This is a genomic window from Nocardia sp. NPDC050713 (assembly GCF_040654315.1).
In the GTDB taxonomy this organism is placed as follows: domain Bacteria; phylum Actinomycetota; class Actinomycetes; order Mycobacteriales; family Mycobacteriaceae; genus Nocardia.
Window position 1 is genome coordinate 346,030 of sequence record NZ_JBFAHS010000001.1, and the last position, 115,343, is coordinate 461,372.

Below are 115,343 nucleotides of genomic sequence, written 5' to 3' on the forward strand. Positions count from 1 at the left end.
GCGGCACCATCTCCGACGGCGGGTGCTGCGGGTTCACCACGCCCTGCCGGTCTCGCAGGGTCTGGATGACGCCCGGGTCCGCTTCCGGCGCCTTGGCGATCGCGGCGGTGGGCACCTCCGGCGCGGGCAGGCGGGTGGCCGGTTCCACGCGCCAACCGCCGGAACCGTCCGGCGTCAGCTGGACCGGGATACGTTCGCCGCCGACCTCCAGGTCGATTCGCACGGGGCCACCCGGTGTCGGGCCCGCTTGCAGCACCTGGGTGACATCCGCCAGATCCGCGACCGCCTGGGCGCGGGCCAGTGTCTCCGCCCGCAGCCGCTCCAGGGTGTCGGTCAGGTTCGCCGACGCCAGGCCGTCGGCCGGGATCTGGAGCAGCTTCGCCCACACTTCGATGATCTTGTCGATCTCGGTCCGCTGCTGGGGGTCCAGCGCGAGGTCACGGCGCCCCATGGCGGTGGCCAGCGCTTCGATCGCGCCAGCGCGCAACAGGATTCGATAACGCTGCTGCGCGACGGTGGTCGCGAGATTCGCCGGATCCCGCTGCTCGGTCGTGAGCTCGAGCTGGTCGGCGAGCGACTGCTGCGCCTGCGCCATGGTGAGCGGGCGCGGCGGGTCGGCCGGGTCCGGCGGCGACACCAACGGCCCCGCGACGGCAGCCGGGTGTGCGAGCGGAATCGGCGGCGCCGGTTGGGTTTCCGGCGGGTTGCCGATCGCCCGCTGGAACTCCTCGGCCGCGTCGCGCTGGGCTAGGAAATCGGCGTCGGACGGATCCGACGGGTAGCGCCAGTAGTGCTCCCCGGGGAACTGCTCGTCCGCTGTGAGCGTGTCGAAGTTCGCCGGGAACAGCATGTGCTGGTTCGCCAGGCCGTCCGGCGAGGCATCCAGGAAGTGCCGGGTCAATGCCATCTGCGACATGTCCTGGAGTGCGGACTGCGGATCCGGCAGTGCCCCGAGGGTTTCCGCGAGACCGAGGCGCTCGGCCAGGGTCTGCGCGTAGGCCAGGTGCACGGCGGAAGGCTCGGCCCCGGATTCCGGTTCCGTATGCAAACTCGGTGTTTCGCCGAAGAACCGCGCCGCCTGATGCACCGGGTCCTCGGGCCTACGCGGAGTGGGCAGATCCTGGCCGAAACGCACACCGGCGTCCGGCATCGGCCCCTCGTCGCCGAGACCCGGGACATGAGCGTCGTTCTGGAAGATGCTCGCCCAGGTGGCCGCGGTCTCCGCCGGTGTGCCACCGGTCAATTCGGCCAGCGACAGCGGATCGGTGCCGCCACTGGGGCCGAGGTCGAACAACTGCTCTTGGCCGTTGTCATCGATATCGGTGAGCAGAACCCGCTGGCCGTCCACATCGAAGACATCCTGGCCAAGGTAGGTCACGGTGTAGATGTGGCCGCCGACACCGTAGTCGTCGACAGTGGTCCGCTGGTCGATCACCAGGGCCGAGGCGCCCGGGCCCTGCGCACGCAGGGTGGTCAGCAGGCGGGCATGTGCGCTGCCCTCCTCCCCCGGCAGGAACGGCTCGGGCTGCGCGGTCCCCAAGCGGTCCGACAGATCAACCCACGGCACACCGCCGATCCGGTCGGGATCGACGGCGAACTCGCCGAGCACGTTCGGGTGCCGCACTGCCAGCTGGTCGAAAGCCCTTGGCACACAGTGGTTGATGGGCGTGCCGCCGGTCGGCACGCGGTAGTAGGTCTCCGACAACGCCGCCAGAGCGGCCAGATCGGCGGCATCCGCGCGGACATCGGCCCGCAGTTCCGCCAGCGCCTCGGCGATCTGCTCCGGCGTGCGCAGCGCGGCCGCGTCGAGCCGGCCCGCCCGGAAATTCTTGTAGATCGACTCCAGCTCGGCCGGGGTGGCGGTGTCCATGTCGACGCCAAGCAGGTGCAGCCAGTCGGCGTCCGGATCCGGGATGCCGGGGACCTTGCCGGGCAGCGTCTGGCCGTGCCGGGCGAGCGCCAGGAAGTCCGCCATATCGTCGACGAGCAACCCCACCTGGTCGTGGGTGTCGCTGTGATGCATCGGCAGCCCACCCGGCCGCAGCCGATCCTGCGCGTCGTAGAGATTCGGATCGAAATCGACCAGATCGGGGTCCCGGTTCAGCAGCTTGGCCAGGGCGTCCAGCTTCTTGGCCCGTTCGGGATGCCGCTGCTTCAGCTCCTCGATCGCGTCGAGCGGGCGCCCGCGCAGCTCGGACCGGTTCACCTCGGCCTCGTGCAGCGCCCGTTCGAAGGCGTTGAAGCGGGCCACATTCGCGTGCAGGCGGGCCAGATCGGCCATGGCCTCGATCCGCACCGCGCGCAACCGATTCGCGGCCCGTGCCGTGTCGAGGGTGTCCTCGACACGGTCCGGGGCCAGATCGGCCAGCTGGACACCCTGCCGAGCCGCCGCGTCCTCGACGCGGGCCACCAGCTCCGCGGTCGACAGCGCGGTGGGGTCGGGCACCGGAATCCGGTTGTCCGGCGGCGTGAGCGCGCTTTCGCTGGGGATGACTCGCCAGGGGCTGTCGTCGTTGTCGCGGACCATGGTGAGCTCGAGCCCGCGACCATCCACGGCGCCGGAGAAATGCCGGACCTGCGGCGCGTCCACCTCGGCCACATGGATGACGCCGGAGCGGTCGGCCCAGGCGACCCGGTACTCCAGCTCCAGCTCGCCCTGGGTCAGCATTTGCGCGATATCGGTATTACGCGGGTCGGCGAGCGCGTTGGCCAGCTGCTGGTCGTGATCGCCGCCGTCGTTGATCACCACCAGGCGCTGCGGATCGCCGTCCAGCAGGCCGATACCCGGCGCATTGTCCGGATCCAGCAGGTCGCCGCCCTGGTCGAGCAACCACCGGTGCCCCGCCGTGGCCGCCATCTCCTCGGCGATCCTGGCGAATGCGGTGTCGGCGTCGGTGTAGGCGGCCGCCAGTCGCTCGAATACGGCTGCCTCTCGCGCCAATTCAGCAGCGCGGTCGTGCAGGGCGGTCAGCGCGCGGGCGACATCGGCCGAGCTGTGCGCGGCCGGATCGACATCGAGCAGGTTGGCCCAGGTGCCCAGTTCGGCGCGTACCTGTTCGCGCTGCACCGCCTCCAGGAACGCCTGGCGGGCCTCCGGGCTCGGGTTGCCCTCCGGATCCCACCAGAGCTTCAGCCGCGTCGGATTGTTGTTGACGCCATTGGCTTCGGAGTCCGCACCGGGCAGACCAGCCTTGATGGCCTGCTCGCGCATATAGCGCTCGAGCGGATCCGGCCGCGCGTCGTTGGTCGGCAGATAGCGCAGGCGCTCGTTCTCGTTGTGGAACCGCGTGGCCGCCTGCGCGTACGCCGCGGCCGCCGCGGCCTGCCGCATCGCCCGGTAGTTCGCCTCACCGACCGCGGTCCGTACCGCGTCGGGGCTGAGGTCGTCCAGCGATAGCGACAGCGCGGCCGCGCCCCGGTAGAGCGCGATTCGGGCGGCATTGCGGTCGGCGATGGCGTTGCCGAGTTCCGTGCCGCGGCGGGCCAGATCCGGATCGGGGCCTTGCGGTTCCGCGTCCGGAACCGGCGCCACCACGTCCTCGTCGATGCCAGCGCGCTCGTCGGGCGCGATCGAATCCGGCGCCAGCGGTTGACCGATCTGGGGACTGGCCGAGTAGTTGCCGGTGACCAGGGTCCAGAACGCCTCGCGGCCCTTCCACAGCTTCGACGCCTGCAACGCGAAGAACGCCGGATCGTAGTTGAACCCACTTACATCGGCCGCCGCGTCACCGGACAGCAACTCGATCTCCGCGCCGAACGCGTTGTAGAGATCGCTGTTGTTCTCCGAACCGAGCGCGTACTGGATCGGCCGACCGGTGCCGTGGCTGCCGAGGTGGGTGCGCAGGAACTTCAACGCCCGCTTCCACCGGCTCTGCGGTTGCGCGTCGGGGTCGCTCGGCGGCTCCGGCACCGGCGGCGGCGCCAGCGGCTCGGCGGGCCGCACCCGCCATCCTCCGGAACCGTCGGCGGTCAGCAGCACCGGCACCCGCTGACCGTCCACCACCACCGTGTACCGGCGGGTCTCGCCCTCGGCCACTCGGTCGGCCCGGCCCTCGGCCTCGTGCACCGCTTGGGCGACATCGGCCAGATTGTTCAGGGCCACGGCGCGAGCAAGCACGTTGTCGCGCAGCCGCTCCAGTGTCGTGTCGACCTGCCCCTCAGCCAGGTCGCTTTCCGAGAGCTGGAGCAGATCCGCCCATTGGTTGACGATCTTGGTGAGATCCGCCCGCTGATTGGGGTCGACGGCGGCAGCCAGCCGGGCCATGGCGGCCGCGAGCGACTCGACCGCCCCCGCCCGCAGCATGGTGCGATACCGCTGCTCCGCGATGGTTTCCGCGAGCTTCGCCTTGGTCACCTGGTCGGCGTTCAGGCGCAGCTGTCGCAGCAGCTGCGCCTGCTCCGACTCCGGCGCGAGCGTATGCGGGGCCCGGGAATCGGGCCGGGCCGGCGCCGGTCCCAGCGCGGGTGCGATCGCGTCCGGCACGGCGATCGGCATGGCGGGCGCCGGGGTGTCGGGATCGACAACCGGCAGGGCGTGGGCTTCGTCGCGCTGCCGGGCGAAATTCGGGTCGCTCGGATCCGGCGAGTAATTCCAGTACCGCTCGCCCAGATGCTGCTCGTCGATGCTCAATGGAGCGAAAGCGGCCGGGCCCATGTGCTCGTTCATGTGCCCGGTGACCGGGGTCGGGTCGAGGAATCCGCGCGCCCAAGCCATTTGGGCCAGATCCGCGAGGATCCGGCGCGAGTCCGTGAAGCTCGACAGCGAGTCGCCGAGGCCGAGTGCCTGCGAAAGGCGGGTCAGGCGGTCGCGGTCGGCGTCGGTCAGCGGGGACAGGTCGCCCGTCGGCGTCGTCTGGCGAGCCGGGATCGGCTGCGGACCGGACGCCGATTCGGCTTCGGGGTCCGGAGTCTGCTGTGCCTCGGGATCGGGCTGCGCTCCCGGATCGGGAGTCTGCTGTGCTCCCGGATCAGGCTGCGCACCAGGATCGGGAGTCCGCTGAGTCTCCGGATCGGGCTGCGCACCCGGGTCCAGGTTCTGCTGCGAATCCGGGTCCGGCGCGGGCTGGTTGGCGCCGCGCTCTTCGTCGCGCCTGCGCTGCTCCTCCTGCTGACGCTGTTCGTCCAAGAAGCGCCGGAGGTCGCGCATCGGATCGCGGCGGCCCTGATCGTCGCCGACCCGCGGCCGGTTGTCATCGTCGTCGTGGCCCTGGGTGGCGGCACCTGTCGCGAGCGGACGCACCGCGAGCGGGCGCACGGAGTTGCCGTTCGCGTCGTAGACCATGACCCAGGTCTTCTTCGCGTCCGGCAGATTGCTCGGGTCGAACTCGACCGGGCCGTCCGGATGCTTGTACGGGTCGTCGAGCATGATCTTGCCGGTCGCCTCGTCGTAGTACATGACGTACGCGTGCGCACCGACACCGTGCTCATCGACCGTTCGATTCTGGTCGACGACGATGACCGTCGCCTTACCCTTCATGAACTTCAGCGCCTCGGCGATCGCCTTGTGCGGCGACTTGCGCTTGCCGACCTTGACCTCGGTCGCCTGGGAATCGGCGTGCGCTTCGAGCCGACGCATGGACACGCCGTCCAGGCCCACTTCGGTCGGTACGGTGATGTCCGGGTTACCGGTACGCTGGCGCGCCCGGTACAGCGCCTGCTCGGAACACCCGTTCTCCCGCAATGGGGGCCGATCGGTGTCCAGGTACGACTCGTTGTCGGGCGCTTGGAATTCGGTTGTGCCTGCGGCGATGTTCTCCAGCCGGTACATGCGGTCGACCGGCACGCCGTTCTTCGGCGGCTTCGCGCCGGTGGTATTCGGGGCGTTGAACTGGCGGAACAGACCGTTGGCGCGATCCTGGACGTGCACACGGACGTCGTCGCCGAAGTGCTTCTTCCGGATCATCGGAGCGTCTTCTTGGCCGGAGAAGCCGACCAGCACGACGTCGTCGACCAAACGCTCCAAACGACCCTTGCGGCCGGACGATTCGACGACGTCGACGCCGTAGCCGCGCGCGATGATCTTGTTCGAAACCGCGATCTCCGGTTGCCCCTGCGCCAGCCGACCCTCGTTGAGCGCTGTTCGAGTCGCGCTGAAGGCGGCCAGATCCCGGGCGAGCAGCTTGCCACCTCGACGGGCATGCCAGGTGGTCATGGCCTGGGCCTTGTTCGGCGTGCCGTAACCGACCCATGCGATCGACGCCGCCGATTCGTCCGCGCGTAGTCGTCCGGCGGTCGCCTGGTACTGGCCGGCCATCTGGCTCACGGTGCTGCCGATAGTGGCCAGCGACGCGTCCCGGCCCGGGACGTGCCAGGACAACTGGGTCGCGGTGTCGACGTCGCCCATGGCGATGGCCGCACGGCCGCTGCCGTTGAACGCGGTGGAGTCGAAGGCCAGGACGTACACCGGCGTGTTCGGCGCGACGGCTCGGGCCACCCCCTGCGCTGTGGCGATCGCCTGTCGGGTACGCAGCAGGTTCACCAGCTGCTTGTGCGAGACGGAGTCCAGCTTGCTCTGCCTGACCAGACTCTCCAGCTCGTTCGCGACGCGCTCGACCGTCTTCGCGGCCTCGGCGCGAGCCTCGTTGATCCGCTGTTTGGCTTCGGCTCGTTCCTGGGCCGCCTGACGGCGTGCCGCCGCCTTCTCCGCCCGGCTGCTGTCCGGATCCACCTGGGTCCGTGCCCGCGGCTGCTCGGCTTTCGCCTGCGCCAAGGCGGCCGCGGCCCGCTGTTGCTCGGCAAGCAGACTTGCCAACCGCGCCTGTTGGGCTACGGTCAACCCGCTGCGGGCGATCAGATCCCGCGACTCTCGGTCGATCCGTATCCAGTTGGCGGTGTGGACATCTGGCGCGGGGATGCCCGGCGCATTGTTGCCGAAGCTGGCCGGATGCACCCGGAGCAGGACCAGCCGCTGCTCCGGCGCGATCGAGTTCCACCGCTCGGAGTTCTTGCGCGCCAAGGCATCCGCCTCGGCCTGAGTGGCGTTGGGGCCGAGTTGGAAATCGGCGGGCTTCGGCTTGCCCGCCATGCTGTCGAGGATATCGGCGGCCTGCTGCTTTTCCGCGTCGGTCGCTGGACTGGTGTCAGGCGCCCGGCGCGGGCGAGCGTTCTCGTCGGTGTCGGGATTCTGGCCTGCCGAATCGTCCGGCTGGTTCCGGGTTTCCGGATCGGTATCGGTATCGGGATCCGTGCTGGTGTCCGGATCGGCGCTGGGGCGTGCCGGAGCCGGGGCCGCGGGGGTCGGTGGCGGAGGCGGCAGGAACAGCGCGGAATCCTCGCCGACATCCGGACGCGCCGCCGGGTCCTCGTCGCTGTCCGGACGCGCGGGCGCATCCTCGTCACTGTCGGGCCGTGCCGGGGCATCCTCGTCGCTGTCGGGCCGCACTGCCGGGTCCCGGTCGCTGCGTGGCCGCGCGAGCGCATCGTCGTCGGTGTCGTTCTGTGTCGCCGGATCCAGGGTGCTATCAGTCCGCGCCTGGGCGACCTGTGGGTCGCTTTCCGGTGTGACCTGCACCTGGCCGTCGGCGTCGCTCTCCGAGTCGACCGTGGTATCGCGTTGCGGCGCCTCAGTATCCGAGAACTGGGCCTGCACCTGACCGACCGGGGCCGCGCCGGGGGTTGCGGCCTGAACGGAGGAGCCCGCGCGCGACGCGGATGTCGACGCGGCGTCGGTGCTCGGAGTGACGTTGGCCGTGCCGTCGTTGAAACCGGCAACGGAGGTGTCCCCGGCGCGGGACCCACCGGGCATATTGGGCGTCGAAGGCCGCCCCGCGCCCGGCTGGCCGGTGGCGGAGCTCGACTGGCCAGTTGTCGGAGACGCGGAGGTGGACCCCGGCGCGGACGACGAGCTGCCCGGCGCGACACTGGACGCACCCGTGCTCGTGGACGCGCCTTGCGCCGACGTGCTCACACCGGGCGCAGTCGACCCCGGCGCCGCCATTCCGGCTCCGTTGAACGCGGTGTTCGAGCCGATGTTCAGGCTCGAGTTGGGGTCGACCGAACTGCCTGCGCCAGAACCGATTTGGGAGCCGCCCAGCGGTGTACCGGCTAGGTTGTCGACCGCGCCCGGATCGGTGACCGGGCTGACCCGCGCCGCCCCCGCTCCTGGATCCGTAACACCCTCTCCCGCAACAGAATCCGACGCACGCAAGCTGGGATTGTCGGCTGCCGAACTCGAATCACCCGCCTGGGGAGCCGAATTGCTCTGGTTTCCAGCAGAATTCGACGAATTGCTGTCACTCGCACCGGCTTCCGAGCTCTGCTGACTCGACTGCGGACCCGCCTGCGGACCGGCGCCGGCCTGCTGCTGGTTTCCCGCGCCCGAGTCGGCGGCACCGGCCTGCGGCGCGTTCGTATCCTGCCCGGCTGGCAGTGCGGACGTGTTGCCGGCACTGGCGGTGTTCGTGCCCGGGCTGTTGTCCCCGGCCCCGTTCTGGTTCCCGGCACCGTTCTGATTTCCGGCGCCGTTCTGGCTTCCCGCGCCCGAGTCGGCGGCACCGGCCTGCGGCGCGTTCGTATCCTGCCCGGCTGGCGGTGCGGACGTGTTGCCGGCACTGGCAGTGTTCGTGCCCGGGCTGTTGTCCCCGGCCCCGTTCTGATTTCCGGCGCCATTCTGATTGCCGCCGCCATTCTGGTTTCCAGCGCTGTTCTGGTTTCCGGTGCCCGAGTTGTCTCCGGTGGGATTGGCGGGATCGGTCCCATTGGTCGGCTGACCTGGCGGCGCGGTGCCGTCCGGCGGGGTCACGTTGAAGTTCCCGCCGCCGATGTTGGGCCCACCCAAGAACTGACGGTTGCCACGGAAACTCGACGCCGCGGACGGGATCGCACCGGAAAGGCTGCCACCCACGAACGCATGCGGAGTCCACTGGCCGGTCAGCAGGCCTGCCATCGTCGCACCGGCCGCGCCCGCACCTATGCCGACCAGCCCACCACCGAGGGTGCGGGCCCACCGGTTGTCGCTGGACATCATCCGGTTGAGCGCCGGAATATGTCCCAGGCCATAACCGGCGCCACCGCCCGCGGCACCCGCCGCGAACGAGACACCCACGTTCTTCAGGTAGCCGCCCCAGTCGAAGGGCTGCGACTTCAGGCCCTCCGCCTTGAGGATGTTGTGGATAGCGGCTTCCTCGATGGTGGTCTGGACGACCTCGACCAAACCCTCCTGAATCATCTCGTAGACGACCTTGGCGATGACGGTGCGCGCCGCCTCGGACAGGAAGCGCTGACCGATGATTCGGGCGATGGCGCTCTCCAGAATCCCACCGATCACCCGGAAAGCGGCGCGGGTGGCAGCGATCGCACCGGCCTGGACGGCGGGCGCGGCCGGGCCCGCGGCCGCCGCCCAGGTCAGCTCGATGACCAGCCAGCCGAGCGCGAAGATCGCGCTCAAATGATTGGCGTGTACCTCGCCGGTGAAGTCGTCGACCGCGGTGGCCAGCTGGTCGAAGGACTTGCCCATCAGCTCGATGGAGCCGTGCTTCGGGTCTTGGCCGTGGATTACGCTCTGGAGCGAATCGAAGATCTTCTCGCCGCCGCTGCCCAGCGGGTAGGACACGCGGACCGATTGGCTGGCGGTATCGGCTTCTGCGATGGCGTGCTCGAGGATCTCCCGACCGACCTCTCGCAGCACATCCGAGATCCCGTCCAGATCATTGGGATCGATGTGGGTGATCTCCGCACCCGCCACCCACCCGACCCAGGCGAACTCGTCGGGAATATGCCAGTAACCCATCTAAACCGCGCGCACGTCACCAAACCGAGTCGGTGACGCCCTTTCCGGTTTCGGGCTTGTCCTCGATGGTCTCCACATCGGTGAAGACCATCTCCGTTTCCTCGCGCTCGGCGTCGCCTGGCGGCGCGACGGAAACCGGGGGTTCCGTGGGGATCTCGCTCTGGAAGTCGGGCATTCCCGGGATCACGTCGGAGAGCTTGGGCAGCCGCGCTCGCTCCTCCGCCAAGGGGGCCATCACTCGCTTGCTCTGATCGAACACATCCTGGGCGGCCTGCTGAGCCAGCCGAGTGATGGCTTTGGCGATGTCCTCGTAGCTGTATTCGTCGATGCCGCTGCCGAATTTGGTTTGGATGACCACCCCGTTCGCGTTCACCGTCACCGAGATCTGCCGGTCCCTGGTGCTCGCCGTGGCGGTGAGCTTGACGCGCTGCTGCTGCATCTCGGCGATCTCGCGGATGCGGCTGCGGAATTCGTCCATCACATCGGCGATCTCGGCATCGCGTCTGGCCATCTAGTTCTCACCCACTCCACAAACTCTCATGGCGGCCCGAGTGGACCGCCCGCCAACTACCAGCAACCGGTCGGATCAGATGTTCTCGAACTGCTCTCGACGCTTCTGCTCCTCGCGTTCGGCGTTCGTCGCGTTCTGGAACTGGCCGTCGGACAGCTTGCCCCAGGACTTCGCCATGGTCCGTGTGCCCTCGACAGCGCCCTCGAGCTGGTATTTCAGACCCTTCGGATCATCCATGAACTTCTTGCCGAAGACCGGGTCGGAACTGACGATCGAGATCAGCGAATCCAGCTGCGCCTGCACTCGATCCGCGAGGCCGTCCATGCGGTCGCGGACCTTGCCGGTGTCGGTGCCCGCGATGCGCTGCTTTTCCACAAAACTCTCGACGTCCACGTGGCACCTCTCTTCTCACAACGCCCGTACCAGCCACAAAGCGGCTGATACGCAGATCTTTCCGACCATTCTGGCACCTCGGCCGACGCTGCGGGACGATTCACCGGCGGGAGAAGCTAAAGAACCCGTTAGGAATTCGCCATCGATCCGTTCCCTGTTGTTAACCCGCAATGGGCGGGCAATCAGGTCAGGCGTCGACCATCCCGTTGCGCTCCTGGAAGCGCTGCTCGAACTCCGCGATGTAGCGCGAGGGTGCGATCGAGGACGAGGATTGTTCCAGCACACCGTCATCGGCGATGTAGAACAGTGCACGTCCGATGGCGATCTCGCCCGGCGCGGTCGGCACGTAGACCATCCAGCCGCAGCTGATGCGGTCGGCGCGCAGCTGATCCAGCGGATAGCCGGTGGTGTCGAGATCGCGGTCGAGGATGTAGCGGCGCACCTGGTCGATGGCCTCGTCCTCGGGCATCGGATCCGGCAGCGTGGTGGCCACGCCGGCCATGGTGAGCTGGTAGAAGGCGCTGTCGATGTCGTAGCCGCCCTCGTCACCGAAGACGCTGATCAGCGTATCTCTGGTCACCACACCGGCTTCCGCGGCCGAGACCAGCGTGGCCACGGCGGCGACCTGGCCGTCGGTGGGCTCGGCGGCGACCAGGCCGGCGATCACGTTGGTCACCGTCTGCGCGGTCCAGATACCGGGCACGGCCTCGGCGAGCTGATCGGCCGTCGGCGAGTCGGCGCGGTACCAGCGACCGCCCTCCCACCAGTAGCAGAACGACAGCAAACCACTGGCGGCCCGCGGATTCAGCACCGGGTTCGCCACCCAGGCCGGAGCACCGGCGTAGTACGCGGGCAGCTGCGCGCCCTGGTTGTATGCCGCGTCCAAGGCGGGCGCGTTCCAGACACCACCGGAGAGCACGGCCCGGCCACCGGGCAGCATGTACAGCGTCGAGCCGCCCCGCTTGGCGCCTTCGAACCAGCCGAGCGCGGGCAGAATACGCGGCCCCCACTCGGAACCGACGGCGACGAACGCGGCCGCCAGCAGCGCCCAGCGGGCCCACAGCGTGGGCAGCGCCGGGAAATCGCGCTCCGAGATCGTCCCGCGCACACCGGCTTCCCGATCCGCGCGCGCCAAGACGGCGGCCTCGGCCGGGGTGCGGGACTGGCGGTTGCCGTGATTCACGTACGCGGCCAGCCACACCGGCAGCCTGTCCCGCGGATTGGCTTCCAGGTCGGCCCGGTACACCTCGGCCGGGAACAGGTGATCGTCCGGGAACGGCTCGTCACCGTAGTCGTAGTCGATATCCAGCCGACCGGCCGGAGTCAGCTGCAACAGCAGCCGCCACCACGGGCCGTCGCCCATGGCGGCGGACACCTCGCGGTGCCTGCGCACCAGCTCCAACACCGCCTCCGACGGCTGGACGCGGACCGAACGCTCCTGATCGTCGCTGAACACGATCTGCGCGACCTCGGCGACCGCGGTGAAAGCGAACACCGCGTCCAGCTTGGACCAGCCCTGCGGGCCGCCGGTGGCCAGTTCGCGGGCCAGATTGTGGCCGATCTCGCGGGCCTGCTCGGCCGGGTCCACGGTCTCGGGCTCCGGCTCCGGGTCGGAATCACCCAGCGAGAACTCCACATCGGGTTCGTCGCTGCTCTCTTCGAACGCCTGCTGGAACTCCTGGCGGAACTCTTCGTCGGCGCGCTGCTCGGGTGTGAGATTCGGCTGCTGATCGCCGGGGACCTGGTCGTCGCGGGCCTCGTCGTTCGGGCCTTGTGGGCTGGTCACGGTGCAGCTATCTCCTCGTTCACGCACCGGTAACCGGAATCCCGAGGGGCGTCCGGTTACAGGCTAGAGCCGACTTGCTGTCCTTCATCCTGGCACAGGCCGTCGAAAAGCGACCCGAAGGAAGCAGCTGGGAAGGAATTCTGGCGCACCTCCTGAGTTTTCGTCTCGCTCATGGGCGACGACTTCCCTAAGAACGTGTCAAGGTCTCGAGCATGCCAGTCCCCCGCCACCCGATATCCCTGCGGGCGGAACCTGCGATTTGCGAGGATCTGTGCGTGAGACTTGCGATAGTCGAAGATGACCCCGGAGTCGGCGACGCCCTGGTCGCGGCGCTGCGCGCCAAGGACTATCAAGCCGACCATCTGCGGCGCGGCTCCGACCTGCTGCTCACCCACGACCGCTACGACGCCGTCATCCTGGACCTGGGCCTGCCCGATATGGACGGCCTGGACGTCTTGCGCAAACTCCGCGAAGTCAGCTCGGTGCCGGTGCTGATCCTCACCGCGCGCAGCGGTGAACGCGCCGTCATCCGCGGGCTGCGCGCCGGAGCCGACGACTATCTGACGAAGCCGCCGCGCGTCGGCGAACTGGTGGCGCGCCTGGAAACCGTCACCCGCCGCGCCGGTACCCCCACCGCCCCCGCTCAGGTGGTGGTGACCGGCGATGTTCGCGTCGACCTGCAAGCGCGCACCGTCGAGGTCGCGGGCGCCCCGATCACGCTCACCCAGAAGGAATTCGAATTGGTGCGCGTCCTCGTGGAACGCCCGGGCGCCGCCGTCAGCCGCCAGCAACTCATGGACCGCATCTGGGGCGACGCGTTCGCCGCCATCTCCCGCGCCCTCGATGTCCACATGGCCGCGCTGCGCGCCAAACTTGGGCGCCCCAACCTCATCACCACCATCCGCGGCTACGGGTACCGCTGGGAAACGGGCCCCCCGGGTCTCTGACCACTACCGCGATCCACTGTCTGGAACAGGCGTAGGGGGACCGCTTTCCGCTCTCGGCACAGCGTGCTGGTCAGGCGGCGAAGATCCGGGTTCGCCGGTCGGGATCGCTCAGGACATCCCGGATCAGCAGCCCGAAGTCGAGGTCCGGAAGGACCGCTTGGTAGTGCACGTCGCAGGCGACAGCACCGGAGGCGACGAGCACGAAGCGGTTCGTCTGGTCGTCGACGCGCTGCCAGTAGACGCCGATCGGCTGGGCGTCCAGATCGATCACGCGGCCACCAGCCCGCAGCAGTAGCCGACCGGCATCCCGGTAGAAGACCACCGACAGGTCACCGACAGTGCCGTACAGGCCAGACACCGAACCGGCTCCCGACGTCCCACCGCGCAGCGCGCCGGTCCCCGGATCGAAGTAGGCGAACTCACCGACACCCGCATGCGAGCGCACCACGAGACCAGTCGCCGCACGCTGGCCACTCTCGGCAAGGCCCGGACCGTTGCCGAACCCCGCTCGCGGGAACGCCCGCGAGGATCGCGACTGGCCCGCCGATACAGGCGGGGCCGGAGGCGGCATCGGCGGCGGCGAATACCCGTTCGTCCCACCCGACAGACCATTCCCGCCCGCTGGCGGGTCCCCGGCCGATGGTGGGTCGGGCAACGTCAGCGCACCGGGAGCGCCAGTTGGTGACGCCGAGCCCTGGGGCGGATCAGGCAACGTCGGCATGCCCGGCACCGGCGGATCACCGGGCCGCTGAGGCGCGCCAGGCTGCATCGGCCACTCGGAAGCCCGAGGCTGCGGCGGTACCGAACCATCCGGCGACTGCGGAAGATCCTGCACTCCTGACATATCGGGCGCCGGGGCTTGCGGCGGCGCCGGGGCTTGCGGCGGCACCGGGACTTCCGTCGGGCGCGGAACTCCCGGCTGCCACGGTGACACCGGAAGCTCCGGCCACTCCGATGCGATCGGAGGCACCGGCGGCCGCGAAGGCACCGACAACTCCGGCCGAGGCGGCACTTCCGGCGCGTGCGGCGGCACCGGAAGCTGGGGCATCTCCGCTGCGCCCGGAGGCACTGGAGGGCGCGGAAGCACCGACAACTCCGGCCGAGGCGGCACTTCCGGCGCGTGCGGCGGCACCGGAAGCTGGGGCATCTCCGCTGCGCCCGGAGGCACTGGGGGGCGCGGAAGCACCGGGGAATCCGGCGATTGCGGAGGCGTCGGCCATTCCGGCGGCGGGGGCGGCACGTGTGGTTGCGGCAACTCCGGTGCGATCGGCGGCACCGGCGGCCGCGAAGGCACCGACAACTCCGGCCGAGGCGGCACTTCCGGCGGCACCGGAAGCTGGGGCATCTCCGCTGTGCCCGGAGACACTGGGGGTCGCGGAGGCACCGGGAAGTCAGGCGATTGCGGAGGCGTCGGCCACTCCGGCGGCGGGGGCGGCACGTGTGGTTGCGGCAACGCCGGCGCGATCGGCGGCACCGGCGGCCGCGGAGGCACCGGGAAGTCAGGCCGAAGCGGCACTTCCGGCGCGTGCGGCGGCACCGGAAGCTGGGGCATCTCCGGTGCGACCGGAGGCACTAGGGGGCGCAGGGGCACCGGGGAGTCCGGCGATTGCCGAGGCGCTGGCCACTCCGGCGGCCGGGGCGGCACGTGTGGCTGCGGCTCCGGTGCGATCGGAGATACCGGCGGGTGCGCAGACACCGGAAGCTCCGGTGTCTGCGGCAACTCCGGCGCGTGCGGCGGCACCGGGAACTCCGGCGACTCTGGCGGGCGCGGAGACATCGGGAAGTCCGGCGGTTGCGGATGCGTCGGCCACTGCGGCGGCCCCGGCAGCACGGGTGGCTGCGACCATCCCGGCGGTGATGGGGGCACCGGCGGCTGCGGCCACTTCGGGGGCTGCGGAGGTACCGGCGGCTTGGGCGGCATCGGCCACTCCGGCGGCAACGGAGGCACCGGCGGCTTGGGCTGCTCCGGCGGGACCGGCGGCACTGGGCATTCCGGCGGTTGCGGCGGCTCAGGCTCTGGCGGCTTGGGCGGCTCAGGCTTCGGCGGCCTAGGAGGAACCGGCGGCTCAGGCTTCGGCGGCTTGGGCGGCGCTGGTGGCTCAGGGTGCTCCGGCGGAGCTGGCGGCTTGGGTGGCTGCGGCGGAGCTGGCGGCTTGGGTGGCTCCGGGGGCGACGGGGGCAGCGGCGAAACTGGCGGCTGCGGCGGGGTCGGCGGCTGCGGCGGTCGCGGCGGGTCCGTGGGTTGCGGCGGTACGGGTGGCCGCGGGGGAACCGGTGGTTGTGGGTTCGGGGTCGGGAGCAGCGGCGGAAGGATGTCGATGACCGGGAAGTCGACGTCGTAATCCTTGGGCGGATGCGGAATTCGCGAACGAAGAACCGAACCCGGCAGACGCGGGTACGCATCATCGCCCGCCGAGTTCAGCGAAGACCGCGGCGGCCGCCCACCTTCGCTACCGCCCGCACGACTGCCACCCTCGGGCTGCGCCCGCTGCCCGTCCGGTGCCAAAAGCGCGGCACCCGAATCCTCGTCGCTCCCTTCACCGTTCGGACGCGTTCGGCCCTCGGGCGGAACAGCACTTTCGCTCGGCGCCTGGTTTGCAGGTTGCTTCGCTTTCTCGGAATTGGCTTCACCTTCAGGCGGCCTGGCTTCCTCATGCGGCGCTTCGCTTTCCGGCTCCCCGGCTTCCTTGCGCTGTGCCTGCCGTCCATCCGCAGTCGAACGCGCCGCTCCCGAATCCGCGTCGCCATCCTCACCGACCGGCTGCTGCTTCCGTTCGGGCCGCACAGCACTGTCCTTCGGCTCCAGGCCTGCGGGCTGCTTCGCTTCCTCGGAACCTGCCTCGCTGTCAGGCCGCATGCGTTCGGGACCGGTCGCGTTTTCGGGCCGAACACCCGTCTCCTGCGACACGACATCATCCAACGGTGCCTCGCCCTCGGATCGAGGGCCGACCTCCGGCGGCACGCCACCTTCTGGCTGCGGCTCGCCCTCGGGTCGAAGGCCGACCTCCAGCGGCACACCACCTTCTGGCAGCGGCTCGCCCTCGGACCGAACACCGACCTCCAGCGGCACACCACCCGCTGGCAGCGGCTCGCCCTCGGGTCGAACACCGACCTCCACCGGCACACCACCCGCTGGCAGCGGCTCATCCACCGGCTGGGCGGCAGATGGCTCGACGCCGTCTTCGGGCCGTGCCTCACCTTCGGGTTGTCCGGCATCCTCGTGCGGCGCTGCGCCTTCAGGGCGTATGGCTGCGGTAGCCCTGAGGTCGGGCCGTCCGGCCTCCGGCGTGGAGGGAGCATTCCGGCCCGGTTCGGCGCTCAGCGGCGGGTCTGCACCGGGGACGATTGTCGCGCGAATCATCCAGTGCCCGTGGTTGCCTCGGTCCTCGACACTGTCGATGCGGAAGCTCAGACCCCGCGCGAGCAGCAGGCCGGGCACGATCGACGGCCTCGGCGACACACTGTTCAAGAACAGCGCGGGTGTGCCCGCCGGAACGGTCAGTTCGAGGTGGAAACGGATGCCGACCATCGCCGGCGTCTCGCCCATGACGGTCCGCGGGAACTCCGGAATCGGATGTACGGTGCCGGTGAGGTCGCCGGACATATCCAGCGGATTCTCGGTGTGCCCATAGGTGACGACCACCTCGTCCGGCAGCGGACGACGCGCCAACACCGCATCGATCACGTCGGCCGCCCTGGCCAACTCGGGAGTGAGCCCGGCGTCCCCGCGCAGCGCCGCCTCCAAAGCCGCGACGAACGCGAGATCCGTCGGATCAAGCGACGCGAAACGACCGAGCACCGCGCGCTCCCCGGCGCTCAACGCAGCGGCGACCTCGTCCCAGATCTCGTACCCGTACCGCAGCCGTTCCGCGAAGACGCCACCTTCCTCGTAGGTCCTGGCTCGAACCTGCTGCGGCGCTGCGCCTTCCGAACCGCGCTGGCCTTCCGAACCGCGCTGGTCTTCCGAACCGCGCTGGTCTTCCCCACGACGCTCGCCTTCCGAACCGACCTGCTCCTCCGGACGATGCTCGCCCCCGGAACCGCCCCGGTTACCCGGACGACGCTCACCTTCCGAATCAGCGTGTCGAGGTTCCCGTCGCTGATCAGCGGAGCCACGCCGCACACCGCCCGCCTCTTGCGCTGGCGAATCGCCTGGCCGAACATGTTGCGACTCCGATGTTTCCGCGTCAGGCGTACGCGGTCGCAATTCGACCGTCGGATCGTCGGAGCCTTCGGGACGCGTGAGCGGAACCGTGTCGATGTCGCCGGGCGACTCCACCCCCGACTCGGCACCGGGCGGCAACTGCGCGGGAGACGACGGACGGTTCGGAGGTCCGGCGTCGGATCCAGGAGCGGGCGGCAGGGCGTCCGGCCCATCGTCATCGTCGTCGTCCGGCCGCGGCGGCAACGGGTTCTCGGGCACGAGCGGTTCGGGCGCGTAGCGAATCCCCTTGCGCCAGCCTGTCAGCGGCGGGCGCTTGGCGTTCCAGTCGAACCCGAGCCGGATGGCGCGGTCGTTGGCGTAGGCCCACGACATGGCGGGGTTGTCGCGCAGGAAGTTCGATTCGGCGAGCGCGTCCTGCAGCATGAGGATGTCGGCATCCAGCGGTTTTCCGGCGATCAGGCGGTTCCACGCCTCGGCGACGTCGGCGACCGCGTCGAGCCGCATCCGCATCGGCGCACCGGTGCGCCAATCGGTCCGCAGGTACGCCTCGCGCATCAGGTGGTTCTTGATTTGCGCGATCTCCGCGCGGGTGAACGCGTGGAGCGAATTATTCAATCTGCCAGCGACTTCGGCGACGATATCGGCACGCTTGCCGTCGAGCCGCTCGAGCGCCTCGCGGCTGTCTTCCACCAATTGCTCTGCATCGCCCGGCTTTTCGTCACGCAGATGACCACGAGCGACGTCCACGGCGGAGCTGAGGTCGGCGCCGGGATCGTCCGGGCGGCGCGTACTGACATCGGCCAGACCCGCTACGTGATCCTCGAGCAGACCGTCGACCAGATCGACCAGTTCGGCGGCGCGCACCTTGCGCCCGGCGCCTTCCGCCGCCGGGTTCCTCGCGAGCTGATCGGCGATGCGGTCGACATCGCTGTCGTCGCCGCGGAAGCGCTCGTACTCGGCGTTCGCCCACCGCTGGACGCGGGCCCACTCCCGCTGGTCCGCACGCTGGCGCGCCTCGAACAGCTCGCCGCGTTCGCCACGGTCCGGCACGCGGTTGCGGACGTCCCATTCGCGCGCCATCGGCTGCACGTCGGGCGCCTTCTTCCGGAACCACGGGTGGCCCTTGAAACCGGGTGACACCCGGCCGGGATGCTCTTTGTCGCTGAACCAGGTGAACCCGAACAACTTCGCGGGCTCCAGCGTCAGACGCATCGTGTGGTAGAGCACGTCCGCGAACGGCAGCTCGTAGGTCGGCCCCGTCGGGACCGGTTCGCCGCCGGGGATCGTGGGCAGGAAGTCGATGTTGACGCCAGGATCGTTGCCGACGAACGGATCGACGACCGCCGCCTGGAGCGGATTCACACCCCAACCGCTGACGCCTTCGGGCAGGTCACGCGGCTCGAACTCCTTCGGAACGGTGGGGCCGCCGCGGTTGGTGGTCCAATCCGGTCGCGTCGGATTCACCTCGTGCCAGTCACCAGCGCCATCGCGCCACCGGACCATGTGCAGGCCGCCGTTGCCGTCGCCCCAGCCCACGGTCGTGTGTTCACGCCGCGGCGGGGCCATCGGCTCGGTCCGCACCGGCGCGCCACGGTCGGCCACGATCTCGCGGAACTCGATCCGCGTCTCGCGACGCATCATCGCCTGCGCGACACCGGAATCCTCGCGGATGGCACGAGCCAGCGCGGCGTCGTGATTCGCGCGGGGCGCGTCCGGCGCACCGCGCGGCGCGACGACGATGATCCTCGGCTCGTCGCCGTGCAGGTGACCGACCCGAGGCATCACCTGCCGCGCGCCTTCGGCGGCGATAACGTCGCGACCCGCGCCCGCCAACTCCGCGATGCGCGCCTGGAGCCGATCGATGACGTCCTCCGCGCGATGGACGTTCTCCGCGGCCTCTCGCAGCAACGCCAAGTTCCGCAGGTGCTCGCGGAAGTCGTCGACGCGCACGGTGCGGTTGGCCGCCTCGGCCAGCGTCTCCTCGAGCTGGGCGGGGTCGAGCGCGTCCTCGTTCACCCGCAGTCGGCGCGCGAGATCCGCGCGCATCCCGCGCCACGGTTGGACCCCGAGCACCTCGCGCGCCCGCTGCCGAGCGAGGGTGTCGATCTCGCGACGCGTCTCGGGTGGCAGCAGTCGGGACGCGTCGGTGGCCGCCCGTCCCAGCTCGCCGAGCCTGCGGTCCACTTCGGCCAACCTGGCTTCGGCCTCGTTGAAGCGCTCGGCGGCGCGCTGCAACTTGAAAACCTGCTCTTCGCGGCGTGCGAGTTCGGCCTCACCGACCAGTTCGCGCGAACTCGACGACAGTTCGTCGCCGACGGGCGCGATATGCCGGTCGCCCGCGAGCCTGCCGCGGAGATGATCGAGGGTGGTCGCCATGTTGGCCGGGTTCATGGCCTCGTCCGCGCTGCCGAACGGCATCGCGATATCGGAGAACCGGGAGAAGCGGTCGTCGCGCTTGGCCCGCCAGAACTCGCGCTCGGCCGCCAGTTCGGCCCGCTGCCTGATGAGGGCATCCGCGTCCGAGGCGGGTTCGGCGTCGGGACGCTGAGCGCTTCGCTCGCCGTCGTCCGGGTGTCCGTCGTCTTGCCGCTGACCGGAATCGGGTTGCTGGACAGGTTCTTCCGATCCCGTCTGCTCCGGGCGGGCCGCTCCGGAGTCGGAGTCCGGCTTGCTCGGCTCCGGGCGGGGAACGGCCCCGGCTTCGCCATCGTCCTCGCCGCCCGCGTCCCGGCGGGTTTCGGGACCACCCGGCCAGTGCTGTGTCCGGGGGTCGACAGGGCGAGTTCGCGGCGCGCCCTCCGCAGGCGGCACGCGCAGATCGAGCGTCGGGTCGTCGGCGTCGGTCGTCCGCGAAGGCGGCGAGGTGCCAGCACCATCCGGCGACTCGGCGCTCGACAGGTCGAGCGTCGGGTCGTCCGCGTCGGTGGTGCGCGGAATCGGCGTCGGACCAACACCCTCCGGGGATTCGGCGCTCGACGTGACGGTCTGCTCACCTTCGCTGCGTGGAACTGGCTGTGTGCCCTCGGTTTCAGGACCACCAGGCCAATGCAGCGTCCGGGGGTCGACAGGGTGAGTTCGCGGGTCTTCGCCTTGCGGAGTCGGCCGATGTAGTTCCACGGTCGGGTCGTCATCCGAGGCGTCGGGACGTGGAATCGGCTGGGTGACGACGTCGTCCGGCGACGACGATTCGGGTGTCCGGTTCGCGGGTCCAGAAGCGGGCGGCAGCTGCGGGGGCGGCGGGCCCGAGTCGGGTCCGGGCGGCAGCGCCTCGGGGTCGTCCGAGCGGGGCGGCAGCGGGTTGTCCCTCGGTACCGGGGCGGGCGCGTACTTGATGCCCGCGCGCCAGTCGGTCAAGGGTGGGCGGGCCGCGTTCCAGTCGAAGCCGATCCGGATCGCGTACTGGTTCGCGTCGCGCCAGGCCGCGTATCCGTTGGCGCGCAGGAAGTTCGACTCGGCGAGGGCGTCCTGCAACATCAGGATGTCCGCGGGCAGCGGTTCGCCCGCGATGAGGCGGTTCCACGCCTCTGCGACGTCGGCGACCGCGTCCAGCGGCATGCGTACCGGCGCACCGTCACGCAGACTCGCCCGCAAATAGGACTCGCGCATCAGGTGGTCCTTGATCTGCGCGATCTCCTCGCGGGTGAACGCGTGTGCGGAGTTGTCCAGCCGTTCGGCGACGTCGCGGGCGATCGCCTCCCGATCGGGGCGCAAACCGGTCAGCGCCTCGCGGACGTCGTCGACCAATCGTGCCGCGTCACCCGGCCTTTCGTTGCGCAGCGTTCCCGCCACCGAGTCCACGACCGCGGTGAGATCGGGCTCGGGATCGTCCGGTCGACGCGTCGTCACCTCGGACAGACCGGCGAAGTGGTCGTCCAAGAGGCCCGCGATGCGGTCGACGAGCTCGGCGGCCCGCACCGTCCGCGCCGCGCCCTCGGCCTCGGGACGCGTGGCGAGATCGTTCGTGATTCTGTCGATGTCGCTGTCGTCGTTGCGGAATCGCTCGTACTCGGCGTCGGCCCACTCCTGCACCCGCGCCCACGCGGCCTGTTCGTCCCGCTGACGCTGCTTGAAGGCTTCGGTCAGCTCGCCGCGATCCGGCGCCCGCTCCGGCACTCCGGGTTCGCGCGCCATCGGCTGCACGTCGGGACCCTTCTTGCGGAACCACGGGTGTCCCTTGAAGCCGGGCGAGACGCGGCCGGGATGGTCCTTGTCGTTGAACCAGGTGAACCCGAACAGCTTCGCGGGCTCCAGCGTCAGCCGGAACGCGTGGTACAGCGCGTCGGCGAACGGCAACTCGTAGGTCGTACCCGGATAGACCGGTGCGCCGCCCGGAATCGTCGGCAGGAAGTCCACGTTGATGCCGGGGCCGTTGTCGACGAACGGATCGACGACCGCTGCCTGGATCGGATTCATGCCCCATCCGCTGATGCCTTCTGGCAGGTCGCGCGGCTCGAACTTCTTCGGCACCGTGGCGCCGCTGCGGTTGGTCGTCCAGTTCGGCCGGTTCGGGTCGACGTCGTGCCAGTCGCCCGCACCGTCCTGCCAGCGGACCAGATGCAGGCCACCGCGACCCTCGCCGAAATTCGCCGTCGTGTATTCGCGCCGCGGCGGAGCCATTCGCTCGGTCCGCACGGGCGCCTCGCGGTCGGCGACGATCTCGCGGTATTCGATCGTCGTCTCCGGCCGCGTCATGGCGTGGGCGACGCCCGCGTCGGTACGGATCGCCTCCGCCAGTGCCTCGTCATGACCCGCTCGCGGATGCTCCAGCGTGCCGCGCGGTGCGACAACGACGATCCGCGGATGCTCGCCGGTGACGAGACCGACCCGCGGAGTGACCTGCCGCGCGCCCTCGGCGGCGAGAATGTCGCGCCCCGCGCCCGCCAGCTCCGCCATCTGCCCCTGGATACGGGCGATACGGTGTTCCGCCTGGTTCACCCGGTCCGCGGCCTCGCGCAGCAGCGCCATGTTCCTGGCGTGCTCTTCGGCGTGGTCGGCCCGGATCGTTCGGTTCCCGACCTCCTCCATGGTGCGGTCCAGGTCGGCGGGGCCGAGTTCGTCCTCGTTCACGCGGAGGCGGCGGGCGAGGTCTTCGCGCATCCGCCGCCACGGTTTGGTCTCCAGCACCTCGCGGGCACGGTCGCGCGCGAGCTGGTCGAGTTCGGCGCGCACCTGGTCCGAAAGCGGTTCGGACTCACCGACTCCGACGCGCCCTAGCGCGGCGATTCGCCGATCCACCTCGGCGAGCGCCGAATCCGCCCTGTTGAACCGTTGCGCCGCGTCTTGCAGGTTGAATATCTGTTCCCTGCGGCGCGCGATCTCGGCGGGACCTACGAGTTCCGCTGTGCGCGAGGCGGGTTCGTCTCCAGTACCCGCGATGTCCCTGGTCGCGACGATGCCGGTCTCGAGGTGTTCCAGCGTGGTCGCCAGATTGGCTTGGTTCAGCGCCTCGTTCGCATCGCGGAACGGCAGCGGGATGTCGCTGAAGCGGGAGAATCGGTCGTCCCGCTTGGCGCGCCAGAACTCTCGCTCGGCCGCGAGCGGGGCGCGATCCCGGATCAGTGCCCGGTAGACGCCCTCCGGGGTGCCCGCGAGCTCCAGCTCGGCGATCTCCGCGTCGAGTCGCGCGACCTCCTGCTCCGCGGCGTCGAAGCGTTCGGCGGCCCGCGCCAGGGCGTCCACGGCGGCGCGGCCGTCGGCGTCCAGGTCCTCGGGGAGCGCTTCGGCGCGCATGCGGCGAATGTCGCGCCATTCCGCACGGGTGGCGATGGCCTCGGCGCGTTCGGCCCGGAGTCGGGACAGTTCCGCGCGTGCTTCCGGAGTGAGGGCGTCCGTGCGGGACTCGGGTGAGGCGGGATCTGGGCCTGCCTCGGGCGACGACGGGTCGGAGCCCGCTTCGGGCGACAAGGAGTCTGGGTGGGACTCTGGCGTCGAGGCGTCGAGGCGCGGTTCGAGCGGCGACGAGTCCGGGTGCGTCGAGCGTCCCGAGTCGCCGCGCGTTGCCGGGTCCGCGTCCGGGCGAACCGCGCTGCCGCCGGGCTGTCGCGAAGCGCTCTGTGGCGCATCACGTTCCGACTCGGCGCCGAGTTCTCCGCCTTCGCGCGGCGGAGCGCCTGCACCGAGCGGGTCTGCCGGTGTCGAGCGTTCCGAAGGCAGAGGGCGGTTCGCGGCACCGGCGGGGCCGGATCCCGGCTGGTCGGGTCGCGACGGGCTCGCGGCGGCGCCGCCGTCGTCCGGCGGGCGGAGGGGGGTAGTGGTCACCGTGCCGGATTCGTCCACCGCGACGAGGACGTAGTCGACACGCACGCCCGCGTCGGCCAGCCGGCGTCGCATATCGGGCGGCAGCGCGTGGTCGGGGGCGGCGAGCGGCGATGCGACGAGCACGTGCCTGCCGGGCAGCACGCCAACGCCTTCGGCGGGGATCATCGCGTCGGCGGCGGCGAGCACGTCGCGGGCGGCGTATGCGCCCGCACGCTGACGAGCGGCGCGCTCCCCCGCGCTCACGGCGTCCAGTTGGTTCAGCGCGGACCTGATTTCGCGCGTGGCGGAGTGCGTTTCGGCCGCGTTCCGAGCGGCGTCGGTGAGTTCGTCCAGCTGCCGCAGCATCTGGGCGGGATCGTCGGGGCGGCGCAATGTGTCTTCGAGGGGAGCTTCGGCGGCACGGACCAATCCCTCGACTGCGTTGGCGATTTCGCGCGGTGTCCGTCCCTCCGGGTCGATGCCGAGCCCGCGGGCCAGATCGGCGATGCGCGCTTCGAGTTCTCGGCGCGCCGCCGCGGTCACCCTGATCCGTTCTGCCAATCGCGGTAGCTGCGCTCGGAATTCCGCTGTCGCGGGGTCGTGCACCCGCGGGATTCCGGCCCGCGGCCAGTCCGCGGAGCGCGGCTGCGCGGACTCCGCGGGTCCGGGACGCTCCGCCCGTGCTTCCAGCAGCCGCACCTCGGCATCGGCACGCAGGAAGTCCGGAACGAGGCCGCCGAGTTCGGCGAAGCGGGTGACGTCGTCGGCGAGCATCGCCATTCTGCCCAGCTCGCGGATCGTGTCGACGATCCGGTCCGGACTCAGCCGCTCGGGATCCACCCGCAGCCGCAGCCCGTCGGCCAGCTCCCGGATTCGGCCCGCCAACGCATCCCGCCGCGCGACCGCGTCGGCGTACTCCGGCGAAGAAGGCTCCGGCGGCCAGACGCGAACGTCGCCTTCCTCACCACCGTGCGGCCGTTGCGCGGCGCCGTCGCTACCCGAGTCCGCCTGTCGCGGAGAAGTTTCCGCCTCGCCGAGGGACTGATCCAGCTCAGCTGTCCGGCGCTCGTGCTCGGCCATCGCCTCGTCGAACCGCTGGAACCGGCCGTCGAGGTCGCTCGCATGCTCGGGTCTGGCCTGGGCTTCCAGTTCGTCGAGCGCTTGCAGCGCCTCGTCGGCCTGCCGTCGAACCTCGCGCAGGGCCTCCTGGTAGCGCTCCTCGGTCCGTCGCCGCATGGCGTCGAACTCCGCTTCGGGCCGGGTCGGTGGATGCTGCGCGTCCTCGGCGCGGCGCTCGTGTTCCGCGAGCGCGTCGTCGAATTGCCGCAGGCGCTCGTCGAAGCCGTCCGGATCTTTCGGCCTGCCCTGGGATTCCAACTCGTCGAGCGCTCGGCGCGCCTCGTCGACCTGCCGCCGAATCTCGCGCATCGCGTCCTGATAGCGCTGTTCGGTCCGCTGGCGCATCGCCTCGAATTCCGCTTCGTTCCGCGGATCGGCGGACTCCGGGCGAGACTCCGCACCGGCTCGCTGCCCGTCCGATTCCGACTGCGAGTCAGGAACTTCGGGTCGAGCACCGGCATCGCTCCGCGCGTCAGCGGAGACTGGGCGAGACGCGGCACCGGCTCGCTGCCCCTCTGCTTCCAACTGCGCAGCTTCGGGCCGGTCGGCGGGTTCCGAGTGCTCCCCCTCGCCGAGCCGCTGCGCACCCGAGTCCGAGCCGGGCGGCGTCGACGGCGGTTGCGCACCGTGTAGCGGCCCGTCCGGGCCGAAGTCTGTGCGCCGGTGCGTGATTCGACCGTCGTCCGTGTAGGCGATCTCGATGTGGCGGACCACCACGTCGGAGCGATCGAGCAGTGGGCGAAGGAACGGGTGGTCGGCGGCGAGTTCGGCGCGGACGTCTCCGGGCGAGTTCCAGCCGATCACGACGAGGCGCGGCGGGTCGCCGGGGACGACGCCGACGCTGTCGTCGACGCGACCCGCACCCTCCTCGGCCAGCGCCTCGCGCTGCATCGCCCGAGCCACGGCCTCATCGAGCACCGCGAGTTCGTCCTCGGCCTTGTTGAAGCGAACGGCTGCGTCGCGCAGCGCTTCGACGCGCGCCGCCTGGCCGGGCAGCTCGGCCGTCAGCCGCCGAATGGCGCCGGGCAGCGCGTCCTCGGTGAGCTCGGCCTCCCGGACCGGCAGTCCCTCCATCGCCGCCGCCCGCGCCGTGCGAGCCGCGTCCAATGCCCGTACCGCCGCCACGTTCTCCGAGGCGAGTATCTCCGTCACCCGCCGCGCCGACGCCACCTCGGGCCGCGGCGTCGGCTGTTCGGCAACGGACCTGGGCGCATGCGATTCGGGCGCAAGCCTCTTCCCATCCGCGCCAGGCCCCGGCGTGGGCTCGGCCGTGTCGGGCGCGGACGTCCGCTCGCCCACGGCAGGCCCGGTCGTCCGCTCACCTGGCTCGGAGGCAGGCGTCCGCTCCCCCGACCGGTGCCCGGTCGTCGACTCGCCCAGTTCGGGCGCGGGTGCAAGCTCGCCCGCTTCATGCCTCGGCGTCGACTCGCCTCCCTCAGGCCCAAGCCTCGGCTCGCCCGCCGGAGGCGCGGTCGCCTGTTCACCCGATTCGGGTGCAAGCGTCCGCTCACCGGGGCGAGCCCCTGTCGTCTCGCCCGGTCTTGGCGTCGGCGCCGGCTCGCCCGCTTTGGGCCCGGGCGTCGGCTCACCCGCTTCAGGTTTGGGCGTCGGCTCACCCGCTTGAGGCCCGGGCGTCGGCTCACCCGCTTCAGGTTTGGGCGTCGGCTCACCCGGATCCGGCGCGGGCGCCGGATCACCCGGATCCGGCGCGGGCGCCGGAGGCGGATTCTGCGGCGGCTTCTTCCCACCGCCACCACCATCCGCGACAGGCTCGGGCCTCCCCTCTCCGCCGGAGCTCGGCTCGTCGGGTTCGGGCCGGACAGCACCCAACGGCGGTGTGTCAGGCGGGTTCTCGGGCCGGGTCGCCGCCAACTCGGCATCCAACCGCGCCAACTCGATCTCGGCATCGCGGTTCCGGCGAGCCGCGGCGGCCAGCTCGTCCAATTCATCGGTGCGAGAACGGGATTCGGCATCCCGGTACCGTGCGGTCGCGGCATCCAGCTCGGCCCGCGCCGCATCCAGCTCCCGCACCGCGGCATCCCGTTCGGCGAGCAGCCGGGCGATCTCCGCGGGCCGCTGCGCCGCGCGGTCCAGTTCCGCGACTCGCCGGTTGAGCTCGACCATCTCGTCGATGTCGGCGGCGCGGTCGCGGACTTCCTGGCGCAGTTCGGCCTGTACCTGGGCCAGCTGCTGCGGTTTGAGCCGTTCCTTCTGGTCGATCTTGCCGTCGCGGTAGACCTCGTAGACCTTCGCCCACCTCTTGGCCTTCGCGGCCTTCTCCGCGTCGGTGTCGGTGGGGCGGACGGGCGCGGGCAGCTCGACACCGACGGTCCTGGTGAAGTCCGGCCCGGCCACCGGATCCGGGTCCGGTCGCGAGTTGTTCGCGCCGAGCATGCCGAAGCCGTCGAGGATGCGGGCGCCGTCGAGGGCCTCGGTCAGCGCGTCGAGATCGCCGACGACGTCCAGCAGATGCTCGATCGCCTTGTCGTGCACCGGGAATTCGACGTCCGCGACCCGCGGATCGGCGGCCTGATCGCCCAACCGCACCCGATCGAACTGATCGAGGCCGTTGATCATCCGGTAGTACTCGGCCAGCGCATCGATCAGGTTCTCCCGCTCGCTCGGCTTGCGGGCCAGCTTGGAGATCGCCTTGTGCAACCGCTTCGGATCCGTGCCGGACGTGTCCGGTCGGTACTTCATCTCGTCGTTCTTGTAGTTGCGCGGATACAGATCCTTGGGGAACCGTCTCCTGCGGCCTACACCGAGCCGCTCCGCCAGCCGATCCCGCGCGCCGTCGACGACGCCGGAGTCGATGGCGCGCATCAGCTTCGCGTAGTCGACCAGGTCTTCGACCGCCTGGTGACGGCGAGCCTTGCCGAGATCGCCCTCCACCAGCGCCCGCGCGACCGTCTCGGGAGTCAGCTGCGCCGGGTCCAGCCCGAGCCGGTGCGCCAGCTGTCCGCGCGCGTCCTCGATCGAGTGGAAATCGTCGATGTCCCACGCGGTTCGGGCGTAGTCGATGATGGCCTCGATCTGGCCCGCCCGGATCCGGTTCTCGGCGCGCAGCTGCTCGAGCCGTTCCGCCATGCGCTCGGGCTCGCCGAGATCGGACTCGGGAATGCCCAAGCGATGCGCCAGCTCCTGTCGCGCGGCCTCGACCTCGCTGCGGGACAAGCGCTCCGGCGTGCTCGACCTGCGCGGCGCGACCTCGTCGCCCGCCGGGGGCGCATCGGTGACGGGACGCCACGGCTGCTCACCGTCGCGCATCAGCGTCACATCCAGCACGCGCCCCTCGACCTCCTGACGGACGTGGCGCACCCGCACGGGCTCGCTGTCCATCAGTCGGATGGTCCCGTCCGGGTCGACGTCGGCGATCCGGAAGACCACCTCGACCAGCCTCGCGTTCACCGCCTCGCCGAGATCGGGGTGTTCGCGCAGCGCCTTCGCCAGCACCGCCTCGTGATCCAGGTGACCGTCGACCACCAGCAACCGCGGCGGCTTGCCCGCCTCGCCGGGCAGTATTCCGAGCCCGTCCACGTCGGGAAGCAGGAATCCGCCGTCGGACACGATCGAGGCGCGCAGCGCGAGATCGGCCAGGATTCCGGTGAGCTCGTCCACCTGGCCGTCGATCCGCAGGAATTCCCGGGTCCGCTGGGTGAAGTCCGCGAGATCGGCCGCGCGCGTGTGGATGTGGTCGACGACGGCGGCGAGCGCGCCGCGCGGATGCGCGCTGAGTTCGGCCAGGTCGACGCCGAGCAGCTGCGCCCAGACCGCGCGCTCGTCCTTGATCTGGTCACGGCGCAAAGCATTCTCGAAGTAGGTCGGGTTGCCCTCGTCCAGACCCGGCTGGTCGGTGTAGTTGAGATCGCCCCAGTCGCGGCCGGGTTCGCCGCCGTTGTTGACGCCTTCCCAGTCGAGCATGGTGGTGCGACGATCGTTGGCGCGCAACACTTCCCGCAGGAACCGGGTCATCGGGTCGGAGTCGAAGAAGCTGACCTGATCGCTGTAGGGGATGCGCCGGTTCTCGGCGTCGTAGCGCACGGCGGCCTCGGCCAGACCGGCGAGCGCGCCGATGCGGCGGGCCTGCTGGTATTGCAGGATCTCGAGCGCTCGGCGAACGGTATCCGCCGTGACCGGCTCGCCCGGCCGGAGTCCGAGCCGGCGCGGATCGACGCCGAGGTCGCGGGCGGTGGCGATCAGCGCGTCGCCGAGCTCCGCGCGGCGGCTCGCGGAATCGGCCAAATCGCCGAACAGTTCGGCGAAAACGCCTGTGCTCCGCGGACGCGGCTCACCCTGCGGCGCCCCGACCACCGGGGGCTGCTCGGCTTCCGCCGACTCGTCCGGTTTCGCGTTGCGCTGCTGCTCCTCGTCGGCTTGCCTGCGCAGGTCGTCGAGTTCCACCCCGAGTTCCCGGCGCACCAGCTCCGGGTCCGCCTCGTCGAGCCAGTAGCGGTACTCCTCGCCGTCGCGCCGAACGACCGGCGGGTAATCGCCGGACTGGTCCGGGATCCGGCTGGTCAGGCGGTTCAGGATGGGAACGAGTTCGCGGCTCTTCCACATCGTCGCGCCCTCTTTGAGGATGCGAGCGGGGTTGAACTTGATCTGGAGCACTTCCCCCTGACCGCTGTCTTTGGTCAGCGGGAGACCGGCCTCGTTGCCGAGCACCGATTGGCCCGCCCCGTCTTGACTCGACCCGGACGGGTACTTCGGGTTGTGCCCCTGGTACCCGGCGCGCAGCGCGTCACCGAGTTCGCGCAGCCGCCTCCGGTCGGCGACCGCGGGCGAGTTCGACGACTCGTCCGAGTCCGGTTCGTTCGGCGCGAGCTCGTTCTCCGCGCGTGGAACCGGAAGCCAACGATCCTCCCCGTCGGCCACCAGACGCAGCGGCAGCTCTTCGCCGTCCACCTCGACGACATGGTCGCGAGTCTCGCCCTCGGGCGGCGTCGCACGCCTGTTCGCGGATTCGCCGGGACGCGAACCGTCCCCGGATTCGTCGGGCGACGGCGTGGGCGTCGGCGGTTCGGACGGCGGCTTCTGCGCCCCGCCACCGGCATTCGGGTCCGCGGCGGGGAACTCGGGAACCTCGAACCTCCCGGGCCGGGACCCGCCCTCGATACCCCGATCGCCCTCCGCCCGCTGGATCGCCGAGTCGACGGGGCCTTCCGGAGTCCGGGCGAACGGCAGCTTGGCCTTGATGCGGCCGAGCAGCCCGCGCGGCGCGCTGTGATCGCGGAGGTCGGCGGAGCCGTCGGACAGGATCGCGCGCATCCGGTCGAGCAGGCGCTGCGGGTCCGTGTCCGACATGCCGTGGAACTGCCTGGCGAGGACGTCCGAGGTGCCGCCGCGCTGGGTCGGCGGGGGCACCCGCCAACCGCCCGCGCCGTCGCGTTCCAGGACCACGGCCAGCTCGGCGGGGCCGACTTCGACCGACTCCCACCGGAATTGCGGGCTGGGCAGCGGCGCCTGCGGTTCGGACTGCGGTGGCTGTGGAATCCGCCTGGTGTGCAGCCGGTGGGCGACCTCTGCGGCGTGCGGCGGCCGGACGCCCGGATTCTGCTGTGCGACACGGAATCCCGCGGCGACGAACTGGTCGGCGACCCGATAGGGTACCTCGACGATCTGGTTCGCCCTGCGCAGCGCGAGTCGCGGCTCCGCCCTGGTGAGGAACGCGTCGGTACCGAGGCCCAGCAGCCATGCGTCGAACCCTTGCTTCGTCTCGTTCGCGGCGCGGTAGCGCAGATATTCCGAGAGCATCGTCCCGAGCGCGCTGGTGAAGGTAGGCCGACGGTAGGGCCCCTCGGCGACGTCCCAGTTCTCGAAGCGCGTCACCGGCTCGCCATCGGGTCCTCGCGATACACGCAGGTAGCGGAGGTTGTGGCTGCTGTCCCACAGCACGTTGCCGAACTCCGGCCGATCGGCGGCCAGTGCCTGGAGCGCATCCATGTGTTCGCCCTCGGGAGCGAGTACGAGCAACTCCGGTCTGCTGGATTCGGGCTTGAATCGCAGCACGTGCGGGCTCAGCTGCTCACCGTCCGGCCGACCGCGCAGTTCCGCGTCGATCGCGCGCTGGAGAAGATCGGCGGCATCGGCATCCGGCGAGCGCGGCGGGGTCCCGTCGCCCTCCGATACCGGCCCGGACTCGACCATTTCGGACGGATTGCCCGGGCGGGGGTATCCCCACCTGGTCCCGCCGACCTCGTCGACGTCGGCGGCGCGCACGGCGTCGAAGACGATCTCGGCCTCGTCCAGTCCGACCTTGTCCAGGTAGCGGCGAATGGCATCACGGCCTGCCTGCTCGGCGACCTGGCGCGGATCGGGTGCGTCCGGCTTACGAGCCTGCGCTCGGGTCGCCCGTTCGTGCGCCTTGTCGTAGGCCTGGGTGTACGCGCGTTCGGCGGGACCCTGCGGGAGGTAGCGGCCCGCGGCGCGCAATTCGCGGAAGGCCTCGATCTCCCTGGCGTAGTCGCGGCTGCGCCGATCCCGCAGTGCCGGTGTCTCTTCCCGCGCCGCGGGCGCCGCGTCGGCACTGTCGCCGGGCCGGATGCCGTGCGCGCGGTCCCACTGCGCGCCGAGGCGCTGCGCCGGGCTCTGTCCGTCGACGAGGGGGCCGAGAGCGTCGAGCCGGTCGCGCACGGCGCGGACCGCGGCGCGGTACGCCGCTGCCTCGCGCATCGCGCGACTCACCTCGTCGTTCTTGCCGTAAGCCCGCTCCACGACGTTCCTGGCCTGATCGAACGCCTCGGAGTAGGCACGGGCCAACGGGCTCGACATTGACCCGATCATGGAGTCCGTCGCCCGCGTCCTGGTGTTGAGGGCGAAGGCCAGCGCGACCGCCTCGGCCTCGTGATTCAGCATCAGGTCGACGAATTCGGTACGCGAGAGCGCCAGCCGCGACGGCGGCTCGCCCTCGGCGGCCGCACGGATGTCGGCCAGCACCGCGGCTCGCACCAGCTCCAGCGCCTGGTACCGCGCATAGTCGAAGTTGTGGAGCACGACCGAGTTCGTCGTCGGGTCGTAGCCGAGCAGCGGACTCCTTTCTACCGAGTCGTAATAGCCGTCGCGGTGCACCGACGGTGAGGACTCGGCGGTGTATCGGATCCGCACACCATGTCGATTCAGCGTCTCGAGCGCCCAGCGCCCGATGTCGCTGGACTCGTCGGTGAGCATCGTGCGTGCGCGCTCGAAGAGCAGTTCGGCGCGGTCGACGAGATCCGCACGCGGAGAGGGGGTCTCCCGCTGGCCATCGGCCGCGGGCGATTCCGGGCGAGGCGCGGGCGCGGCGGCTTCGGCGCCATCGGGTCGCACGAACACGACGCCATCCGCGTCGACGTGCACACCCGCCCTCGGCGCCACCTCGCGTTCGTCCTTACCGGATGCGGTCGCGTCCAGGTCGGCACGCACGGCGTCGGTGAGCGCGTCGGTGAGCGCGCGATGCTCGGCCGTCAACCGGTGGTACCGATCGGTCAGCTCGGCTTGTAGGTCGACGTCGGTGGCTACGATGCCACGGTTGCGCACGGCATCGAGAGCGGATTGCAGGTCTGCGCCGAGTTCGCTGTCGGGGATGCGCCAGCCGCTCTGAGTCCGGCGCAGTGTCCGATCCGCGTCCTCCGCCAGCCGCGTCAGTTCGCGTTGGGTCGCCGCCAGTCGACGCACCAGACCTTCCACCCGGCGCGCCGCCTCGGGCGTCGTCGGCCGGTATTCGGCCATGCCGTCCGGGGGCACGACGCGCTGATGGGCATGCCACTCCGCACCCGCGACATCGCGATGGCTGCTGCCCACGGCCGGGAAGCCCGGCGAGTCGAACATATCGCCCGTCAGCAGCGCCTCGATACCCGCCGCGCGGCCGATCGCGCGCAGTTGTCCGTCGTCGAGGCTCGAATCTCGTTGCCGCGCTCGCGCTATCGCCGCGTCGTGGGCGTCGAGGTAGGTCGTGTGCAGGGCCCGGCGATAAGCCACCTCCACCGGGTCGTCCAGCGGATGCGACACGGAATCGTCGCCGACCGGGCCGAGTTCGCGATAGAACTCGGCTTGCCTGCCCAACGCGGCCGCCTCCGCACGCAGCCGCGCCGCGACGTAGTCGGCGCGGGCCTGCGCGCGAATCCGGGATGGCGTGACCTCGAGCTCGCCGCCCAGCACGGCTTCGGCCAGGGTCGCCGCCCGCACCAACGCCGCCGCCTGCGCGGACTGACTGCGGTCCTGCGCACCGATGGTGAGGTCCATGGTCCGGACGTCGAAGGCGTCCGCGGTCTGCGGCCGGTCGGTATCGAACCGGACCGTGACGCCCGCATCGCTCAGCACCCGCGCCGCCGCGCGGCCGACGTCGCTGAGCTCGAGCACCTGCCCGACCTCGGCCGCGTGCTGGTCCGGGACGCGGGTCACCCACAGATGCCGGTCGGTGAGCGCGGGAGGCTCGTCAGCGCTGTCGGCGGGGCGCAGCTCGGGCCTGCCGTTGTCGGTGACCTGCGCCGGCTCTTGGGCCGAAGTCGTTTCCTCGGAACGGTTTCCGCGCGCGGCGTCCCAGGCGTCGCGGTAGAACTCGGCATTCGTGCGATCGGATCCCGCGGGCCGGTGCGCCGCGACCTCGGGGCGCAAGGCGGCGAGACCGGCGTCGTTCGCGATCCGATCCAGCTCCTGGCGCGGTCCGCCGAACTCCTGCGCGGCGCGCTCGCGGGCCTCGCGGAAGGCGTCGACATAGGTCCGTTCCAGCGGCGAGACCGGCACGTCGAATCCCGCCTCGCGCAGCTGGATCGCCGCGACGATCTCCCAGGCGTGCGCCCGGGTCTCCTCGTCCAGCATCCGGTCGACGTAGTCCTGCCGATCGGACTGCATCCGCAGCCGCGCCTGTTCCGCGCCGCCACGCCCGTCGGCGAACTCGGCGTGCATCGCGCCGTGCACCAGCGCGAGCATGTGCGCGGTGTCGGAGGCGCCCACGTCGAGGACCAGCGTGTTGCGAGCGGGGTAGTACTGATCCGCGACCCCGGACTCGTGCTGGATCGTGACCTGGCGGCGCTCGAGCACGTCGACCGCCCAGCGACCGACGGGCGTCCGCGAAAGCTGCTCCCTGATCCGGGTCAAACGCTCCAGTGTCGCGGCATCGGCCCGGTCCTGCGGGGCGACGTGGTCGGTGGGCTCCGCGCCGCGGGCGGGAAGCGTCTCGGCCGGCCGCACCTCCACGTTGCCGTGCTCGTCGACATCGATGGTGAGGTGCTCGAATTCGACGCGGCCGCGTTCCCGGAGTTCGCGCACGCGTGGATCCGCCTGTGCCGCGTCATCGATCCGGCGCAGCTGTCCGGATTCCGCCGCGACGACGATCCGATCCGGGGTGCCGGGCACGCGCACCACGGCCGACGGACCCATGACGATCCGGTCGGGCGTCCCGGCGATGTGGACGTAGTGATCGCCGAGGACCCGCGCGTCCGGCGCCCGCCCGGCCAGCACCTCGCGCGCGGCCTCGGCCGCCAGCGCGTCGGCGCGGCCGTCGAACGCCGCCTGGGTGTCCTGGCGCAGCTCCGCCAGATCCACCAGGACACGCAGATCGTGCTGGACGCGACGCAGATCGGCCTGCCGCTCTGGCCCGGTCGACGGGTCGGCCAGCTCCGCCGCGATCCGGTCGAGCCTGCGTCCGGCCTCGGCGTCCAACGCGGGCAGATCCGCGGTCGGATCGATCCCGAGTTCTCTTGCGCGCCTGCTCACTTCGGTGGAGATGTCGCGCAGTCGGACAGCCGCGGCGGTGCGGTCGAGCGCGCCGGTGCGCAATGCCTCCGCCACCCGGGGCGTGCGCGGCGCGGGCGTCTCCGCGTCGGCGAGGAAAGCGTCCAGGCGGGGGCGGCCGCGATCCCAGACCGTGCCGTAGTGGTCGGCGTAGTTCTTGCCGTTGGCCCAGACCCTGGTGGCGACCTCGTGCCGCAGCGCCTCCGCCGCCCGGTCGCGTGCCGCCGCCGCGTCGCCGTTCGACAGGTCGGCCATGGCGCGGTCGTAGGCGGCGGTGTACGTGTCGTCCAGCGGATGCGCCGGGACGTCGTACCCGAGTTCCCTGAGTTCGCGGGCCAATTCGATCCGCCGAGCCATGGCGTCGGCTTCCTCGCGGACCATGGTTCGGACGAACTCGTCGCGCGCCATGCCCAATTGGCCGGAGCGGCCGTCGGCGAACCGCTCGGCGTGCACCGACTCGTGGGCAAGGGTCAACGCCTGCCGGACCTGGTCGGAGCCCTCGGTGTAGACGGTCGCGGTGAGGTCCTCGCTGGCGAACTGACCCGAGCGACCGTCGTCTGCCGCGGTTTCGTAGCGTTCACGCACCGGTCCGCTGTCGAATCCCGCCAGGATGCGGCGGCCGGTCTCGGTCTGCCGCAACAGTTCCCGTACCTGATCCGGGTGCGCGTCCAGCGACCGGCCGATGCGCACGTCGGAGTCGGCGATCGGCTGCAACCCGGAATCGCCGCGGAGCGAGTGGATGGGGTCGCCCGCCGCGTCGAACAGGATCGCGTGCGTGCTCCGCACGTCCCGCGACAGGTTCGGGGGGAAGCCCTTCTCTTCGCCGGTGCCTGGATCGCGAACCACGATCCCGCCGTTCTCGTGCACCAGCACGTACGCGTGCGCGCCGACGTTGTACTCGTCGGCCGGCCCCGTGTACTCGTCGACGACCAGTGCCGACGAACCCTCGGGCATGGTCAGCAGCTGCCGCGCGATCGCCTCGTGATCGGCGTAGCCGCGCAGCTGACCACCCGCCGCCTCCTGCACCTCGGTGCGCGACATACCGTCGAGCCCGACCGGATCGGCGGGTGGCCGGATCACCGAACTACCGGTGAGGCTCTTGATGAGCCGCAGCGCCAGCTCGGCACACCGCCCGCGGTTCTGTTCGTCGGTGTGCGGCGGCACCTCGCCCAGTTCCACGAACCCGGCGGTGTCGGCGTCTTGGTACACCGGCACCGGCCCGGGCTCACCCGGCTGCGCGGCATCGTCGACCGGCCTGCCGTTCGCGTGATCCCAAGCCCTGCCGTAGAAGTCGGCGTAGTCGCCCAGCGATTTCTTGCCGCGCGGCGAATCCAGGTGCGCGCGAATTCCGTCCGCACCCGCATCGATCGCGCTGTCCGCCATGGGATCGACGAGCCCGCGCGCACCGGGCCGCTCCTGTGCGGCGGCCCGCCCACGGTCGCCGGCGCGCTCGAGCTCGGTCACCGGAATGTCGTGGCCCCGAGAGCGCAATTGCTTGACGAAATCCGTCTCGGCCGCGTGCGCCCTGCTCTCCTGCCGGACCATCGCGTCGACGTACTCGGCCTGCGTGCTGCGCAGCGGATGCGGCGAGAGACCGGCGCCCGCGTCACGCAAGTGCGCCGCGGTATGCACTATCGCGATGGCCTGCTGCACATCCGACACGCCGTAATCGAGTACCAACGTGCGGCGCTCCGGGTGGTAGCGCGGCTCGGCACCCGGCTCGTGCACTACCCGAACATCGTTGTCGCGCAACACTTCGTCGGCCCACACGCCGATGTCGGTCTGGTCGAGCAACTCGCGCACCAGCTCGAGCCGCCGCGCCGACGCCAGCGGCGCCGACTCGCCCGGGACCCGCGCGGGCGGCGTTGCCTCGTCGGGCTCCGCCTGCAACGCCTCGTCGACGACATCGACGCCGCGCTCGTCGCGCGCGATCGGTTTCACGGTGACGGCGGCGTCCGTCTCCGGGACGCCGACTTCGATCAACCGCAGGTCCAGATCCGGATGACGCAGCGCCGCTTCGATTCTCGGGTCGCGAGCACGGGCTTCGCCGAGCGCGTCCGCGTGCTCGCGCTCCGGAGCGGCGACCACCAGCCGCGGCGGATCGCCCGCGATCAGCGCGACGTGCGGCGTGATCGACTCCACCCCGTCCACCCCGGCGAGCTCGCCCGTGAGGACGTCGCGCGCCGCCGCCGCGTTCGCGGCCGAGTCGGCACGGGCGGCCAGCTCACCCTGGAGGTGGTAGTGGTCGCCGAGGTCCGCGAGCAGCCGGATCCGCAACTCGCGGTGCAAGAGTTCGGCCCTGCGCTGCGCTTCGGGCGCGGGCAGCACATCGCGGGTGACATCGGCGGGATCTATCCCCAGTTCGCGGGCGAGGTCGGCCAGCGCCCGATCGTTCGCGTCGAGCATGGTCCGCAACACCGGTCCGCGCAGGTCCGGGTCGACCACGTCGATGATGTTGGCGCCCACCTCGTCGACCATCTCGAACAGCCGCACCGACAGATCGAAGCGGCGCCGCTGCGCCACCACGCGCTGCCGCGCCTGTTCGCGCACGTCGGATTCCGCTTCGGGCGTCACCCAGCGGTGATACTCGGCCGACCGGCCGTGCGCGGCATCCCAACCCGCGCCGTAGAACTCGAGGTAGCTGCTGCCGTCGCTCCACGGCCGGGCGGCGAGCACGTCCTGGATCGCGTCGATGCCCGCCTCCCGCGCCCTCGCGCGGACCTGCGCCTCGTCGAGATCTGGGCTCGACCGAAGCGTCGCGTCCATCGCGGCGTCGAAGGCGGCGAGATACGGGCCGCGCAACGCGTCGGTGTCGGGAACGGGATAGCCGAGATCCTGAAGTTCCCTGGCGAGCTCGAACTCGCGTCCGAACGCCGACGCCTCCTCGCGCACCATCGGGTGGATGTAGTCGTCGCGGTCCATGGTGCGGATGCCGTGCCCAGTGTTGGCGGTCTCTCCGGAGAGCGCCCACTCGGCGTGCACGCCTTCGTGGGCGAGCGTCAGCGCCTGCGCCAGGTGATCGCGCGAACCCGTGCGGACGTCGGCCACCAGGTCGGAATGCCGGAACTGGCCCTCCATCCCGGAGGCGATTTCGGCGAGGAAGTTGGCGTCCACCTCGCCGCGCTCCAGCACGGCGAGGATCTCCCTGCCCACCACGGTCTGCTCGAGCAGTGCCTTGACCTGGTCCGGCAGCTCGCCGAGCGACCGGCCGATCTGCACGTCGCCGAAGCGCACGGGAGTGTCGGCGTCGGCCGGATGCACCGCGTTGCCGCGGTGATCGAACAGGATCGCGTGCGTGGCCCGCACGTCCGAAGGCAGTCGCGGCGGGAAGCCCCGCACCTCGTTCCCGCCGGGATCGCGCACCACGATGCCGCCGTTCTCGTGGACGAGCACGTAGGCGTGGGCGCCGACGCCGTGGTCGTCCACCGGACGGGAGTAGGTGTCGACCACCAGCGCCGACGAGCCCTCCGGCATAGCCAGCAACTGTCGGGCGATCGCGTCGTGATCGGCGACCGCGCGCAGCTGCCCGCCCGCCGCCGTCTGCACCTCGGCCGCCGACATGCCGTCCAAGCCGACCGCGCCCGCCGGCGGCCGGATGGTCGTGCTTCCGGTCATGGCCTTGATCAGGCGCAGCGACAACTCGGCGCAGCGACCGCGGTTGCGGCCCGAGGTGTGCGGCGCGGCGTCCGTGGTCGCGGGTGGCGTTTCGCCGGAGGTGCGCGAGGTGGCCCGGGTATCCGGTCGTTCCGCGGGAGTACGCGCGGCGTCCGAGCGTTCGGCCGTTGGCCTCGACGCGTCTTGGCCGGTGTTCGGTCGGTCGGTCGAGGTGGTGCGGTCGGCGGGGCGCACGGGTGTCGCGTCCGGTGCGCCGACGACGGGCGGCAGCGCTACCGGCGCCAGGTCCGCGGCGTCGGGAGCGAGCGGGTCCTCGTTTGCGCGCGGAGCCGAATCTGCGGTAATGCCAGCGAGTTTGGTACGCGGGGCGGCTTCCTCCGCGGCGATCCGCGCCTGCGGGCCTTGCCCGGCGGCATGGCGGCTGGGATCGGCCGCACCCGCGCGGCTGTGTGGCCTGCTCCCGTCCTCGACCGATGCCGGGTCGGTCCGGCCGTCCCGTACGCCCTGTACCCGCCCGTCGGTCGGCGCCGTGCGGTGATCGTTGATCCCTGTGCGCGGATCGATGGCGCGGGTGTCGCCGCCGGTGAGTGGGCGGCCGTCGGCGCGAGATTCGCCGCCGATGAGCGGGCGACCGTCAGCGCGAGATTCGCCGCCGATGAGCGGGCGGGCGTCGGCGCGAGATTCGCCGCCGATGAGCGGGCGGGCGTCGGCGCGCGGCGCGTCCGCGAGCGACGAGAACGTGGCGCGCGGCGGTGTCGCGCCGGGCCGGGTCTCGCCGGGCCGGGTCTCGCCGGGCCGGGTCTCGCCGGGCCGGGTCTCGCCGCCCGCGCGCGCATCGGCCGCCGAATGCGCCGGTCCGGGCTGGGCGAGCGGGGGCGTCGCGGCAGGCGTGTGGTCCGTCGCGCGGACCTCGTCGGCTCGGTGCGGCGTCTGTGCGTCCCCGGCGAGGCCTTCGAGCTTCGCACCGGGACGAGCCGCCGCTTCGCTCGTCGGCGAACCAGCCTCGTGCGACATCTCCCGAGTGCTGTGCTCGCCGCGTTGAACCGGCTGCGAATCCGACTGCGACACCGACGTTTCCGTCTTCGACGGCGTCGCGCCGTCCGCCTCTTCCCGACCTGCGCGATCACCCGGAGGTTGCGCCTGCTGCGTCGAATCGGACTGTGGCGCCGCCTGTTCTGGCGCACGCGGTGTTTCCGCCGCAGGCTGGACGGCCTCCGCGCGTTCGGAGGCGTCGGCCGCCGGATGCATTGCCGGAGAATCCGCGGCAGGTCCGGCGGCATCGCCCGCCGGATTCGGAGCGCCGCCCGTGTCGGCCACCGGAGCCGCGGCGGGGCCATCGCTCACGGTCTCCGGTCGCTCGGCGTTCGAATCGATCTGCGGCGCGGTCTGTTCCGCCACCGGCGGTGTGGTGACCATCTGGTCGTCACCCGTGGCGGGCCGCGTGTCGTTGACCGCCTCCGGCGCGGTATCGGTGTGAACGCCCGCCTCCGGCCCCTGCGGAACCGTCCCGGCCGGGTCGACCGGCGCTGCCCCCGCCCCCCGGTCTCCGGTCGGCTCACCCGTGTTCACCGGATCCGGCGATGTGCCCGAATCCTGCTGCGGTGTCGTGCCTTCCGAAGTCGGCGGAGTCGCACCGGGCACACCGGCACGCGAACCCCCGGGCGCCGAACCGTCCGAGTGCCCGGCGGGCGGCCTGATACCCGAACCCTCACCGCGTCCGTTCGCGCCGTTCGAAGTCGAAGGATCCTGCGTGCCAGTCGTATTCGACGGTGCGCCGCTATCCGCCGCTCCATCGGGCCGATAGCCGATCCGCGGTGCGGCGGGCTCCGAAGTCCTCGCGGGATCCGCGTACCACTCGGGATGCCGGCTGTGCCACATCTGGTCCGCCCGCGCCCGGCTCGCACCGGACATCGCGCCGTTGCTGGCGCCGGCCGTGAGCATCCGCCAATCGAACTGGTCCTTGGCGTTCTTCTTGGTTTCCTCCCACGCCTTGCCCCAGTTCCACGACCCGTCGTCCTGGTGCGCGGCGGTGACCAGCTGATACCCGAGGCTGCCGCCGAAACCCGCGACCGCGCCGACGGTACCCGCGACGGTGCCGGTGATCGCACCGCTCACCGCGGGGCTGAGCCGCGGCGTGCCGTCCGGTCCCGGCCGGTTCAACCTGCGCCCGAGCATGTCGCCGACCGGGCTCGCTACCGCGGCACCCGCGGCCGAGCTGACGGCGGTCATTCGGACCTGGTTCCAGTCGATCGCCTTCCGGTGGCCCGCGTCCACCTGGTACGCCTGGATGCCCAGGTCCTGGCCGGTGCCGATGACCGTGTCGATGGCTACGTGGCGGATCAGGAAGTTGGCGAGCTTCTTCGTGATGACCTTGCCGACGATCTCGACGATCTTGTTCATCAGACGCTGCGCGAGCATCCGGATCCCGACCCTGGTGAATCCCATGGCGATCGCCGTCTCCGCGGGCGCGGTCGGCGGGAACAGCCAGAAGATCGCGATCTCGGCGGCCAGCAGCGCCAGCGACGAAATCACCATCAGCTTTGCGTATTCGAGCTCGGTGCCGACACTGTCGGCGCTCTCCGCGATGGCCTCCAAATCCTTGGCCAGCAACTCCAGCGACTGATCGCCGCTGCGATAGGTCTCGAGATCCTTGATCATGTTCTCGAGCGCTTCGCCCTGCGGGTACGCGGCGCGGGTGGCCGCGATGGCGTCATCGATGTCGGCGAGAACCTTGCGCAGATCCGCGGCGGCCGTGCGCCAGTCGTCGGCGAGGCCCCACATCCCGTCCTCGTCGCCCTCGGGATACTCGGAGCCTGCCACGGCTTCGAGCAGCCACATCAGGGCGCCAGGAACATCGACCATCGAGAATTACCCAGCTCACCAGCTGGTGTCGGTGACTCCGCGATCGCGGTTCGGCGTGTACGCCTCCACGTCGTGGAAGACCTGTACGGAACCGTCGGCGTCGTGGCCGGTGTCGGGGACCACCATCGTCGCGGGCGGCGCGACCGGCTTCGCGGCATTCAGATCCGCGAGTCCTTCGATCATGTCGGTCAGCTTGGGCAGTCGTGCCTGCCGCTCCAGCACCGGAGCCATCAACTCCTGAGCCTTGCGGCCGACCTCCTGCGCGGCCTGCTGGGCGGCGGCCGTCACCGCCTTGGCGATGTCCCCGTAGGTCAATTCCTCAATGCCGGAATGAAATTTGGTATCGATGATCGTGCCGTCGGCGTTCACCGTGACGGTCACCCGCTTGCGCACGGTGGCGCTGGCGGTCAGCTCGGCCCGCGCCTGCTGGATCGCGGCGATGGACCGGAACTGCTGCTGGACCTCCTCCAGCACGTTGGCCAATTCGGCCTTGGCGTATTCGTTTGTCATGACCTCGTACCGGCTCAGCTCAGGTCGTCGCGGTTCTGGATGTCCTGCTTCTTCATCGTGTCGGCGGTTCTGACCTGACCGGTCACGAAGTTGTCGTAGCTCTGCGACGCGTTGGACAGATTCGTCCGCGCGTTCGACTTCGACACGGCGTAGCCGTCCACGCCGTCATGGAAGCGGCTGCCGAACTTGTCGTTGCCCCAGGGTGTTCCACGCGCCGCCAACGCGGAGTCCAGATTCGTCAGCACGGATTCGATGGCGTCGCGCACCTGACCGGTCTCCACCTGCGCGGCCTTGCGCAGCATGTCGGGATCGTTCTCGACATTCGTCATCGCCATCGCTCCTCGTGCACCCGCGGACCACCGCGCCCCTTCACCTCGGACCTGCGTCCCGACCATGACATCCCCGAGCGACTCGCCAGTAGCCTTAACGTGAACCTAAGACACCCTGGGAGTTACGCGCAGATGTGTCGGCACGCCATCGTCCGATAGCCCGGTCCACTCCTGATGACTTGCCGCACAGTGGCATTGACATAGCGTCCGGACACCCCGCGATGTGCTTGTCCGTCCGGCGGACAACGGGTGCGATGATCACCGCATGCGAGTTCTTGTGCAACGAGTGACCGCGGCGCAGGTGACCGTCGACGGCGAACTCGTCGGGCGGATCGATCCCGACCCGCAGGGCTTGGTCGCGCTGGTCGGCGTCACCCACGACGACACCGAGGCGACCGCGAAAGCTCTGGCGGACAAGCTGTGGCGGCTACGCATCCTGGATGGTGAACGTTCGGCCGCGGATCTGAACGCGCCCGTGCTCGTCGTCAGCCAGTTCACCCTCTACGCCGACACCGCGAAGGGCCGCCGCCCCTCCTGGTCGGCGGCCGCGCCGGGCCCGGTCGCCGAACCGCTCGTCGACGCCTTCGCCGAGGCGCTGCGCAGGCTCGGCGCGACCGTCGCGACGGGCCGTTTCGGCGCGCACATGCACATCGATCTCACCAACGACGGCCCGGTCACGCTCCTGCTGGAGGCCTGAGCACGCGGTTCGCGCCGAGTTAGCTGACAGCTAGCAGCGAGCCCGATCGTTCCCGGGCGACGGCACCCGATTTGTGGCAGACTTTCCGCGAGAACAGATGCGGCCGAAGGAACGACCGTCTGTGGAAGGTGATGCGGGAGTTGGGTTCGCGATGGATCTGAGTGCTGTCGAACGACAGGTTGCGGTAGATCGCAGTGCGGCCCGAGACCGAACGGTCGATTCCGAACTCCGCCTGGCCACTTCGCTCGTCGAACTGGCCAAGGCGCTGGTCGCCACGAAGAACGATCCCGCCGCGCGCCGAGACCGAACCCTGGAGGCGCCCGCCCCTGCGCAGGAAGCGGTCGACATCCGGCTGCGGTGGCTGGCCGCGGGAATGGTCGAGGCGCGGTTCGCCGGTGAATTGCAAGAGTCGCTACGGGTCTTCGAACAGGTAACCAGGGCGGCCGGACGTCGTGACCTCGCCACGACGACCATCCGCGGCGCCTGCGCGGCGTATCGCCAAGTGGCGCAGACCCACCCGCACGTGGCGGGTATGTGCGCCGACGGGCTCGGCAAATGCGGCGTGTGGCTCGGCAGGCTGGACCAGGACGCGGCCGTCGCCGCCGTCGAGGACGCCGCCCGCATCCGCGCCGAGCTGGCCGCCGCCAATCCCGACCTGGCGGGCAAGTACCTGGCCAGCCTGAGCACGCTGCTGCGCACCCTCATGGTCGGCCGCTCGCGCAAGCAGGCACTGGCGATGTACCGCGAACGGTACGCCGCCTTCACTTCGACCACTATGTCGATCCGGCTGCGCGCGTGCGGGATTCGCGATCTGGATCTCACGCCGAAGTCCTACAACGCGCTCGTCGAACTGGAGTGCCGCACCCTGGAGCAGGCCGGGCGGCTGACCCAGCAGCAGATCGTGCGCAAGTCCTCCGGTGACCTATCCACGGTGGAGGAGATCAACTGGCGACTGGCGCTGGTCGGGCTGCGGCCGCTCGCGCCGGGCGAGGATCCGGAGCCGCCGTCGACGCCGGTCGAGATCGGCCCGACCTTCGGCGCACTCGGCGTGCGCTGTCCGGATCGCGACGCCATGACGCAACTGCGCGCCGCCATCATCGAGGCCTACGCCCAGGACGACATCCAGCCCGTCGACAGCGCCACCTATCACAGTTCCGACGACGAGGACTGGGTGATCGGCGAGGCCGAGCTCAACACGGCTAGCACGCTCGGCGACGACGTGGTGTTGATCGAGATGTCCTACGGCGGCTGGGTGACCGTGATGAGCCTGAACTGGGAGCTGGCTCCCGTCGGCAAACACCCGCTGGCCCTGCGGCTTTCCCAGCGCTGGCCGGTGGTCAGCGTGACAGCCACCGCGAACACGTCCTACGAGCTGTGCCGCTACGAGCACGGCAAGGCGACCCAGTACGCGGCGCTCGGCCGCCCGGCCGGACCCGCCACGCTCGACGAGCCGCTCGCGCCCTTGGACTTCGGCGTGCTCGCCGCCTACGGCGCCAGCCACGCCACCGAGAACAAACTGCGGTCGGCGTTCGGCAACACACAATCCTTCGCGAACCTGACCTACCTGCCGGGCGCGGGTCTGCGGCAGCTGCGCAAGTCGATGACGCTGATCGACCATGATCACGTGCTGTTCTTCCGCAAAACCGGCCAGAGCTGAAACACCCTCGGCGGCAGCCCATCCCGGGTAGCGCGCGGCACCTCGCGCGTGCCGCGGACACCAACTGCGGTCCGCTTCAGCGAGATTCGAGTAGTTCGCTACTCGGGAGCCGACCCCCGCACGGAACCTAATCTGACTGCATCGTCAGAGAGGGAGGTGCGAAACGCAGAACCACCGAACCCACAGCACCGCCGAAGGTTTCGGTCAGGCGCGCAGGGCGCGGGTGCAAGGAACGACGTCACCGATCCAGCGGCGAGCTGGGTACCGTCGGGCGACCAAGGCCGGTACACGAATGTGTCGAAGCCGGTCACCACGGCGAGATCGACCGAGACGGGCCCGGCCCGCGGCGTCGGTGCGAATCGAGTCCTCGCCGCGCGAGCGTACGGCCGAACCTGGAGTGTCGGTACATGTTCCGACCAGTTGTGCCATGCGGGTGATGTCCGCCGGGAACGTCCGGCGTCGACGGCAGCCGCGGAGAAGTGTCCCGCGCCGCTTGCCATTTCTCGTACGGCAGCATCCGGTCGAAGTGGCGACGCTGTGGCCTGATCCGGCCGCAGCGTTCTACAACGACAGATGCTACCGCGAGGCGCCGCCGCTACTCCGGGCGCAAGGTGAGGATGCGCGGTCCGTCCTCGGTGACCGCGACGGTGTGTTCCCAGTGGGCGGCGCGACTGCCGTCGAGGGTGACCACCGTCCAGTCGTCGTCGAGCACCTTGGTCTGGGTGGTGCCGAGGGTGAGCATGGGTTCGATGGCCAGTACCGAGCCGACCACGAGTTTCGGGCCCTTGCCCGGCGCGCCCTCGTTGGCGAGGAACGGGTCCATGTGCATCTCGCGGCCGATCGCGTGTCCGCCGTAACCGTCGACGATGCCGTAGGCGCGGCCGTGCAGTTCCTCGACGGCGCGGGTGCCCATCTCGATGGCGTGCGACACGTCGGTCAGCCGGTTGTCCGGCACCATGGCCGCGATGCCCGCCTCCATGGACAGGCGGGTCGCCTCGCTCAACAGTCGATCGGCCTCGATGATCTCGCCGACGCCGAAGGTCCACGCGGAGTCGCCGTGCCAGCCGTCCAGGATGGCGCCGCAGTCGATCGAGATCAGATCGCCCTCGACCAGGATCTCCTCCGCGGTGGGAATCCCGTGCACCACGCGGTCGTTCACCGACGCGCAGATCGAGGCGGGAAAGCCGTGGTAGCCCTTGAAGGACGGCACGGCGCCCGCGTCGCGGATGGTCTGCTCGGCGACCTCGTCCAGTTCCAGGGTGGAGACCCCGGGCTTGGCGGCCGCACGCACGGCGACGAGGGTGCGGCCGACCACCGCGCCCGCCGCCGCCATGGCGTCCAGCTCACCGGCGGTGCGGAACGGCACCACCTTCTTGCTCTTCTTGCGGCCGAAGACCATGACGGCTCAGCGCTCCCGAGACAGGGACATCAGTGTCCCAGTGCGCGCAGCGCGCGGGCGTTGACCTCGTCCACCTCGCCGACGCCGTCGACCGTGACGACCAGACCGTCGTAGTGCTGCAACAGCGGCTCGGTCTCCTCGCGGTACACCCGGAGCCGGTTGCGGATCACGTCCTCGTTGTCGTCGGCACGACCACGCGCGAGCATCCGCTCGACCACGGTGTCCTCGGCCACGACGAAGCACAGGACGGCGTCCAGCTTCTTGTCCATGTCGCCGAGGATCTTCTCCAGGGCCTCGGCCTGATCGATGGTCCGCGGGTAGCCGTCGAGCACGAAGCCGTTCGCGGCGTCGGGTTCGTTGACCCGCTGCTCGACCATGCGGTTGGTCACGTCGCTGGGCACCAGATCGCCCGCGTCCATGTACTTCTGTGCCTCGCGACCCAGCGGGGTCTGCTGGCCGATGTTCGCGCGGAAGAGATCCCCGGTGGAGATGTGCGGGACGCCCAGCTTCTCCGACAGCAGGACGGCCTGAGTGCCTTTGCCGGCACCCGGCGGACCGAGCAGTACAACTCTCACTTGAGGAACCCTTCGTAATTTCGATTCATCAGCTGGCTTTCGATCTGCTTCACGGTGTCCAGGCCGACGCTCACCATGATCAGCACCGCGGTACCGCCGAACGGGAGGTTCTGGACGCCACCGGTGTTGCCGATATCGAGGAAGAGGTTCGGCAGGACTGCCACCAGACCGAGGTAGATGGAGCCGGGCAGGGTGATGCGGCTCAGGACGAAGTTCAGATAGTCGGCCGTCGGCTTACCGGGACGATACCCCGGGATGAAGCCACCGAACTTCTTCATCTCGTCGGCGCGTTCCTCCGGGTTGAAGGTGATCGCGACATAGAAGTAGGTGAAGAACACGATCAGGCCGAAGTAGATGGCGATGTACACCGGATTGCTCGGGTTCACCAGGTACTTCTGAATGATCTCCTGCCACCAACTGGGGTCAGGGTTGTTCTGCGACGAGGTCAGCTGCGCGATCAGGTTGGGCAGATACAGCAGCGACGACGCGAAGATCACCGGGATGACACCGGCCTGGTTGACCTTCAGCGGCAGGTAGGTCGAGGAGCCGCCGTACATCTTGCGGCCGACCACGCGCTTGGCGTACTGCACCGGAATGCGGCGCTGGCCCTGCTCGACGAAGATCACCGCGACGATGATGGCGAAGGCGGCGGCGCACACCAGGCCGAAGACCAGACCGCCACGGCTGTCCAGGATGGCCTTGCCCTCGGTGGGGATGCGCGCGGCGATGCCCGCGAAGATCAGCAGGGACATACCGTTGCCGACGCCGCGCTCGGTGATCTGCTCACCGAACCACATGACGAGCGCCGCACCGGCGGTCATCACGAGCACGATGATGATCATGCCGAAGATGCTGGTGTCGGCGAGGATGTCCTGCTGGCAGCCCTGGAGCAGCTGACCACGCGCCGCGAGCGCGACCAGACCGGTCGCCTGCAGGATGGCCAACGCGATCGACAGGTACCGCGTGTACTGCGTCATCTTCGTCTGGCCGGCTTGGCCTTCCTTGCGCAGTTCTTCGAACCGCGGGATGACGACGGTGAGCAGCTGGATGATGATGCTGGCGGTGATGTACGGCATGATGCCGATCGCGAAGACCGACAACTGCAGCAGCGCACCACCGGAGAAGAGATTGATGAGCTGGTAGATGCCTGCGTTCTCACCGCCGGAGACCAGGTCGACACATTCCTGGACGGCCTTGTAGTCCACGCCGGGCGACGGCAACGCGGCACCGGCACGGTACAGCGCGACCAACCCCAGCGTGAAGAGAATCTTCCGCCGTAAGTCCGGAGTCCGGAAGGCCGATACGAAGGCGGAAAGCACAGATCCTCCTGGCGCGAACGACATGGTCATGACATGGCTGTTTCAGCTTTGCCCGATTCCCTGGCGGACAGGGGGACGCCGAAAACCATGACGTGGCTTGGCAGACAACAATTGAACTCTAACAGTGGCACCGGACGAGCTCGTCACTCGTCCGGTGCCACTGCTTGTCAGAGTACCGTCAGCCCAGCTCGGTGACAGTGCCACCGGCGGCGGTGATCTTCTCCTTGGCGGCGCCGGTCACCTTGTCGACGGTCACCTGGACCGCGACGCCGATCTCGCCATCGCCGAGAACCTTGACCAGCTGGTTCTTGCGGACAGCGCCCGCGGCGACCAGCTCGGCCTTGCCGATCTCCCCGCCCTGCGGGAACAGCTCGGCGATCTTGCCGACGTTCACGACCTGGTACTCGGTACGGAACCGGTTCGTGAAGCCCTTGAGCTTGGGCAGCCGCATGTGCAGCGGCATCTGCCCACCCTCGAAGGCGGCGGGGACGTTCTTGCGAGCCTTGGTGCCCTTGGTACCACGGCCCGCGGTCTTGCCCTTGGAGCCCTCACCGCGACCCACACGGGTCTTCTCGGTCTTGGCGCCGGGAGCCGGACGCAGGTGGTGCAACTTGATGGTCATGTCAGACCTCCTCAACTGTCACGAGGTGGCGCACGACGTTGATCAGCCCGCGGTTCTGGGCGTTGTCCTCACGCACGACGGACTTGCGAATGCCACGCAGACCGAGGGTCCGCAGGCTGTCGCGCTGATTCTGCTTGGCGCCGATCGAACTCTTGATCTGGGTCACCTTGAGATCTGCCATTGTCAGGCTCCCTGTCCCGCACGCGCACGCAGCATGCCCGCCGGAGCGACGTCCTCGAGGGGCAGGCCACGACGGGCCGCGACCTCTTCCGGACGCTGCAGCTGCTTGAGCGCGGCAACCGTCGCGTGCACGACGTTGATCGCGTTGTCGCTACCGAGCGACTTGGCCAGAATGTCGTGAATGCCAGCGCATTCCAGCACGGCACGAGCCGCGCCACCGGCGATCACACCGGTACCGGGGGAAGCCGGGCGCAGCATGACCACGCCGGCCGCCGCCTCACCCTGAACCGGGTGGGTGATGGTCGAGCCGATCATCGGGACGCGGAAGAAGCCCTTGCGAGCCTCCTCGACACCCTTCTGGATGGCCGCGGGAACTTCCTTGGCCTTGCCGTAGCCGACGCCGACCAGACCGTTGCCGTCACCCACGATCACGAGGGCGGTGAAGCTGAAGCGACGACCACCCTTCACGACCTTGGAGACGCGATTGATCGCGACGACGCGCTCGAGCTGGTTCTTCTCGGCCGCGTTGTCCCGACGGTCGCCGCCACCGCGACGATCGCCACCGCGACGATCGCCGCGGCCGCCCTCGGGGTTGCTGCCATTCTGTCCGGCGGGTCCGTTTCCGCCGTCACGCCGCTGACGTCCCGGCATCAGACGTTCCTTCCGTTCGCAATCTTCATCATCAGAACTTCAACCCGCCTTCGCGAGCGGCATCGGCCAGAGCGGCGATGCGGCCGTGGTAGTCGTGGCCGCCACGGTCGAACACGACGGCCTCGACACCGGCAGCCTTGGCACGGGCGGCGATCAGCTCGCCGACCTTCTTGCCCTTGGCGGTCTTGTCGCCTTCCACCGCGCGCACGTCGGCCTCGATCGAGGACGCGGCGGCGATGGTCTTGCCGAGCGAGTCGTCGATGAGCTGCGCGTGCAGGTGGCGCGAGGAGCGGTTGACCACCAGGCGCGGACGCTCGGTGGTACCGGCGACCTTCTTGCGCAGGCGGAAATGACGACGCGTCTTCGACAGACGACGCTGGGTCGAGGAGTCCTTGCCCAGCGGGATGCGCTTGGCCTTCTGGTTTTCGGTTTGCGCCATGATCACTTACCCGTCTTTCCGACCTTGCGGCGAACGACCTCGCCTGCGTAGCGGATGCCCTTGCCCTTGTACGGGTCGGGCTTGCGCAGGCCGTGGATGACCGCCGAAATCTGGCCGACCTTCTGCTTGTCGATTCCGGACACGGAGAACTTGGTGGGCGATTCCACCGCGAAGGTGATGCCCTCGGGAGCCTCGACGGGCACCGGGTGGCTGTAGCCGAGCGCGAACTCGAGGTTCGAGCCCTTGGCCTGCACGCGGTAACCGACGCCGAAGATTTCCATCTTCTTCTCGTAGCCCTTGGTCACGCCCTCGATCATGTTCGAGATCAGCGTACGGGTCAGGCCGTGCAGCGAGCGGTTGCGGCGCTCGTCGTTCGGGCGGACGACCTCGAGCTGGCCGTCTTCGCCGCGGGCGACGGTGATCGGCTCGGCGACCACGTGCGACAGGGTGCCCTTGGGACCCTTCACCGACACGTTCTGGCCGTCGATGTTCACCTCGACACCGGACGGGATTGCGATGGGCTTCTTACCAATGCGCGACATTGTCCTGACCTCCCTTACCAGACGTAAGCGAGGACTTCGCCGCCCACGCCGCTCTGTGCCGCCTGCTTGTCGGTCAGCAGACCCTGCGACGTGGAGATGATCGCCACGCCGAGGCCGCCCAGGACCTTGGGCAGGTTGGTGGATTTCGCGTACACACGCAGACCGGGCTTGGAGACGCGGCGCACGCCGGCGAGGCTGCGCTCACGGCTCGGGCCGTACTTGAGGTCGACGATGAGCGTCTTGCCCACCTGCGCGTCCTCGGTCCGGTAGTCGGCGATGTAACCCTCGCGCTTGAGGATCTCGGCGATGTTCGCCTTGAGCTTCGAGTGCGGAGCCTTCACCTGATCGTGGTACGCCGAGTTGGCGTTGCGCAGACGGGTCAGGAAGTCTGCGATCGGATCAGTCATGGTCATAGTTCGACCTCGACACCTTTCTCGCTGCGGTTCCCATACAGCACCCGCGCACTCGAGAGCGCGCCGATGGTGGGCCTACAACAATTCGGCTGGTCCGGTCGGCAACTGCCGACCGGCGGGGTACGTATCGCCCGGATCGGTACACATGCGGACATGGGGGTGCCCAGGCAACCGCTCTAGTGTAGGCAATGGGCTGACCAGGACAAAATCGGGGTCGGAGACCCGTCACGGCACCGGCCGTGCGGACCCCGTCGAACTCGACAGCCCCCGCGGCGGCGCCCGCGCGGGCCATCCCGGCTCACCGCAGTCCGGCAACCGCCGCACCACCGAGGCCGGCGACGTGCGGCGCACGGCCGACAGCCCGAACGGCGACCGATACGAGTTGCCCAATCCCGCGGATGCCGCAGCCTCTTCCACGATCCAGCAGCCGTCGACACGTACCTCGATCGCGAAGTCGGTACACTCACGACAGTCCCAGATGCATTGGCGCTCAACGGCACTCAGGGCGTCGCGTACCACAGGCCGAAGATCGTTCTCGACGAACCACTTCGCGCGCCCGTGGACCGCGACACTCCAGGTACCGAGGACTGATTGCACCGCCGCCAGCTTCGAGGCGCCGCATTTGACGATGAGGTCAGCGCTGCGAGCAGCGGTCGGCGTTCGAACGTGAGCCCCGCAGTCCGGCTCCATCGCATGACAATGGAGATCCGCGACAGCCTGCTGCACCTGCGCCGCTATGTCAGCCTCGATGCTGCCGACTACCAGGATCCGCAGGTCTATACCAGCCGCATCGCCGAGGCCATCGCCGCGAAGACGGCCGGACGACCACCCGTAGACAGCACCGCGAAACCCAAGAACCAAGCGCAACCCGGAGTCCGGGACCTCAATGCCGAGCTTCACGAACTGCTCGCGCTCGCCCACGCCTGGCCGCAGGTACGCGGCCTGATCACCACCCACGGCCAACGGCGCGACACGTCGCAGGCCCGATAGGAGCTTCCCAATGGCGATTCGCACGCCCTCGACCACCGAGTCCAGACTTCCGCTTCCGCATCCGCGGTGGCGGTTGCCGGTGATCGGCGACCTGCTCACCACCGACCCGATCAAGCCCACCCAGATGTCGATGCGTGACGCGCAGGCGCTCGGGCCCATCTTCGAGCGCCGGATCATGGACTGGCCCATGATCGTTGTGTCCGGGGCTGACCTGATCGCCGAGATCAACGACGAGAAGAACTGGACCAAGCACGTCGGGGTGCTGTTCAAGAAGATCCGGCCCGTCGCCCGCGACGGCCTGTTCACCGCGTACAACAGTGAGCCGAACTGGCAGAAGGCCCACAACATCCTCGCCCCCTCCTTCACCAAGGAGGCCATGATCGGCTACCACGACACGATGAACACGGTGGCCGCAGATCTGATCGCCTACTGGGGTTCGCGCCGAGGTCGGTGGGTCGACGTCGCAGAGGACATGAACCGCTTCACCCTCGAGGTCATCAGCAAGTGCGGGTTCGACTTCACCTTCGACTCGTTCACCCGCGAGAAGACCCACCCGTTCGTCGCGACCATGCTGCGGGGGCTGCGGTACATCAATAGCAACGCCAACCTCCCCCCGATCATCCAGAAGACCATCGGCCGTAGCGCCACCGCACAGCACGAACGCGACATCGCCTACGTCCACAAGGTCGTCGACGAGATCATCGCCACGCGCAAGTCCAGCGGCACCGTCGGCGAGCACGGTGACCTGCTCGACCGCATGCTCACGGTCCCGGATCCCGAGAGCGGCGAGAACCTCGACGACCTCAACATCCGCAACCAGATCCTGACCTTCCTCGTGGCAGGCCACGAGACCAGCGCGGGCGTGCTCGCCTTCGCGCTCTACGAGATCGCCCGCAACCCCGGGATCGCCGCGAAGGCACGCGCGGAGTTGGCCGAGCGATTCCCCGGCCAGAGTCACCTGACCATCGCGTTCGACGACGTCGCGAAACTGCGGTACATCCGGCGCATCGTCGATGAGACGCTGCGGCTGTGGCCGGTCGCACCGGGATATTTCCGGGAAGCCCGCCACGATGTGGTCATCGGCGACGGCCGCTACCACTTCAAGGCCGGCGACTGGGTTCTAGTCCTCACGCTCCAAGCCCACCGAGACAAGGCGGTGTGGGGCGAGGACGCCGAGGAATTCGACCCGGACCGCTGGCTACCCGGCCGTCAGCGCGACCAGCGCGCCTACAAACCCTTCGGCACCGGACTCCGCGCCTGCATCGGCCGCCAGTTCGCCTATCACGAAGTGATGCTCGCCCTGGCCCACCTCCTGCACGAATTCGATTTCGAGCACGATCCCGGCTACAAGCTCGACATCAAGGAGCAGATCACCCTCGAGCCTTCGGGATTCGAGCTGCGCCTATCGCCTCGCGCCAGCTGAACCCGCGCCCTCGCCGTGGGCGAGAGTTCAGAGTCCGACCCCCGGCTCGCCGCAGCGACCGCCTCCTGTCGAGTCGGGCGGCGGGGCACCGGGCGGCGGAAATCCGAGGGTCGCGTGTCGTTGTCCGGACTGGCGAGGCAGCGTTCAGAATTCGAGCTCATCCCAGGGGATATGGATAGGGAATGGTGCGTCGAGATCGATTCCGTGCGACTTCCCAGCCATCCATTTGTCGATCAGGAGGTAATTGGCTGGGTGCAGGGGCCGTACGCCCGGCGGAAGTTGTCCATGGGTGGTCTCCAGCGCATAGGCATGGACATAGCGGATCGCGCTGCGCTCACGTTCCAGCGCAACTTCCCAGTACCAGGGAATCCCCGCCTTGGCATAGCGCGCCTTCTTGTCCTCGATGTCGGTCTGCGTATTCGATGGTGAGAGGATTTCGCCGACGATGAGCACATCCGCCGCGCGAATGTCCTGATACGGAACCTCGGGGCACCGGTACACCAGGAAGTCGGGGGTGACGAAGTCGGATTTTCCGGTATTTCCGAAGAACACGTTGGTTTCGAAATCGGCGCGCCAGCAGTCCTGCGGCCGCTGTGTCCTGACTTCGCGCGTGCATCGTTTGAGAGCGCTCGTCATGGCGAAGGTGAACGCCTGATGCTCGGCTGGCCCCCGCCGCAGCCACACAACCCGCCCTTCCCACAGCTCGATCTGCCCGGCGATCTCGTCGGGTAGCTGCTCGAGCTCCTCCCACGTCATGTACTCGGGCAGGTCCGGACGCTCGATCTGCGGACTCGGCATAAGCGCCATCGTAATCCAGCGGGCGAGTAGCGAACTGCGCTAGCGAGAGACGACGATGCAAACCAATCGGCCGAATCGGCCACAGTTCCCCATCCACATCCCCTGGTCCGAACTCGAATTCTGAGCCACCGCCATGGCATCGAACGCGCGAAGCGCGGACTCCGGGAGTCCGCGCTTTCGCCTCACGTGGCCGACGCTCAGCGGCAAGCAGGGTTCGGGTGCTGCTGCGTGCTGCCCCACGGACCACACATCAGCAGCTCGAGCAGACCCAGCGGGAGGTCGAGGGCCGCGGAGCCGGTGCCCGAGGAACCGGAATCGGCGACCGGTGCGGCCTGCGGCGCCAACGGAGCCGGGGCCGCCATCGCGGGCGCGGCACCCGCGCCAAGAATGGCCACGGACGCGGCGGCGACAACGAATTTTGTTGCGAGATGGTTCATTTCATCCTCCATGTGATGGTCCACACGGAAGATCGGCAATCAGAAACGTTCGTTACTACAAATCGAGATAGCGCCCCGATCCGAAGCTGTTCTTAACATTGCCCGGGTAACGAAGCCCCAGACCGCGAGTTCACCACCGGGCTCCCGACATCACCATGAGGCGGAAGGTCAGCGGGAGGGACGGCGGGGCACCGGGCGATTCGGATCCGATGTCCGCGTGTCACCGTCCGGGCTGGCGAGGCGTCGTTCGAGAGCCGTGAAAGCGGTGATCGCTTCTGGTGACTCGAAGGCTCGGTTGCGGCGGCCGATGCTGAGCTGGCGGAGGATTCCGGCTTCCGTCAAGCGCTCGACGGCGGCGTTCGCGGCGGGGAAGCTGCGTCCGATGAGGGTGGCCGCGGTGGAGACGGTGAGGATCGGGGCGCCGATGAGCTTGCCGAGGAGCAGGTCGAGTGCGGAGTTCGCCCGCACTGGCGCCACTCGTTCCCGCCATGAGCGCTCGAGATCGGCGGCTGTGACTTCGAACGCCGTCGCGTCCTCGGCCGCGCGAGTGCATGCCGCGGCGAAGCGCCCCACCCAGGTGTTCAGATCGTCGGTGGCTTGCGCTGAGTCCGCAGAACCTATGTACCGGAAGCGATTCAGGCCCTCGATATAACTGTCGCTCCAGGTGGCAAGCACCAGCGACACCGGCGCGACGACGCGTTCGGCGACGCCGCGACGGCGCAGTACGAGATGGATCAGCGCTCGCCCGGTGCGGCCGTTGCCGTCGATGAACGGGTGGATCGTCTCGAACTGGGCGTGCGCGATCGCGGCTTGTGCGACGGCAGGCAGGTCATCGCTGTTGCAGAAGTCGATCAGGTCATTCATCAGCTCGGGCACGTATTCCGGCGGTGGAGGGACGAAAGCCGCCGAGAAGGGGTTGAAGGAGCTGCCGCCGATCCAGTTCTGCACTTCACGCAGGCATCCACCGTGCTGTGCCAGTTTGGTGCCTGCCAGGAGGCGACGATGGACCTCGAGCAAAATGTCCTCGCTGATCGACTCGCCGCGACCGACTGCACTGGTCGCCACCGCCATCGCGTCGATATTCGCAAGCACCTCGATGGCAGTCACATCCGAGGACTCGCCCTCCAACTGTCGCGCTGCCTCCGCGCGCAAGAGCCGCCGCGCACCGATTTCCAGCCCCTCGATCCGCGACGATGCGACAGCTTCGGCACGCAGCAGCAACCGAGACAGTGCTTCGGTCTCGGCTAGCGCTTTCGCCTCGGTGTCGAGTCGGGCGATGGCGACCTCGGCATCGACGACGTCGGCGACGGTCTCGCTGGTCAGGACGATGGAACGACCGGCAAGCGGGTCGGGCAGGTACGCCTGGTACGTGCCGGAGCCGCGGTCTCTCCGTGACAGACCGCCGCCGTCCAGGTTTCCGGCCCACTGCCGCTGCACAAGCTTTGCCATGACTCCTCCTTATTAAAGGTTAGCAGTCAAGCTTTAATAAAGAGCGCGGTGGCTATCGCTTTGACAAGGAGTGCGGTCGCGCCCTCCGGACGCACGAGGGCACGGACTCGACCGAGTCCGTGCCCTGGTGGGGTATTCGGTTGTGCGTGCGCGCTCACGAGGAGCGCGGGCTCACCAGGAGCTCTTGTGCACGCCCGGCAGCTCGCCGCGGTGCGCCATTTCGCGCAGGCACACGCGGCACAGGCCGAACTTGCGGTAGACGGCGTGCGGGCGGCCGCAACGCTGGCAGCGGGTGTAGGCGCGCACCGCGAACTTCGGCTTGGCGTTGGCCTTGTTGACCAGTGCTTTCTTAGCCATGGCTCAGTTCTCCTTGAACGGGAAGCCGAGGTGCTTCAGCAGGGCACGGCCTTCTTCGTTGTTGGTCGCCGTGGTGACCACGGTGATGTCCATACCGCGCGGGCGGTCGATCTTGTCCACGTCGATCTCGTGGAACATCGACTGCTCGCTCAGACCGAACGTGTAGTTGCCGTTGCCGTCGAACTGCTTCGGCGACAGGCCGCGGAAGTCGCGGATACGGGGCAGCGCGATGGAGACCAGGCGGTCCAGGAACTCCCACATGCGGTCGCCGCGCAGGGTGACCTTCGCGCCGATCGGCATGCCCTCACGCAGCTTGAACTGCGCGATGGACTTGGTCGCCTTGCGGATCTGCGGCTTCTGACCGGTGATCAGGGCCAGGTCCTCGACGGCGCCGTTGATCAGCTTGGCGTCGCGGGCGGCGTCGCCGACACCCATGTTCACGACGACCTTGACCACGCCCGGGATCTGCATCACGTTGGCGTAGTTGAACTCGCTGTTCAGCGCGTCCTTGATCTCGGCGCGGTAGCGCTGCTTCAGACGCGGCTGGGTCTTCTCAGAGGTGGTCATGTCAGATGTCCTTCCCGTTCTTACGGGAGATCCGGACCCGCTTGCCGTTCTCGTCGGTCCGGTAGCCGATGCGGGTCGGCTTGCCGTCGGAGTCGACGACCATCACGTTCGACACGTGGATGGGAGCTTCCTGGGTCACGATGCCGCCCGAGGAGGCGCCGCGCTGGGTGGCAGAGTTCGCGACGTGCTTCTTGATCCGGTTCACGCCCTCGACGAGGACCTTGTTGGTCGCCGGGTAGGCCTGGATGACCTTGCCCTTGGCGCCCTTGTCCTTACCCGAGACGACGAGCACGGTGTCGCCCTTGTGCACCTTCATGTCAGAGCACCTCCGGAGCCAGCGAGACGATCTTCATGAACTTCTTGTCGCGCAGCTCGCGGCCGACCGGGCCGAAGATGCGGGTGCCGCGCGGATCGTTGTCCGCCTTGATGAGCACGGCGGCGTTCTCGTCGAACTTGATGTAGGAACCGTCCGGACGACGACGCTCCTTGACGGTGCGCACGACGACGGCCTTCACCACGTCACCACGCTTGACGTTGCCGCCGGGGATGGCGTCCTTCACGGTGGCGACGATGATGTCGCCGATACCGGCATAGCGACGCGACGAACCACCGAGAACGCGGATGCAGAGGATTTCCTTCGCACCCGTGTTGTCGGCGACGCGCAGTCGCGACTCCTGCTGAATCACTTCAGCCTCCTTGACCTGGACGTATACGCACGCCGGATTGCCGACCCGACGGGCATGGTCGTGTCACCACCCGAACGCGCGCCTGCCAGCGGTTTCGTACGGTCTGAGCAAGAACTCGGAGCCACCACTGGGGGTTCGCGGCCAGGATGCGGGCACAGCTCCCGCAGGCAACCGGTCTAGTGTAGGGGAATCCCCAGGTCGTTCCCAAATCGGGGCCGCTCGGCGAGGAATCCGTGCCCGCGACCCGCCGCGCCGGTAGCCTCGGCCGAACGAACGTCGCCATCGATCACAACGTGCGGGCGTGGACCGCATCGGGGAGAGGATTCACGTGACATCAACCGGTCGTCGGGTCCAGCTGGACCGTCGCGCCTTCCTGGTCGCGCTCGGCGTCGCCGCTCCCGCCGCGGCGCTGCTGGCGTCCTGTTCGAACGACGGCAACGCGAACACCGTACAGCTGACCGGTGTCGACATGGGCGGCGCCGACCCGCTGATCCGGCCGCAGGACGACCTGTACCGGCACGTCAACGGCGCGTGGCTGCGCGACTACCAGCTACCGCCGGACAAGTCCGAGGTCGGTGCGATCAGCGAGGCGGTCGACCGCACCACCGAACAGCTGCGCGCCATCATCGAGCGCATCGAGAACCCGGAGCCCGGTTCCGAGGCGCAGCAGATCCGGGATCTGTACGACGCCCGGCTCGACCTGGAGCAGATCGAGCGGCTCGGCATGAGCCCGCTGGCGGACCTCTTCGCGAAGATCGACGGCGCGGCGACCAAATCCGAGCTGGCCAAGGTGATGGCCGAGCTGCCGATCGGCGGCCTGATCGGTATCAACATCGGCACCGATCGCAAGGATTCCAACGCCTACATCGCCACCATATGGCAGTCCGGCCTGACGCTCGGCGAACAGGAATACCGCAAGCCCGAGTTCGCCGCCAGGATCGCGGGCTACAAGCTCTACCTGGAGAAGATGGCCGAGGGCGCTGGGTTCCCTGATCCGGCGGGGCTGGCCCAGCGGGTGCTCGACCTGGAGACCAGGATCGCGGCGGCCCACTGGGACCGCGTGCGCGCGCGCGACACCGACGCCACCTACAACCTGCTGAGCTGGAACGAAATGACCGCTCTAGCACCGCAATTCGACTGGGACCAGTGGATGACGGGCAACACCGACCGGCCTCGATCGCTGTTCGAGAAGATCGTTGTCGGCCAACCGTCGTTCGTCACCGCGGCCGGGCAGCTGTGGGCCGAGGTGGATATCGCGCAGTGGCGGGAGTACCTGCGCGTGCACGTCACCCACGCCTACGCGCGCTTCCTGCCCAAGGCCATCGCCGACGCGCGGTTCGACTTCGTCGGGAAGGTGCTCGGCGGGCTGGAGGAGCGGCCGGAGTTGTGGAAGTCGGCGGTGGGCGTGGTCGACGACTATCTCGGCGAGCAGCTCGGCAAGCTGTACGTGGACGAGCACTTCCCGCCGGAGGCGAAGCGGCGCGCGCAGGAGATGGTCGACGACCTGATGGCCGCCTACCGGAACGACTTCACCAATTCGGCCTGGATGTCGCAGCCCACCCGGGAGGCCGCGCTGGCCAAGCTCGCCAAGATCACGGTCAAGATCGGCTATCCGGACAAGTGGGTCGACTATTCGGAGCTGAAGATCACCAGGGGCAAGCTGATCGAATCGCTGCGCGCGGTCAACGTCTTCGAGTCGAAGCGTGCCTTCGAGCGCCTCGGCACCCCGGTCGACAAGGCCGAGTGGGCGATGTCGCCGCAGACGGTGAACGCCTACTACTCCCCCACCAACAACGAGATCGCCTTTCCCGCCGCGTATTTGCAGCCGCCGAACTTCGACAAGGATGCGACCGCCGCGGTGAACTACGGCGCGGTCGGCGCCACCATCGGCCACGAGATCGGGCACGGATTCGACGATCAGGGCGCCAAGTACGACGGCGACGGCAACCGCCGCGACTGGTGGACCCCGGAGGATCTGGCCGCGTTCAAGACCAAGACCGATCAGGCCATCGCGCAGTACGACGGTCTGGTGCCCGAGGGTATGGACCCCAAATACAAGGTGGACGGCAAGCTGACGGTCGGCGAGAACCTGGCCGACCTGCGCGGCCTGCAGATCGCACTGGCCGCCTACCGGATCGCCGCGGAACGCGAGGGCGTCGCGCCCGACTACCGCGAGATGTTCTTCTCGCACGCGCGCACCTGGCGGGAGAAGCAGACCGAGGAGGCCGCCATCTCCCGTCTTCAGGACACGCACGCCCCCAACGAATTCCGCTGCAACCAGGTGGTGCGCAACATCGCGGAGTTCTACACCACCTTCGAGGTGAAGGAAGGCGACGAGCTGTTCCTGCCGCCGGACCAGCGGGTCAGCCTCTAGGACGCAACGGCATTCGGCCGGAGGTTTGCCGTCGACGGCTTCAGCGCGGGTCCGATCGTGGCGCGAGTAAGCCGTCGACGAGGGCGCGCAGGCCGTCGGCGTAGGTGTCGGTGGCGCTGAGGGCGGCCCACCGTGGGCCGAGTTCGGCCAAGCGCGGCAGTGTTTCGGGGTCGAGGTCGGCGAAGACCTGGTCGCGGAAGGTGGGCCGCTCGTCGGCCGCGCGCCGAACGGCGTTGCCACGGATGAGGATTTCGCCCGCGGTGTAGTGCCAGATGGCGCGGTAGGCGTGCGCCGCGCGGTCGAGGGACAGGCCCGCGTCGACGGCGGCGTCGATGATGTTCTCGCTGACCCACAGCGCCGACAGACCGAACAGATCGCCGCCGGTGAGCACCTCGACGATCCACGGCCGCGCGGCGAGCACGTCGTGCATCGCGGTGGCGGCGAGCAGGATTCGCTGTTTCGGATCGTCGGGTAGGTCCGGCCAGGTGACCTGGTCGGCGTAGTCGTTCAGCAGCATGCGCAGCAGGTCGTCCTTGTCGCGCACGTGGTGGTAGAGCGCCATCGGCGTGCAGCCGAGTTCGGTGGCGAGCCTGCGCATCGTCAGCTTCTCGACGCCCTCCGCGTCGAGCACCTTGTGCGCGGCGGCGACGATCTCCGCGCGGGAGATGCGCGCGGGTCGGCCGGTGCGGCGGTCCGAGGATGTCCGCTCACCAGACCGCGTCCGCGTGCCCGACCGCTCGTTGCCGGTCGACCGCGCACGCTCACCCAAGTCCTCGGCGGCGGCCGCCTGCGCACGCTCGCCCGACGGCTCGATGGCGGTTGCTTCCACCCGCTTGCCCGACCGCTCGCCGCCGGTCGCCTGCGCGCGCTCACCGGAGGACTCGATGGCGTCCGCCTGGGCAGGTTCGCCCAACCGCTCGACTCCGGCAGCCTGCGCACGCGCACCGGACGGCTTGCGTCGTGCCGCGGCGCGCGCTCCGGACGGTTCGCGCTGCGAAGACGAAGGGGGCATGCGTCCATCTTCGCCCACGGCGGCAGAACACGGGCCCGGGGTAAGCCGTGCGCCGAAGGCGTCGGCGCGGTGCGCCGTTCACGAAGGTATGGACAGAGATCCGCCGCGCGGTTAGTTTTTATACGTGTATAAAAACTCGAATCAGCGACCGAACATGGCGTTGACGGCGGTCGCCGTCGCGCAGTTCATGGTCGCGTTGGACATGGCGGTGGTGAATGTGGCGCTGCCCGCGATCCGGGCCGACCTCGGGTTCGCGCCGCTCGATCTGGCGTGGGTGGTGCACGTCTACGCGCTGACCTTCGGCGGTTTCCTGCTGCTGGGCGGCAAGGCCGCCGATGTGTTCGGGCGGCGCAGGCTCTTTCTCGGCGGGCTCGTCGTCTTCGGGATCGCCTCGCTGGCAGGTGGTTTCGCGCAGGCTCCGTGGGAATTGGTCGCGGCCCGGGCGATTCAGGGCGTCGCGGCCGCCGCCGTCGCACCCGCCGCACTCGCGACTCTCACCACCACCTTCGCCGAAGGGCCCGCCAGGGTTCGGGCGCTCGGCGTGTGGGGCGCGGTGAACGCGGCGGGCGGCGCGATGGGCGTGCTGGTCGGCGGGCTGCTCACCGAATACCTGAGCTGGCGCTGGGTGATGTTGATCAACGTGCCGATCGTGGTCATCGCCGTGGGCGCGGTGCTGGCGGGCGTCGCGGCCGACGCGGCCGGCGGTGCGGCGAAGCGGCTGGACATGGTCGGTGCGGTGCTGGCCACCGGCGGTGTCGGTCTGCTGGTGCTCGGCGTGATCGGTACCGAACGCCACGGCTGGCTCTCGGCGACCACCGGCGTGACACTGGCGGCCGCGGCGGTGGCGCTAGCCGCGTTCGTCGGCCGGGAAACGCGAGCGGCGGACCCGCTGCTGCGCATCGGGTTGTTCGCCAACCGCTGGGTCAGCGGTGCCAATCTATTCGTATTCCTCGCCAGCGCAGGGCAATTCGCGGCCTTCTACCTCACGTCGCTGTACCTCCAGCAGGTGCTCGGGATGAGCGCGGGCGCGGCGGGCGCGGCGTTCGTGCCGTTCTCGCTCGCGGTCGTCGCGGGCACGGTGGTGGCCACCAAGCTCGGTGCGCGTCGGTCACCGCGCGGCGCGCTGATCGCGGGCGGCGCGATCGCGGCGGTCGGCATCGGGTGGTTCGCGCTGATCAGTCCGGACGGCGGCTTCCTCGCCGATGTGCTCGGTCCGTCGCTGATCGGCGGGTTCGGGCTCGGGTTGTGCCTGGCGCCGGTGGCCGCGGCCGCGACGATGGGCGTCGCGCGGGCCGAGGCGGGGATGGCGTCCGGCGTGTTCAACAGCGCGCGGCAGCTCGGCGGCAGCATCGGTGTCGCCGCGCTGGCCACCCTCGCCGCCACCCGGACCGGCGAACGGATGGACCCGGTCGGCCTCAACGACGGGTACGCGCTCGGGCTGGCCGTGGCCGCCCTGCTCTTCGTCGCGGCGGCGGTCGTCGCGGCCTTCGCGCTACCCGCGGCCCGCCGATCTGCGAATCCACTGGAAACCGCACTCTCGGAAGAGCTTTCCGAGGCGAACCGATGAAGGGAATCTCTGTGACAACGATCGACCTGTTCACCCGCGCCCTCCAATTCCGCCCCGATGGCAGCGTCGGCGCGGGCCCTCGCCGCATGGCCGACGACTCCGGCGGCTGGCAGCTGGCGGCCTTCCACGTGGAGACCGACGCCGACGTCCACGCCGACCACTGGGAAATCCACCCGTCCAGCGCGGAGGCCGTCTGCTGCCTCTCCGGCGGATTCCGCCTCTACCTGCGCCCCGAGCGCCCCGGCGATCCCGAAACCATGATCCCGCTCTCCGCGGGCACCGCCTTCGTCGTTCCCCGAAACCGTTGGCACCGTATCGAACTCGACCAACCGTCGGACATCGTGTCCATCGGCCTGCGCGCCGAAACTCGCCAGGAACAGGTCACCCCGTGACCCGAACTCCCTCTTTCGGCCACGCCTTCGCGAGCCGGAGCAGTTCGGGCAGGCCCGTTGCGCGGTAGTCGGTCCCGAGTGCTTGGGCGGTGCCGGTGTGCGTGCCGTCGCGTGCGCGCGGCGGCACGCCGGAAGTCCTCGCCCGAACGGCGTGCGCGATTCGCCTGGCGTAGGCGTCCGTGCCCGGCTCGTCCGACGGCGCGGGCTCGTACGGGCGCAGGTGCATCAGCGCGTCCTGGATCTCGACCGTCATCCGATACAGCCGCGACATCGGCTCGCCGCGATGCGAATCGTCCGGCAGCAACACGATTTCCGGGACGGCCGCGGTGAGATCGCACCACAGCGGACGCAACCGCCTGCACGCGCGGCCGTCGCGATCGAGCCCGCTGCGCACCAGCACGGCGCTGAGCAGTGGGATCGCGATCAACGCCGTCACCACCGCAAGCATCACGAAAGTGGCTACCGCCCACGGCAAGCCGGGTTCGATGGTCCGCATGCCCGCGATGATGCGGAGCGCCCCGACGCCCGAGGCGAAGCAGCAGTACAGCCCGAAGGCGAGCAGAGCGAAGTACGCCCAACGCTCCCGCGCGGTCGGATCGGGTGTGCGCAGTTCCCGTACGCACGCCCTGGCGATCAGCGCTCCGCAACTGATGGCGACGAAACTGCCCGCCGTCCAGATCACCCGGTTCTGGGCGGCAGGGCTGCCCAGCGGCCAGCCGAGCAGATCGACCAGTGCCGGACCCAACAGGATGACCGCTCCCGTCGAGACACCGACCCTGTTGTACTGCCGCTGCCGGTATCGCAGCGTCGCGGAGTCCATACCGTCGAGCAGCCTGGCGAACCCGTACGCGTAGGCCAGCGTCATGGCGCCGATTCCGAGGAACAACCGCTCCCCCAGATCGCGCATGCCGAGCACGCTCGCGATCTCGTACAGCACGATCGCCGCCAGATCCCAGCTCAACGTCGCGTTGATCAGCCGATCGATCAGCAACTCGTTCACCAGGAACCAACGCCCCCCGACGATCGCGGCGAGGAACACGGACACCGCCACCACGACCGCGAGCGGCACAGTACTCACGCCAGCACCCTACGCCGCCAGCAGCATGGAGCGACCCGGCCGGTCTGTCTCCTAGCGAACCAGGTCGGCGAAGCCGATTTCACCGACGACGACGTGCTCCAGCTCGAGGAATCCTTCCCGGTGCAGCCGGTGCAACCGGTACTCCCCGGCGTGCGCGTCGAGACGGAATTCGCGTACCTCTTCGATCTCGTACTCGGTGTCGAGTAAAACCACCAGATACAGCGCGGGCGATGTTCTCCGGCAGCCGACGGTACTGCTCTTCGGTCATCTCGTGCGGCAGCCGCTCCGGCAGCTCCATGGTCATGGCAGCAGCGTACCGAGCCGAAGCGTCGGCATATCGCTATCCGACCTGGGGCGTAGGCGAGATATGGATAGGTTAGGCTTGGCTGACTTGTTCTGGTGGCTCGGGAGGGCCGGTCGAGGAGTTCCTCGGTGAAGGAGGGTTCAACGATGAGGTCTGTTCGGGCGTCCCGTGGCTGGGCGCGGGCGGCGGTGGCCGTGTTGGCCGGCGCCATGGCCCTCGGCGTCACCGCGTGTGGATCGTCGGGCGACGCGGCGGGTGGCGACGGCGAGTCGATCACCGTCAGCCACGTCAGGGGCGAGACCACCATCACCGGGGTCCCGGAGAAGATCGTCGTGCTCGGCAACCAGTGGCTCGACACCAGTATCGCGCTCGGCGTGACGCCCGCCGCCTACATCGACAACGTCGCCGTGCTCGGCAAGGGCGCGCCGCCGTGGCAGCCGAAGATGGGCGAGTCCGCGAAGCCGCTGAGCACCACCGGCAACCTGGCCGAACAGGTCGCCGCGCTGGAACCGGACCTGATCCTGGCCGACTCCTTCATCGCCGATCAGAAGAACTACGACGAGTTCTCCAAGGTCGCCCCGACCCTGCCCGGCCTGAGCAAGGAAATCATCACGCCCTGGCAGGATCTGGTGACCACGCTCGGCAAGGTGCTGCACAAGCAGGACGAAGCCACCAAGCTCATCGCGGGCGTCGACGACAAGATCGCGGGCATCACCACCGCCAACCCGGGCCTGAAGGGCAAGACCTTCGCGAGCACCTGGCTGGCCAGCATGACCCAGCTGATGGTGCTCAACGACCCGAACGACGGTTCGGCCAAGGTGTTCGCCCAGCTCGGCCTCGGCGTCCCGAAGAACCTCGCCGACCTGCCCGCCAACCAGGGCCGCGTCGCGCTGTCTCCGGAGCGCATCAACGAGCTCACCGCCGACCTGCTGCTCGCGGGCTACTCGGCCGGTATGGACGAGAAGTGGCGCCAGCTGCCCGGTTACGCGGAGCTGCCCGCGGTGAAGAAGGACTCCGTCGTCTTCCTCACCACGCAGGAGATCACCGCGGTGAACCAACCGACCGTGCTGTCCATCCCGTTCATCCTGGACAAGCTGTCGCCCGCGCTGGCCAACGCCGCGAAGTAAGCGAAGACGCGAGAAGTAAGAGGAGTTTCCCGGTGTCCGCCGTCATCTATCCCGACCAGACCCGGTTCGCCCTGCGCGACGGCGTCACCTGCGTGACCGTGCCGACGGGTGCGGTGCTGCTGAACCCGCCCAACAACCAGAAGCTCACCAACCTCGGCGCGGCCCAGGTGCAGGCACTGAAGACGCTGAACCAGGGCCCGTCGACACTCGGTGAGATGGCGGGCACCGGCGGCGGGGCCGACGTCGGCGAGCTTGTCGAGCGGCTGACCGACGGCGGCTGGCTGTCGGTCACCGTGCGCGACGGCGGCCGGGATCTCTACACGATCCGGCCGTTCGCCAACCCGCCCGCTCGGCCGAAGGCGGCGCTGCCCTGGTCGGCGACGCTGTCGAAATTCGCTGTGCTGCACCGCGACTCGCAGGGCTTCGTGCTGGAGCATCCGCTGGCCTGGTGCGATCTGCGCATCCACGACCCGCGCCTGCTCGCCCTGCTGGACGGGCCCGGCGCGGCCGATTCCACACTGCCCATCGCGATCAAGTCCCAGCTCGCCGACGACCTGCACTGGTGCGGTTTCCTGGTGGCCGATCCGGCGGCCGAGGAGCGCGAGTTCACCACCCGCAGCTGGAGCGCGCCGGACCTGTGGTTCCACCGCCGCAGCACGCTCGGCCCGCGCACCATCACCTGGGAGCACTTCGGCCCGACCAAGTGGGGCAAGCCGTCCTTCCCGCAGCCGCCCGCGCGCAAGCCGAACTACCCGGGCACCCCGGTCCCGCTGGCGAAGCCGGACCTGGACAAGCTGCGCATCGCCGACCCCAGTCTCACCGACGTGCTCGAAGACCGGGTCTCCTGCCGCGATTTCGACGACGCCGCGCCGATGACGATCGACCAGCTCGCCGAGCTGCTCTACCGCACCGCGCGCACCCGTTCGGTCCGGCAGGTCGCCGAGGGCGAGGAGCTCACCTCGCGCCCGTATCCGTCGGGCGGCAGTGTCTACGAGCTGGAGCTGTACCCGATCGTGCGCAACGTCGCGGGCCTGGAACCCGGGATGTACCACTACGATTCGTTCGACCACGTGCTGCGTCCCGTCGCTCCCGTCGACTCGCCCGCCGTGCAGAAGCTGATCCGCTCCACCTCGGCCACCCTGGTCGACGGCGGCGAACCGCAGCTGGTGCTGGCGATGGCCGCGCGCTCCGGGCGGGTCATGTGGACCTACGAGCAGGTCGCCTACGCGAGCATCCTCAAGCACGTCGGCGTGCTCATGCAGACGGTGTACCTCGCGGCCACCGCGATGGGTCTCGGCGCGTGCGCGCAGGGCTTCAGCGACACAGCCGCGTTCGTCTCCGCCGCGGGCGTGAACGAGCTGGAGGAGTGCAACGTCGGCAGCGTCATCGTCGGTTCGCCCGCGAAGGCCCGCTGATCACACCCGGCCAGGCCCTGGCCAGCTCGAGCAGGTAGCCGAGTTCGGCGTCCAAATCCTTTCCCGCGTAAGGAATCTCCCGCGCCGCCCCTTCCACGGACGGCGCGGCTCCGGCCGCCTTGGCGTCGACGGCTTGCGAGATCCGGCGCGCGTAGGCCGCGATACCAGGCTCACCAGAGCCGTCCCGCGGCATGTACATCCGCAGGTGCTGTAGCGCATCCCTGGTCTCGACCACCATGCGGTAGAGCCGCGAGTCCGGTTCAGTGATCCGTCCCGCCGCGGGACGCAGCACGACTTCCGGAACAGCGGCCGTGAGATCCCGCCAGAGCGGCTGCAAGGTGCGTAGCTCCCGCCCGGTGCGATCGAGTCCGCTGCGCGCGCCGAATGCTCGGGCCAGCGGAATGGCCGAGAGGATGGCGACGAACAGGTAGACCAGGCACGAGGCCACGGTCCACTGCGTCGGATAGGCGACGCCGTCGAGTACCGACGTCGCGGCGGCGAAAAGCGCTGCGGCGCACCAATAGGCGGCGGTAGCCAGCAGCGCCGAGTACGCGATCCGCTCCAGCCGCGAACGGGTGCGCGGCATTTCGCGCAGACACGCGCGCACGGTGCGCACCCCGGCCGCGGCCATCGGCAGTTGGAAGATCGCGACCCAGAGGGCGGTGCGCCACCACGTCGCGGGCGCGGCCAGACCGTCACCGAGCAGCAGTGATACCGCACCGCTCACCACGAGCACGTCGTAGGCCCACTGCCTGCGACGGACCAGCGCCGGGTCGGCGCCGTCGAACAGCTCGGCCAGCCCGTACACGCTGGCCAACGCCAGCGCACCGCAGACGAGGAAGACCTTGCTCGACCAACCGTCGGCGCCGAGATCGGTGTCCACGAGCGCCGAGAGCACGCACACCGCGCTGAAAGTCAACGCCCGGTTGATGAGCCGGTCGGCGCGCGTGTCGTTCACCAGCAGCCAGCGGCCGAGGGTGACGGATGCCTGCATCAGGAACACCGGCACCATCAACCACATCGGCGCCGCGCCGCTCACGCCGAACACCTACCCGGCACCGTGAACGCGCCTCTGTCGATCCGATGCCCGCTCACCACGCTGACGGCCGGACGACGTCCGTGCGAAGGGCGGGCCATGCGCGGGCCAGCTCGAGCAGCATCTGGAGTTCCACGGCACGCTGCCCTTCGCCGGGTCCGTCGCCGATGTCGGGCAAGGCTGTCCGCGCCATCGCGGGCGTGTTTCGGGCGAGCGCCCCGTCCAGGACGCGGGACGATTCCGTATCCAGTTTTCTGAGGTGCAGCAGCGCGTCCGAGATCTCGACCATCATGCGGTAACGCCGCGCGAGCGAGTCCGCCTGCGGCAGTGCCTGATCCAGAACCACTCCCGGTACCGCGGTCGTGAGGTCGAGCCACATCGGACGCAACCGACGGCAGTCGCGACCGGCCCTGTCCAATCCCAGTCGCTCGAGGACCACGTTGACCAGCGGGACGGCTAGGAGCACGGCATAGAGCAGCAGACTGACGAACGCGGCGACGCCACCCGCCGCGCGCGGTTCGGCGGGCGGTCTGCCCGCCACGATGTCGACCACCGCGACGACGGTCAGCACCCCGGAGGTGCAAGCGAGCAGCAGCAGACTTGTGTAGGTCAGTCTTTCCCGCACGGTGCCGACGAAGCCCCGCAGCTCGCGCACACACGCCCTGGCGATCAACACCACCGACACCGCGATCATGACGTCGGAGCCCACCCAGAGCACCGCGGACCAATCGACTATCCGATCGATGGAGAGCGCGCTGCCGATCGGCGACTCCGCGACGATCGCGACGCCCGATGCCGCTACGGCGACCGCATGGTAGGTCCGCAGTCTGCGCGGCGCTTTTTCGGTGTCGCCGCTGTCGAGCAGCCGAGCCAGCGCGTAGACGTTGGCCATGGCGAGCAATCCGCTGGTGATGAACGCCAGTGGCGCGAGTTCGGCGAATCCCAGCCATACCGCACCGCCGTACGCGAACACCCCGCTGACGCTCCAGGCCAGCGCACGGTTGAGCAACCGGTCGATCATGTTGTCGCGGAGCAGAATCCACCGTGCGCCGATGATCGCGGTCGTGACCACGAGAATCGGAACGAGGATCGAGGTGGAGGTCGAGGTCATCGCCACCGACCGTACCGCCTGGTCGGAGGCGCGCCAACCGGCCACAGCGGGCATCCGGTCGGCCGATGGGAAACCGGCCGACCGGTGCGCGTCAGTTCTGCGCCGCCCAGGAGCTCTGGAGCGCCGCGAGGGCGTTCTGATCGAGGCCCGACACCGACATCGCCTCGTGCCGGTGCTCGTCCTCGGTCTCGGCGGGCGGGTTGGCGGCGACCTCGTCCACGGCGGCGGCCAGTTCGGCGATGGTGAAGTACTCGAACACCAGCTGCGGAGTCAGCGGCAGACCCGCCTCGCCCGCCCGGGCCGCCCACTGGATGGCGATGACGCTGTCACCACCGAGCCCGAAGAAGCCGTCGTCGCGTCCGACGTCGGTGATCTCCAGCAGTTCCTCCAGGATGGCGATCAGGGTGCGCTCGGTATCGGTCTGCGGCGCTTCGCTTTCGCCGCCGGTGGACCGCGCGGACGCGGGCGTCATGTGCACCACCGAACGGGCCGTGTCCCATTCGGCGGGCAGCACGTCCAGTTCGGTGAGCGCCCGGTCCGGCTGTTCGGCGAAGGCCTCGAACACCTTGGCAAGCACGTCGGCGAAGACCTCGCCGGTCGCGGCCTCGTACAGGTCGGGGTTGACCACGACGCGCGCGATCAGGTCGCCGGTGATGTCCACGGTGTAGTCGAAATGGAAGTCCATGAACGACACGTCGTAGAACTTGGCGATGCCCTCCAGCGTCGTCGCCCCGTCCTCGCTGAACGCGACGGGCGCCTGCCGGTGCCGGAAGTGCATCATCACCTGGAACAGCGGGTTGCGGGCCAGCGAGCGCGCCGGGTTGATGGTCTCCACCAGCCGCTCGAAGGGCACACCCTGCTTGCTGATCGCGTCCAGCGCCGAATCGCGCACCCGGTCCAGCACGACCCGCGGGGTCGGATCGCCCGAGACGTCGTTGCGCAGCACGACGACATTGGCGAACAGGCCGATCAGGTCGTCGGTCGCCTCGCCGATGCGGTTGGCGACCGCGGCGCCGATGGCCAGATCGTCGCCCGCGCCGAGCGCGTTCAGCACCACCGCGCTGACGGCCTGGCACAGCATGAACTCGGTGGCCCCGGCCTCCTCGGCCCTGGCCCTGGCCTTCTCCCAGATCGCGGCGGGCACCGTGCGCGCGGTGCCGATGCCATTGCGGCCCAGCACTTGCGGACGCGGGCGGTCGTGTCCGACGGCGATCTCGTCCGGCAGCCCGGCCAACGCCTCGCGCCAGTAGTCCAGCTGTGCCTGACCCGCGGCGCTGACCTCGCGATCCGCACCGCGATCGAACATCTCGCGCTGCCACATGGCGAAATCGGCGAACTGGATGGGCAATTCGGACCACTCAGGGGCGGCTCCGCGCACGCGAGCGCGGTAGGCGGCGGTGAGATCGTCGACGAAGATCTGGCAGGACCTGCGGTCGGCGATGATGTGGTGCATCAGGATCGACAGCACGGTGGTCCGCTCGTCCAGCACGAGCAGCCGCAGGCGCAGCAGCGGCTCGGCCTGCAGGTCGAACACGTAATCGGCGTCGGTCGTGAGTTCCTCGTCGAGCTTCGCCTCGTCACCGTTCAGGTCGAGGACCGGGACCTCGACGTGCGCGATGGGATGCACGAGCTGGTACGGCGTGCCCTCGTGCTCGGGGAACGTGGTGCGCAGCGATTCGTGCCTGGCCACCACGTCATCGATCGCGGCGAACAGCGCGGCGCGATCGATCGGTCCGTCGAACCGGATCGGGTAGGTGACGTTCTCGCCGTCGATCGAGCCCTCCATGCGCCGCTGCAACCAGTACGCGCGCTGCGAGTACGACAGCGGGATGTGCTCGGGCCGCTCCCTGCGCGCCAGTTCGGGCCGCGAACCGCGCGCCTCGGCGACGGCCTGATCGGCGTCCGATGCCTCGGTCTCGCCGAGTTCGTCCAGGTCGATACCGAATTCGTCGAGGAACGAGGCGACCAGGTGAGCCGCGAGCCCCGCGACGGTCGGCTTGTCGAACGGCACGCGCATGTCGATCTCGATGCCGAACTCGGCGCGGATCATGGTGATCAGGCGGGCGGCCAGCAGCGAATGGCCGCCGAGTTCGAAGAACGAGTCGTCGGCGCCGATGCGGTCCTGGTCGAACAGGGTGGCGTACAACGCGGCGACGCGAATCTCGGTGGGCGTCTTCGGTTCCCGGTAGCTACGCGCCACCGCGAGCTCGGGGGTCGGCAGGGCGCGCTTGTCCAGCTTGCCGTGCGCGGTCAGCGGCACCTCGTCGATGACGGTGAGCGCCGCGGGCACCATGTACTCCGGCAGGCGCGCGCCGACGAACGCCCGCACGACGTCCAGGTCGAGTTCGACGCCCGGCTGGGGCACCACGTATCCGGCCAGGATCGGGCCGAGCGACTCGTGCTCGGTGACGATCACGACGCAGTGCGCGACACCGGGGTGATCGGTGACGGTGGCTTCGACCTCGCCGAGCTCGATGCGATGCCCGCGCACCTTGACCTGCTCGTCCGCGCGGCCGACGAACTCGATCTCGCCGTGCGTGTTGCGTCGCGCGAGATCACCGGTGCGGTAGAGCCTTTCGCCGGGCAGGAACGGGTCGGCGACGAAACGCTCGGCGCTCAGGCCGGGCCGATGCAGGTAGCCGCGGGCCAGCTGGCGGCCGCCGAGGTAGATCTCGCCGACGACGCCGTCGGGCACCAGCTGCAGCGCCTCGTCCAGCAGGTAGAGGTAGACGTTCTGGTTCGGTACGCCGATCGGCACGATGCCGGTGCCCTGCGGTCCGTCGACCGGCATGTGGGTCGAGCAGACCACGGCCTCGGTGGGGCCGTAGTGGTTGCGCAGTTCCGCGTCGAACTGGGTGGCGAACCGGTCGGCGACCTCGCCCGGCAGCGCCTCGCCGCCGACGGGCACGTGGCGCAGCGTGCGCCAGTCGTTGACCTCCGGCAGCACCAGGAAGGTGGCCAGCATCGAGGGCACCATGTGCAGCACCGAGATGCCGTGGCGGGTAACCAGATCCGCGACGTACGGAATGTCGCGGTAGGCGTTCGGCTTGGGCACCACGACCCGCGCGCCCGCCGCGAGCGTGACGAAGATGTCCATCAGCGAGGCGTCGAAGCTCACCGAGGTGGACTGCAACACCCGGTCCTGCGGCGTCAGGTCCCATTCGGCGTTGAAGCAGGCTAGGTGCTCGGCGATGGCGTCGTGCGGCACCGGAACGCCCTTGGGCTTGCCGGTGGAGCCCGAGGTGTAGATGACGTAGGCGGTGTTCGACGGGCGCAGCGGCGATCGGCGATCGCTGTCGGACGGGTCGGCCTCGGAACGGTCGGCGGCCTTGCCTTCGGCGTCGGCGAGTGCGTCGGCGTCGAGCACGAGCTCGGGCTCGGCGTCCGAGAGCAGGTACTCGATGCGGTCGGCCGGGTAGGCAGGGTCGATCGGCAGGTACGCCGCACCCGCCTTGAGCACCGCGATGGACGCGACGATGAACTCGACGGAGGTCGCCATGCGCAGCGCGACGATGTCCTCCGGGCCGACACCGAAGCCGATCATCCAGTGCGCCAACCGGTTCGCGCGCCGGTTCAGCGCGTCGAAGGTCAGCTCGACGTCGTCGGAGACCACCGCGACATGGTGTGGCGCCGCGGCGACGCGCTCTTCGAGCACGGCGACCAGGGTGGTCACGGGCGTCTCGACGAGCGGGCCGTGCGAGGCGGCCAGCAGCTCGGCGCGGTCGGCGTCGCCGAGAATGTCGATGTCGCGCAGGCGAAGCCGGGGATCCCGCAGCGCGCTGTCGAGCAATTGCACGTAGTGGTCGAGGAATTGGGCGACCAGGTGCTCGTCCAGCACGTCGACCAGATAGGTCGCCTCGACCCGCGCGCCCGCGCTGTCGAGCACCACCATCAGGCCCAGTTCCTCCTGGGCCACGCCGCTGCCCAGCGGCAGTTCGGCGGATTCGACACCAGCCAGGTCGAAGCCGTTGGCCTCGCCGCGGACGCTGAAGCTGAGCTGCACCAGCTGCGCCATGGCGTCGCGACCCGCGACGCGCTCCGGGCCGACCTCGCGGACCACGCGGTCGATGCCCACGCCCTGGTGGCCGAACGCGCCGACGCACGCGGCGCGGGTCTGCTCCAGCAGAGTGGCGAAATCGGCGGAGCTGTCCAGGTCCGCGCGGACCAGCACGGCGTTGCCGAAGTAGCCGATGAGGCTTTCCGCGCCCGCGCGCCGGTTGACGACGGGCACCGAGACGAGGAAATCGGTCGCGGCGGTGTACCGGTGGACCAGCGCCTCGAACGCGGCGAGCAGCACCGTGAACGGCGTGGCCGAGTGCTCGCGCGCGAGCTCGACGACTCGCGCCATCAGTTCCGGCGCGAGGGGCCTCGTGCGCTTGTCGGCGTTCTTGGACGGGGTGGCCACCGCCGCTTTGCTCGGCAGTTCGAGGCGCTCGGGCAACGGCGTCAACGTCTCGCGCCACCAGGCCAGATCGGCATCCGAGCCACCGTCCGCGCCGACCTCGACATCGATGTACTGGGCGCGCGGTTCGGGCAAATCCGCGCCGCGGTAGGCGGCGTTGACCTCGGCGAAGAACACCGGCCACGAGTCGTCGTCCCAGCCGACGTGGTGCACGACGAGGATCAGCACGTGCTCGTCGGCCGCGGTGCGCGCCAGGGTCGCGCGCAGCGGCAGGTCGGTGGTCAGGTCGAAGGGGCGCGCGAACTCGCGGCGCGCCAGCACCTCGACCCGCAGGTTCCGGCTCGCCTCCGGCAGCGCGCTGAGATCGTGTTCCTGCCAGGGCAATTCGACGTCATCGCGGGACACCTGGAACGGCTCACCGTCCGCGTCGACGCCGTAGGTGGTGCGCAGCACCTCGTGGCGGGCCAGGACGGTGGCGCAGGCCGCGCGCAACCGCTCGGCGTCCAGCGCTCCGGTCAGCCGGTAGGCGACGCAGACGTTCAGCGTGGTGTCGGCCGGATCGAGGCGCTGCACGAACCACATGCGCCGCTGGGCGTCCGACAGCGGGCTCGGCTCGCCGCTGACGCGGGTACGCACCGGGGCGGGCGCGTCGGCCTTGACGGCGTTTTCGCGCAATCGGCGCTGCAGCAACTGCTTACGACGCTCGAGAATGTCCTCTGACATGGTGGTCCTTCGATTCGGCTGACGGTCTTGGGGTTCCGGGTTCACGCGGGCGTCGCGGGCGGTCCACCGACGGCGACGGGCGCGATCGCGCGCGCCAGCGCCGCGATGGCGGCGTGCCAGATCTCGGCGAGCCGCGCCACTTCGGCGGCGGTGAACAGGACGTCGCTCCACCGCAGGAGGGTGACCAGCTGCGGTCCGGCGTCGGTGGGCTGCACGCCCGCGATGACGTCCATGGCGTACCGGAGGGGGAAATCGGGTTCGGGCGCGGTCGGCAACTGGGTGAACAGCTCGACCTCGTGGACCGGCGACCACGGCTTACGGGTGACGGCCAGGTCCATCCGGCCCAGGTAGTCGAACAGCACCTGCGGCTCGGGAGCCGCGGCGAGTTCGGCGTCGGCCTGGAGATAGCGCAGCACGCCGTAGTCGACGCCGTTGTTCGGCACCGCGGCCAGCGACGCGGCGACCGAGGCGAGCAGTGCCCGCGCCGCGGCCGGGTCCTGTTCCGCGGCGGCCACATCCACCGCGTCCGCGCCCGCGCCGAAGCGCGCGGGGAAGACACTGGTGAACCAGCCGACCGTCTGGGCGGTGTCGACGTCGGCCCCGAGCACCTGATCCTCGCGACCGTGGCCTTCCATCGCGAGATACGCCCCGCCGCTGGCGTCCTGGCCGCGTTCCCGGCGCCAGGTGGCCAGCGTCGCGGTCAGCGCGGCGAGCAGGAACTCGCGCGCGCCGAGCTCGCCGGTGAGTCCGTCGAGCACCGCCGCGGTCGTCTCCGGCGCGGTGAACAGCGGCTGCACCCGGTAGGAGGACCAGGTGTCGGTGCTCGGATCCGGCCGCCGGGCGGCCAGCACCGGGTCCGGCGCGGTCGTCTGCGCGATCCAGTAGTCGCGCTGCGCGGCGACCTCCGCGCTGCCCGCGCGAGCACGAGTCAGCTCGGCCCAAGTGCGGTAGGACGTGTACTCGACCGGCGGAGCGAGTTCCGACGCACCCGCCGACAGCTCCTCCCACGCCGCGGCCAGGTCCGCGCAGATGATGTGCCAGGAGACCGGGTCCACCGCGAGGTGGTGGATGTTGAGCAGCAGCAGGCCGGGGCCGTCGGCGCGGGTGAACCAGACCGCGCGCACCAGATCGCCGGTGAGCGGGTCGATCTCGTCGGCCACGGCCAGCGCGTGCGCACCGAGTTCCGTCGGGAAGTTCGGTCCCGCTTCGATTCTGGTCAGGATGTCCGCGGCGCGCACCACACCCGGCTCGCGGGTGACGACGTCGTATCCGGCCGCCGTCTCGACGAAACGGGCGCGCAGCATGTCGTGACCGTCGAGCAGAGCTTGCAGCACCGCTTCCAGGCGCGGGCCGTCCACCTCGGCGGGCAGTTCCAGCAGGGTGTTCAGCGCGAGCCTGCGGTAGTTGCCGTGCTCGTGCATCCAGGACAGAATCGGCACCTGGCCGACCGCGCCGTATTCGGCGACGGCGCCGCTCTTTTCGGTACCCGCGCCCGCGTCGATGGCCGCCGCGAGTTCCCGGATCGACCCCGCGGTCAGCACCGCGCGGGGGCTCGTCGCGATTCCCTTGCGGCGCAAGGCGTTAACCAGCGAGATGGCGACGATGCTGTCCAGTCCCAATTCGACCAGGTGCTCGTCGATACCGGGTTCGGCGCCGCCGGTGAGTTCTGCGACGGTCGCGCACAGCGTGCGTTCGGTGTCGGAGGTCGGCGCGGTGCTCGCCGCCGCGCTGTCCAGCGCCGCGGTCGCCAGCGCCTCGAGCTGCCGCGCGTCGAGCTTGCCGTTGCCGGTGACCGGCAGTCCGCCGACCGCGAGGATGCGGTGCGGAACCATGTAGCTGGGCAGCCGTTCGGCGAGTTCGGCGCGCAGCCGGGCGGATTCGAGTTCCGCGCCCACCGCGAAGCCGACGAGCACCGGCCCGCTCGGGCGGCGCAGCACCAGTACCGCGGCCTCACGGACGCCGGGCAACGCGTGCAGCGCGGCTTCGATGTCGCCGATCTCGATGCGGTAGCCGCGGATCTTCACCTGGTCGTCGGCGCGGCCGAGGTAGGCGAAATCGCCGGAGGGCAAGCGGCGCACCAGGTCTCCGGTGCGGTACATGCGCTGGCCCGGCCGGAACGGGTCCGCGACGAAACGCTCGGCGGTGATGCCCGGCTTGCCCGCGTAGCCGCGCGCCAGCTGCGCGCCGGAGAGGTAGAGCTCGCCGATGACCCCGTGCGGCGTCGGACGCAACCGCGAATCGAAGACGTAGCCCGTCATTCCGGTGGTGGGCGAGCCGATGGTCGGCGTCGCCTTCGGGTCGGCGACGGAGGCGACCACCGCTTCGACCGTGGTCTCGGTGGGGCCGTAGCAGTTGTGCACGGCGGTGTTCGGCAAGGCGCACAGCTGTTTCCACAGCGGCACGCCGATGGCCTCGCCGCCGAGGGCGAGCACCGCGAGGTCGGAGCCGCCGTCGTGCACCAGGCCCGCGGCGGCCAGCTGGGCGAACATCGACGGCGTGGTGTCGATCATGTCGATGCCGTCCCTGCCGATACCGTCCACCAGGCGCTGCGCGTCGCGCATCTCCTCCGCGTCGAACAGGTGGATCGACTGACCGTCCAGCAAGCCGATCATCGGCTGCCAGGACGCGTCGAAGCTCAGCGACCAGGCGTGCGCGATCCGCAGCGGCCTGCCGAGCCGAGCCGTCGCGGGCCGGTACACCCGGTCGCGGTGGTCGGCGAAGTAGGAGGCCAACGCCGCGTGGGTGCCCATGACGCCCTTGGGTTCTCCGGTCGAGCCGGAGGTGAAGATGAGATACGCGCACTGTTCCGGGTGCCCGGACACCGGGGCCGTGAGCGCCGCGGAGTCGGTCACCACCGCGCCGAACGACTCGACGGGAGGCAGCGACTCGATCTCGTCGAGCGCGGGCACACCCGCGCCGTCCACCACGATCAGTCGTGGGTTCGACTGACGCACAATCGATTCGATCCGCGCGGCGGGCAGCGTGATGTCGACCGGCACGTAGGCCGCGCCAGCGGCGAGCACACCGAGGATGGCCACGATGGACTCGGCCGAACGCGGCATAGCGAGGGCGACAACGTCTTCCGAACCGATGCCGCGCGCGGCCAGACCACCGGCCAGGCGCAGTGCGGCTTCGGAGAGCTCCCGATAGGTGTAGCGCTCGTCTTCGGTGCTCAGCGCCAAGGCGTCCGGCGTCGCGGCCACCTGGCGGGCGAACAGCTCCGGCACCGTCACGCCCAGGACGTCGGCGGCGGGCGACACGGGCGGTCGCGGCCGCTCTCCCGGCAGCAGCACGTCGAGCGAATCCTGGCCCGCGTCACCGATATCGGGCAGCTGGCGCAGTACCTCCACCAGGCGAGCGCCCAGGTCGGCGGGCGAGATCTCGCCGAGCACCGCCTCGACGGCCTCCACCACCACGGCCAGCTCGCCGTTGAGCAGGTAGGAGACGACCGCGAGCGGGTAGTGGGTCAGGCTCTCCGACGCGGTCGGCCGGAAGGTGGTGCCGTCCGCGGTGGTGATCGCCTGGAGCACGTCGGCGACCGGCGCGTTCTCGTAGACGAAGAGCGTGTCGAACAGGGCGCCGCGCCCGGTGGCCCGCTGAATGGCGGACAGGCTCAGATATCCGTTGTCGCGCATGGTCGCCGACGCGCGCTGCAACTGGGCGCAGCCTTGCGCCACCCCGCCCGCCGCTTCCAGTTCGTCGAGCCGGATGCGCACCGGAATGGTGTTGATGAACAGGCCGATCATGGTCTCGACACCGGCCAGCTCGTCCGGCCTGCCGGAGACGGTGGTGCCGAAGACGACGTCGGTGCGGTCGGTCAGCCTGCCGAGCACGATCGCCCACGCGAACTGGACGACCGTGTTCATGGTCAGCCCGTTCGCGCGGGCCCAGCGCTGCACCCGGTCGGTGTCGGCGCCGTCGAGGACCACCTTGTGGATGGTCGGCACGATCGTGTTCACCGCCGCGTCGGCGCGGTCGGCGAGAATCAGCGGGTCCACCTCGGCCAGGTAGTCGGCCCAGCCGCGCAGGGTGGCCTCGCTGTCGCGGGCGCCCAGCCAGCCGATGTAATCGCGGTAGGGGCGCGGCGCGGGCAGTGCGGCCGCCGAGCCGCCCGCCTCGTAGACCGCGAAGAGTTCGCGGAAGAACACACCGAGCGACCAGCCGTCCATCAGGATGTGGTGGGCGGTCACGATCATTCGGTGCGACCCGTCGGGCAGGGCGACGATCGCGACGCGCAGCGCCGGACCGCGGGACAGGTCGAAGCCGTGACGGGCCTCGGAGGCCACGATCGCTTCGAGTTCCCGTTCGTCGGCGGTCCTTTCGAACCACGGCAGCTCGACCGAGGTGGGCACGATTTGCACCGGCTTGGGCACGTCGCGGTCCCAGAACGCGGCGCGCAGGTTGGCGTGCCTGCGCAGGATCGCCTCGACGCTGCGGCGCAGCAGCGCCACGTCGACCGGGCCCGCGACCTCGATCACGAACTGCATGTTGTACAGGTCGTCGTCACCGGCCAGCTTGGCGAGCGAGAACAGGCCCTCCTGCAACGGGCTGAGGGCGAGCACGTCCTCGATCTGCGGCGGCGCCGCCTTGCGCTCGGTCGCCTGCGTGGTCTCCGACATTCCAGCGGACTCCTCAGCCTTTGTTCTCGGACATCAGCGACACGACGTCATCCAGGGACGCGCCGCCGAGAATGGCGGCAACCGGAAGGTCGCGGTTCAGTTCGGCCTTGAGCCGTTTGCGCAGATCGAGCGCCTGCAACGAGTCCATGCCCAGCGAGACGAGCGGGACCGAGCCGTCGATGGCCTCGCCGCCGTCGGAGAGCATGACGCGGTCCAGCTCCTTGCGGATGCGTTCGGCGAAACCCGCTTCCGGAACAGACGGCGCGGAAATCACTGGGGCCGATACCGTCTCGGCGCGCATCGGCTCGGCGGCCGGTGCGGTCGTCGGCTCGGGAGCCGGAGCCAGTTTCGCGAGCGCGTCGAGCGCGGGTGCGAAAACCGGTTCGAGCCCGACTGTTTCGGTGACGCCGCGCAGCTTCGACCAGTCCGCCGCGAGGACCAGGCTGTTGGCGGAGGCGTCGGCCAGCCCGGCCGCCACCGCGTCGGCAGCCGCCATCGGCAGCAGACCCGAGCCCTCGATCCTGGCCTCGACCGCCGCGTCGGCCTCGGCGGGCAGCACCCACAGCCCCCACTGCACCGACGTGCACGCGCGGCCTTCGGCGCGCAGCCGCCAGGCCATGGCGTCGAGCATGCGGTTGGTGCCCGCGTAGAGCGCCTGGCCCCAGCCGCCGAGGGTGGCGGCGAAGGACGAGCACAGCAGCACGGTGGCCGTGGGCGTCGTCGGCAGGGTGCGCAGCACCTCGCCGAAGCCGACCACCTTGGCCGCGCCCGCCTGGGCGACGGCCGCGGCGTCGGCGTCGGACGCGGCGGAGTACACGTAGTCCACGGCCGCGTGCGCCAGCAGGCTCACCGGGCGGTCCGCGTACCGGGCGGCCAGCTCGACGACCGCCGCGGGATCGCTGATATCGCAAGCGAACACGTCGATCTCGGTGTCGGCCAGCGCGCGGACGGGGCGCAGCCGTTCGGTCAGCGCGGCCGTCTCGCCGCCGCGGTTCACCAGGGTGATCCGGCGCGCGCCGTCGCGGACGAACTGCGCGCAGAACTCCAGGCCGACGTGCCCGGTGCCGCCGAGGATCAGCACCTCGTTCAAGTCGGGTGCGGCGGCCGTAGCCCGCTCGGCCACGGCGAGTCGCTTGGCGTGCAGCTTGGCGTCGCGCATCGCGAGGTCGGGCTCACCCGCCAGTTGCACGGCTTCCAAAATCTTGTCGGCGGGCAGCTTCTGCTCCAGCGCCGGGTAGTCCGCGGGCAGGTCGATACGGCGGAAGGTGACGCCGATACGCTCCAGCGCGACGCAGCGGAAGGCCGCACCGGCCGCCGCGGCGGCGAGCGCGGGAATCTCGTTCTCGCCCACCGCTTCCGCGCCCGCCGTCACCAGCCAGCACTCGGTGACGCGCGGGCCGAGCGCCGCGAGCCAGCCCTGATCGGTGGCGAAGTCGGCGAACTCGGCGACCGCGGCCGCCTCGTCCTGCGCGCTGCTCGGGGGCAGCAGCACCACGACCGTGTCGGCCTGCTCGACGGGCGAACCGTCGAACATCGTCACCGTCGCACCGTGCCGTTCGGCGCGCTCGCGCAGCGCGGCGGCCAGCTCGGCGCAGCGACCGTCGCGGTCGACGAGGGCGACTGTGCGCGGCGGCGTCAGCGTGCGCCGGGAGAGCCGAGTCCAGTTCTCCACCAGACGAACCGGCGCGACCTCGGCCGGACCCGTCGTCTCAACGGACCGGTACGGCGCCCACAGCCGCTTCGGCGACATCTGGGTGTGCGGGAAGTTCGGCAGCGGGAGCCGGACGGCGGAGCCCGCCACGCGCAGGCTCTGCCAGTCGTAGTTCAGGTCGTGCACGGCGAGGGTCGCGAGGTTGCGCGTGAAATCCTCCAGCCCCACCGCGGTGCGCCGCGAGGTGCCGAGCACCTGGAAGTCGCGCGGTCCGGTTGCCGGGTCGTCCGGCACGGTGGCCAGGTTCTCCTGTAGCGCCAGTTGCAGCGTGGGGTGTTCGGCCACCTCGATGAAGGTGTCGACCTCGGCGGTGGCGGCCACGACGGCGCGGTCGAAGCGGACCCGGTTGCGCAGGTTCCAGTACCAGTACTGCCGGTGCGTGATGTCCGGTGTGATCGGTCCGCCGAGAGTGCCGCCGTAGCAGGTGATCTCGGTGGGCGAGAAGGTCGGCGCGCTCATCTCGTCGCCGAGCACTCCCTCCATCTCCTTGCGGATTTTGATCAGGAACGTGGTGTGCGCCGGGTAGGCGACCTTGATCTCCTTGGCGAACTTCCCCTCGGCGTTGGCCATCGCCACCATGTCGGCGACGGTGTCCTGGTCGCCGGAGATCGCGAGAATGTGCGGCGCGTTCACGACGGCGAGCTCGGCCCAGCCGGAATGCCTGGCCAGCATCGCCTCGCACGCCTCGCGGTCCATGCCGAGCACGGCCATCGAGTACTGCTCGGGGTAGACGATCTCGTCCACGAACCGCGCACGGTGGGTCACGGCCAGCACCGCGTCGCGCCGGGTCATGACGCCCGACACCCAGCCCGCGGCCAGTTCGCCCTGGCTGTGGCCGACGGTCGCGACCGGGCGCACCCCGTACGCCTGCCACATGGCGGCCAAGCCGGACATGTGGAACATCAAGGCGGGCTGCACTTCCCAGACGGTGTCCTGGTATTCGCCCTCGTTGCCGAGCAAATAGTGGAACGGCGCGATGTGGCCATAGCGCTGCTCGTGGATCTCGACGCAGGCGTCGACCTCGGCGCGGTACTCCGGTGAGTTCTCGTAGTAGGAGCGGCCCATGCCCGGCCGCTGACTGCCCTGACCGGGGAAGACGAAGCCGACGCGGCGCGGCGAAGCGAGTCCGACGGTGCTCACCACCGCGGGGTGCGGGGCGTCCGCGACGACGGCACGCAGCGCGTCGAGCAGGTCGTCGCGGGTGCGCGCCATCGCGAGCGCGCGGCGGCGGCGCGCGATCCTGGTGCGGAAGAGCATGTCCGCCACGGCATCCGGCGTCACGCGCTCGTGGCGCTCCAGGTAGGAGAGCACGGCGGCGGCTTCGGCGCGCAGCCCGTCGGCGGTGTCGGAGGACAGCAGCACCGGAACGGCGCCGTCCGGGAGACGGTAATCAGGCATCGATATCCTCCAGAACCGGCATGGCCAGGATGGCGTGCGCGTTCGTGCCCGCGACGCCGAACGACGAGACCGCGGCGTAGCGGACGCCCTCGTGCGGTTCCCACGGCTCGAACTCCGTGGCCAGACGCAGCCCGGTCGCGTTCCAGTCCACCGCGGCGGCGGGGTCGTCCGCGTGCAGTGTCGGCGCGATGTGGCCGTTGGCGCCGCACAGCAGCACCTTGATCAGCCCGAGCATGCCCGCGGCGGCCTGCGCGTGGCCGACATTGGTCTTCACCGAGCCCAGCCGGGGACCGCGCTCCGGGTCGGCGCCGTAGGTCTTGCACAGCGCGGTGAGCTCCAGCGGGTCGCCCACCGGAGTTCCGGTGCCGTGCCCCTCGACCAGGCCGACCAGGCTCGGGTCGATGCCCGCCGCGTCGATCGTTTTGCGCACCAGCGCTTCCTGCGCCTGCGCGCTGGGCACCGCGATCGGCGCGCCCTTGCCGTTGTGGTTGACCCTGGTGGCCAGCACCCTGGCGTACACGCGGTGGCCGAGTTCGCGGGCCCGCGACTCGCGTTCCAGCACGACGACTCCCGCGCCCTCGCCCCACAGGGTTCCGGTCGCGCTCGCGGAGTAGGCGCGCAGGTGACCGTCCACGGCCAGCGCGTTGTTCTTGGCGAACTCGTAGAACGCGGCGGGCGAACCCATCACGCTCACGCCGCCCGCGAGCGCCCAGTCGCACTCGCCGTTGCGGATCGCGGCGGCGGCCTGGTGCACAGCGGTCAGCGACGACGCGCACGCGGTGTCCACGGTGATCGACGGACCGACCAGACCGAGACCGTGCGAGATGCGCCCGGCCACCGCGCCCAGCGCGGTGCCGACGGCGCGATAGCCGTTGTACTCGTTGACTTCGCCGGCGCGCGGGCCGTATTCGATGAACGAGGCGCCCATGAAACAGCCCACCTCGTCACCGGCGAGTGCGCCGGGGTTGATCCCCGCGTGCTCGAGCGCGCGCCAGGCCACCCGCAGCGCGACCCGCTGCTGCGGATCCATGGCGACCGCCTCGCGCGGCGTGATCCCGAAGAATTGCGGATCGAATTCCGTTGCCCCGGTGAGGAATCCACCGGCGTCGGGCACCGAACCCCAGCCTTCGTCGCGGTGCAGGGAGAAGACTTCCCGCAGCGGCCATTCCCGGTCACGGGGAAAAGGACCGATCAATTCTCGCGATTCGGCGAGTGCCGACCAGAAATCGTCCAGATTGTCGACGCCCCCCGGCGCCTCCACCGCCATACCGGCGATGACAATGTGATCTTCTTCCCCCGAAACAGCGCGTGCCATGCCAAACCTAACGTGCGAATTCGCGAACTATCTCGCGGAAAGAACTTCGGACGTCAGCAATTCAGCGATGCCGTCCACGTGGTCGTTCAGGTAGAAATGTCCGCCGTCGAAAAGGGTGACGGTGATGTCCTGCTCGCTGTGCGTCGCCCACTCCTGCAGGTGGCGCGCGGTGACGTGCTCGTCGTCGGAGCCGCCCATGACGTGCAGCCTGGCGCGCAACTTGACCTCGGGCCCGCACACGTAGCGGTCGAACGCGGCGTAGTCGGCCTTGAGGGCGGGCAGCGTCATGCGCATGATCTCGCGGCTGCCGAGCACGTCCGCGCCGGTGCCGTTGAGCCCGGCGAGATGATCGAGCAGCGCCTCGTCCTCGGTGGGATGCTGGGGCATGTCGACGACGCGGTACGGCGCGACCGCGCCCGATGCGCCGAACAGGTTCACCTCGACACCCGCGGCCTCGGCCTGGCGGACGAATTCGAAACCGACCATCGAGCCCATGCTGTGTCCGAAGACCGTGACCGGTTCGCCGCGGTGGTATTCCGACTCCAGGAACGCGCTCAGCGCGCCCGCCGCCACCTCGGGCAGGGTCGTCGGCATCGGCTCGGCGGCCCGGTCCTGACGGCCCGGGTACTGGAAGACGATGACGTCGAAATTCTCGCTGAGCGCCTTGGAAAAGGTGCGGTAGGCGGAGGCGCCGCTGCCCGCGTGCGGGAACATCAGCAACGTCGGGCTCGAGTCCGAGCTCGGCTTGTGGAATTTGCGAATCCAACCAAGGGTTTTCGGCATTACGGCTCCTGCATCACGGTATCGCTGCGCTAGCCGCTCGACTCCGTCCGCCAACTGGCGACGGGCCGGGCAACGCTAACCCAGCGACGTTAGCATAGGGTAACCTTACCGATGTAAGCCTAGGGTAACCTTACGACGCACTGCGCCGAAAAGCCGAGCGAACGGGAGCCCTAGCACGATGAACCAGACCGGGACGCCGTACGTCCTCAAGCGCGAATTGACCGATGTCGCAGAGGAGGTCCGCAGCGCACCGGCCCCGGTTGTTCCCGGCTTCGACGAGCCCTTCGAGCTACGGCTCGCCGATCCCGAGGGCGACGATCCGCAGATGCTCGCCGAGTGGATGGCGCTGCCGCACCTGCTGGAGACCTGGGAACAGGACTGGCCCGCGGACCGCCGCAAGCTCGACTTCCTCGCCCAACTGGCCGGAACCTATTCGCGGCCCTGCATTCTCAGCTACGACTTCGCCGCGATCGATCGCCCCGACCTCGGCCGTCGTGACATCGCGTACGTGGAGATCTACCGCGCGGCCAAGGACGAGAACGGCCGCCTGTACGACGCGGACCCGCTGGACATGGGATTCCACGTCGCCACCGCGGATCTGAATCTGATCGGACGCGGCATCATGTCGGGCTGGATGGACCAGCTGGCCGCCGCGCTGTTCGCCGCCGAGCCGGAGTGCAGGCGCTTGATCTGCGATCCCGACTACCGCAACGCCCCGATGCGCAAGGCGCTGTCGAAGAACGGCTGGGTCGAACTCGGCGAGTTCGACGTGCGGCCGGACCGCCGGATCGCGCTGCACATCCTGCCGCGCACGGCGGCGGACATGCCCGCGATCCGGCTCTGAACCTCAGCCGAAGGCCCGGTCCCGGTTTCTCGTCGCCGCGGACCGGGCCTTCGCCGATTCGGTGCGCAGCACGCGGTCCGAGAGTTCGCCGAGGCAGCTGAGATTCGGGAAACCCGGTCCCTGCGCCAGCGCGGCCAGGTTCGGCAGATACAGCTTCGCGTCCAAGCCCGAGACCGCGAGGTCGTAGCCGATCGACGCCTCGATCCTGGCTTGGGTCAGCTGTCCCCCGACCGCTAGTTCCAGCAGATCGGCGGCGTTGGCGTCGAACATCTCCAGGAACCACAGCGGCTGTCCGCCGGTCGCGTCGATCACCAGGTCGAAGTTGTGAATCTGATCGGGGCGCATCTCGTTGCGCAGCGTCAGCGCGACGCCGTCGCCGAGGTCGGCGACCCGCACGACCCGGCCCTGCATGTGGTGCACCCGGTTGTCGGCGAGCAGGCTCTCCTGCACGCGCACCGAGAACACACCGCGGTCGGTGCGCCTGATGACGTCCCTGCGCTCGTCGGTGCTCAGCGATCCCCACTTGATCGGATCGCTGAACAGCGAGTTCTCGAAATAGCTTTCGCCGCGGGTGTAGATGGTGGCCATCGGGGAGATCACCGAGATGGACAGCATGCCGTGGCGGACCAGTTCGTCCAGCGCCGAACCGGCCGTCTCGCCGCCGCCGATGACGGCAGCGCGCGAGGAGACGGGCAGCTTGCGCTTGCCCGCGAGGTCCCAGAATTCCGCGACGCTGAGCACCTTGGGGTGCTTGGCGAGCGCCTTCTCGCTGCGGCCGGGACCGGTGATCATCAGTGCGTCGGCGTCGATTTCGGTCGGAATGCCGTCGGCGTCGACCGCGGTGATCAGCCAGCCGTCGGCCGCTGCGGCGATGGTGCGCACGGTGCCGAGGACGAGCTCGAAATCGGTTCGCGCGGCGACCCACTGGAGGTACTTGGCCCAGACGTGATGCTGCGGACTCGGACGCCCACGGTCGATCCACTCGGCGTAGGTGCCCTGGTCCACCAGGAAGGAGGTCCAGCTGAACGCCGTCATGGCCTCGTTGATCGCGCGGTTGTGGCCACGCGCCCAGGTGGAGTGGTACGGGAAGCCCACGTCCTTCTCCGGGCTGGTGCCGAGCCGGTGCTGGCCGTCGGTCCAGCCGCCGCTGGGCAGCCAATTGCCGCCCACCGTCTGCGCTTCCACCACGACGACCCGTGGCGCGGGCAGCCCCAGTCCGCGCAGTACGTGCGCCTTGGCGGCGACGGCCATCGCCTTCGGACCCGCGCCGATCACCACAAGTGTTTCCACCGGTTCTCCCACTCTCACATCGCGCGTATCCGTGTTCGCGCCCACATCGACGAGCCCCCGCCTTCATGTTTGCATAGGCTTACCTTACAGTGAACCGCAGTGTCGATCCCCACAGCGGGGAAGCACTCCGGCACGAGAACGATAGGAAGTACTTTCATGATCAGCACCCGAAAGAAGCTGGGCGCGGTCGCCTTTGCCGCCGCCACCCTGGTCGGCGCGTTCGGCACCGTCACCACCGCCGCGATCGCCGAGGCCGCGCCGATCACCGCCCCGCTGCGCGCCAACGCGCCGAGCACCGGTGAGCTGCGTGCCAAGATGGCGCTGCTGTTCAACGCGGGCGCACCGCGCGCCGCGCGCGCCGCCGAGCTGGAGACCGGCGCGGCGGGCCTCGGCGTCTTCGACACCGCGGCCACGCTGATCGCCATCGCCCCGCCGAGCTGGCGCTGGGACGTCACCGGCCCGGTGACCGTCAACGGCGACACCCTTTCGGCCGTGCTGTACACCGCCACCGACGGTTACGAGCCGTGGACCTTCGACCTGACCTGGAAGCAGATCGACGGCACCTGGAAGCTGAGCCGCGAATCCGTCTGCACCATCGGCAACTTCGTCGGCCAGGGCTGCTGAGCGGTCCCGCGCGATTCGGCCCCCGCTTCGGCGGGGGCCGCTGTCGTTTCGCCGCGGTCGTGACATTCGACTCAGCTTAGGCTAACCTCACTTTTATGGGCAGAGGTTTCAACGGCGTCATCGTCAAGGCGTGGGGCGGTCAGGACTACCGGCTCACCGTCACCGCGACCGAATACGTCACCGACAAATACATTCGGCTCGGCTTCGACGCGGGCGGGCTGCTCGCCGACCATCCGGTGCACCCCACCCAGTGGATCCGCCTCTGGATTCCCGACCTCGAGACCGAGAAGCTGCACCACCGTGGCTACACGCTGGTGGACCCCGACCCCGAGGGCGACAAGTTCGCCATCGAGTTCGCCGTACACGACGGCCCCGCCGCGCAGTGGGCCGTCGACGCGACGGTCGGCGATGTGCTGGACGCGACGGTGCTCGGGTCCAGTTTCGAACTCCCCGAAACCGCGCCGAGCGAATACCTGATGTTCGGTGACACCGCCTCGCTGCCCGCGATCAACTCCCTGCTCGACGCGATCGGCGACGCACCCGCCCGCGTCTGGCTGGAATGGCAATACGAATCCGACCAGACCCTGCCCGTGCGCAACAAGCCACACCACCAGGTCACCTGGCTCCAGCGCATCGACGACGGCCGCCTACTGCGCGAACAGTCACAGGAAATCTCCTGCGCAGCAGACGCTTTCGCCTGGGTCGCCTGCGACGGCCACACCACCCGCTCGATCGTCAAAACCCTCAAGCAGACCCACAACCTGCCGAAAACCCAGCTGAAGTACCAGGCCTACTGGAAGTAAGGGCGTACCTCCGCCTCCGCCTCCGCTCCTGCCATGCGCGACTCCGCCCGGCGCGTGAGATTGCGTACTCGCGGTCATTCGTTCGGATGATCACGTCGCGACCTGCTGCCGACGCGCGATGACTCGATCACGCGTCAGGCTCGACCTCGAATCCGTTGTCCGAGCGGAAGCGAGGCAGGTATGTCGCTCATCGACGCGTTGATCCCGATGGCCACGATCGGGTGCGCGGTGCTCGTACTGTGCACCGGCCGGATCGGGCGCGCGCCCGCGTTCGCCGTGCTGGGCGCGCTTGCGCTCGGGGCGGCGATTCAGTTGCTGCTCGAAGGGTTCTACTGGCAGTTCGTTCCGACCTACCTGCTGGTGGGCGCGACCGCGTGGTTCGTGGCGGCGCGGCCGAGCGGGCGGGTCGGCCGGATCGCGGCGCGCGCTGGGATCGGTTTGCTCGTCGCCGCGGCGGCATTCGCGTGGGTTCCGGTGCCGGTACCGACGCTGCCCGCGCCGAGCGGGCCGTATCCCGTTGGCACCGAGACGTTTCGCTGGATCGATCCGGACCGGCCGGAAACCGCGACGGACGACCCGGCCGATCGCCGCAACGTCATCGCGCAGGCCTGGTATCCGGCGGCCGAGCCGACCGGGAACGGCTCGCGTTATCTCGACGGGCACGGCAGGCTGCCGAGTCGAGTCGCCCAAATTCCCAGCTTCCTCATGCGCGGCTACGACCGCATCGACACGCACGGCGATCACCGCGCGTCGCTCGGGCGGGACCGCGAACGCTGGCCGGTGGTGCTGTTCTCGCCGGGCTACGGTGCGCCGCGGGCGTTCTACACCGGACTGGTCACCGACCTGGCCAGCCGCGGGTTCGTGGTGCTCGCTGTCGATCATCCCTACGAGGCGGACGTGACCGAGCTCGCCGACGGACGGATCGCGACGCCGGTACAGGACTTTCCGGCCGACGAGGCCGAGGGTGAGCAATACATGATCAAGCAGCAGGCGGTGCGGGCAGCCGACCTGCGGTTCGTCATCGATCAACTCGACCGGCCCGACGCGCTCGGCCCACGGCTCTCCGGTCGTCTCGACACCGAACACCTCGCGGCCATCGGGCATTCGTTCGGTGGCGCCGCCGCTGCCGCCGCGGCCGCCGACGACGAGCGCGTCCGCGCCGCCGTGAACATCGACGGCACCCTGTACGGCGACCTGCCCGGACGCCCACTGCGCCAACCGTTCCTGCTGGTGCAGAGCGAGTACGCCGAGACGGGACACTCCCCGCAGTTCTTCGATCGCAATGCCGCGCTGCTCGGCGGGCTGCGTTCGGGCGGCTTCCGTTTCGAAATCGGCGACGCCAATCACTACAGCTTCACGGATGTTCCGCTGTTCCTCGCCGCACCTGGGCGGTTCGCGCTGGCGCAGATGATCGGCGGATCGCGCGGCCCCGTGGCGACACAGCGGGTGACCGTGGACATCTTGGTCGCGTTTCTGAGCGGGCCGCTCGGTGGATCAGACGCGGACGTCGTGGCGGCGGCCGGGAAACACCGCGATGTTCGCGGCGGGCCTGTCGGGCGCTGAGCGGGAGTTCGGCCGGGATGCGCCCATTCGGCACCCAGCGGGCGACAACCGAGTTTCGTTAGGCTAACCTCATATCTCATGGGAAGAGGGGCGAACGGCGTCATCCTGAAGGTGTGGCGTGCCGATGACTACCGACTGCGCGTGACGTCGACCGAGGCGATCACCGACAAATACCAGCGGATCGGATTCACCGCGGGCGGGTTGCTCGCCGACCACCCGGTGCACCCGACGCAGTTCATCCGGCTGTGGATCCCGGACGCGGAGACCGACAAGCTGCACCACCGCGGCTACACGATCGTCGACCAGGATCCCGAGGGCGACCACTTCTACATCGAGTTCGCCGTGCACAGCGGCCCGGCCAGCGCGTGGGCGCAGCGGGCGAAGGTGGGCGACGAGATCGAGGCGTCGGTGCTCGGGTCGAAGTTCGAGCTGCCGCAGACGGCGCCGAGCGAATACCTCCTGTTCGGTGACACCGCCTCGCTGCCCGCCATCAACTCCCTGCTCGACGCGATCGGCGACGCACCCGCCCGCGTCTGGCTGGAATGGCAATACGAATCCGACCAGACCCTGCCCGTGCGCAACAAGCCACATCACCAGGTCACCTGGTTGCAGCGTGTGGACGACGGCCGCCTACTGCGCGAACAATCACAGGAAATCTCCTGCGCGGCAGACGCTTTCGCCTGGGTCGCCTGCGACGGCCACACCACCCGATCGATCGTCAAAACCCTCAAGCAGACCCACAACCTGCCGAAAACCCAGCTTAAGTACCAGGCCTACTGGAAGTAAGGCGTATCCGAACGGGCCGCCGCGGAACATCCTCCGCGGCGGCCCGTTCTCGTTGTCGCCGGATCAGACGGCGGCCGGTTCCAACCGCCATCCCGACGCGCGACTGCGCTCGTTCCAGAAGTCGGCGTAGCGACCGCCCCGCGCGAGCAGCTCGGCGTGCGTGCCGCGTTCGACGATGCGACCGCCGTCGACGAACAGGATCTGGTCCGCGTGGGCGATGGTGGCTAGGCGGTGCGCCACCACGATCACCGTCTTGCCCCTGGTGAGCTCGTGCACGCCGCGCACCACCACGGCCTCGCTGTGCGGGTCGAGCGCGCTCGTCGCCTCATCGAGCAGCACGATCGGCGCGTCTTTGAGCAGGGCGCGGGCGATCGAGACCCGTTGCCGCTCACCGCCGGACAGCGCGGCGCCGCCCTCGCCGACCGCGGTGTCGTAACCGTCGGGCAGGCGCTGGGCGATCTCGTCCACCCGCGCGGCCTCGGCGGCGCGCAGCACCTCGGCGTCGGTGGCGTCGAGGCGGCCGATCCGGATGTTGTCCGACACCGACCGGTCGAACAGGTAGACGTTCTGGAAGACCAGCGACAGCTGGTTCAGCAGCGTTTCCGACGGCTGTTCCCGCACATCGCGTTCGCCGACGGCCACCCGCCCGGCGTCCACGTCGTAGAACCGCGCGGCCAATCGCAGCAGCGTCGTCTTGCCCGCGCCGCTCGGTCCGACGATCGCGGTGGTCGTCCCGGCCGGGACGCTGAAGGTGATGTCGGAGAGCACCGGCTCGCCGGGCCGGTAGCCGAAGCTCACGTTGTCGAAGACCACGGTCGGCACACCCGGCGTCACCGGCGAATCGGACTCGGGCAGTGACTTTTCCGCGAGCAGACCCGTGACGCGGTCGACGGCGGCGGCCGCGGAACGCAGACCGTTGCCCAGTTGCGCGGCCTGGTTCAGCGGCTCGATGAACCGCGAGCTCACGGCGATCAGCGCGATCGCGACGGCCGTCGAGACGGCGCCGTCGGTCACCCTCGCGATCACCACGTAGACCAGGACCAGGAACACCGCCTGCACGAACAGCGCGAAGACGATCAGGCTCGGCACCGACGTGAAGACCATCCTGGTGTTCGCCGAACGCTGCTGCCGCAGGGCGCCGTCCAGCGCCTTGTTGCCCGCGCCGACGGCGCCGAACGCGCGCAGCACCGGCTGCGCCTGCGCGAATTCCACCACGCGCGAATCGGCTTCGGCCGCGGCGGCGTGCAGGCCATGGTCGGCCCGCTGGTACGCGCGGTGGGCCAGACCGTTGACGAGGAAGAGCACCGGAGCCGCGAGCAGCATGGCCAGCGCGATCCGCCAGTCGATGAACAGCATGCCGACCGCCACACCGAGCGGGACCACGATGCCGGTGACCACCTTGGCGACCAGATAGGCGACGGCGCCCTGGATCTCGCGCACGTTCTCCACCGTGATCCGCGAGAGCGGCCCGGCGCTCCGGGTTTCGAACCAGCCCAGCGGCAACGCGTTCAGATGGTCGCCGAGCCGGGTTTGCAGACCGCGCTGCATGCCGATCGCGATACGCAGCCCGAGCGCGACCTGGAGGTAACCGAACACCGCGACACCACCGACGGCCACGAGCATCAGCAGCGCCCAGAACCAGGCGCGTCCGAGGTCGTCGTCGAACAGCGCCTCGAGCACCGGAACCAACAGCAGATAAGCGACCGCCTGGCTGATCGCCTGGCCGAGGATGGCGGCGAGCAACCGCGGTGTCAGCGGGGCGAATTCGGTGGGCACCAAGCCCAGCAGTTTGCGAATCATCGGGCCGCCTCACTTTCCACGAGCGAGACCGCGCCGAGGGCCGCCTCGTTGATCCCCCAGAGTCGCTGGTAGGTGCCGCCCGCCGTGTGCAGGCTGCGGTGGTCGCCCTGCTCGACCAGGGTTCCGTTCTCCAGCACCAGAATCCGGTCCACGCCGGTGATGGTGTGCAACCGGTGCGCGATGACCAGCACGGTGCGTCCGGCCACCAGCGCGGCCAGGGCGTCCTGCACCGCCGCCTCGGACTCCGGGTCGGCGAAGGCCGTCGCCTCGTCGAGCACCAGAACAGGTGTGTCGGCGAGCAACGCACGCGCCACCGAAAGACGTTGCGCCTCACCACCGGACAGTGTCGCGTCGACGCCGATCTCGGAATCGTAGCCGCGCGGCAGCGTGTGAATGCGGTCGTGGATCTGCGCGGCGCGGGCGGCCCGCTCCAGCGCGGCGTCGTCCGCGTCCGGGGCGGCCAGCCGCAGATTCTCGCGGATGCTGCCGCGGATCAGCCGGACGTCCTGGAAGACGAAACCGACGGTGCGGTAGAGCTCGTCGCTCGGGTAGTCGCGAATATCACGGCCACCGATGGTGATTCGACCCGAGCCGACGTCGTAGAAGCGGGGCAGCAGCTTGGCCAGCGTCGACTTGCCCGAGCCGCTCGGTCCGACCAGCGCCGTGATGGTGCCGGGCCGCAGCTCCAGGTCGATGTCGCGCAGCACGTCGTGGCCCTCGCGGTAGCCGAACCCGACGGACTCGAAGCGGACCAGGCCCGGTTCGGCACCCGCACTCGGCTCGCCGGGTTCCGGTGCGCCGGAGGCGAGTTCGGGGCTCTGCTGCAACTCGTACAAGCGCTCGGCAGCCGCTCCTGCCGCGCGCAGGGCCTGTCCCCCGTAGCCCAGACCCATCAGCGCGCTGCCCAGACCGAGGCCGACCAGCAGGAAGGGCAGCATGTCGAGCGGAGCCAGCCAGCCCCAGCCGACGCCGGCCAAACCGGCGGCCACGATCACCAGCATGACGCAGACCGGCGAGATCACGATGTCGGCGACCGCCTGGAGCCGGATCATCGGTGTCTTCCAGCGGCCGAAACTGTCGGCTTGGCCGTCCACCGCGTCCTGGAACTCGCGGTGCGCCTTGCCCGCCTGACCGAATGCCCGCACCACCTGGATGCCGTCGACGAACTCGATAGTCGCCTGCTGCACCCGGCGCTCCCAGCGGGTGTAGACCGCGAGGCGGTCCATGTTCTCGCGGTCCATCATCTTGCGGAAAGCCAAGGCGTAAGCGATCAACGGCAGCAGCAGGACCAGCGTCAGCCGCCAGTCCACGGTGAACAGATAGCCGAGCGAGACCAGCGGCACCAGCAGCGCCCCGACGAACTCGAGCCGCGCGTGCGCCACCAGGTAGTGCAGCGCCTCGACGTCGTCCTGGAGGTACTTCTTCACCTCGCCGGAGCCGTGCTCACCGAACCAGCCGAGCGGCACCCTGGTGAGCTTGGCCGCGAGCGCGCGGCGCACGGCGAGCTGGTAGCCGCCGTCCACCAGGTGCGTCCAGGTCAAGGCTGCCGCCTGCAACAGCGCGCGCACCAGAAGCACCAGCATCGCCAGGCCGAACAGCCGCCACACCCGATCGGTGTCCACCGGATCGTCGAGCAGTTCGCGACATGCCTCGACGATCAGCACGAACGGCACGACGGTGCAGACCGAGGCGATCGCCATCACGACGCTGGCGAGCGTCAGCGCTCCCCGCACTGGCGCGAGAATCTCCTTGCGCGCCGTGGCCTGCTGTTGCTTGCGCTGTTTCGCCACCGCCCGCGGCGGCCGGTTCCCCGTCTCCGCCGCTGCGTGCGGCGTGACCTCCACCGTCATATGTCCTCGCCTTTCGACATCCCTGGCGCATCTCGCCGGAAATCCGCCCCATCATCACACAGGAAAATAGGTAAGGCTAACTTTCCCCGACCCTAGGACGAACGGACGCCAGGCGAACGGCGGTCGACCGCCGGTGGCGGCACGAGACCTGGCCTTCCGCTGTTCGACGCGGCGTGGAAGCTTGCGTGCACACCGCTTCGTCTCGACTCCGAAACACCAACGCGGAAACTAGGTTTGCTCGTCATCTACCCGTCTCCCGAGTTGCATGGCGCTCGGCGAACGCGCCGAGCCCTGATCTCCCGACCGGTTTCCAGCCGACCGGAATCGCGGCGCCTGTGGCGGTGTTGTGCCGGACATGACCACAACAGCATCCGATCGTCCCACCGCACCCGTCCTCGACACCGGCACCGAATTCGGCGCCAAAGTCGCCGAACGGCTCGGCCGCGAATCCGTCATCTGGCTCACCACAGTCGGCCCGTCCGGCACGCCGCAGCCCAACCCCGTGTGGTTCCAGTGGCGCGACGGCGAATTCCTGCTGTTCAGCCAGCGGGACAAGGCGAAAGTGCGCAACATCGCCCGCAACCCGCGCGTCTCGCTGAATCTCAACAGCACCGAGTCCGGCGGCGACGTCATGGTGTTCACCGGTACCGCGCGGATCGTCGAGGAGTGGCCGTCCGACGACGAGATCGCCGCGTACAACGAGAAGTACGCCGGGGGGTACGTCGAAATCGGGATGACGGCCGAGGAGTTCTACGCCGAATACTCGGTGCCCGTGCGGATCACGCCGGACCGGTTGCGCGGCTTCTAAAGGAGACCACCCGCCGTCCGTCGCGCCGGGCCGGGTTACACGAGCCCGGCGACCTCGGCTGGCCGGGGCAGGGAATCGACGGAGTCATATGGTCGCATCGCAAGGCGGCCATCTGACTACCGTCGGATCCGGCGGCTCGGAGATCTGGGGCGACGCGGGCCCGGTGAGCAGCGGCGATTAGAGTTGTCGCCGATGAGACGAAGGCAGCAGCCGCCGCTGCCCAAGCGGTACGGCTTGGATCCGGCCCGGCTGCGACTGCCGGAGACGGGCGAGTGGGCGACGATTCGCGACCACCTGGTCGAGCGACTTCCCCGTGTCGCGCCGGAACGCATCGATGAACTCCTGCACGCGGGCGACATCGTCGATCTCGAAGGGCCCATCGCGCCGGACGCGCCTTATGCCCCCGGCGGCGCGGTGTGGTTCCACCGCGACCTGCCGAACGAGACCGACGTCCCGTTCGACATCACCGTCGTACACCGCGACGAGAACCTGCTCGTGGTGGACAAGCCGCACTTCCTCGCCACCATTCCGCGCGGACAGCACATCCGGCAGACGGCGCTGGTCCGGCTGCGCGAGGAGTTGGGCCTGCCCGATCTGGTGCCCGCGCACCGGCTCGATCGGGTGACGGCCGGGCTGCTGCTGTTCATCGTCAACCCGGCTCGCCGCGGGGCGTACCAGACCATGTTCCACCGCCGCGCGGTACGCAAGGAGTACGAGGCGATCGCCCCCTACCGGCCCGACCTCGAACTGCCGCGCACGGTGCGCAGCCGCATCGTCAAGGAGAAGCAGGTGCTCGCGGCCCAGGAGGTCGAGGGCGAGCCCAACGCGGAGACCGTTGTCGACCTGGTCGAGCACCGCGACGGACTCGGCCGCTACCGACTGCGGCCGCTGACCGGGCGGACCCACCAGCTGCGCCTGCACATGAACGGCCTCGGCGTGCCGATTCTCGGCGACGATTTCTATCCGGTCCTCACCGACAAGCCGGTGCACGATTTCACCCGCCCGCTGCAACTGCTCGCCGCGTCGCTCGAGTTCACCGATCCGGTCACCGGGGAACCGCGACGGTTCGAGACGACCCGCAGTCTGCAGGCGTGGACCGACCACGCCGCGTGGTCGGGCTGACAAAAGAAAGGGGGCCGGTCGACGGAACAGGGGATGTCGACCGGCCCGAGCGCCCGCGGTGGTGGCTACGGCACCGCGAGCGCGGCTCTCAGGAACCCATCCAGGCCAGGGGTCCGGCGCCGCAGGTGGCGCTGCCGGTGAGGGTCGGTTCGGCCACGTTCACCTTGATCTCGTAGGCGAGGCCCTGCAGCGCGGCCAGGGTGTGGGTCCCGGACTTCTTCGGCTTCCACTGGATGGTGGCCTCGCCGTTCACCGGCTTGACCGGGCTGCCCGCGATGACGAGCGCGTTGTCGTAGAACCAGACCTCGAACCAGTGGTTCACCTTCGCGGTGATCTGGTAGGTGCATCCCGCCTGGAGGTTGTTGGACGAGACGGTGAGGTTGTCGACCGTCGCGGACGCGTAGGGCGCGGTCAGCACCGCCGCACAGGCCGCCGCGGCCAGCGTCGTGAGGCCGACGCCCAGGCGACGACCGGCCCGGTTCTGGGATCTACTCATTCGGATAACTCCTCTTCGAAACGCACATCGGTGCGAATGAGCGGACTGTATCGACCGTCCAGTTCCCTACGGGCCGGTTTCCGGAAAAAACTGAAACATGTTTCATTCAGATGCAGAACAGCGCCGCCGAGTCGATCTTCGCCGGGTATTCGGCGGCTGTGATCAGGCGCTCAACCGGCGGCGAGCCGCATGACCCGCCCCTACACTGGGCCGGGTGTTTCGAACGGACCTCGAGGAAGCGGCCCAGGCCCGCGGCAAACTGCATGCCTATATCGATGTAGCGGTCGTGATCGTCGTCCTGGCGGGCACCAACCTGATCGCGCACTTCACCACCGCGTGGGCCAACATCGTCACCGTTCCGATCGCCGCGATCGTGCTGCTCGTCCTGGTCCGCAGGCGCGGGCTCGGCTGGGCCGAACTCGGACTCTCCCCCAGGCATTGGCGGCGCGGGTCGCTGTACGCGCTGGCCGCCGTCGGCATCGTCCTCACGGCCGTGGCCATCGGCGCGCTACTGCCGGTGACGCGCCCGTTCTTCCTCGCCGACCGGTACGCCACCATCTCCGGCGCGCTCATCGCGTCGATGATCGTCATCCCGCTACAGACCGTCATCCCCGAGGAACTCGCCTTCCGCGGCGTGCTGCACGGCACCCTCGACCGCGTCTACGGCGCGCGCGGAGTGTTCGCGGCCGGTTCACTGCTCTTCGGCCTCTGGCACATCGCCTCGTCCTTCGGCCTCACCACCAGCAACCGCGGACTCACCGGATTCCTCGGCGGCGGTCTCCTAGGCCAGATCGTCGGCATCCTGCTCGCCGTCATCGTCACCGCCGCCGCGGGCGTCGTCTTCACCTGGCTGCGCCGCCGCAGCGGCAGCCTCCTCGCCCCCATCGCCCTGCACTGGTCCGTCAACGGCGCGGGCGCCCTCGCCGCCGCCCTCGTCTGGCACACAACCCTGGCGTGACCGAGTACAAGCATGCGCTGACGAGGAGTGGGGTTTCCTAACCCTTGGGTGGGTATCGGCGCTTTCGGCGAGCGCACAGTATCGACGCAGCGGATCAGCAACGAGCGCCACAGCACGAAAGTGAGGCGACCACGGGATGACAGCGACCGAGGCCCTGACCGACGAGATACTGGCGAGCTTCGCGAATATCAACGCGATTTGCGAGATCGAACATGCCTCACCATCGCTATGACGTGATCATCGTCGGCGCCAGGTGCGCCGGTTCTCCGACCGCAATGCTGCTGGCCCGCAAGGGATATCGGGTGTTGCTCGTCGATCGGGCGAAATTTCCCAGCGATACGATTTCGACGCACCTGGTGCATCCGCCCGGCGTTGCGGCACTGCGGAACTGGGGCCTGCTCGATCGGCTGATCGGGGCCGGGTGTCCGCCGATCGACAAATACGCCTTCGATTTCGGCGTCTTGACCATCACGGGGGCGCCGGGGACGGCCGACTCCCCGGTCTCGTATGCGCCGCGACGGACCGTGCTCGACGGGCTCCTGGTCGAAGCCGCCGCCGAGTCCGGCGCGGAGATCCGGGAAGCATTCACAGTCACCGAGCTGGTCTTCGAGGGCGAACGCGTAGCAGGCATTTGTGGCCACACCCGCGAGGGAGAGACGGTGACCGAGCGGGCGCCGGTGGTCGTCGGCGCCGACGGTCTGCACTCGCTGGTAGCGCGTACTGTGCGGCCCGACCAATACCTAGACAAGCCCCGGCTGTTGTGCGGGTACTACTCCTACTGGAGCGGACTCCCGATGGGCGGGAGCTTCGAGACCTACGTCCGACCGGAGCGGGCATTCGCGGCCTGGCCCACGAATGACGATCTGACCCTCGTGGTCGGCGGTTGGCCGTTCGCGGAATTCGAGACAAACAAACGAGATCTGGAAGCCAACTTCCTAGCCATGTTCGACTTGGCGCCACCCTTCGCGGAGCGGATTCGTGCGGCCACAAGAGCGGAGCGAATCTTCGGCGCCGCCGTGCCGAACTACTTCCGCAAACCGTACGGACCGGGCTGGGCATTGGTCGGCGACGCCGGCTACAACAAGGACTTCATCACCGCCCAGGGCATCCAGGACGCGTTTCGCGACGCCGAACTATGCAGCGCGGCCCTGGACGAATCGTTCTCCGGCACTCGCTCGTTCGACGACGCGATGGCGGTTTACCAGGCCGCCCGCGACAGCGAGGCGGTACCGATGTACGAGTTCACTACGCAGCTGGCAACCCTCGAGCCCCCGCCGCCGGATCTGGAACGCCTTCTCGGCGCGATTCACGGCAACCAGCAGGCGATGGATTGGTTTGCGCGAATCAATTCCGGAGTCGATTCGCCGGCGGAACTCTTCGAGGAAGCAAACGCGCTCGCCACCGCCGAGTGAGCATCGGGCAAGGGCAACTGACATTCGCTCGGCCGTTCGACCTCGGCGCATGACGCTTCGCGTTGACCGCGGACGGCCGTCGGTTTAGTCTCATCGCGTTCACACATATGTTCGAGCACACTTGTCGACGCCGAGTGATCGGCCCGATATCGGCTCCAGGGAAGGCTCGCGATGCCCGACGAACCGTCGACCGGCAATTCCGAGATAGCGGCACTGGCACAACGGGTCGCGACGGCGCGCGGGAAACTGCCGCTGCAGCACGACACCGCCTTGGTCGAGGTGCTCTCCGATGCCGAGATCGCCGCGGAACGTGAACTCGCCGAGTGGATCCGGGCCCAGCGGCGCGGCCAGCGACGCCGCGCCGTCGAGGACGAGCTCGCCGCCGAAAAGCGCGATCGGCGCACCTCGGCCGCCATCCGTCGCGCCGACGAGGACGACGCGCGCTGGCACCGCCGCGCCCTGGCGGCTCGCCGCCGCGTCGCCAATCAGGATGCGCGACTTGCCCAGCTGTACCGCCGCGCTGAATGGTCCTCGCGAGCGTTGATCGGCGTCGTCATCCTCGGCATGGTGTGGGCGGGCGTCAACGTGCAGCACAACCTCGTGCCCAGCGGCGACATGTCGGATCCGCTGTACTGGCTCAGCTACGGCATCGAGGCGATGATCTCCATTCCGATCATCACCATCATGGTGGTCGCGACGACCGCCGCCCGCTGGGGACGGGAACTGCCGCGCGGCAAGGTGATCGTCTTCGAGGCGGCACTGCTCGGCACCACCATCGCACTCAACACCGGGCCGCACTTGGCCGCGGGCGATCTCGGCAGGGCCGCCGAGTACGCGATCGCGCCCGCGATGGTCGGCGTGGTGATCTGGTTGCACGCGTGGGTCGCGGCCCGATACGCGCAGCTCATCGATAGCGTGCCGATCGTCGACGACACCGCGGTGCCGAAATTGCGCGGGTCTTATCAGGCCGAGGAGTACCGGAGGGCTGTCGCGGAGCGGGAGGGATTTGCGCTCGGCTCCAATGGATTCGGTGCGGGTGACCTGTTCCAGGTGGGCCACTCCCTCGAGTCGGAAAGTGCTGTCGGCGCCGAAACGGCCGCGGCGAAAGGCGGAAACGATCCGCTCGGTGTGCGCGGCGAGACCCGGCTGACATCCTCGAGTAGCGCTACCGCGCCGTCTTCGGGCAGTGAACCGGCATCCACACTTGGTCGAGCCGACCGTCCTTCCGAGAACGACGCGACCGTACCGACCTCGGCGGACGGCAACGGCCCGTCGAGCCGCCCAACCGGTCGACCCGCCGAAAGCGACGCGCCCATACCGGCTTCGGCGGACAGCCACCCCGATCTGTCGATCGGCCGAACCGATCAGCCTGCCGAAAGCACCATAAGCACTTCGGCCGACGACGACTTGCCGGATGCGAACCGGAGAGTCTTCTCGCCGACCGCAGGAAGCGAAACCGGCCCGATGTCCGCGAGCGACCGCGCTGGCGGCGAGCCTGCCACTGACCATGCTCCCCAACCCTCGGCAGCCGATGCCGAGTTGGAAGCCGACGAGAGCCCCAACGCGAGCGAGGATTCCGACACCCACGCTCCTGGACGAAGCATCTCGTACGCCGTCCCGCTCTCCCTGCTGACCGGCGGACTCACCGAAGAGGACGACGTCACACCACCTTCCCACCGCCGCAACGGTTCCAGCAACGGACGCGCCAATCACGCTGCCGCCCAAGCGGTCCCCCTGTCCCAACCGCGACTTCGACCGATCAACGGCACCGGTCGCACCAACGGCAGCGGCCACACCACGTCGATGTGGGCCGGATCCCACGCCCTGAACACCATCGCGTATCCCCAACCGGACGCTCCCGAAGCAACGGATGCCCTGAGCACCGCGGATGCCGTCGATCTCGCCGAGCAACTCACCTTGGAGCCCGAGCCGGAACCCCACCGCCCACGCAGCACCGAGATCATCCTCGCCACCCAGCGCGCCATCGCCGAGGAGGACGCCGAGGACGACTTCGACCAGGAACCGGACAGCGCCGAGGACGAGGTCCGCATGGTCGCCAGGAGCATCGCCGAGCAGGGCCTGTCCAAGCTGCCGGTCGAGCAGATCGCCGACATCCTCACCCTCGCCGACCAATCCTGGTCCGGCACCGGCATCGCCAAGGAAGTGGGCGTTTCCAGCTCCGCGGTCGCCCGCGTCATCGACTCCGCCCACAAGGTCCGCCGCCCCTACGCGACCAACGGCTGAGGCCTGTCCCCCGGCAGATCGGCCCGCGAAGACGTCCGCCACGCCCCACCACCCAAGCCGAAAGGGCTGTTCGCCGAATACTTTCGACGAACAGCCCTTCGGTCCACAGCTCGCTACCGATCGAAGACCGCTTCCACCCGCGTGGCATCGGCGGAGGTCGTGTAGTACGACCCGGATCCGTGATCGGCGCTCTCCGACCCGCCCGACTTCCCGCCGCGGTCACCGTGTCCCGGCCACCAGGCGCGGTGGCCGAGCAGCGCGGTGATCGCGGGCGTGAAGAACATCGCCATCACGAAGGCGGCGATGGCGATGCCGACCGAGATCGCGAAGCCCATCTGGGAGAGCATGCTGTTGCCCGCCAACATCATCGCGGCGAAGGTGCCCGCCAGGATGACGCCCGCCGCGGCGACCGTCGGACCCGTGTGCCGCAGGCTGAGCGCCGCCGCCTCGCGCGGGTCGCGACCCTCGCGGGTCTCCTCGCGGAGCCGGGCGATCATCAGGATGTTGTAGTCGGTGCCGAGCGCGACGACGAACAGATACATGATCACCGGCAGCGTGAAGATCAACCCGGAATCGCCCTGGATGTTCTGGAAGACCAGCACCGTGGCGCCGAGCGTCGCGGCGAAACCGAGGAAGACCGAGGCCATCAGATACCACGGGGCGACCAGGCTGCGCAGCAGCAGTGCCAGCACGATCATGATCAGGATCGCCGCCACCGGGAACACGATGGCGTAGTCGCGGTTCATCGCGTCCTGGAAGTCCACGAACACCGCGGTGATTCCGCCGACCGCCGCCGTCGTGCCCGCGGGCGCCGCGTCGTGCGCCGCCGTGCGCAGCGGTCCGCGGACGGTGTCCAGCGCGGCATCGGATTCCGGCGCGTCGGCGAGAGTCACCTGGAAGTTCGCGATGGCTCCGTCGGCCGACAGCAGCGGCTCGCCGACCATGCTCACGCCGGGTACCTCGGCCAGCGCCGCGCGGTATCCCCGCAGCTGATCCTGGCGCAGCTGCCCGTCCGGCGCGTGCAGCAGCACGTCCGAGGGCTGGGTAGCGCCCGCGGGCATGCCCTTCAGCAATTCCTTGTTGTAGACGACGGATTCGGATGCGTCCGAGGTCGAGCCCGAGCCGAGGTCGAAGGTCGGATTGAACCCGATGGCGAAGACGCTCAGCGCCACCAGCACACCGCCGGAGACGACGGCGAACACCCCGGGCCGGCGCCCCATGGCCGCACCGATCGCGGTGAACCGCGCGCCCTTCGGCTCCACCTGCCACGCCTTCGACGGCCAGAACACCTTCGTCCCGAGCAGCGACACGATCGCGGGCACCAGGGTGAGTCCCGCCACCAGCGCCACAGCGACCGCGATCGCCAGCGCGGGGCCGAGCGAACGGAACAGGCCGAGGGTGGAGAGGGTCAGCGCCATGAAGGCGATGATCACCGCGCCCGCCGCCGAGGTGATGGCTTCGCCGACCCTGGCGACCGCGCTGACCATCGCGGTCTTGGGATCCTCGCCAGCGCGCAGCCGCTCCCGGTACCGGAACATCAGGAACAGGATGTAATCGGTGCCGACGCCGAACAGCACGACCACCAGCATCGAGTTGACCGAGGTATCCATCTCCAAGTCGAATGCCTTGCTCACCATGGCGATCAGGCTGCCGACCATGCTGGAGATACCGCCGATCACGATCACCGGAAGCAGCGCGATCACCGGACTGCGGAAGATGATCAGCAGCAACACCAGAATCAGCAGGATGGTCGCCACGCCGATGATGGCCATGCCCTTTTCGCCGGACTCGGTCTGGTCCAGGGTCTGCGCCGCGGCTCCCGTGATGCCGGCCTTCAGATCGGTGTCGCGCACCTGCTCTTTCAGGCTGTCGCGCAGGCTCTTCACCGCGTCGCCCTGGGTCTTGTCGGAGGCGTTGGTGACCTTGGTCATCTGCACGGCGATGACCTGGATCAGGCGATTGTCCGAGGGCGGCGTCGCCTGAATCCCGGTGACGCCCTTGATGTTCGCACCGCTGAGCTCCGTCGCCGCGGCCGCCACCGCCGCCGCGTTCTGCTCGGTGAGCGGCGCGCCGTCCGCGCGGGCGAAGACGATCAGCGCCGCCGGCGCCGAGTTCTGCGGAAACGCCTTCTCCTGCAACTCCATCGCCTTGATGGACTCGTAATGCGAAGGCAGGAAGCTGGATTGATCGGTGGTCGAGGTGAATTCGGGGGCGGAAGCCACCACCGCTATGGCGGCGATCAGCCACAAGCCGATCACCTTCCACGGGTGATGGACGACGAGACGTCCGAGACGGCCGAACATGCGAGTTCCTTTCGTTGAACCGGGAGCGGCTCAGATGTCGAGGTCTTGGTGACGGCCGTGCTGGGCGATGTCGGCGACGGTGCGGTAGACCCGCACCACCTCGGCGCCGTCCTTGGTGATCTGCCGAGCCTCGGCGAGCCGCCGACCGTGGAAGCACTGGAGGCGCCCGCCGCCCGACCCGGCCTTCAGCACGATCTCCTCCAGATCGTCGGATTTCTCCATGTCGATGGGCGCGGCCTCGATGAGGGCAGGCTCGGCGACTACGTCGTCAGCCTGCTGATCGTTGGTCATTTTGTCCCCGTTTTCATTCGTGAATGCGCATACAGGCATGTTCAACTAGCGGCGAACCCCCATTCGGTCCGTCGTAGTCGGCTGCTGTGCGGTTGTGGATGACGTCGTGCGCGTTCCCCGACACTCGGTACCGACACACTATAAGTAGATGTATACGTATAGCGCAAGAGGTGTGCGATCAGGGCAGATCCGGGGCCAGTCCGGAGACTCCGATGCTGGACAGACCACGATCGCCAAGAGCACCACGAACCCGTTCTTACGGGCTCGAAAGCGGGTCTCAACCGTTCGCCAAGCCCGCCGGTCGATCGTGATGGCCGATGGATATCGCGACGGTGAGACATACGGAGGCCCAGATGATTTCGACAGACATCCGGACGCGACCCCGACCGGCAGTCCGTACCTGGTCGCCGCCGATTACGTCGCGGACGTGGCGACCGCGCAACGACTCGGCCGCGCCAACACACTGACGGTGTGGCGCACACCAAGCTCTGGATCGTCCTGATCTCCGGCCTGTCGATCGGTACCTACCTCGTCGGCAGGTACGTCGACACCTCCTGGTCCGATCCCGGCACCTACCCGATCGGCTGGCTCGGCGTCTTCCTCGCCTGCACCGTGCCCAACCTGATCGTGGCAGCCTGCACCCTCGGTCTGCGCACCACCATCCCGTCCCCACTGGAAAAGCGCTACAGCTACCCCGGCGCTACCTCGTCGCCCACTACCACGACGAGTTCCTCGAGCTGTGGGCCCCGGTCGAAACACAGCACTGTACCCTCCACCCGAATCAAGAAAGTCATCGTCTTCAGCGACGCCATCGTGCTCTACTTCGGCCTGGTCTGCGCTACGCGATGCCGCGCCAACTCGTTCCCGACGCCGCACTGAACATGCTCCTGGCCCACGCGACCAAGCCCGCGCCACACTGACACCCGCCGCCATCGCGGTGAGCGAGATGCGCTTTCTTCAATTCGGGTCCGGTTCCACCTCCGCTCGCGGCCGAACCTCGATGATCAGATCGCCCGCCGAGTCCCGATACCGCACGATCGCGAACCATCGCTGAGGTTTCGGGGTAGCACGCCATCCCAGAACACTGCCGTGGCGCGGACCTTTCGCTGTCATCACAAGGCAATCCGGAAATGCCGCAGCTCCCAAGTCACGCCAACATTCCGGGCATGCCATCCTGTTCAGCGGTAATCGCCGCAGGCGCCACTTGTTGATGGCTTTGTCGTCTCCACAGCGCACCGCGAGCAGCCGATCCTGCTCGAGGACCGGGCAGGCCTCGTCAGAGTGGAAGAGAGCAGGCCTGGACTCGTGCGGCCAGGCGATCGCCCACACCAGGTCGTTCGGTCGCACCGGGTCGTTCACCGGGCGGTAGTTCGCCGGATCTCGCCGTTCGAGCCCCCACCGGTTCAATTGATAGCTGCCCCATTTCTCGGGAGACTCCCATGCCTCCCCCTCCACATCGGCCCACTGGTCCACCTGCCACAAGTATCACGAATTATGCTGGAGCACAGGCACTTACCAAATGTAACAGGATCGCAGCGGGCCATCGTTCCGCCGGACCCACTACGGATGTCCGAGTCCGCACCGGAGCGGCTCGCCGTGCTCTACATCCCGCGCTCCCGAATATCAAGCGGGCCTCGAGGTTCCCGAATCTCAGCCGCGAGAGTGGCCGATTCACAATCGGATCGGCGTCTAAGCCCTGGTTGCCGATCCGCACGTTGCGGCGGCCGCGCACCGTGCGCGTTCACGGCGCTATTGCAGTCGTTTCCATAGTCTGATCAGACAACCTCCGGCACTCACGATCGTATCGGAAAGAGTTTCTACGCCCTCATGATCGGATCGCCATGTTCCAGGTAGATCGTGCGCCCCTTCTCGTACGCGACGTGAGCTTGCCGTATCCGTCGAGACAGTCGCGGGATGACATACTCGTCCAGCTGGTCGATATGGACCCATTCCCAGCGGTCGATTTCCGATTCTTGCAACTGAATCTTGCTCTCGTCCTCTCCGAGCGGACCGCAATCGAATAGGTAGAGGACCTTGTCGCCCTCTTTGGGCGTCGGCGCCCAGTCGTGGACCATCAACCATATTGGGGTGCGGTCGATTCCGAGTTCCTCACGCACCTCACGCGCACAGGCAGCAGCCGGCGCTTCGCCCGGTTCGACGTAGCCGCCGGGGAGATCCCACCCATTGCCGTACGTCTTGTGCACCAGGAGAACCGCGTCTCCTCGCACGAATAGAGCTCCAGCGGCAAGCCTTGCGCTCGCGAACTCACTGCCGATTTCTGTCATGGTCTACCTTACGATCCGCATTCTGTGTGCAAGAGATTCCAGCGCATGGGTTGGACGACCGCGGCTGTTTCGCATCCAGACCAGCACGAGTTGCCTACTGAGGTAGTGGTGCCTGACTTGTTCGGGCGCCATCCGTTCGGCTTCGAGTACGGCGCAAATCGAATCATCCTGTCTACCAGCGAAGTTGAATGCGCGTGCAATGTCGAGGCGATGGCGCACCTGGCGTTCTGTGGGGAGAGCGGAAGTATCCAGCATCGGTCCCAGGTCGAGCGCAATTTGTACGTCACCCAGTTCCATTGCGGTGTTGACTCGATGAATATCAACGTTCGTCGGCCCGAAGGCTGTCCAGAGGTGGTTGCAGTCTCCGCCCAACCTCCCAGCTGTTCGATCAGCTTCGGTCAAGAAGTTCCGCACGACATCTCGACGGCCACTTCGTGCTGCGGCCATCGAGCCGACGAGTAGCAGAGTCCCGTACACCGACAGCAAATCGCTGCGACAACCAGCGAGATGCCTTTCCAAATAGCTTGCGCCGGTCTGCACCAGCTCGATCGCAGGCTGAAGTCGGCCTGTCGACATTATGGTGAAGGCCGTCGATCGCATCAGTGAACCAAGGATCGCCGGATCGCCCGCGTGGTTCGCGGCTACCAACCCACGCTCGGCGGCGTTCCAAGCAAGGTCCGCTTCGCCGAGCTTCGTCAGCACGGATGCTGCCGCTTGATAGCTCAGGGCCAACACTCTGTGCGATCGTTCATCGGCATCCGTCCTTGCACGCGCCAGCGCCGCGGCCAAGAGCGCCGGCAAACGACCAGCGGCGAAGCCGAACTTCGACGCCTGATAAGCGTCGAACACATCGCTGAGATCGCGTTCGAGCGCTGTAATGCCCAGTAGCTCAACGTCACTCCCCCGGGAAGTCAAAGAGGGTACAAGATGCCCGTAGTCCATAAGCGCGGCGCGCAGGGCCGGGACGGTCGAGGTGCCGCTATCAGCGGTCCATTCCAACAGTGTCGGTTCGCCGATCAAATCACCGAGTGAGATGTCTAGCGCGTCAGCCAACAACCGGATCACCGAAAGTCGATCCAGGGATATCCGATTGTTCTCGATCTTGCTCATCCAGTCTTCGGAGCGTCCGACGAGGCCCGCCAAGGCTTCCTGGGACATGCCGCGTCGGCGTCGGTACCAGGCGACCCGCTCACCGACGGTGAGTTCTTGCGTCATTCCGCGCACGACTTCATCTTCCATCTCGGCTGGCAGGGCAGACCGGAAGGAAATTCCGGGGTGTGAAACCGATCCGGGCCGAGGCTACTAGCCATCAGGGCGATTGCGAACGGAATAGAAGGGGCAGGTAACTCGTGAACATCGAATCGGTCGAATCGGCGGTGGGGTGGGCGGCGTACTACCGGCAACGTTTCTATCTTCCCGCTGAGGAGCGCGGCGGGTACGTCATGCTGCCGGTCACGAACGAAGTGGGCTTCGTTCATCTCCCCCAGCCACACGCGGAAAGAGTCCTCGCTGCTCTTCGCGACCAGCAGACCTTCGTACCTGTACTCGCCCGGCATATTCGGTGGAGTTTCGTCACGGCCATCGACTGTTTGCCAGGTCGCCAGATGTTGGACCTGCTTACGCGAGAGAACATCTGCGTACCGGTCGTCGGCAGTGCGCTTATGGTGCCGACGAGTTTCGGGCGATGGACCCGAGAAGGTTCCTACTGGGTGATTCCGCCAACGAGAGACCGCTGCCTGCCGTTGCTTTCAGCGATCGTAACGACAGCCCTTTCGTTATCGAGCAGGTGACTCCCGCGTTTGTGTGCGACAAGCCCCGAAAACGACGACGGCCCGCTTCCCAAACGGGAAGCGGGCCGTTGTGCTTCGACTCTCAGCCGTGGAGCAGGCTTACTTCGCCTTCTCCAGGACCTCGACCAGACGCCAGCGCTTGGTGGCCGACAGCGGGCGGGTCTCCATCAGCTGAACGCGGTCGCCGATGCCGGCGATCTCGTTCTCGTCGTGGGCCTTGACCTTCGAGGTGGTGCGGATGATCTTGCCGTAGAGCGGGTGCTTCACCCGGTCCTCCAGCTCCACCACGATGGTCTTGTTCATCTTGTCCGAGACGACGTAGCCGATCCGCACCTTGCGGCGGCCGCGCACCTCAACGTTCTCGCTCATGCCGCATCTCCCTTGCCAGCGGGTCCGGTGGCCAGACCGAGCTCGCGCTCACGCATGACCGTGTAGATGCGCGCGATCTCGTGACGGACGACGCGCAGACGACGGTTGTTGTCCAGCTGACCCGTCGCCATCTGGAAGCGCAGGTTGAACAGCTCTTCCTTCGACTCACGCAGGCGGGAGACGAGTTCCTCTTCGGTGAGCTCGCGGAGCTCTGCGGCCGGTGTACCGGTAGCCATCAGAACTGCTCCTCCCTGGTCACGATCCTGCACTTCATCGGGAGCTTGTGCATCGCGCGGCGCAGCGCCTCGCGAGCGATCTCCTCGTTCGGGTAAGACATTTCGAACATCACGCGGCCGGGCTTGACGTTCGCGACCCACCACTCCGGCGAACCCTTACCGGAACCCATGCGGGTCTCGGCGGGCTTCTTGGTCAGCGGGCGATCCGGGTAGATGTTGATCCAGATCTTGCCGCCACGGCGGATGTGGCGAGTCATCGCGATACGCGCCGACTCGATCTGCCGGTTGGTGACGTAGGCAGGCTCGAGCGCCTGGATACCGAAGTCACCGAAGGCCACCGACGTGCCGCCCTTGGCCATGCCCGAACGGCTCGGGTGGTGCTGCTTGCGGTGCTTGACCTTGCGAGGCATCAGCATGCGTCAGCCCTCCTGATTCTCTGCCGGAGCGTCCGCCACCGCGGTAGCGGCGGAGCGCCCGGCCTCGACACCGGTCGCGGTGGTGCCGGCGGAACCGGAACGACGCGGGCGGCTCGGCCGCTCCCGGCGCGGGCGATCGCGATCGCCGGCCGGAGCGCTCGCGGCAGTCAGCTCACGCTTGCCACCGACGATGTCGCCCTTGTAGATCCAGACCTTCACGCCGATGCGACCGAAGGTGGTCTTGGCCTCGTAGAGGCCGTAATCGATGTCGGCGCGCAGCGTGTGCAGCGGCACCCGACCCTCACGGTAGAACTCCGAGCGCGACATTTCGGCGCCGCCGAGGCGGCCCGAGCACTGCACACGGATGCCCTTGACGTTCGGCGAACGCATGGCCGACTGGATGGCCTTGCGCATCGCGCGACGGAACGCCACACGGTTGGACAGCTGCTCGGCCACACCCTGGGCAACCAGCTGCGCATCCGACTCGGGGTTCTTGACCTCGAGGATGTTCAGCTGAACCTGCTTCTTGGTGAGCTTCTCCAGCTCGGCGCGGATGCGATCGGCTTCCGCGCCGCGGCGGCCGATCACGATGCCCGGACGCGCGGTGTGGATGTCCACCCGCACGCGGTCACGGGTGCGCTCGATCTCGACCTTCGAGATGCCCGCCCGCTCCATGCCGTTGGCCAGCAGCCGACGGATGGCGACGTCTTCCTTCACGTAGTCCGCGTACTGCTTGTCCGCGTACCAACGCGACTTCCAGTCGGTGGTGATACCGAGGCGGAAGCCATGGGGGTTGATCTTCTGTCCCATTTACTTTGCCCCTCCCTTCCGGCGGCTGCGAGCAGCACCGGCGGTGGGCACGCTCTCGACCTCGATGGTGATGTGGCTGGTGCGCTTGCGGATCCGGAACGCGCGGCCCTGGGCACGCGGCTGGAAACGCTTCATGGTGGCGCCCTCGTCGACGTAGGCCGTCGAGATCACCAGCGTGGCCGGGTTCAGACCGAGGTTGTTCTCGGCGTTCGCCGCGGCGCTGGCGACGACCTTCGCGACCGGCTCGCTCGCGGCCTGCGGCGCGAACTTCAGGATCGCGAGAGCGTCCTCGACTCGCTTGCCGCGGACCAGGTCCACGACGCGGCGAGCCTTCATCGGGGTGACGCGCACGTGCTTGGCGGTCGCCCGGGCAGTGGGGTTCTGAGTCTCAGTCGTCGTCATCGCCGCTTGCTCTTCCGGTCTTCCTTGACGTGGCTCTTGAACGTCCTGGTCGGCGCGAACTCACCGAGCTTGTGTCCGACCATGGACTCCGAGACGAACACCGGGACGTGCTTGCGGCCGTCGTGCACCGCGAAGGTGTGTCCGATGAAATCCGGGATGATGGTCGAACGACGCGACCAGGTCTTGATGACCTGCTTCGTGCCCTTCTCGTTCTGCACGTCCACCTTCGCGAGGAGGTGGTCGTCGACGAACGGGCCCTTCTTGAGGCTGCGTGGCATTTCTTACCTCCTCCTTCAGCGCTTCTTGCCGGTCTTGCGACGGCGGACGATGAGCTTGTCGCTCGGACGGTTGGGCTTACGGGTGCGGCCTTCCGGCTGACCCCACGGCGAGACCGGGTGGCGACCACCGGAGGTCTTGCCCTCACCACCACCGTGCGGGTGGTCGACGGGGTTCATGACGACACCACGGACCGTGGGACGACGACCCTTCCAGCGCATGCGGCCGGCCTTGCCCCAGTTGATGTTCGACTGCTCGGCGTTGCCGACCTCGCCGACGGTGGCGCGGCAGCGCACGTCGACGCGACGGATCTCACCGGAGGGCATACGCAGCGTGGCGTAGGGGCCTTCCTTACCGAGCAGCTGGATGCTCATGCCCGCGGAACGGGCCAGCTTGGCGCCGCCGCCCGGACGCAGCTCCACCGCGTGGATGGTGGTACCGGTCGGGATGTTGCGCAGCGGCAGGTTGTTGCCCGGCTTGATGTCGGCCGTCGGACCGGACTCGATCGGGGTGCCCTGCTGGATACCCTTCGGCGCGATGATGTAGCGCTTCTCGCCGTCCACGTAGTGGAGCAGCGCGATGTTGGCGGTCCGGTTCGGGTCGTACTCGATGTGCGCGACCTTGGCGGGGATGCCGTCCTTGTCCAGACGACGGAAGTCGATCAGACGGTAGGCACGCTTGTGACCGCCACCGCGGTGGCGAGTCGTGATGCGGCCGTGCGCGTTACGACCACCGGTCTTGGTCAGCGGACGAAGCAGCGACTTCTCCGGGGTGGACCGGGTGATCTCGGCGAAGTCCGAGACGCTGGAGCCACGGCGGCCCGGCGTTGTCGGCTTGTACTTGCGAATTGCCATGAGTTCTTCTCTGCTTTCTGGATTCCCGCTCGCTTACGCGACCGGGCCTCCGAAGATCTCGATGGGCTTGCTGTCGGCCGAGATGGTCACGAGCGCACGCTTGGTGTCCTTGCGCTTGCCGTAACCGAAGCGGGTCCGCTTGCGCTTGCCCTGACGGTTGGCGGTGTTGACGCTGGTGACCTTCACACCGAAGACCTTCTCGACGGCGATCTTGATCTGCGTCTTGTTGGAGTCCGGGTGCACCAGGAAGGTGTAGGTGCCTTCCTCGATCAGTCCGTAGGACTTCTCCGAGATGACCGGCGCCAGCAGGATGTCGCGGGGGTCGGCGATGGTGGTCACTTGCTCTCCTCCTGTGCCGCCTCGGCGGGACCGTGAACGAAGGCGTTCAGGGCCTCGACGCTGAACACCACGTCGTCGCTGTTGAGGACGTCGTAGGTGTTGAGCTGATCCGGGGCGATCGGCTGCACGTTCTGCAGGTTCGCCACGCTCTTCCACGCGGCGATGTCCTCGCGGCCGACGACGACCAGGAACTTCTTGCGGTCCGACAGCTCGGCCAGGAAGGTCTTGGCGGTCTTGGTCGACGGGGTCTGACCCGCGACCAGTTCGGTGACCACGTGGATGCGCTCGTTGCGGGCCCGGTCCGAGAGGGCGCCACGCAGGGCGGCGGCCTTCATCTTCTTCGGGGTGCGCTGGCTGTAGTCGCGCGGCTGCGGGCCGTGCACGGTGCCACCGCCGGCGAACTGCGGCGCGCGGGTCGAACCCTGGCGGGCGCGACCGGTGCCCTTCTGGCGGTACGGCTTCTTGCCACCGCCGGAGACCTCGCCGCGAGTCTTGGTCGCGTGGGTGCCCTGACGGGCCGCGGCCAGCTGCGCGACGACGACCTGGTGCATCAGCGCGATGTTGGCGGTCACGTCGAAGATCTCCGCGGGGAGGTCGACGGTGCCGTTGGTCTTGCCACCGATCTCCTTGACCGGCAGCGTCAGGTTGGCCTTCTTCTCGAGGCTGGTCATGCGTGCGCACCACCCTTCACGGCGCTCTTGACGATCACGACGCCGCCCTTGCGACCCGGGATCGCACCCTTGATCAGGAGCAGGCCGTTCTCGGCGTCCACCTTGTGAACCGACAGGTTCTGAGTGGTGACGCGGTCGTTACCCATCCGACCCGACATGCGCATGCCCTTGAACACGCGGCCGGGGGTGGCGCAGCCACCGATGGAACCCGGGCGACGGTGCACGGCCTGCGCACCGTGCGAGGCGCCCTGACCGGCGAAGCCGTGACGCTTCATGGTGCCGGCGAAGCCCTTGCCCTTGCTGGTGCCGGTGACGTCGACGTAGGCGCCCTCTTCGAACACGTCGGCGCTGATCTCCTGGCCGACCTCGAAGGTGGAGGCGTCCGCGACGCGGATCTCGGCGACGTGGCGGCGCGGGGTGACGCCGGCCTTGGCGAACTGGCCGGAGGTCGGCTTGTTCACCTTGCGCGGGTCGATGGCGCCGAAGGCGACCTGGACGGCGCTGTAGCCGTCGCGCTCCACGGTGCGAATCTGGGTGACCACGTTCGGGCCCGCCTTGACGACGGTGACCGGGACGACGCGGTTCTTCTCGTCGAAGACCTGGGTCATGCCGAGCTTGGTGCCCAGGATGCCGGCCGCGGGCCGGTTCTTGTTGTCAGTCATGTCTCGAGTCCCCGTCACTGAATGTTGACGTCGACGCTGGCCGGCAGGTCGATGCGCATGAGCGCGTCGACCGTCTTCGGCGTCGGGTCGAGGATGTCGATGAGGCGCTTGTGCGTACGCATCTCGAAGTGTTCGCGCGAGTCCTTGTACTTGTGCGGCGAACGGATGACGCAGTACACGTTCTTCTCGGTCGGCAACGGCACCGGCCCGACCACGCGGGCCCCAGTGCGGGTCACCGTCTCCACGATCTTGCGCGCAGACGCATCGATCGCCTCGTGGTCATAGGCCTTGAGCCTGATGCGGATCTTTTGTCCCGCCACGCTAAGTGTCCTTTTCTCCGCTTTCCTTCGTGATCCGGAAGCCGGGCTTCCGCACCACCCTCAATTTGCACAGCCCGAACACACGAAGACGTCTCAGTTGGAGACCACGACCGGGCACGCCCGATCCTCGCCGCTGTTCATCTGTCATGGTTCTCCGGTCCACGCGGTCGGGCGTGTCGCCTTCCCGCTTATTCCTCGGCCCGGATCTAGAACTTCATCTCAGGCTCGGAACAACGTCCCGGACGTACTCACACCGGGAACCGGTGAAGCACTCGATTGGGTACTGCTCGCCTCGCCGGTCACGCCCCGTTTCATCCGAAACAGGCACGACCCCGTGCAAGGCAACCCGAACAGTATGCCCGAGACCCCCGAGCCACTTCAAATCGCCCCCGCTGTCGTCCGCGTCACCCCGGCGCGGGCCGCGACTTCGCAGGTCGCCCGTACGCCGCGCAGAGGTTACCGGCCCTGCCAGGCGTCCCGAAAACTCTGCGAGAATCCCGAGCAGCACAGAACTTACTTTTGAGTAATATAGCGGCATGAGCAAAGAGACCGCGACTCTGCGCGGGTGGAAGAAGCTGCCGGACAACCGGCTGGGGCACGCGCTGTTCTCGCTGGGAATGGTGGCAAGGGTGCCGTACTTCGGCACGGTGCTGCCCAACGTCGTGCGGCTGGAGCCGGGACTGTGCGAGGTGACCTCGCCGAAGTGGTTCGGCATCCACAATCACCTGGGCACCTTCCACGCCATCGCGGCGTGCAACCTGGCCGAGGTGGCCATGGGCATGCTGAGCGAGGCCACGGTGCCGACCACGCACCGCTGGATTCCCAAGGCGATGAACGTGCAGTACCTGGCCAAGGCCGAGACGGGTCTGCGCGCGGTGGCGAAGCTGCCGGAGGTTCCGGACTTCACGAAGATCACCGAGGGGCGCGACCTGGTGGTGCCGGTGTCGATCTACGACAAGCAGGGACTCGAGGTCGTGCACGCGGATATCACGACTTGGGTCACGCCCTGTTAGTTGGCGCGCGCGTGTTCGTAAGACTCGCCTCGGGGTGGCTGGGAGCGCGGGGCGGTTCGACCTTCGATGCCCGCAGGGCTAGCACGGTGGAGTTGGACACTGGCGAACCCCTGATTGGTTGCACCGGGGTCAGGGCAGCGGATTGAATGCGGATATGAGTGGCGGTGCGGTCCAGGCGGCCGATCTGTGCGTCGTCGGGCTCGGTCCGACCGGGCGGGCGCTCGCCCACCGGGCGATGCGGGCCGGGCTGCGGGTCATCGCGATCGACCCGCGACCGGAGCGGCTGTGGCCGCCCACCTATTCCTGCTGGATCGATGAACTGCCGAAGTGGTTGCCGCCCAGCGCCATTGGGTCCCGCATCGAAACACCGACGGTGTGGACGAAGACCGAGCACCGCATTCCGCGGCCGTACTGCGTGCTGTCCAAGCAGGGTCTGTACGACGCGCTGCCGCTGGACGACGCCGAGGTGATCGCCGGACGCGCCACCCGCGTCGACGCGCACGAGGTGGAACTGGCCGACGGCACGGTGCTGCGGGCCGACACTGTCTTCGACACCCGCGGCCTGCCCGCGCTCGGACAGCGCAGGGCGGCCAGCGCGCACGGCATCTTCGTCGACGCGGAGACGGCCGCGCCGATGGTCGCCGAGGGCGAAGGGCTGCTGCTGGACTGGCGTCCGGAGAACGGCGCGGGCCAGGACGCGCCACCGTCGTTCCTCTACGCGGTGCCGATCGGCGACGGCACGGTGATCTTCGAGGAGACCAGCCTCGGCCTGCGCGGCGGCATGCCGCAGCACGAGCTGCGCGCGCGGACGCTGAACCGGCTCGCCGCGCACGGCATTCGGCTCACCGGCGCGGAACCGACCGAGGCCGCGCACTATCCGCTCGACCAACCGCCGCCGAAGAAGGGCGTCGCGCGGGCGGTTCCGTTCGGAGCGCGCGGCGGCATGATGCACCCCTGCACCGGCTACAGCGTCGCCGATTCGCTCGCCCTGGTCGACACCGCGGTCACGGCGTTGCGAGACGGTCGCGACCCGATCGAGGCGCTGTGGCCGTGGCGGGCCCGGCTGGTCTACTGGATGCGCATGCGCGGGCTGTGGGGCCTTGGCAGGCTGACCACCGAGCAATCGATCGCCATGTTCGAGGCGTTCTTCACCGAATCCGAACGCGGCCAGCGCGCGCTGCTCACCGCGCACGACGACTACGCCGCACTCGGCGCGGTGCTGTTCAACACCGTGGCGCACACCTGGCCGTTCCGCTGGCGCTACGACCTGGTGGGCTGGACGAACCGAAACCGCTGGGTAAGTTACGGATTTGCTGCGACCGCCGATCGCGAGCAACATCGCGCCCATTGATTCATCGCAGGTCGCCGGTCTCGAGCGTGAACGAGAAAGGGCCAGGGAGATCAATCGGCTTTCCGAACGGCACGCGGACGTCCTGCCGGTAGTCGATCAGGTCGGCGGCGCCACCAGGCTCGGCGAAAAGCGTGACGGTTTTCTCTACTCGATCGATCAACAGGTAGAAGGGCACCCCGCCGCGCGCGTAGCAATACCTCTTGGCCTTGCGATCGCGGTCCGGCTTCGAACTGGTGACCTCCACCACCATCACGACCTTGTCCACCGCCATCCACGACGGCTCATCCCAAAACGAGTCCGCATAGGCGACGACGACATCCGGGATCAGACGGTTCTTCGGGCAGAGTCCGCCACGATCCAGCAGTAGCCCCTTGTTACCCGAGAAGTCCAAATCCTCCGCTGATTTTCGGATTATCTGACGAACGATCGCGGAGATATTGCCCTCATGATTCCCCTCGGGCGGCGGTGACACGACGATCTCCCCCTCGATCAGCTCGGCTCGGAATCCTTCAGGAAGCTCCAGCGCTTGGAAGCCCTCGAGCAGCACATCCGCAGGGTCCCTCGGCGGCTCGTGCGCGGCTGCTGCGGTCACTGATGACACCTCCTCTGCTCCTGTCACACAGCATACGGACCAGGGCGACCGGAATCGCGGATCGAAGCCCGCCTCACGCCCCGGTTTCGGCGGCGCGGCGGTAGCCGCGGATCGCCGGGTACGCGAACACGGCGACCATCCCGACGGTCCACGCGATCGTCTTCAGCAGCGGTTCCGCGACCGGCCCGCCGTAGGACAGACCGCGCATGGCATCGATGGCCGTGCTCATCGGCTGATTGCCGACCACGTCCTGCAACCAAGTCGGGTAGGCGAACACCGGAAC

The 115,343-nt window shown here is 69.0% G+C and carries 79 protein-coding genes (2 of these 79 only partly in view); 24 read left to right on the forward strand and 55 right to left on the reverse strand.

Translation table 11 applies throughout. From position 1 onward, the window contains the following. The 4 genes from AB0H49_RS01325 to AB0H49_RS01340 all read right to left on the reverse strand — a co-directional run. Positions 1-9,727, reverse strand: the 5' end (the start) of a protein-coding gene (locus AB0H49_RS01325) for a sigma factor-like helix-turn-helix DNA-binding protein (protein WP_357245879.1). 33,866 nt of this gene lie to the left of the window's left edge; only the first 9,727 of its 43,593 coding nucleotides appear in the window; its start codon is at positions 9,725-9,727; its stop codon lies off the left edge, out of view. Positions 9,728-9,743: 16 nt separating this feature from the next. After that, the gene (locus tag AB0H49_RS01330; protein ID WP_355000134.1) at positions 9,744-10,238 is read right to left on the reverse strand and encodes a YbaB/EbfC family nucleoid-associated protein; all 495 of its coding nucleotides are present in this window, start codon (positions 10,236-10,238) and stop codon (positions 9,744-9,746) included. Between the two features lie 75 nt (positions 10,239-10,313). Continuing rightward, entirely contained in the window at positions 10,314-10,631 is a 318-nt protein-coding gene (locus tag AB0H49_RS01335) for a hypothetical protein (protein WP_355000135.1), read from the reverse strand. A gap of 187 nt (positions 10,632-10,818) precedes the next feature. Continuing rightward, on the reverse strand, positions 10,819-12,417 hold the full coding sequence (locus AB0H49_RS01340; RefSeq protein ID WP_357245883.1) for a hypothetical protein: 1,599 nt from the start codon (positions 12,415-12,417) through the stop codon (positions 10,819-10,821). Between the two features lie 275 nt (positions 12,418-12,692). Between AB0H49_RS01340 and AB0H49_RS01345 the strand changes: the two genes are divergently transcribed. After that, positions 12,693-13,364, forward strand: a complete 672-nt coding sequence (locus AB0H49_RS01345) for a response regulator transcription factor (protein ID WP_355000137.1) — start codon at positions 12,693-12,695, stop codon at positions 13,362-13,364. 70 nt (positions 13,365-13,434) lie between these two features. Here the strand turns inward: AB0H49_RS01345 and AB0H49_RS01350 are convergent, their stop codons facing one another. The 3 genes from AB0H49_RS01350 to AB0H49_RS01360 are packed head-to-tail and all read right to left on the reverse strand — an operon-like array spanning position 13,435 to position 41,912. After that, positions 13,435-41,073: a hypothetical protein gene (locus tag AB0H49_RS01350; protein ID WP_357245886.1), complete on the reverse strand. Its 27,639-nt coding sequence runs from the start codon at positions 41,071-41,073 to the stop codon at positions 13,435-13,437. A gap of 15 nt (positions 41,074-41,088) precedes the next feature. After that, positions 41,089-41,583, reverse strand: a complete 495-nt coding sequence (locus tag AB0H49_RS01355) for a YbaB/EbfC family nucleoid-associated protein (protein WP_355000139.1) — start codon at positions 41,581-41,583, stop codon at positions 41,089-41,091. Between the two features lie 14 nt (positions 41,584-41,597). After that, positions 41,598-41,912 carry a hypothetical protein gene (locus AB0H49_RS01360; RefSeq protein WP_357245889.1) on the reverse strand — a complete coding sequence of 105 codons (315 nt, stop codon included), beginning with the start codon at positions 41,910-41,912 and terminating at the stop codon, positions 41,598-41,600. A gap of 265 nt (positions 41,913-42,177) precedes the next feature. Between AB0H49_RS01360 and dtd the strand changes: the two genes are divergently transcribed. Both dtd and AB0H49_RS01370 read left to right on the forward strand, forming a co-directional pair. Then, positions 42,178-42,609, forward strand: a complete 432-nt coding sequence (gene dtd / locus AB0H49_RS01365) for a D-aminoacyl-tRNA deacylase (protein WP_357245892.1) — start codon at positions 42,178-42,180, stop codon at positions 42,607-42,609. Between the two features lie 151 nt (positions 42,610-42,760). Beyond that, positions 42,761-44,266 carry a hypothetical protein gene (locus AB0H49_RS01370; RefSeq protein ID WP_357245895.1) on the forward strand — a complete coding sequence of 502 codons (1,506 nt, stop codon included), beginning with the start codon at positions 42,761-42,763 and terminating at the stop codon, positions 44,264-44,266. Positions 44,267-44,861: 595 nt separating this feature from the next. On the opposite strand, the gene map is transcribed toward AB0H49_RS01370, so the two are convergent. From map to rpsH, 9 genes are all read right to left on the reverse strand, one after another. Beyond that, a complete protein-coding gene (gene map, locus AB0H49_RS01375; RefSeq protein WP_355000143.1) occupies positions 44,862-45,665 on the reverse strand; it encodes a type I methionyl aminopeptidase in 804 nt (267 codons plus the stop codon). Between the two features lie 29 nt (positions 45,666-45,694). Next, positions 45,695-46,240, reverse strand: a complete 546-nt coding sequence (locus tag AB0H49_RS01380) for an adenylate kinase (RefSeq protein WP_097246897.1) — start codon at positions 46,238-46,240, stop codon at positions 45,695-45,697. After that, on the reverse strand, positions 46,237-47,559 hold the full coding sequence (secY, locus tag AB0H49_RS01385; protein WP_355000144.1) for a preprotein translocase subunit SecY: 1,323 nt from the start codon (positions 47,557-47,559) through the stop codon (positions 46,237-46,239). Before secY ends, AB0H49_RS01380 begins: the two co-directional genes overlap by 4 nt. Positions 47,560-47,737: 178 nt before the next feature. Next, complete coding sequence (gene rplO, locus AB0H49_RS01390) at positions 47,738-48,181, reverse strand: 50S ribosomal protein L15 (protein ID WP_067833562.1); 444 nt, start codon at positions 48,179-48,181, stop codon at positions 47,738-47,740. A gap of 1 nt (position 48,182) precedes the next feature. Continuing rightward, positions 48,183-48,362: a 50S ribosomal protein L30 gene (gene rpmD, locus AB0H49_RS01395; protein WP_014349110.1), complete on the reverse strand. Its 180-nt coding sequence runs from the start codon at positions 48,360-48,362 to the stop codon at positions 48,183-48,185. A 2-nt stretch (positions 48,363-48,364) separates the two neighbouring features. After that, complete coding sequence (gene rpsE, locus AB0H49_RS01400; protein WP_067785204.1) at positions 48,365-49,012, reverse strand: 30S ribosomal protein S5; 648 nt, start codon at positions 49,010-49,012, stop codon at positions 48,365-48,367. A 31-nt stretch (positions 49,013-49,043) separates the two neighbouring features. Next, positions 49,044-49,451 (reverse strand): 50S ribosomal protein L18, encoded by a 408-nt coding sequence (rplR, locus tag AB0H49_RS01405; protein ID WP_355000145.1) that lies wholly within the window; start codon positions 49,449-49,451, stop codon positions 49,044-49,046. A gap of 2 nt (positions 49,452-49,453) precedes the next feature. Beyond that, positions 49,454-49,993 (reverse strand): 50S ribosomal protein L6, encoded by a 540-nt coding sequence (gene rplF, locus AB0H49_RS01410; protein WP_141807368.1) that lies wholly within the window; start codon positions 49,991-49,993, stop codon positions 49,454-49,456. A 14-nt stretch (positions 49,994-50,007) separates the two neighbouring features. Next, positions 50,008-50,406 (reverse strand): 30S ribosomal protein S8, encoded by a 399-nt coding sequence (gene rpsH, locus AB0H49_RS01415; protein ID WP_067785212.1) that lies wholly within the window; start codon positions 50,404-50,406, stop codon positions 50,008-50,010. A gap of 591 nt (positions 50,407-50,997) precedes the next feature. On the opposite strand from rpsH, the gene AB0H49_RS01420 reads away from it, so the two are divergent. Together AB0H49_RS01420 and AB0H49_RS01425 are read left to right on the forward strand one after the other, a co-directional pair. Further along, the gene (locus AB0H49_RS01420; protein ID WP_357245902.1) at positions 50,998-51,396 is read left to right on the forward strand and encodes a DUF6545 domain-containing protein; all 399 of its coding nucleotides are present in this window, start codon (positions 50,998-51,000) and stop codon (positions 51,394-51,396) included. 10 nt (positions 51,397-51,406) lie between these two features. Then, positions 51,407-52,819: a cytochrome P450 gene (locus AB0H49_RS01425; RefSeq protein WP_357245905.1), complete on the forward strand. Its 1,413-nt coding sequence runs from the start codon at positions 51,407-51,409 to the stop codon at positions 52,817-52,819. A gap of 144 nt (positions 52,820-52,963) precedes the next feature. On the opposite strand, the gene AB0H49_RS01430 is transcribed toward AB0H49_RS01425, so the two are convergent. From AB0H49_RS01430 to rplN, 7 genes are all read right to left on the reverse strand, one after another. Continuing rightward, positions 52,964-53,617: a Uma2 family endonuclease gene (locus AB0H49_RS01430; RefSeq protein WP_357245907.1), complete on the reverse strand. Its 654-nt coding sequence runs from the start codon at positions 53,615-53,617 to the stop codon at positions 52,964-52,966. Positions 53,618-53,814: 197 nt separating this feature from the next. Beyond that, positions 53,815-54,054, reverse strand: coding sequence for a hypothetical protein (locus AB0H49_RS01435; protein ID WP_357245910.1), 240 nt, complete (start codon positions 54,052-54,054; stop codon positions 53,815-53,817). 168 nt (positions 54,055-54,222) lie between these two features. Then, entirely contained in the window at positions 54,223-55,503 is a 1,281-nt protein-coding gene (locus AB0H49_RS01440) for a Fic family protein (RefSeq protein ID WP_357245913.1), read from the reverse strand. 171 nt (positions 55,504-55,674) lie between these two features. Next, positions 55,675-55,860, reverse strand: a complete 186-nt coding sequence (locus tag AB0H49_RS01445) for a type Z 30S ribosomal protein S14 (protein WP_014981705.1) — start codon at positions 55,858-55,860, stop codon at positions 55,675-55,677. 3 nt (positions 55,861-55,863) lie between these two features. Further along, entirely contained in the window at positions 55,864-56,427 is a 564-nt protein-coding gene (rplE, locus tag AB0H49_RS01450; protein WP_067785237.1) for a 50S ribosomal protein L5, read from the reverse strand. A gap of 1 nt (position 56,428) precedes the next feature. Beyond that, positions 56,429-56,743 carry a 50S ribosomal protein L24 gene (gene rplX, locus AB0H49_RS01455; RefSeq protein WP_067785240.1) on the reverse strand — a complete coding sequence of 105 codons (315 nt, stop codon included), beginning with the start codon at positions 56,741-56,743 and terminating at the stop codon, positions 56,429-56,431. A gap of 1 nt (position 56,744) precedes the next feature. Further along, a complete protein-coding gene (gene rplN / locus AB0H49_RS01460; protein ID WP_014981702.1) occupies positions 56,745-57,113 on the reverse strand; it encodes a 50S ribosomal protein L14 in 369 nt (122 codons plus the stop codon). A 328-nt stretch (positions 57,114-57,441) separates the two neighbouring features. On the opposite strand from rplN, the gene AB0H49_RS01465 reads away from it, so the two are divergent. Next, positions 57,442-59,487: a M13 family metallopeptidase gene (locus AB0H49_RS01465; RefSeq protein ID WP_357245918.1), complete on the forward strand. Its 2,046-nt coding sequence runs from the start codon at positions 57,442-57,444 to the stop codon at positions 59,485-59,487. A gap of 40 nt (positions 59,488-59,527) precedes the next feature. On the opposite strand, the gene AB0H49_RS01470 is transcribed toward AB0H49_RS01465, so the two are convergent. Next, on the reverse strand, positions 59,528-60,499 hold the full coding sequence (locus AB0H49_RS01470; protein WP_357245921.1) for a TetR/AcrR family transcriptional regulator C-terminal domain-containing protein: 972 nt from the start codon (positions 60,497-60,499) through the stop codon (positions 59,528-59,530). A 154-nt stretch (positions 60,500-60,653) separates the two neighbouring features. Between AB0H49_RS01470 and AB0H49_RS01475 the strand changes: the two genes are divergently transcribed. Both AB0H49_RS01475 and AB0H49_RS01480 read left to right on the forward strand, forming a co-directional pair. Next, positions 60,654-62,066, forward strand: coding sequence for an MFS transporter (locus tag AB0H49_RS01475; protein WP_357245924.1), 1,413 nt, complete (start codon positions 60,654-60,656; stop codon positions 62,064-62,066). After that, positions 62,063-62,458, forward strand: coding sequence for a cupin domain-containing protein (locus AB0H49_RS01480; protein WP_357245927.1), 396 nt, complete (start codon positions 62,063-62,065; stop codon positions 62,456-62,458). Before AB0H49_RS01475 ends, AB0H49_RS01480 begins: the two co-directional genes overlap by 4 nt. On the opposite strand, the gene AB0H49_RS01485 is transcribed toward AB0H49_RS01480, so the two are convergent. Further along, entirely contained in the window at positions 62,448-63,536 is a 1,089-nt protein-coding gene (locus tag AB0H49_RS01485) for a DUF6545 domain-containing protein (RefSeq protein WP_355000152.1), read from the reverse strand. The genes AB0H49_RS01480 and AB0H49_RS01485 overlap by 11 nt on opposite strands. 51 nt (positions 63,537-63,587) lie before the next feature. After that, on the reverse strand, positions 63,588-63,749 hold the full coding sequence (locus AB0H49_RS01490; protein ID WP_357245930.1) for a hypothetical protein: 162 nt from the start codon (positions 63,747-63,749) through the stop codon (positions 63,588-63,590). A gap of 237 nt (positions 63,750-63,986) precedes the next feature. Here AB0H49_RS01490 and AB0H49_RS01495 point away from each other — a divergent pair, with 237 nt between their 5' ends. Further along, on the forward strand, positions 63,987-64,967 hold the full coding sequence (locus AB0H49_RS01495; protein ID WP_355000154.1) for an ABC transporter substrate-binding protein: 981 nt from the start codon (positions 63,987-63,989) through the stop codon (positions 64,965-64,967). 32 nt (positions 64,968-64,999) lie between these two features. Further along, a complete protein-coding gene (locus tag AB0H49_RS01500) occupies positions 65,000-66,382 on the forward strand; it encodes a SagB family peptide dehydrogenase (RefSeq protein ID WP_355000155.1) in 1,383 nt (460 codons plus the stop codon). On the opposite strand, the gene AB0H49_RS01505 is transcribed toward AB0H49_RS01500, so the two are convergent. The 7 genes from AB0H49_RS01505 to AB0H49_RS01535 form a co-directional block, all read right to left on the reverse strand. Next, positions 66,351-67,421 carry an MAB_1171c family putative transporter gene (locus AB0H49_RS01505; RefSeq protein ID WP_357245934.1) on the reverse strand — a complete coding sequence of 357 codons (1,071 nt, stop codon included), beginning with the start codon at positions 67,419-67,421 and terminating at the stop codon, positions 66,351-66,353. The two genes, AB0H49_RS01500 and AB0H49_RS01505, sit on opposite strands and share 32 nt — an antisense overlap. A 52-nt stretch (positions 67,422-67,473) precedes the next feature. After that, on the reverse strand, positions 67,474-68,529 hold the full coding sequence (locus AB0H49_RS01510; RefSeq protein WP_357245937.1) for a DUF6545 domain-containing protein: 1,056 nt from the start codon (positions 68,527-68,529) through the stop codon (positions 67,474-67,476). A 91-nt stretch (positions 68,530-68,620) separates the two neighbouring features. Beyond that, a complete protein-coding gene (locus AB0H49_RS01515; protein WP_357245939.1) occupies positions 68,621-73,654 on the reverse strand; it encodes an amino acid adenylation domain-containing protein in 5,034 nt (1,677 codons plus the stop codon). A gap of 41 nt (positions 73,655-73,695) precedes the next feature. After that, positions 73,696-78,273: an amino acid adenylation domain-containing protein gene (locus AB0H49_RS01520; protein WP_357245942.1), complete on the reverse strand. Its 4,578-nt coding sequence runs from the start codon at positions 78,271-78,273 to the stop codon at positions 73,696-73,698. Between the two features lie 13 nt (positions 78,274-78,286). Continuing rightward, positions 78,287-81,382, reverse strand: a complete 3,096-nt coding sequence (gene nbtC / locus AB0H49_RS01525; RefSeq protein ID WP_357245945.1) for a nocobactin polyketide synthase NbtC — start codon at positions 81,380-81,382, stop codon at positions 78,287-78,289. Beyond that, positions 81,375-82,697: a polyketide synthase gene (locus AB0H49_RS01530; protein ID WP_357245947.1), complete on the reverse strand. Its 1,323-nt coding sequence runs from the start codon at positions 82,695-82,697 to the stop codon at positions 81,375-81,377. Before AB0H49_RS01530 ends, nbtC begins: the two co-directional genes overlap by 8 nt. Positions 82,698-82,724: 27 nt before the next feature. Further along, positions 82,725-83,480, reverse strand: a complete 756-nt coding sequence (locus AB0H49_RS01535; protein WP_357245950.1) for an alpha/beta fold hydrolase — start codon at positions 83,478-83,480, stop codon at positions 82,725-82,727. Between the two features lie 178 nt (positions 83,481-83,658). Here AB0H49_RS01535 and AB0H49_RS01540 point away from each other — a divergent pair, with 178 nt between their 5' ends. Beyond that, positions 83,659-84,324 (forward strand): GNAT family N-acetyltransferase, encoded by a 666-nt coding sequence (locus tag AB0H49_RS01540; RefSeq protein WP_357245953.1) that lies wholly within the window; start codon positions 83,659-83,661, stop codon positions 84,322-84,324. 3 nt (positions 84,325-84,327) lie between these two features. On the opposite strand, the gene AB0H49_RS01545 is transcribed toward AB0H49_RS01540, so the two are convergent. Beyond that, positions 84,328-85,614 (reverse strand): SidA/IucD/PvdA family monooxygenase, encoded by a 1,287-nt coding sequence (locus tag AB0H49_RS01545; RefSeq protein WP_357245956.1) that lies wholly within the window; start codon positions 85,612-85,614, stop codon positions 84,328-84,330. Positions 85,615-85,770: 156 nt separating this feature from the next. Here AB0H49_RS01545 and AB0H49_RS01550 point away from each other — a divergent pair, with 156 nt between their 5' ends. The 4 genes from AB0H49_RS01550 to AB0H49_RS01565 all read left to right on the forward strand — a co-directional run bounded on the left by AB0H49_RS01550 (position 85,771) and on the right by AB0H49_RS01565 (position 89,390). Then, entirely contained in the window at positions 85,771-86,238 is a 468-nt protein-coding gene (locus AB0H49_RS01550; protein WP_357245959.1) for a hypothetical protein, read from the forward strand. A 95-nt stretch (positions 86,239-86,333) separates the two neighbouring features. Then, positions 86,334-87,041: a siderophore-interacting protein gene (locus AB0H49_RS01555; protein ID WP_357245962.1), complete on the forward strand. Its 708-nt coding sequence runs from the start codon at positions 86,334-86,336 to the stop codon at positions 87,039-87,041. A gap of 180 nt (positions 87,042-87,221) precedes the next feature. Beyond that, positions 87,222-88,604 carry a hypothetical protein gene (locus tag AB0H49_RS01560; protein WP_357245965.1) on the forward strand — a complete coding sequence of 461 codons (1,383 nt, stop codon included), beginning with the start codon at positions 87,222-87,224 and terminating at the stop codon, positions 88,602-88,604. A 78-nt stretch (positions 88,605-88,682) separates the two neighbouring features. Further along, positions 88,683-89,390: a siderophore-interacting protein gene (locus AB0H49_RS01565; protein ID WP_355000168.1), complete on the forward strand. Its 708-nt coding sequence runs from the start codon at positions 88,683-88,685 to the stop codon at positions 89,388-89,390. 63 nt (positions 89,391-89,453) lie between these two features. Here AB0H49_RS01565 and AB0H49_RS01570 read toward each other — a convergent pair whose 3' ends face one another. Next, positions 89,454-91,190 carry an ABC transporter ATP-binding protein gene (locus tag AB0H49_RS01570; protein ID WP_357245968.1) on the reverse strand — a complete coding sequence of 579 codons (1,737 nt, stop codon included), beginning with the start codon at positions 91,188-91,190 and terminating at the stop codon, positions 89,454-89,456. Next, a complete protein-coding gene (locus tag AB0H49_RS01575) occupies positions 91,187-93,040 on the reverse strand; it encodes an ABC transporter ATP-binding protein (protein ID WP_357245971.1) in 1,854 nt (617 codons plus the stop codon). Before AB0H49_RS01575 ends, AB0H49_RS01570 begins: the two co-directional genes overlap by 4 nt. Positions 93,041-93,395: 355 nt before the next feature. Between AB0H49_RS01575 and AB0H49_RS01580 the strand changes: the two genes are divergently transcribed. Together AB0H49_RS01580 and AB0H49_RS01585 are read left to right on the forward strand one after the other, a co-directional pair. Further along, a complete protein-coding gene (locus AB0H49_RS01580; RefSeq protein WP_355000171.1) occupies positions 93,396-93,848 on the forward strand; it encodes a TIGR03667 family PPOX class F420-dependent oxidoreductase in 453 nt (150 codons plus the stop codon). Positions 93,849-94,040: 192 nt separating this feature from the next. Further along, entirely contained in the window at positions 94,041-94,970 is a 930-nt protein-coding gene (locus tag AB0H49_RS01585; protein WP_357245975.1) for an RluA family pseudouridine synthase, read from the forward strand. Between the two features lie 88 nt (positions 94,971-95,058). Here AB0H49_RS01585 and AB0H49_RS01590 read toward each other — a convergent pair whose 3' ends face one another. Further along, a complete protein-coding gene (locus tag AB0H49_RS01590) occupies positions 95,059-95,466 on the reverse strand; it encodes a hypothetical protein (RefSeq protein ID WP_357245977.1) in 408 nt (135 codons plus the stop codon). A 214-nt stretch (positions 95,467-95,680) separates the two neighbouring features. On the opposite strand from AB0H49_RS01590, the gene AB0H49_RS01595 reads away from it, so the two are divergent. The 3 genes from AB0H49_RS01595 (at position 95,681) to AB0H49_RS01605 (ending at position 100,080) form a co-directional block, all read left to right on the forward strand. Beyond that, entirely contained in the window at positions 95,681-96,424 is a 744-nt protein-coding gene (locus AB0H49_RS01595; RefSeq protein ID WP_357245980.1) for a type II CAAX endopeptidase family protein, read from the forward strand. Positions 96,425-96,636: 212 nt separating this feature from the next. Continuing rightward, the gene (locus AB0H49_RS01600; RefSeq protein WP_357245983.1) at positions 96,637-97,836 is read left to right on the forward strand and encodes an NAD(P)/FAD-dependent oxidoreductase; all 1,200 of its coding nucleotides are present in this window, start codon (positions 96,637-96,639) and stop codon (positions 97,834-97,836) included. A gap of 171 nt (positions 97,837-98,007) precedes the next feature. Next, the gene (locus tag AB0H49_RS01605) at positions 98,008-100,080 is read left to right on the forward strand and encodes a hypothetical protein (protein ID WP_357245986.1); all 2,073 of its coding nucleotides are present in this window, start codon (positions 98,008-98,010) and stop codon (positions 100,078-100,080) included. Positions 100,081-100,193: 113 nt separating this feature from the next. Here the strand turns inward: AB0H49_RS01605 and AB0H49_RS01610 are convergent, their stop codons facing one another. Both AB0H49_RS01610 and AB0H49_RS01615 read right to left on the reverse strand, forming a co-directional pair. Then, positions 100,194-102,383, reverse strand: a complete 2,190-nt coding sequence (locus tag AB0H49_RS01610; RefSeq protein WP_357245989.1) for an MMPL family transporter — start codon at positions 102,381-102,383, stop codon at positions 100,194-100,196. A gap of 30 nt (positions 102,384-102,413) precedes the next feature. Continuing rightward, positions 102,414-102,674: a hypothetical protein gene (locus AB0H49_RS01615; protein ID WP_357245992.1), complete on the reverse strand. Its 261-nt coding sequence runs from the start codon at positions 102,672-102,674 to the stop codon at positions 102,414-102,416. Positions 102,675-103,145: 471 nt separating this feature from the next. Between AB0H49_RS01615 and AB0H49_RS01620 the strand changes: the two genes are divergently transcribed. After that, positions 103,146-103,553, forward strand: coding sequence for a hypothetical protein (locus AB0H49_RS01620; RefSeq protein WP_357245995.1), 408 nt, complete (start codon positions 103,146-103,148; stop codon positions 103,551-103,553). A 78-nt stretch (positions 103,554-103,631) separates the two neighbouring features. On the opposite strand, the gene AB0H49_RS01625 is transcribed toward AB0H49_RS01620, so the two are convergent. The 3 genes from AB0H49_RS01625 to AB0H49_RS01635 all read right to left on the reverse strand — a co-directional run bounded on the left by AB0H49_RS01625 (position 103,632) and on the right by AB0H49_RS01635 (position 106,198). Continuing rightward, positions 103,632-104,147, reverse strand: a complete 516-nt coding sequence (locus AB0H49_RS01625) for a hypothetical protein (RefSeq protein ID WP_357245997.1) — start codon at positions 104,145-104,147, stop codon at positions 103,632-103,634. Positions 104,148-104,491: 344 nt separating this feature from the next. Continuing rightward, the gene (locus AB0H49_RS01630) at positions 104,492-104,959 is read right to left on the reverse strand and encodes an NUDIX hydrolase (RefSeq protein ID WP_357246000.1); all 468 of its coding nucleotides are present in this window, start codon (positions 104,957-104,959) and stop codon (positions 104,492-104,494) included. Positions 104,960-104,962: 3 nt separating this feature from the next. Beyond that, positions 104,963-106,198 carry a helix-turn-helix transcriptional regulator gene (locus AB0H49_RS01635; RefSeq protein WP_357246003.1) on the reverse strand — a complete coding sequence of 412 codons (1,236 nt, stop codon included), beginning with the start codon at positions 106,196-106,198 and terminating at the stop codon, positions 104,963-104,965. Between the two features lie 110 nt (positions 106,199-106,308). Between AB0H49_RS01635 and AB0H49_RS01640 the strand changes: the two genes are divergently transcribed. Continuing rightward, a complete protein-coding gene (locus AB0H49_RS01640) occupies positions 106,309-106,749 on the forward strand; it encodes a hypothetical protein (RefSeq protein ID WP_357246006.1) in 441 nt (146 codons plus the stop codon). Positions 106,750-106,848: 99 nt separating this feature from the next. Here AB0H49_RS01640 and rpsQ read toward each other — a convergent pair whose 3' ends face one another. The 11 genes from rpsQ to rpsJ are packed head-to-tail and all read right to left on the reverse strand — an operon-like array spanning position 106,849 to position 112,104. Further along, complete coding sequence (rpsQ, locus tag AB0H49_RS01645) at positions 106,849-107,118, reverse strand: 30S ribosomal protein S17 (RefSeq protein ID WP_355000181.1); 270 nt, start codon at positions 107,116-107,118, stop codon at positions 106,849-106,851. After that, positions 107,115-107,354, reverse strand: a complete 240-nt coding sequence (rpmC, locus tag AB0H49_RS01650) for a 50S ribosomal protein L29 (protein ID WP_011207272.1) — start codon at positions 107,352-107,354, stop codon at positions 107,115-107,117. Before rpmC ends, rpsQ begins: the two co-directional genes overlap by 4 nt. Next, complete coding sequence (gene rplP / locus AB0H49_RS01655) at positions 107,354-107,770, reverse strand: 50S ribosomal protein L16 (RefSeq protein WP_067785334.1); 417 nt, start codon at positions 107,768-107,770, stop codon at positions 107,354-107,356. Before rplP ends, rpmC begins: the two co-directional genes overlap by 1 nt. Before the next feature lie 3 nt (positions 107,771-107,773). Then, positions 107,774-108,580: a 30S ribosomal protein S3 gene (gene rpsC, locus AB0H49_RS01660; protein ID WP_355000183.1), complete on the reverse strand. Its 807-nt coding sequence runs from the start codon at positions 108,578-108,580 to the stop codon at positions 107,774-107,776. After that, on the reverse strand, positions 108,581-108,982 hold the full coding sequence (gene rplV / locus AB0H49_RS01665; protein ID WP_141807402.1) for a 50S ribosomal protein L22: 402 nt from the start codon (positions 108,980-108,982) through the stop codon (positions 108,581-108,583). Then, the gene (gene rpsS / locus AB0H49_RS01670; protein ID WP_067785343.1) at positions 108,979-109,260 is read right to left on the reverse strand and encodes a 30S ribosomal protein S19; all 282 of its coding nucleotides are present in this window, start codon (positions 109,258-109,260) and stop codon (positions 108,979-108,981) included. Before rpsS ends, rplV begins: the two co-directional genes overlap by 4 nt. A gap of 15 nt (positions 109,261-109,275) precedes the next feature. Then, positions 109,276-110,112 carry a 50S ribosomal protein L2 gene (gene rplB / locus AB0H49_RS01675; RefSeq protein WP_067785345.1) on the reverse strand — a complete coding sequence of 279 codons (837 nt, stop codon included), beginning with the start codon at positions 110,110-110,112 and terminating at the stop codon, positions 109,276-109,278. Positions 110,113-110,145: 33 nt separating this feature from the next. Continuing rightward, entirely contained in the window at positions 110,146-110,451 is a 306-nt protein-coding gene (gene rplW / locus AB0H49_RS01680; protein WP_014981657.1) for a 50S ribosomal protein L23, read from the reverse strand. Next, the gene (gene rplD, locus AB0H49_RS01685; RefSeq protein WP_357246012.1) at positions 110,448-111,122 is read right to left on the reverse strand and encodes a 50S ribosomal protein L4; all 675 of its coding nucleotides are present in this window, start codon (positions 111,120-111,122) and stop codon (positions 110,448-110,450) included. Before rplD ends, rplW begins: the two co-directional genes overlap by 4 nt. Beyond that, positions 111,119-111,784, reverse strand: a complete 666-nt coding sequence (rplC, locus tag AB0H49_RS01690; RefSeq protein WP_355000185.1) for a 50S ribosomal protein L3 — start codon at positions 111,782-111,784, stop codon at positions 111,119-111,121. The genes rplD and rplC overlap by 4 nt, the downstream gene beginning before the upstream one ends. A gap of 14 nt (positions 111,785-111,798) precedes the next feature. Then, positions 111,799-112,104, reverse strand: a complete 306-nt coding sequence (gene rpsJ / locus AB0H49_RS01695; protein ID WP_003938093.1) for a 30S ribosomal protein S10 — start codon at positions 112,102-112,104, stop codon at positions 111,799-111,801. 536 nt (positions 112,105-112,640) lie between these two features. Between rpsJ and AB0H49_RS01700 the strand changes: the two genes are divergently transcribed. Together AB0H49_RS01700 and AB0H49_RS01705 are read left to right on the forward strand one after the other, a co-directional pair. Then, on the forward strand, positions 112,641-113,117 hold the full coding sequence (locus tag AB0H49_RS01700; protein WP_357246015.1) for a hotdog fold domain-containing protein: 477 nt from the start codon (positions 112,641-112,643) through the stop codon (positions 113,115-113,117). Positions 113,118-113,271: 154 nt separating this feature from the next. Beyond that, positions 113,272-114,468, forward strand: coding sequence for a lycopene cyclase family protein (locus AB0H49_RS01705; protein ID WP_357246018.1), 1,197 nt, complete (start codon positions 113,272-113,274; stop codon positions 114,466-114,468). 1 nt (position 114,469) lies between these two features. Here the strand turns inward: AB0H49_RS01705 and AB0H49_RS01710 are convergent, their stop codons facing one another. Both AB0H49_RS01710 and AB0H49_RS01715 read right to left on the reverse strand, forming a co-directional pair. After that, positions 114,470-115,060, reverse strand: coding sequence for a Uma2 family endonuclease (locus tag AB0H49_RS01710; protein ID WP_355000188.1), 591 nt, complete (start codon positions 115,058-115,060; stop codon positions 114,470-114,472). Between the two features lie 73 nt (positions 115,061-115,133). After that, positions 115,134-115,343, reverse strand: partial view of an ABC transporter permease gene (locus AB0H49_RS01715; protein WP_357246021.1) — the end only. The gene runs 642 nt beyond the window's last position; only the last 210 of its 852 coding nucleotides appear in the window; the start codon falls outside the window, past its right edge — the gene reads right to left on this strand; the stop codon is at positions 115,134-115,136.

Excerpts from the sequence above, each read along its gene's own strand:
- AB0H49_RS01330 (WP_355000134.1), bottom strand. The coding sequence starts at position 10,238 with ATGGCCAGACGCGATGCCGAGATCGCCGATGTGATGGACGAATTCCGC.
- AB0H49_RS01350 (WP_357245886.1), bottom strand. The coding sequence starts at position 41,073 with ATGGTCGATGTTCCTGGCGCCCTGATGTGGCTGCTCGAAGCCGTGGCA.
- AB0H49_RS01355 (WP_355000139.1), bottom strand. The coding sequence starts at position 41,583 with ATGACAAACGAATACGCCAAGGCCGAATTGGCCAACGTGCTGGAGGAG.
- AB0H49_RS01360 (WP_357245889.1), bottom strand. The coding sequence starts at position 41,912 with ATGACGAATGTCGAGAACGATCCCGACATGCTGCGCAAGGCCGCGCAG.
- dtd (WP_357245892.1), top strand. The coding sequence starts at position 42,178 with ATGCGAGTTCTTGTGCAACGAGTGACCGCGGCGCAGGTGACCGTCGAC.
- AB0H49_RS01370 (WP_357245895.1), top strand. The coding sequence starts at position 42,761 with ATGGATCTGAGTGCTGTCGAACGACAGGTTGCGGTAGATCGCAGTGCG.
- map (WP_355000143.1), bottom strand. The coding sequence starts at position 45,665 with ATGGTCTTCGGCCGCAAGAAGAGCAAGAAGGTGGTGCCGTTCCGCACC.
- rplO (WP_067833562.1), bottom strand. The coding sequence starts at position 48,181 with ATGACCATCAAGTTGCACCACCTGCGTCCGGCTCCCGGCGCCAAGACC.
- rpmD (WP_014349110.1), bottom strand. The coding sequence starts at position 48,362 with ATGGCAGATCTCAAGGTGACCCAGATCAAGAGTTCGATCGGCGCCAAG.
- rpsE (WP_067785204.1), bottom strand. The coding sequence starts at position 49,012 with ATGCCGGGACGTCAGCGGCGTGACGGCGGAAACGGACCCGCCGGACAG.
- rplR (WP_355000145.1), bottom strand. The coding sequence starts at position 49,451 with ATGGCGCAAACCGAAAACCAGAAGGCCAAGCGCATCCCGCTGGGCAAG.
- rplF (WP_141807368.1), bottom strand. The coding sequence starts at position 49,993 with ATGTCGCGCATTGGTAAGAAGCCCATCGCAATCCCGTCCGGTGTCGAG.
- rpsH (WP_067785212.1), bottom strand. The coding sequence starts at position 50,406 with ATGACCATGACTGATCCGATCGCAGACTTCCTGACCCGTCTGCGCAAC.
- AB0H49_RS01425 (WP_357245905.1), top strand. The coding sequence starts at position 51,407 with ATGGCGATTCGCACGCCCTCGACCACCGAGTCCAGACTTCCGCTTCCG.
- AB0H49_RS01430 (WP_357245907.1), bottom strand. The coding sequence starts at position 53,617 with ATGCCGAGTCCGCAGATCGAGCGTCCGGACCTGCCCGAGTACATGACG.
- AB0H49_RS01435 (WP_357245910.1), bottom strand. The coding sequence starts at position 54,054 with ATGAACCATCTCGCAACAAAATTCGTTGTCGCCGCCGCGTCCGTGGCC.
- AB0H49_RS01440 (WP_357245913.1), bottom strand. The coding sequence starts at position 55,503 with ATGGCAAAGCTTGTGCAGCGGCAGTGGGCCGGAAACCTGGACGGCGGC.
- AB0H49_RS01445 (WP_014981705.1), bottom strand. The coding sequence starts at position 55,860 with ATGGCTAAGAAAGCACTGGTCAACAAGGCCAACGCCAAGCCGAAGTTC.
- rplE (WP_067785237.1), bottom strand. The coding sequence starts at position 56,427 with ATGACCACCTCTGAGAAGACCCAGCCGCGTCTGAAGCAGCGCTACCGC.
- rplX (WP_067785240.1), bottom strand. The coding sequence starts at position 56,743 with ATGAAGGTGCACAAGGGCGACACCGTGCTCGTCGTCTCGGGTAAGGAC.
- AB0H49_RS01470 (WP_357245921.1), bottom strand. The coding sequence starts at position 60,499 with ATGCCCCCTTCGTCTTCGCAGCGCGAACCGTCCGGAGCGCGCGCCGCG.
- AB0H49_RS01475 (WP_357245924.1), top strand. The coding sequence starts at position 60,654 with ATGGCGTTGACGGCGGTCGCCGTCGCGCAGTTCATGGTCGCGTTGGAC.
- AB0H49_RS01480 (WP_357245927.1), top strand. The coding sequence starts at position 62,063 with ATGAAGGGAATCTCTGTGACAACGATCGACCTGTTCACCCGCGCCCTC.
- AB0H49_RS01495 (WP_355000154.1), top strand. The coding sequence starts at position 63,987 with ATGAGGTCTGTTCGGGCGTCCCGTGGCTGGGCGCGGGCGGCGGTGGCC.
- AB0H49_RS01510 (WP_357245937.1), bottom strand. The coding sequence starts at position 68,529 with ATGACCTCGACCTCCACCTCGATCCTCGTTCCGATTCTCGTGGTCACG.
- AB0H49_RS01515 (WP_357245939.1), bottom strand. The coding sequence starts at position 73,654 with ATGTCAGAGGACATTCTCGAGCGTCGTAAGCAGTTGCTGCAGCGCCGA.
- AB0H49_RS01520 (WP_357245942.1), bottom strand. The coding sequence starts at position 78,273 with ATGTCGGAGACCACGCAGGCGACCGAGCGCAAGGCGGCGCCGCCGCAG.
- nbtC (WP_357245945.1), bottom strand. The coding sequence starts at position 81,382 with ATGCCTGATTACCGTCTCCCGGACGGCGCCGTTCCGGTGCTGCTGTCC.
- AB0H49_RS01530 (WP_357245947.1), bottom strand. The coding sequence starts at position 82,697 with ATGGCACGCGCTGTTTCGGGGGAAGAAGATCACATTGTCATCGCCGGT.
- AB0H49_RS01535 (WP_357245950.1), bottom strand. The coding sequence starts at position 83,480 with ATGCCGAAAACCCTTGGTTGGATTCGCAAATTCCACAAGCCGAGCTCG.
- AB0H49_RS01540 (WP_357245953.1), top strand. The coding sequence starts at position 83,659 with ATGAACCAGACCGGGACGCCGTACGTCCTCAAGCGCGAATTGACCGAT.
- AB0H49_RS01550 (WP_357245959.1), top strand. The coding sequence starts at position 85,771 with ATGATCAGCACCCGAAAGAAGCTGGGCGCGGTCGCCTTTGCCGCCGCC.
- AB0H49_RS01555 (WP_357245962.1), top strand. The coding sequence starts at position 86,334 with ATGGGCAGAGGTTTCAACGGCGTCATCGTCAAGGCGTGGGGCGGTCAG.
- AB0H49_RS01560 (WP_357245965.1), top strand. The coding sequence starts at position 87,222 with ATGTCGCTCATCGACGCGTTGATCCCGATGGCCACGATCGGGTGCGCG.
- AB0H49_RS01565 (WP_355000168.1), top strand. The coding sequence starts at position 88,683 with ATGGGAAGAGGGGCGAACGGCGTCATCCTGAAGGTGTGGCGTGCCGAT.
- AB0H49_RS01570 (WP_357245968.1), bottom strand. The coding sequence starts at position 91,190 with ATGATTCGCAAACTGCTGGGCTTGGTGCCCACCGAATTCGCCCCGCTG.
- AB0H49_RS01575 (WP_357245971.1), bottom strand. The coding sequence starts at position 93,040 with ATGACGGTGGAGGTCACGCCGCACGCAGCGGCGGAGACGGGGAACCGG.
- AB0H49_RS01580 (WP_355000171.1), top strand. The coding sequence starts at position 93,396 with ATGACCACAACAGCATCCGATCGTCCCACCGCACCCGTCCTCGACACC.
- AB0H49_RS01585 (WP_357245975.1), top strand. The coding sequence starts at position 94,041 with ATGAGACGAAGGCAGCAGCCGCCGCTGCCCAAGCGGTACGGCTTGGAT.
- AB0H49_RS01590 (WP_357245977.1), bottom strand. The coding sequence starts at position 95,466 with ATGAGTAGATCCCAGAACCGGGCCGGTCGTCGCCTGGGCGTCGGCCTC.
- AB0H49_RS01600 (WP_357245983.1), top strand. The coding sequence starts at position 96,637 with ATGCCTCACCATCGCTATGACGTGATCATCGTCGGCGCCAGGTGCGCC.
- AB0H49_RS01605 (WP_357245986.1), top strand. The coding sequence starts at position 98,008 with ATGCCCGACGAACCGTCGACCGGCAATTCCGAGATAGCGGCACTGGCA.
- AB0H49_RS01610 (WP_357245989.1), bottom strand. The coding sequence starts at position 102,383 with ATGTTCGGCCGTCTCGGACGTCTCGTCGTCCATCACCCGTGGAAGGTG.
- AB0H49_RS01615 (WP_357245992.1), bottom strand. The coding sequence starts at position 102,674 with ATGACCAACGATCAGCAGGCTGACGACGTAGTCGCCGAGCCTGCCCTC.
- AB0H49_RS01630 (WP_357246000.1), bottom strand. The coding sequence starts at position 104,959 with ATGACAGAAATCGGCAGTGAGTTCGCGAGCGCAAGGCTTGCCGCTGGA.
- AB0H49_RS01635 (WP_357246003.1), bottom strand. The coding sequence starts at position 106,198 with ATGGAAGATGAAGTCGTGCGCGGAATGACGCAAGAACTCACCGTCGGT.
- rpsQ (WP_355000181.1), bottom strand. The coding sequence starts at position 107,118 with ATGAGCGAGAACGTTGAGGTGCGCGGCCGCCGCAAGGTGCGGATCGGC.
- rpmC (WP_011207272.1), bottom strand. The coding sequence starts at position 107,354 with ATGGCTACCGGTACACCGGCCGCAGAGCTCCGCGAGCTCACCGAAGAG.
- rplP (WP_067785334.1), bottom strand. The coding sequence starts at position 107,770 with ATGCTGATGCCTCGCAAGGTCAAGCACCGCAAGCAGCACCACCCGAGC.
- rpsC (WP_355000183.1), bottom strand. The coding sequence starts at position 108,580 with ATGGGACAGAAGATCAACCCCCATGGCTTCCGCCTCGGTATCACCACC.
- rplV (WP_141807402.1), bottom strand. The coding sequence starts at position 108,982 with ATGACGACGACTGAGACTCAGAACCCCACTGCCCGGGCGACCGCCAAG.
- rpsS (WP_067785343.1), bottom strand. The coding sequence starts at position 109,260 with ATGCCACGCAGCCTCAAGAAGGGCCCGTTCGTCGACGACCACCTCCTC.
- rplB (WP_067785345.1), bottom strand. The coding sequence starts at position 110,112 with ATGGCAATTCGCAAGTACAAGCCGACAACGCCGGGCCGCCGTGGCTCC.
- rplD (WP_357246012.1), bottom strand. The coding sequence starts at position 111,122 with ATGACCAGCCTCGAGAAGAAGGCCAACCTGACGCTGCCGGTCAAGGAG.
- rplC (WP_355000185.1), bottom strand. The coding sequence starts at position 111,784 with ATGACTGACAACAAGAACCGGCCCGCGGCCGGCATCCTGGGCACCAAG.
- AB0H49_RS01700 (WP_357246015.1), top strand. The coding sequence starts at position 112,641 with ATGAGCAAAGAGACCGCGACTCTGCGCGGGTGGAAGAAGCTGCCGGAC.
- AB0H49_RS01705 (WP_357246018.1), top strand. The coding sequence starts at position 113,272 with ATGAGTGGCGGTGCGGTCCAGGCGGCCGATCTGTGCGTCGTCGGGCTC.